The organism is Danxiaibacter flavus (assembly GCF_041060425.1).
Taxonomy (GTDB): Bacteria; Bacteroidota; Bacteroidia; order Chitinophagales; family Chitinophagaceae; genus Danxiaibacter; species Danxiaibacter flavus.
Window position 1 is genome coordinate 403700 of sequence record NZ_JAULBC010000008.1, and the last position, 92225, is coordinate 495924.

74 protein-coding genes (1 of these 74 cut by a window edge) are annotated in these 92225 nt (G+C 41.6%); 43 read left to right on the top strand and 31 right to left on the bottom strand.

The features are described from left to right. The 3 genes from QTN47_RS23280 to QTN47_RS23290 form a co-directional block, all read right to left on the bottom strand. On the bottom strand, window positions 1-883 hold the 5' portion of the coding sequence (locus QTN47_RS23280; protein WP_369331842.1) for a PA0069 family radical SAM protein. Its footprint begins 224 nt before the window's first position; 883 of the gene's 1107 nt are visible here — the first part of the coding sequence; it begins with the start codon at window positions 881-883; the stop codon falls past the left edge of the window. A gap of 282 nt (window positions 884-1165) precedes the next feature. Continuing rightward, window positions 1166-1825: a 2'-5' RNA ligase family protein gene (locus tag QTN47_RS23285; protein WP_369331843.1), complete on the bottom strand. Its 660-nt coding sequence runs from the start codon at window positions 1823-1825 to the stop codon at window positions 1166-1168. 14 nt (window positions 1826-1839) lie between these two features. Further along, window positions 1840-2454, bottom strand: a complete 615-nt coding sequence (locus QTN47_RS23290) for a 2'-5' RNA ligase family protein (protein ID WP_369331844.1) — start codon at window positions 2452-2454, stop codon at window positions 1840-1842. A gap of 169 nt (window positions 2455-2623) precedes the next feature. Here QTN47_RS23290 and QTN47_RS23295 point away from each other — a divergent pair, with 169 nt between their 5' ends. Both QTN47_RS23295 and QTN47_RS23300 read left to right on the top strand, forming a co-directional pair. Further along, entirely contained in the window at window positions 2624-3118 is a 495-nt protein-coding gene (locus QTN47_RS23295) for a LexA family protein (RefSeq protein ID WP_369331845.1), read from the top strand. A 343-nt stretch (window positions 3119-3461) separates the two neighbouring features. Further along, window positions 3462-4751, top strand: coding sequence for a Y-family DNA polymerase (locus QTN47_RS23300; protein ID WP_369331846.1), 1290 nt, complete (start codon window positions 3462-3464; stop codon window positions 4749-4751). An 87-nt stretch (window positions 4752-4838) separates the two neighbouring features. Here the strand turns inward: QTN47_RS23300 and QTN47_RS23305 are convergent, their stop codons facing one another. The 5 genes from QTN47_RS23305 to QTN47_RS23325 form a co-directional block, all read right to left on the bottom strand. Beyond that, window positions 4839-5627, bottom strand: a complete 789-nt coding sequence (locus QTN47_RS23305; protein ID WP_369331847.1) for a prolipoprotein diacylglyceryl transferase — start codon at window positions 5625-5627, stop codon at window positions 4839-4841. A 173-nt stretch (window positions 5628-5800) separates the two neighbouring features. Then, window positions 5801-6820, bottom strand: coding sequence for an aldo/keto reductase (locus tag QTN47_RS23310; protein WP_369331848.1), 1020 nt, complete (start codon window positions 6818-6820; stop codon window positions 5801-5803). Between the two features lie 218 nt (window positions 6821-7038). Next, window positions 7039-7668 (bottom strand): thioredoxin family protein, encoded by a 630-nt coding sequence (locus tag QTN47_RS23315; RefSeq protein WP_369331849.1) that lies wholly within the window; start codon window positions 7666-7668, stop codon window positions 7039-7041. Between the two features lie 52 nt (window positions 7669-7720). Continuing rightward, the gene (locus QTN47_RS23320) at window positions 7721-8365 is read right to left on the bottom strand and encodes an NADPH-dependent F420 reductase (RefSeq protein WP_369331850.1); all 645 of its coding nucleotides are present in this window, start codon (window positions 8363-8365) and stop codon (window positions 7721-7723) included. A 54-nt stretch (window positions 8366-8419) separates the two neighbouring features. Then, window positions 8420-8854, bottom strand: coding sequence for a MarR family winged helix-turn-helix transcriptional regulator (locus tag QTN47_RS23325; RefSeq protein ID WP_369331851.1), 435 nt, complete (start codon window positions 8852-8854; stop codon window positions 8420-8422). A 372-nt stretch (window positions 8855-9226) separates the two neighbouring features. Between QTN47_RS23325 and QTN47_RS23330 the strand changes: the two genes are divergently transcribed. Beyond that, on the top strand, window positions 9227-9673 hold the full coding sequence (locus tag QTN47_RS23330) for a DMT family transporter (protein ID WP_369331852.1): 447 nt from the start codon (window positions 9227-9229) through the stop codon (window positions 9671-9673). 211 nt (window positions 9674-9884) lie between these two features. Here QTN47_RS23330 and QTN47_RS23335 read toward each other — a convergent pair whose 3' ends face one another. Continuing rightward, complete coding sequence (locus tag QTN47_RS23335) at window positions 9885-11042, bottom strand: amidohydrolase family protein (protein WP_369331853.1); 1158 nt, start codon at window positions 11040-11042, stop codon at window positions 9885-9887. 329 nt (window positions 11043-11371) lie between these two features. Here QTN47_RS23335 and prfA point away from each other — a divergent pair, with 329 nt between their 5' ends. The 3 genes from prfA to QTN47_RS23350 all read left to right on the top strand — a co-directional run bounded on the left by prfA (window position 11372) and on the right by QTN47_RS23350 (window position 14966). Then, window positions 11372-12439: a peptide chain release factor 1 gene (gene prfA / locus QTN47_RS23340; RefSeq protein ID WP_369331854.1), complete on the top strand. Its 1068-nt coding sequence runs from the start codon at window positions 11372-11374 to the stop codon at window positions 12437-12439. 88 nt (window positions 12440-12527) lie between these two features. Further along, complete coding sequence (mqnC, locus tag QTN47_RS23345; RefSeq protein ID WP_369331855.1) at window positions 12528-13655, top strand: cyclic dehypoxanthinyl futalosine synthase; 1128 nt, start codon at window positions 12528-12530, stop codon at window positions 13653-13655. A gap of 303 nt (window positions 13656-13958) precedes the next feature. Next, entirely contained in the window at window positions 13959-14966 is a 1008-nt protein-coding gene (locus tag QTN47_RS23350; RefSeq protein ID WP_369331856.1) for an NAD(P)H-dependent glycerol-3-phosphate dehydrogenase, read from the top strand. 9 nt (window positions 14967-14975) lie between these two features. Here the strand turns inward: QTN47_RS23350 and hemW are convergent, their stop codons facing one another. Further along, window positions 14976-16097, bottom strand: coding sequence for a radical SAM family heme chaperone HemW (hemW, locus tag QTN47_RS23355; RefSeq protein ID WP_369331857.1), 1122 nt, complete (start codon window positions 16095-16097; stop codon window positions 14976-14978). Between the two features lie 144 nt (window positions 16098-16241). Between hemW and QTN47_RS23360 the strand changes: the two genes are divergently transcribed. Beyond that, window positions 16242-17237, top strand: coding sequence for a DUF4271 domain-containing protein (locus QTN47_RS23360; protein ID WP_369331858.1), 996 nt, complete (start codon window positions 16242-16244; stop codon window positions 17235-17237). Between the two features lie 22 nt (window positions 17238-17259). Next, window positions 17260-18060 carry a uroporphyrinogen-III synthase gene (locus QTN47_RS23365; RefSeq protein WP_369331859.1) on the top strand — a complete coding sequence of 267 codons (801 nt, stop codon included), beginning with the start codon at window positions 17260-17262 and terminating at the stop codon, window positions 18058-18060. 190 nt (window positions 18061-18250) lie between these two features. Here the strand turns inward: QTN47_RS23365 and QTN47_RS23370 are convergent, their stop codons facing one another. Then, on the bottom strand, window positions 18251-19036 hold the full coding sequence (locus QTN47_RS23370; protein ID WP_369331860.1) for an FkbM family methyltransferase: 786 nt from the start codon (window positions 19034-19036) through the stop codon (window positions 18251-18253). A gap of 116 nt (window positions 19037-19152) precedes the next feature. Between QTN47_RS23370 and QTN47_RS23375 the strand changes: the two genes are divergently transcribed. From QTN47_RS23375 to porN, 5 genes are all read left to right on the top strand, one after another. Further along, window positions 19153-21210: a thioredoxin domain-containing protein gene (locus QTN47_RS23375; protein ID WP_369331861.1), complete on the top strand. Its 2058-nt coding sequence runs from the start codon at window positions 19153-19155 to the stop codon at window positions 21208-21210. Window positions 21211-21369: 159 nt separating this feature from the next. Then, window positions 21370-22653, top strand: coding sequence for a T9SS ring complex lipoprotein PorK/GldK (gene porK, locus QTN47_RS23380; protein WP_369331862.1), 1284 nt, complete (start codon window positions 21370-21372; stop codon window positions 22651-22653). A 60-nt stretch (window positions 22654-22713) separates the two neighbouring features. Beyond that, on the top strand, window positions 22714-23481 hold the full coding sequence (gene porL, locus QTN47_RS23385) for a type IX secretion system motor protein PorL/GldL (protein WP_369331863.1): 768 nt from the start codon (window positions 22714-22716) through the stop codon (window positions 23479-23481). A gap of 61 nt (window positions 23482-23542) precedes the next feature. Then, entirely contained in the window at window positions 23543-25069 is a 1527-nt protein-coding gene (porM, locus tag QTN47_RS23390) for a type IX secretion system motor protein PorM/GldM (protein WP_369331864.1), read from the top strand. Window positions 25070-25080: 11 nt separating this feature from the next. Next, the gene (porN, locus tag QTN47_RS23395) at window positions 25081-26148 is read left to right on the top strand and encodes a type IX secretion system ring subunit PorN/GldN (RefSeq protein ID WP_369331865.1); all 1068 of its coding nucleotides are present in this window, start codon (window positions 25081-25083) and stop codon (window positions 26146-26148) included. Window positions 26149-26681: 533 nt separating this feature from the next. On the opposite strand, the gene QTN47_RS23400 is transcribed toward porN, so the two are convergent. From QTN47_RS23400 to QTN47_RS23410, 3 genes are all read right to left on the bottom strand, one after another. Next, window positions 26682-28232, bottom strand: coding sequence for an Rne/Rng family ribonuclease (locus QTN47_RS23400; protein WP_369331866.1), 1551 nt, complete (start codon window positions 28230-28232; stop codon window positions 26682-26684). Window positions 28233-28581: 349 nt separating this feature from the next. Then, entirely contained in the window at window positions 28582-29430 is an 849-nt protein-coding gene (locus tag QTN47_RS23405; protein ID WP_369331867.1) for a tetratricopeptide repeat protein, read from the bottom strand. Window positions 29431-29453: 23 nt separating this feature from the next. Continuing rightward, a complete protein-coding gene (locus QTN47_RS23410; RefSeq protein WP_369331868.1) occupies window positions 29454-29744 on the bottom strand; it encodes an HU family DNA-binding protein in 291 nt (96 codons plus the stop codon). Between the two features lie 232 nt (window positions 29745-29976). On the opposite strand from QTN47_RS23410, the gene mutY reads away from it, so the two are divergent. The 7 genes from mutY (at window position 29977) to QTN47_RS23445 (ending at window position 36524) form a co-directional block, all read left to right on the top strand. Continuing rightward, entirely contained in the window at window positions 29977-31032 is a 1056-nt protein-coding gene (gene mutY, locus QTN47_RS23415) for an A/G-specific adenine glycosylase (protein ID WP_369331869.1), read from the top strand. A 174-nt stretch (window positions 31033-31206) separates the two neighbouring features. Next, window positions 31207-31650 carry a single-stranded DNA-binding protein gene (locus QTN47_RS23420; protein ID WP_369331870.1) on the top strand — a complete coding sequence of 148 codons (444 nt, stop codon included), beginning with the start codon at window positions 31207-31209 and terminating at the stop codon, window positions 31648-31650. Window positions 31651-31842: 192 nt separating this feature from the next. Further along, window positions 31843-33186 (top strand): gliding motility-associated protein GldE, encoded by a 1344-nt coding sequence (gldE, locus tag QTN47_RS23425; RefSeq protein ID WP_369331871.1) that lies wholly within the window; start codon window positions 31843-31845, stop codon window positions 33184-33186. Window positions 33187-33265: 79 nt separating this feature from the next. After that, window positions 33266-33865 carry a gliding motility lipoprotein GldD gene (gene gldD, locus QTN47_RS23430; protein WP_369331872.1) on the top strand — a complete coding sequence of 200 codons (600 nt, stop codon included), beginning with the start codon at window positions 33266-33268 and terminating at the stop codon, window positions 33863-33865. Window positions 33866-34035: 170 nt separating this feature from the next. Continuing rightward, entirely contained in the window at window positions 34036-34620 is a 585-nt protein-coding gene (locus QTN47_RS23435) for a DUF3109 family protein (protein ID WP_369331873.1), read from the top strand. Between the two features lie 77 nt (window positions 34621-34697). Beyond that, window positions 34698-34919 (top strand): hypothetical protein, encoded by a 222-nt coding sequence (locus QTN47_RS23440; RefSeq protein WP_369331874.1) that lies wholly within the window; start codon window positions 34698-34700, stop codon window positions 34917-34919. Window positions 34920-35144: 225 nt separating this feature from the next. After that, window positions 35145-36524 (top strand): LutB/LldF family L-lactate oxidation iron-sulfur protein, encoded by a 1380-nt coding sequence (locus QTN47_RS23445; RefSeq protein ID WP_369331875.1) that lies wholly within the window; start codon window positions 35145-35147, stop codon window positions 36522-36524. Between the two features lie 64 nt (window positions 36525-36588). Here QTN47_RS23445 and QTN47_RS23450 read toward each other — a convergent pair whose 3' ends face one another. The 3 genes from QTN47_RS23450 to QTN47_RS23460 form a co-directional block, all read right to left on the bottom strand. Further along, window positions 36589-37491, bottom strand: coding sequence for a DMT family transporter (locus QTN47_RS23450; RefSeq protein WP_369331876.1), 903 nt, complete (start codon window positions 37489-37491; stop codon window positions 36589-36591). A gap of 177 nt (window positions 37492-37668) precedes the next feature. Beyond that, window positions 37669-39171 carry a bifunctional phosphoribosylaminoimidazolecarboxamide formyltransferase/IMP cyclohydrolase gene (gene purH / locus QTN47_RS23455; protein WP_369331877.1) on the bottom strand — a complete coding sequence of 501 codons (1503 nt, stop codon included), beginning with the start codon at window positions 39169-39171 and terminating at the stop codon, window positions 37669-37671. 97 nt (window positions 39172-39268) lie between these two features. Continuing rightward, on the bottom strand, window positions 39269-41350 hold the full coding sequence (locus QTN47_RS23460) for a ComEC/Rec2 family competence protein (protein ID WP_369331878.1): 2082 nt from the start codon (window positions 41348-41350) through the stop codon (window positions 39269-39271). 253 nt (window positions 41351-41603) lie between these two features. Between QTN47_RS23460 and QTN47_RS23465 the strand changes: the two genes are divergently transcribed. From QTN47_RS23465 to nadB, 3 genes are all read left to right on the top strand, one after another. Beyond that, window positions 41604-42839 carry a DUF6786 family protein gene (locus QTN47_RS23465; protein ID WP_369331879.1) on the top strand — a complete coding sequence of 412 codons (1236 nt, stop codon included), beginning with the start codon at window positions 41604-41606 and terminating at the stop codon, window positions 42837-42839. 26 nt (window positions 42840-42865) lie between these two features. After that, the gene (locus QTN47_RS23470; protein WP_369331880.1) at window positions 42866-43717 is read left to right on the top strand and encodes a fumarylacetoacetate hydrolase family protein; all 852 of its coding nucleotides are present in this window, start codon (window positions 42866-42868) and stop codon (window positions 43715-43717) included. Between the two features lie 478 nt (window positions 43718-44195). Continuing rightward, window positions 44196-45791 carry an L-aspartate oxidase gene (gene nadB, locus QTN47_RS23475; protein WP_369331881.1) on the top strand — a complete coding sequence of 532 codons (1596 nt, stop codon included), beginning with the start codon at window positions 44196-44198 and terminating at the stop codon, window positions 45789-45791. A 271-nt stretch (window positions 45792-46062) separates the two neighbouring features. Here nadB and QTN47_RS23480 read toward each other — a convergent pair whose 3' ends face one another. The 4 genes from QTN47_RS23480 to QTN47_RS23495 form a co-directional block, all read right to left on the bottom strand. Further along, complete coding sequence (locus tag QTN47_RS23480) at window positions 46063-47130, bottom strand: GTP-binding protein (RefSeq protein ID WP_369331882.1); 1068 nt, start codon at window positions 47128-47130, stop codon at window positions 46063-46065. Between the two features lie 144 nt (window positions 47131-47274). Next, the gene (locus QTN47_RS23485) at window positions 47275-47586 is read right to left on the bottom strand and encodes a peptidylprolyl isomerase (RefSeq protein WP_369331883.1); all 312 of its coding nucleotides are present in this window, start codon (window positions 47584-47586) and stop codon (window positions 47275-47277) included. Window positions 47587-47627: 41 nt separating this feature from the next. Next, window positions 47628-49184 carry a GH116 family glycosyl hydrolase gene (locus QTN47_RS23490; protein ID WP_369331884.1) on the bottom strand — a complete coding sequence of 519 codons (1557 nt, stop codon included), beginning with the start codon at window positions 49182-49184 and terminating at the stop codon, window positions 47628-47630. Beyond that, complete coding sequence (locus tag QTN47_RS23495) at window positions 49153-50262, bottom strand: GH116 family glycosyl-hydrolase (RefSeq protein ID WP_369331885.1); 1110 nt, start codon at window positions 50260-50262, stop codon at window positions 49153-49155. The genes QTN47_RS23490 and QTN47_RS23495 overlap by 32 nt, the downstream gene beginning before the upstream one ends. A gap of 441 nt (window positions 50263-50703) precedes the next feature. Here QTN47_RS23495 and QTN47_RS23500 point away from each other — a divergent pair, with 441 nt between their 5' ends. After that, window positions 50704-51585: a lysophospholipid acyltransferase family protein gene (locus QTN47_RS23500; RefSeq protein WP_369331886.1), complete on the top strand. Its 882-nt coding sequence runs from the start codon at window positions 50704-50706 to the stop codon at window positions 51583-51585. 350 nt (window positions 51586-51935) lie between these two features. On the opposite strand, the gene QTN47_RS23505 is transcribed toward QTN47_RS23500, so the two are convergent. From QTN47_RS23505 to tsaB, 3 genes are all read right to left on the bottom strand, one after another. Further along, complete coding sequence (locus tag QTN47_RS23505; RefSeq protein WP_369331887.1) at window positions 51936-53348, bottom strand: MBL fold metallo-hydrolase; 1413 nt, start codon at window positions 53346-53348, stop codon at window positions 51936-51938. Between the two features lie 183 nt (window positions 53349-53531). Further along, complete coding sequence (locus QTN47_RS23510; protein ID WP_369331888.1) at window positions 53532-53873, bottom strand: ArsR/SmtB family transcription factor; 342 nt, start codon at window positions 53871-53873, stop codon at window positions 53532-53534. Window positions 53874-53983: 110 nt separating this feature from the next. After that, window positions 53984-54673, bottom strand: coding sequence for a tRNA (adenosine(37)-N6)-threonylcarbamoyltransferase complex dimerization subunit type 1 TsaB (gene tsaB / locus QTN47_RS23515; RefSeq protein ID WP_369331889.1), 690 nt, complete (start codon window positions 54671-54673; stop codon window positions 53984-53986). Window positions 54674-54793: 120 nt separating this feature from the next. Here tsaB and QTN47_RS23520 point away from each other — a divergent pair, with 120 nt between their 5' ends. The 4 genes from QTN47_RS23520 (at window position 54794) to QTN47_RS23535 (ending at window position 61722) form a co-directional block, all read left to right on the top strand. Further along, window positions 54794-55180, top strand: a complete 387-nt coding sequence (locus QTN47_RS23520) for a RidA family protein (RefSeq protein WP_369331890.1) — start codon at window positions 54794-54796, stop codon at window positions 55178-55180. Window positions 55181-55477: 297 nt separating this feature from the next. Next, complete coding sequence (locus QTN47_RS23525) at window positions 55478-58720, top strand: SusC/RagA family TonB-linked outer membrane protein (protein ID WP_369331891.1); 3243 nt, start codon at window positions 55478-55480, stop codon at window positions 58718-58720. 28 nt (window positions 58721-58748) lie between these two features. Beyond that, window positions 58749-60467, top strand: coding sequence for a RagB/SusD family nutrient uptake outer membrane protein (locus QTN47_RS23530; RefSeq protein ID WP_369331892.1), 1719 nt, complete (start codon window positions 58749-58751; stop codon window positions 60465-60467). Window positions 60468-60561: 94 nt separating this feature from the next. Beyond that, window positions 60562-61722 (top strand): multiheme c-type cytochrome, encoded by a 1161-nt coding sequence (locus QTN47_RS23535; RefSeq protein WP_369331893.1) that lies wholly within the window; start codon window positions 60562-60564, stop codon window positions 61720-61722. A 260-nt stretch (window positions 61723-61982) separates the two neighbouring features. On the opposite strand, the gene QTN47_RS23540 is transcribed toward QTN47_RS23535, so the two are convergent. Next, window positions 61983-63383, bottom strand: coding sequence for a Gfo/Idh/MocA family protein (locus tag QTN47_RS23540; RefSeq protein ID WP_369331894.1), 1401 nt, complete (start codon window positions 63381-63383; stop codon window positions 61983-61985). A gap of 248 nt (window positions 63384-63631) precedes the next feature. Further along, entirely contained in the window at window positions 63632-64570 is a 939-nt protein-coding gene (locus QTN47_RS23545; protein WP_369331895.1) for an aldose 1-epimerase, read from the bottom strand. A 285-nt stretch (window positions 64571-64855) separates the two neighbouring features. On the opposite strand from QTN47_RS23545, the gene QTN47_RS23550 reads away from it, so the two are divergent. The 4 genes from QTN47_RS23550 to QTN47_RS23565 all read left to right on the top strand — a co-directional run bounded on the left by QTN47_RS23550 (window position 64856) and on the right by QTN47_RS23565 (window position 71402). Beyond that, window positions 64856-68344 carry a methylmalonyl-CoA mutase family protein gene (locus QTN47_RS23550; RefSeq protein WP_369331896.1) on the top strand — a complete coding sequence of 1163 codons (3489 nt, stop codon included), beginning with the start codon at window positions 64856-64858 and terminating at the stop codon, window positions 68342-68344. 212 nt (window positions 68345-68556) lie between these two features. Next, window positions 68557-69447, top strand: a complete 891-nt coding sequence (locus QTN47_RS23555; protein WP_369331897.1) for a MerR family transcriptional regulator — start codon at window positions 68557-68559, stop codon at window positions 69445-69447. 93 nt (window positions 69448-69540) lie between these two features. After that, on the top strand, window positions 69541-70596 hold the full coding sequence (locus QTN47_RS23560; protein WP_369331898.1) for a quinone-dependent dihydroorotate dehydrogenase: 1056 nt from the start codon (window positions 69541-69543) through the stop codon (window positions 70594-70596). Between the two features lie 32 nt (window positions 70597-70628). Then, window positions 70629-71402 carry a TerC family protein gene (locus QTN47_RS23565; RefSeq protein WP_369331899.1) on the top strand — a complete coding sequence of 258 codons (774 nt, stop codon included), beginning with the start codon at window positions 70629-70631 and terminating at the stop codon, window positions 71400-71402. Window positions 71403-71587: 185 nt separating this feature from the next. Here QTN47_RS23565 and QTN47_RS23570 read toward each other — a convergent pair whose 3' ends face one another. Further along, window positions 71588-74074: a DUF5686 family protein gene (locus QTN47_RS23570; RefSeq protein WP_369331900.1), complete on the bottom strand. Its 2487-nt coding sequence runs from the start codon at window positions 74072-74074 to the stop codon at window positions 71588-71590. A gap of 285 nt (window positions 74075-74359) precedes the next feature. On the opposite strand from QTN47_RS23570, the gene QTN47_RS23575 reads away from it, so the two are divergent. Beyond that, entirely contained in the window at window positions 74360-75553 is a 1194-nt protein-coding gene (locus QTN47_RS23575) for a carbamoyl phosphate synthase preATP-grasp domain-containing protein (RefSeq protein WP_369331901.1), read from the top strand. A 197-nt stretch (window positions 75554-75750) separates the two neighbouring features. After that, entirely contained in the window at window positions 75751-77076 is a 1326-nt protein-coding gene (locus QTN47_RS23580) for a hypothetical protein (RefSeq protein ID WP_369331902.1), read from the top strand. A 533-nt stretch (window positions 77077-77609) separates the two neighbouring features. Here the strand turns inward: QTN47_RS23580 and QTN47_RS23585 are convergent. Together QTN47_RS23585 and QTN47_RS23590 are read right to left on the bottom strand one after the other, a co-directional pair. Continuing rightward, the gene (locus QTN47_RS23585) at window positions 77610-77999 is read right to left on the bottom strand and encodes a transmembrane 220 family protein (RefSeq protein ID WP_369331903.1); all 390 of its coding nucleotides are present in this window, start codon (window positions 77997-77999) and stop codon (window positions 77610-77612) included. 121 nt (window positions 78000-78120) lie between these two features. After that, complete coding sequence (locus QTN47_RS23590; RefSeq protein WP_369331904.1) at window positions 78121-78756, bottom strand: phosphatase PAP2 family protein; 636 nt, start codon at window positions 78754-78756, stop codon at window positions 78121-78123. A gap of 81 nt (window positions 78757-78837) precedes the next feature. Between QTN47_RS23590 and QTN47_RS23595 the strand changes: the two genes are divergently transcribed. Together QTN47_RS23595 and QTN47_RS23600 are read left to right on the top strand one after the other, a co-directional pair. Continuing rightward, complete coding sequence (locus QTN47_RS23595) at window positions 78838-80838, top strand: LTA synthase family protein (protein WP_369331905.1); 2001 nt, start codon at window positions 78838-78840, stop codon at window positions 80836-80838. Window positions 80839-80944: 106 nt separating this feature from the next. Next, window positions 80945-81337: a hypothetical protein gene (locus QTN47_RS23600; protein WP_369331906.1), complete on the top strand. Its 393-nt coding sequence runs from the start codon at window positions 80945-80947 to the stop codon at window positions 81335-81337. A gap of 86 nt (window positions 81338-81423) precedes the next feature. On the opposite strand, the gene QTN47_RS23605 is transcribed toward QTN47_RS23600, so the two are convergent. Further along, complete coding sequence (locus QTN47_RS23605) at window positions 81424-82212, bottom strand: class I SAM-dependent methyltransferase (protein ID WP_369331907.1); 789 nt, start codon at window positions 82210-82212, stop codon at window positions 81424-81426. 134 nt (window positions 82213-82346) lie between these two features. Between QTN47_RS23605 and glmM the strand changes: the two genes are divergently transcribed. From glmM to rnhA, 7 genes are all read left to right on the top strand, one after another. Further along, on the top strand, window positions 82347-83729 hold the full coding sequence (glmM, locus tag QTN47_RS23610; protein WP_369331908.1) for a phosphoglucosamine mutase: 1383 nt from the start codon (window positions 82347-82349) through the stop codon (window positions 83727-83729). 724 nt (window positions 83730-84453) lie between these two features. Then, on the top strand, window positions 84454-85581 hold the full coding sequence (locus tag QTN47_RS23615; protein ID WP_369331909.1) for a cysteine desulfurase family protein: 1128 nt from the start codon (window positions 84454-84456) through the stop codon (window positions 85579-85581). A gap of 1259 nt (window positions 85582-86840) precedes the next feature. Next, a complete protein-coding gene (locus QTN47_RS23620) occupies window positions 86841-88475 on the top strand; it encodes an acyl-CoA carboxylase subunit beta (RefSeq protein WP_369331910.1) in 1635 nt (544 codons plus the stop codon). 363 nt (window positions 88476-88838) lie between these two features. Next, complete coding sequence (locus QTN47_RS23625) at window positions 88839-89378, top strand: RBBP9/YdeN family alpha/beta hydrolase (protein WP_369331911.1); 540 nt, start codon at window positions 88839-88841, stop codon at window positions 89376-89378. Window positions 89379-89583: 205 nt separating this feature from the next. Further along, complete coding sequence (locus QTN47_RS23630; RefSeq protein ID WP_369331912.1) at window positions 89584-90015, top strand: hypothetical protein; 432 nt, start codon at window positions 89584-89586, stop codon at window positions 90013-90015. Between the two features lie 296 nt (window positions 90016-90311). Then, window positions 90312-91097 carry a PhzF family phenazine biosynthesis protein gene (locus QTN47_RS23635; protein WP_369331913.1) on the top strand — a complete coding sequence of 262 codons (786 nt, stop codon included), beginning with the start codon at window positions 90312-90314 and terminating at the stop codon, window positions 91095-91097. Window positions 91098-91138: 41 nt separating this feature from the next. Continuing rightward, window positions 91139-91618, top strand: a complete 480-nt coding sequence (rnhA, locus tag QTN47_RS23640) for a ribonuclease HI (RefSeq protein ID WP_369331914.1) — start codon at window positions 91139-91141, stop codon at window positions 91616-91618. Between the two features lie 137 nt (window positions 91619-91755). Here the strand turns inward: rnhA and QTN47_RS23645 are convergent, their stop codons facing one another. Beyond that, window positions 91756-91974 carry a DUF4287 domain-containing protein gene (locus QTN47_RS23645; protein WP_369331915.1) on the bottom strand — a complete coding sequence of 73 codons (219 nt, stop codon included), beginning with the start codon at window positions 91972-91974 and terminating at the stop codon, window positions 91756-91758. Window positions 91975-92225 lie beyond the last annotated feature (251 nt).

The window sequence follows — 92225 nt, forward strand, 5'->3', positions numbered from 1 at the left end:
AGTTTTTGTAAAGCCAGTCGTGAAACAAAAATTGAATGGACCCATTCAACCTGATAAAAGTATAAGCAGAAAAAGTGGCGCCGTTTTCGCTTGCAGCTTTCATGATGCGTTGCATCTCATGTTCATTCAATCCGGGAATCATTGGCCCAAGCATCACACCCATACGGACGCCTACGTCACTTAACTCTTTAATAATGCGGAGCCTTTGCTGACCTGTTGTGGTGCGTGGTTCCATAACCCTGCGCAAATCCTCATTAAAGGATGTGATGGAAACAAGAATGCTTATCAGCTTCCGTTTGGCCATCTCCTGGATAATGTCTTTGTCGCGCAACATGCCTGCATTCTTGGTGATCATGCCAACAGGCTGATTAAACTCCAGGCATACTTCAAGAAGCTGTCGCGTAATACGGAATTTTTTTTCAGCAGGCTGATAGCAATCTGTATTACCGCTTAACGAAATTGGCAGGCATTCCCATTTCGGATTCATCAGGAATTTGCGTAGCAATTCAGGCGCATTCTTCTTTACAATGATCTTTCTTTCAAAATCCAGCCCCGCACTATATCCCCAATATTCAAAAGAGTTGCGCGCATAGCAGTAAATGCAACCGTGCTCACATCCCTGGTAAGGATTCATGCTGTAGAACATTCCTACATCAGGACTCTCTACTTTGTTCACAAGTGTTTTGCCGTGTTCTTCTATGTAGGTTGTCTCTGTGTTATGTTCTGTCCAGTCATCGATGCCCTCTATATGTTCTTTAACTCTTTCAGTTTTTAAAAATTTATTTTTCGTGTTGAACTGTGCACCCCTGCCCTTAAAATAATCATCCCTGTCTTTATTCTGCGGCCGGGGCTTTTCGTTGGGATTGTGTTCAATGTTTTTCATAATAAAAAAATAGTGAATGGTCAATAGTGAATAGTGAAAGGTGCAGCAGGCTTAATTGACAATTGAAAGTTCCTGCCCGACTGAAGTCATTCAGGCGGAGAAAATTGACAATGAAAACCTCTGTGGAACTCTGTGTCTTCTCGTGGCTTCCTCTGTGTAACAAAAAACACCTGAATGTGGCGAATCAAAAAGTTTTCGGCCAACTCTTTAAGTAAGCTTCGCGTTAGTCCACCGAAACGTTTTCTCTCTGATCATTTTCACTTCTCCATTCTCAATTATCAATTAAAAAAGCGTTGCCTGCACTGCACTTGTTATCTTTTTTCCTTCAAAAGAAAATCTTGCAATTTCTTTGTACCTGTTAAACTCCCTGTCTGACCCTCTTTTCAGCAACAACATATTGTCTGCCATAAAGCCGCCCGTAAAGTGCGTGTTACTCAGTTCCAGCCATCCTTTTTGGTATTGCCAGGGAAGTAATTTTCGTGCTATTGTTAAATGCGGCTCCGTTATGAAATATGGCTTATTTGCCTGATCGATTTTCATCAGACGCTGTGCCTGTCTTATTTCCCTCACTGCTTCAACAATTTTTACTTTTGTCGACACATTAATGTAAATAGTGTGTTCAGGAAAACTACCAAAACCGTCCAGGTCAACTTTAAACGGACTTATCTGATTGGCTATTGAACGCAGTTTATTAATAATACGGGATTCTGATAAGTCATACTGCACAAAATTGGCCAGCGTTATATGCGGCTTGGAGTGCTTTGCAACAGGACAATCAAACTTTATTGCAAATTCTTCTTTGATATCTTTAATGCGGTTATACAGTTCCTCGTGAGGCTCAAGAACAAGTAGGTATTGTATAGGGACAAGGCTATCCACCAATTTAGATTCTTTTGATCTTAAGACTTCACTCTTAAATTCGGCTAGTGTTTTTACCTGCATAGGTTAAAGTTTTATCAGTCATACAATGGATGTTGTACAGGCGTCAGCCCAAATTTGTACACCTGCCTGTAAGGTTCGTTTTCTGATCGCCTTTTTAGGAGCACCAATTCATTTACATAAAATGAGGCGAAGAATGATCGTTGCGAATAATCAAGCATTGCCTTTTCATATACACGTTCATGCAATTTCCTTGCTATTGTAACATGTGGATGTTTGCTAAAGCTCAATGGTTTGCAACCATTGCTTAAAAGATATTGATCAATTGCAGAAAACTGTGTCGCCAGCTTTTTAAAAGGTTCAGTGAATTGCACCCGCGCGTAGATGGTATGCGGCGGAAACCCGCTGTAATTGTTCAGCATAACTTCAAATGATTCCTGCATGCTGACGATCCTGTGCATCCAGCGGATAATGGTGTCTTCCATTTCTTCACGCGCATTAAAACATGCCACTTTAATAAAAGGCTTCGTGGTCAATGCACTATCATCCTGGTAATCCTGATGAAAGAAATATTTTTCAGCCATGATCATTTCCCGCGCTTCTGCAGAAGGTTCTGCGATCAATATATATTCAGCCTCGTAATATGAAGCAACAACAGGAATCGACGAAGTGAAGGTTAACTGGTAGCTCATTCTTTCGTGTTTTAAATGTTTGAAATTGGTTTAAATAGTTTCCGGGCGTAAAATCTTCATCTTCTTTGTCTTATCAAATGCCGGTCTTCTGCCGCCCAAGAAAAATTTTTTCAGACAATAAATTTAGCATAAAATTGCTAAATAAATTAGTAATTCAAAAATAAATTATATGGATAGGGAAGAATTTTATGAACCCGCTTATAAGGGTTCTAAAGATTTTAACCAGTGGGATGTTAAGACAGCCAATGCCACTGGTTTTGGTGCCGCTGCAGATGATTATATGGAGCGCGGCATTGATTTAAATGAGCAACTTATCCGTAATAAACCGGCCACTTTTTTCTTTCGCATGAACAGCGATGCGATGGTGGGCGCCGGTATACAAAATGGTGATATACTAATTGTTGATAAAAGCATCCGGGCGACCAACGGAAAGATAATTGTCGCGGCTGTTAACGGGGATCTTCTTGTGAGGCGCTATCAGCAAACGATGAATCGCGTCTCCCTGATGGCCGAAAATAAAAAGTACAGTGATATAGATATGGGTGAATTTACTGAATATCGCGCCTGGGGTGTTGTTACCTGCGTTATTCATATACTGGATGCGGCGCTGCAGGCCGCAACGGCGCCGGCGCAGCAAGCAAACAGGAGGAGGATCAAGTATTAATGTGCAGATGTGCGAATATGCAAATGGGTAAATGAATTGAGAATTGAAAATTGAAAATGAGGACGAATTGGTGGATGTGCAAATATGCAAATGCGAGAATGAATTGAAAATTGAAAAGGGATAATTGAAAATGATGGCGAATTAGTAAATGTGCAAATATGCAAATGTGCGAATGATTTAAGAAACTGGTTAAGCATTACGCGTGATCGATAGAAATTAAGTTAATGCACCTAACGTACTTCGTACCTCGTAATTCGTACTTGCAAAGCGCAGGCAAAAGAGCAGTTAAGTTGATCAAAATTAAACAGTTGCTGAAAGCTTATAGCTGACAGCTCACAGCTAAATGAAAGCCATAGTTGATTGTAACAGTTTCTACTGCTCGTGTGAGCGGGTGTTCAGGCCTGATCTGATGAACAGGCCTGTGGTAGTGCTTAGCAATAATGATGGGTGTATTGTTTCGCGGAGTGATGAAGTTAAGGCACTTGGTGTTGAGATGGCTGTTCCTTATTTCCAGGCAAAACCGGTCATTGAGAAACATGGTGTCGAAGCTTTTTCTTCTAACTACAATCTGTATGGTGATTTAAGCTGGCGCGTAATGGAAACCTTACGTGAAATGGTTGGCAAAAACAACGTAGAGATTTATTCTGTTGATGAGGCCTTTATTGACATGCAGCATATTCCTGCTGAACAATTGCATGAAACAGCCATGCGCATGCGTCACACAGTTGAACAATGGACCGGAATCGCTGTCTCAATTGGCGTGGCTCCAACTAAAGTGCTGAGTAAACTGGCCAACAGGCTGGCGAAAAAGAACAAAAAGAAAACACAATGCGTATTAGTATTAAATGATCCTGAAATCATTACGGAGGCTTTGATAAGAACGCCGGTAAGTGAAATTTGGGGTGTAGGGAGAAGTTATGCTGAAAAGCTGGTGAAGTGGGGAATTGACGATGCTTATCAATTAAGCAGGATGCCCGAAGAATGGGCAAGGAAAAATCTTGGGGGTGTGGTAGGTGTGCGATTGATCAGAGAATTGAAAGGTTATCATGCAATTGATATGGACGATGAGCTGGACTCCAAGAAGATGATCGCCACGACGCGCATGTTTGGAACGCCGGTTTCAGATCTGCAGGATATAAAGGAAGCGGTTGCAACGTACACTTCAAGGGCTGCTGAAAAATTGAGGCGGCAATATGGTGCAGCGAGTGTTGTAAGTGTATTCGTGGTGCCGCGCGAAGAACGAAAGCCAGATGAAAAATATTCACATGGTACTACCGTAAGCAGGCATATTGTACTTCCTTATGCAACATCTATAACGCAGGAGCTGATCAAGCCTGCGCTACAATTAACAGAACAGGTGTATGTAAAAGGGTTGAAGTACAAAAAAGCCGGCGTGATGCTGAGTGGAATTGTAGATGATTCAAGCATTCAGGGCAATTTGTTTATTGACGAGTCTCAGCAGAAGGAAAAGAACAGGATGTTAATGGCCATGATGGATAACATCAATTTCAGCATGCGCGATGATGCCTTGAAGTTTGCCGCCAGCGGCACTGACCGCAACTGGAAGATGCGCCAGGAATTTCGTAGCCCCCGTTATACAACAAGATGGAATGAACTGCCGGAAGTGGGGTAGCTGTCAGCTACGAGCTATTCGCTATCAGCTTGTCACCGCTAGCTTCGTTGTTTTTAATGATATAATTCTAACCTTGTAATTTCTTATTTAAAGATCACTTGTATTCCGGCTCATTGCTGATTGCTGATAGCTCACAGCCAACAGCGAAGGCTGTATGAAATACCGGTAATAGTACACGAGTCCTGCCAGTGCAGTGAGTTGAATAGTGGAAAGCCCGAGTACCAATGTATAGCGTGGTTTTGCAAAGTCGAGTATTAATCTGAAAAAGCAGTACGCGATCATGAATATTTTGAATCGTGCGCCGTCGGCAAGCGGATATCTTTTTTCAAACGCAACGAGGCATAGCCATAGCATAAGGAGAAATGCAATCTCATACAAGCATACGGGATGTCTTTTAACATTATCGCCTAAATACATTCCTAAAATACTTGTGGTAGGTGAGCCATAAGTTTCTTCGTGGATGCCCATACTAAAACAGCCAACGCGACCAATGGTTAATGCGAGGATCATAGGGTAAGTGAAGAGATCGCCGGAAGAGTGTTTTTCGCCGATTATTTTTTTGGTCAATTCTACTCCTGCCAGTCCGCCGAGAAAACCACCCAGCACGGTTTTGTTGCTGTAGAAGTAAAGCCATTTGTTGGATGCATGTTGAAGTGCGTTGAAATTTTCTAGTCCGCCAATCAGCCTGCTGCCGAACAGTGCACCAAAAATTGCACCTGTTAAGATCCAGATCCTGTTAGAGGATTGTATGGTATCGCCTTGCTGTTTGCGTAACCACAAGAAATAGCGAAAGCCAATAAAGAAGCCAAGCGTTTCAAAAATGGTGTGCCAAAGAATGGTAATTGAGCCGAGTTGTATGGTGAAGGGAAACTGCATATTTTTTGAACCACGGAGACGCGGAGACACAAAGAAACACCGCGAAATACGTTTAGCAAAATCTAAATTTTAGAAGCAAGGGTCAACACCTTTGTTTTACAACTCAATTTTATCCTTGTTGCATAATTCTTCTAATATACGTTGTACATCTCAGTGTCTCCCTGTCTCCGTGGTTACCGCCTTTCTATCTTATCATAAAAGCCGCCGAAGTTGTTCAGCCTCACCCCATCTTCCCTAAAAAACTCACCCGGGAAGCCCAGGTTAATTTTGCTTGCTTCATCCAATCGTCGCAGATCTTCTTCACTCAAAACAAGATCAATCATTTTCAGGTTCTCTTCCAGTTGAGAAAGCTTTGTTGCGCCTACAATCGGAATAGAAGAAATGCCTTGTTGCCTTGTCCATTGCAACGCAACATGAGAGGGATAAACATTTAATTTATCCGCAATTGCAATCACTTCTTTTGTAATGCGTGCGCTGTTTTCGTTCAGCCTGTTGCTTTCCGGTTTTATCCGGCCGATATCTCCCCGTAAGTATTTTCCGGTCAATGCGCCTCCAGCCAAAGGAGCCCATGGCGTTAACGTCATACCATAATGCTTTGCCATGGGAAGTAATTCTCTTTCCGGTGTGCGCTGAATTAAACTGTATTCCACCTGTAAAGCGATAAACTGGCTCCAGCCCATCAATTCCGCTAATGTATTTGCCTTGCTTACAATCCAGGCCGGTGTATCACTGATGGCTGCGTAATTCACTTTGCCTTGTCTGATCAAATCATCCAGTCCGCGTAATATTTCATCAACCGGTGTAAGGTCATCCCAGATATGTAAGTATAATACATCAATGAAATCCGTATTCAATCGTTTCAAACTCTCTTCTACACTGCGCATCATATTCTTCCGGTTGTTGCCGGAAGCGTTTGGGTTGGTAGTGTTGTCCTTCAATGAATACTTGGTGGCAATTACCCAGTAATCCCTGTCGCGTGAGCTGACAAACTCACCAATGATCTTTTCACTCGTTCCGAGTTTATAGATGTTCGCAGTGTCCAGGAAATTCCCACCCGCATTGCCAAATGCCTCCATTATGGCAAAACTGCTTTCTTTGTCGGCGCCCCATCCACTCTCTGTCCCAAATCCCATCGTGCCAAGGCACAATTCCGATACCTTTAATCCCGATCTTCCTAAAAGTTTGTATTTCATTAGTTAGAGTTTTTATAGCTATCAGCTATCAGCAAAGTCTCAATCCAAAGCTGTCTTAAAAAAATGTGCAATAGGGCTTCAACGTACAACGTTTCCCTTGTTTCTTTTCTAGTTCTTTGGCTTAATGCGCCTCAACCTTTCCATGCCTTAAGCCCACGCCTCAAACCTCAAGCCTCACACCAAAAAACGTACAACGTATTACTTACAACGTACAACTTTTACAGATTCTCCTTTAACAGCTGCGTCAACTCCGCCTGAACACTTTGTGTTTTGTCTTTTGAATACCAGCGATGAATTTCTTCTTTAATGGTATCGTAGCTGGCGTCATTTGCTTTCAGGTGATCGTAAAGCTCTTGTGCAGCCGCAGGTCTTGGTCCCCAGTTAAACAACTCTTCGCCCTGGTTGTTTGCCACGACTAATTTAGGAATACTTCTGCTTTTGCCATTTTGCAAATATTGATCCATTAGTGGGAGATGTTCATCTCTCAATAAAAAGCGGATTTCAATATTGCTGTTCAGTTCAGCGAGCTTAGGAAATAAGGGCACAATTTGAGATGCGTCTCCACACCATCCTTCAACAATTACCAGCCAAACCTGTGGTGATGTTATTTGTGCCACTACATTTTCAAGTTCCCCATCGAGCTCAATTGTCTTATCGAGCCTGTTCATGCGGGCCACATTCAGTTTCGCGTAATTCAACAGGGCTTCCGATTGGTTGACGCCTGTTGTTTTTCCTTCTTTTAATAAGTCATCAATTAATTGTCTGTAATTTTTATATGATAACCAATTGTTTGTTTTATCCACTACCGTTTCTCTCAAAACTTTGCTGGACTTTCTTGTTAACTCCATAGTATTACTCCTGTTATTTTATGTTATAGGATGTTGGATTTTTTATGATGAATTAAGTTTTTAATAATTTAAATGCATGCTGCCAGTCGTTCTGTAAAAATCCCGGTATGCACCAGAGCATACACAAAGGCTCAATTGCACGTGCCGCTTCGGCCTTGCCCATGTCTGCTGTTTCCCAGCCAAAAGAAGAAACGATATCTGTAACAGTTTTCCTGGCTTCTTCATCATTTCCGGCAATGAACATGGTAGGTTTGTCTTTTAGCTGTGGCTTATACATCAGCGTATTGCCAACGCTGTTAAATGCCTTGACAAATTTTGCAGATGGAACAAGCGCCTGTAGCTTTTCCAACAGTGATTCATTCGGGCCTGTAAAAAACTGTAGAACACCATTTACCGGAGGCTGGTCGGCGATCGGATTGGTGGTATCAATCACAATTTTGTTTTCAAAATTGTATTTACCAGCAAGACGAACAGCCTCTTCAGCAGCCGTCCCTTTGACGCTTAGCACTATAATGTCTCCGAACCGTGCGGCATCTTCAAAAGTTCCTACAGCTATGCCGGCATTCTCGCTGCCGAATTTTACCACATCTTCTTTGGTTACATCGCGTGTACCCAATAAAACTTCGTAACCTTCCTGCTTAAAAGCTTTGGCCAGCACCTGGCCAACAATACCTGAACCAATAATGCCTGCTTTCATTTTTTTAAGTTTGAATGATTTAAAAAGAGATTATGTGATATTTGTATATACAATCTACTCCAGCACCGTAAACTTATCTGTCAATTTATTCATCGTCTGAACCAATCTTGAGCTTTCTTCCCTGCCCAGAATTGCTGAATATGCCTCATTGAATTTCTGACTGCATTGTTTCAGCAGCGGGAATAATTCTTTTGCTTTTGGAGTAGGATATACATTGGTAACCTTACCTTCAGATGTTCTTACAACCAGTTTCTTGCTTTCCAGTTTTTCTATCAAACGCGTGATGGTACTGGGTGTGAGCATTAAATTCTCTGCAAGAATACCCGGTTGGATCCCGGCGTCTTCAATGATCATCATCAGCATGTAAGCATGACTCGGCGAAAGATCTACCGGCTTCCAGCTTTCCTGTGCCAGCTTTTCAATTTGCCTCGCAAAAGCCGCGGATGAGAAATAAAGACATTCGGAATATCTACAATCATTTGTTTTCATGATCTGCAAATTTACAACTTTATTTGTATATACAAATATGATAAAAGTCATGCGTTGGGAATACCATCGGCAAGTTTGTGGAGTGTCCATGTTATTTCGCGTTGGGCAGTTTATATTAAGTACGAGTTACGAAGCCTGCCCGTATGAAACATTCAGGCGGGTACGAAGTGCCTGGCTTTGAGCACACTACACTTTTCTTGGCTCTATTAAGGGTGCTGAAAATTCTCAATTGTACATGCATCATTGCCGGATTGCAATTCGTTTAGGTGGTCTGCGCCTTTCTCCGTGCAACTCTCGGTGTTTCCTTCGTGAAGCTCTGTGTAACTGTATTTTTATTTACTTTCGGATTTTATTATTGTTAAAGAAATACCAATGCGCTACCTGCTCATGCTGCTAACATTGATTATTGGCACTTTTATTCCTATTCAGGCTGTTTTAAATACAAAATTGGGTAGACAGATTGGCGGTCCGTTAATGGGCTCTTTGATGAGCTTTTTTGTAGGCTTTGTTTGTTTGCTCATTTTAAATTTCAGCGTTAACACCCAAGCGGTTGTCCATATTAAACCTTCCACAACTTATCCCTGGTATATCTGGATGGGCGGAGTTATCGGCGCCATCTTCGTCGGTTACATTACCTGGGTTAACCAACAGCAAGGTGTCGCCCTGACTTTCGCGCTGGTAGTAAGCGGACAAATATTTGCCTCTCTTATAATCGATCACTACGGCTTGTTTGGCTCAGTGGTGAAATCGATCACAACCGAAAAGATCATTGGTGCGGTGTTGATTCTTGCAGGATTGGTGCTGATAAAAAGATCGTAAGATAGTAAGATAGTAAGACCGTAAGACCGTAAGACCGTAAGACCGTAAGACCGTAAGACCGTAAGACCGTAAGACCGTAAGAAAAAAAGACGTGTAAGATAGTAAGAAAGTAAGATCGTAAGAGGTATAGCCTCAAGCCTCAAGCCTTATGCCTGACACCTAATACCTCCAAATAAAATCCCGTCAATCCCTTCATCCCCAAAATCCTGGTCTAGACTAACCTCTTAATCTTTTGGTCCCCGTCCCAATCAGGGAGCACAATCACTCCGGGTTGCATTCCCTTTTCAAAGAATCCCAATTCCTTGTCCATTAGTAGTGCTTTGGCGCCATTGGCGGTCGACCAGGTAAGTATTTCCTCCAGTTCGATGTTAGGGAAGTGCTGGTGAATACTTTTGATTTCATCCCAAATGCTCAGGCTGTGGTTGCTTGCAAGGCTGTCTGTCCCCAAAACAATGGTGCAGTTATTTTTCCGAAGCAGTTCAAGCGGCGGTGTTGTGTCCTCTATATAAAGGTTGGCATTGATGCAGGTACAAAAGAACAGATCCTGCGCATAATCCTCTGAATGCTGATGAGCGAGGAAGATATCTTCAGGTCCGGTAAATGTATTGTGGACTAACAAGATATTTTTGGGCATGTTCAGATGCGGAAGGGTTGCGTACAGACTGTTCACTCCGGGTGGCTGGTAAAAAGAGATATCCATTTTAAAGAAATCAAACAGCTTTCTGAACTCGCTGATGCCTGTAGTAAAGAAAGTTTCTTCCTGCAGGGTTTCCTGGTTGTGCATAGAAAGTACTTTCCCCGCAGCTTCAGCATTGATCAACTTCATTAATTCAGTAGAAGTTGAGTACGGGGCATGTGGCACAATAACACTTGCATCCAGTCCGGATTGTATAAACCGATTGAGGATCTGTTGGCCCTGTTCAAAACGTTTTTCAGCAGATGGAGGAATAAATCCGCTCACCTCAATAAAATTCAGGTAGCGAAGATTATTTCGAAGTTTTTGATTCAATGTTGATGCATCATTGCAAATGTCCGCAACGGCAACAATCCCGTTTTCGATCATTTCCTGTTCTCCTTTCGCAATCGCAGTTTCAATCTCGTCCATTGGAAAACTCCGCCTGGTCATCACATTAATCACAAAGTCTACCAAGCCGGTTCCTTCGGGAATAAGTCCCTTTAAGAAGCTCAGTTCCAAATGACAATGGCAGTTCACAAATCCCGGCGAAAGAATTCCTTTGTATTGCTGCACGCCGTCGCCTGCGTCGGCCTCCGGTACAATTTCCTGGATTATGCCCCTCTCGTCTGTGATCAATACTGAGTTGCCGATAAAGTTTTCTCCTGTAAAGATCTTGTCTGCCTTGAATTTCAAACTTCCCATTTTGTAAAGATAGGATGGTATGCATTTGCAAACATATAAGGGAAAAATGTGGTGCAAGGATATCGGCGCTGTAAGAGGCCGTTGGCAGAGACTTGTAAAATCCGGCTGAAAAGCGTAATAAAACACTTAATTTTGCCGCCGCAAAAGCTGGTAATTACTTTTGTAATGTAATTGTGCCGGCCAGGAGTAAAAATGCTGTAACCGAAAATAGTAATGTAAGCAGGCAAACCCGTTGTTAATCGTATACACCCGGATGCAACCTGTTCACTTTCGAACACAATTTCCTGGCTGTGACTAGTACCAATCATATATAAACATACATGTTAGACAAACTGGAAGCCATAAAAGCAAGATTCGAGCAGGTAGGCGTAGCTCTGACCAACCCGGATATTGTTAGTAATAATAAAGAATTCAGCAGGCTGAGTAAGGAATATCGCCAGCTCGAAAAAATCGTTCAGCCATTTGAACAGTATAAAAGAGTGTTGGCTGATTACGATTTTGGCAAAGAGGCCTTAAATGGAAATGACGAAGAGATGCGGGAACTTGCAAAAATGGAACTGCCGGAATTGGAAGAGAAGAAGGATAGTTTGGAAAAAGAGCTGAAAAAGCTGCTGATCCCAAAAGATCCGCAGGATGATAAGAATGCGATGCTTGAAATTCGCGCGGGTACAGGTGGCGATGAAGCCAGCCTGTTTGCCGGCGACTTATTAGGCATGTATTTACGTTATTGTGCGAAGAAGGGTTGGAAGACTTCCATCGCCAGTGAAAGCGAAGGAACAGTTGGAGGGTATAAAGAAGTTGTGGTAGAGGTTGAGGGCGAAGATGTATACGGAACACTGAAGTTTGAAAGCGGCGTGCATCGTGTACAGCGTGTGCCTAATACAGAAACACAGGGACGTGTGCACACGTCGGCTGCTACAGTGGCTGTGATGCCTGAGGCTGAAGAGATTGATTTTGAGCTGAGAGAAAGTGATGTGAAAATGGAAACGGCACGAAGTGGTGGTGCCGGTGGACAGAACGTAAACAAGGTAGAAACGAAAGTAATGCTTACGCACTTACCTACAGGTACGGTGGTGATATGCCAGACTGAACGTACGCAGCTTGGCAACCGCGAGAAAGCAATGACAATGTTACGTACCCGTCTTTATGAAGAACAAGTGCGTAAACAGGAAGAAGAAATTGCCCGTCATAGAAAAACAATGGTAAGCACCGGCGACAGAAGTGCCAAAATACGCACGTACAACTGGCCGCAGGGAAGGGTTACCGATCACAGAATCGGTCTAACCTCCTATAATCTCGATGCCGTAATTAATGGTGATCTGGATGAGTTTATTGAAGCGCTACAGGTTGCCGAGAACGCGGAAAAAATGACACAGGAAACTGCATAATTGCAATAAAATAATTCTGCCTGCAATTCGATATACATCTGCCATAAGAGCTTGAATGTTGACTTTGAAACCGATTAATTAAAATTGCATGATGAAGCTAGATGAGTTATATAACAGGGCGCTGAACTTTGAGTTTTTAAGTATAGAGGAAGGGATGTTCTTATTTGAACATGCCCCGCTAACGGAACTGATGTTTATCGCTGACGAGTTAAGGAAAAAGCAGGTACCTCATGGTAAAGTTACCTGGCAGATTGACCGTAATGTGAACACTACGAACGTGTGCATTGCGAATTGTAAGTTTTGTAATTTTTACCGCATACCGGGTCACGCAGACGCCTATATAACCGATATGGATACTTATCGTCGCAAGATAAACGAGACGATTAAGTATGGCGGTGATCAGTTGCTGTTACAAGGCGGCCACCACCCGGAACTTGGACTTGATTTTTATACAAATACTTTCCGCCAGATAAAGCAGGAATTTCCAACAATCAAATTGCATGCGCTCGGCCCACCGGAAGTTGCACATATTTGTAAACTGGAAAAAATGAGTCATCATGATGTATTGGTGGCCCTGAAAGAAGCTGGTCTTGATTCATTACCGGGTGCTGGTGCGGAGATTCTTGTGGATCGCGTGCGCAGATTGATCAGCAAAGGAAAATGCGGCGCTGATGAGTGGCTGGATATCATGCATGAGGCTCACAAACTGAACATCACAACAAGTGCAACGATGATGTTTGGTCACGTGGAAACGCTGGAAGAAAGATTTATTCACCTGGTTCGCCTTCGCGAAGTGCAAGCGAAAAAGCCTGAGAATGCAAAAGGATTTTTAGCGTTCATTCCATGGACTTTCCAGGATGTTGATACCTTATTGACGCGCATCCGTGGTGTGCACAACCTGACCACGGCCGAAGAGTATATCCGCATGATCGCTATTTGCCGTATCATGTTGCCAAACGTGAAGAATATCCAGGCAAGCTGGCTGACAGTTGGTAAACAAACTGCGCAGATCTGTTTAAATGCTGGCGCCAACGATTGGGGCAGCATTATGATTGAAGAGAATGTGGTAAGTGCTGCAGGTGCTCCGCATCGCTTTACCTCAACCACAATCCAGAATGCCATTCGCGAAGCAGGTTTCGAGCCTCAGTTGCGTAACCAGCAATACGAGTGGCGCGAAATACCTGAAGCAATTATTGAGCAGGTAGTGGATTATTAGAAAGCTTAAAGCCTAAAGCGTAAAGCTTAACGCTGATGCAGAAGCGGCTACAATTATAATAACAGCGGAAGTTGGCGGACTAAATGTTTTGCAAACTTCCGCTGTTGCTTTAACCTGGTTCCATGCGCTCTAATCTTTGGTTCTTTGGGCATCCACAAAAAGGAGTAAGTCTCGAACTAGGTACTTCGTACTTCGTAAATCGTACTTCTTGAGAAGTATTTGATCCACACTCTGATGATATTGAATTGCCTTTTACTTTAAGGTTTGCTAAGTTTGCTGTGTAGAACCAATAAATTAGTGTGTATGCAATTCGGAATTATAGGAAGCGGGAGCTGGGCCACTGCGCTGGCGAAGATTCTTACAGACAATCATCAGCAGATAAAATGGTGGGTAAGAAATAGTGACACGATACAGCATATTGGCAGCCGAAAGCATAATCCACATTACTTAAGTACAGCTTTTTTCAATACCAGCTTACTGGATATGAGCAGCAGCCTGGAATATATTGTGGAGAATTCCGAAATAGTGCTTATTGCATCTCCGTCGGCATTTATTCATAACACGTTAAACGTCTTAAACAAAGATGCTTTCGCCGGCAAGAAAATATTATCTGCAGTTAAAGGCATTCTGCCTGACAGCAATCTGTTGTTGAACGAGTATCTTTTCAATGATTTTAATGTAAACCTTGAAAATTACTTTGCAATACTTGGGCCTTGCCATGCGGAGGAAGTGGCGGCTGAAAAGCTTTCTTATCTGACATTCTGCGGTGTTGATGAAGCTTACGCCCAACGTATAGCGGACTGTTTTAAGACGCCTTACATCAATACTATCGTGAATCATGATGTGATAGGTGCACAGTATGCTGCGGTATTAAAAAATGTATATGCATTGGGCGCAGGGATTGTACACGGACTTGAATATGGCGATAATTTCCTGAGTGTTTACATTGCCAACTGTGCAAATGAGATGACCGGTTTTCTGCGCAAGGTATATCACGCCAACAATGATGAGGAGAAAGAACATATCAATTACTCCGCGTCTGCTTATTTAGGAGATCTGTTGGTTACCTGTTACTCGCTTTATAGCCGTAATCGCATGTTCGGCAATATGATCGGTAAGGGTTATTCCGTAAAAGCAGCACAATTAGAATTGAACATGGTGGCCGAAGGTTATAATGCCAGTAAATGTATGTTTAAAGCCAACGAAACAGTAGGGGCTCATATGCCGGTGCTGAATAATATTTATAACATCCTGTGGCAGCACATTCCTGCGGCAGAGGCTTTTGATAAGGTAGAACAATTGCTGGTTTAAGACACATGTCTATCTAAAGAGATCCGCTGCAATTCCATCAGCCATTAATTTGCCTTTTTGTGTAAGAATGAGACGGTCGTTTTTATGCTCCATTAAATTGTGCTGTAAAAACTTTTCTGCGTCCCTGACAATTTCTTCAGCTTGTTTGTCCGACCAATGCAGCTGCACATAAGGAACTGACAATCCTTCCATAGTACGCAGGCTCGTCATAATGTACTCATTCAATTGTTGCTCGGGTGTGAGTTGCTCAATTTCGAAAGGGACAATATTCTGCTCAATGCTTTTAAGATATAAAGCATTATTTGCCACATTCCATTGGCGCGATGTGCCGTTAAAAGAATGCGCGGAAGGGCCAAGGCCAAGATAAGATGCGCCTTTCCAGTAGCTGCTGTTATGCCTGCTGCGGTGACCAGGCTTTGCAAAATTGGATATTTCATAGTGCTCCCAGCCGGCTTCTTGCATCCATTGCATCAGCAATTCAAATTGATGACCTTGCTTGTCAGCACTCACATCTTCAATCCTGTGTTTCTTTATCATATCGGCAAGCGCAGTTTTTGCTTCAACGGTTAGCGCATAACAGGAAAGATGTGTAATGCCGAGCGAAAGCGCTTTGTCAACATTATGCTTCCACTGTTCATCTGTCAACGTAGGTGTTCCATAGATCAGGTCAATTGTGAGATTGTCAAACCCAGCCTGGTGTGCGAGATGAATGCACGCTTCTGCCTGAGTTGCATTGTGGGCGCGGTTCATCCATTTCAAATCCTCTTCAAAAAAAGATTGAATGCCGATGCTTAGCCTGTTGACACCAGCCTCTTTCCATCCGGCGAGCTTTTCTGCAGTAATATCATCGGGGTTAGATTCAAGTGTAATTTCCGCATCGGGATCAACATCAAAAAGCTTTTTGAAAGTGGCAATTAGTTTGGATAAGTCTTCAAGTGGTAGAAGAGACGGTGTTCCTCCTCCAAAATAAATTGTTTCCACTTTGCCTGAAATGTAATCTTTCCGCAATTCGGCTTCATGGACAATGGCCTCACTCATAGCCTGTATTTGCTTTGTGTTTGTACTGAAGTGAAAGTTACAATAGTGGCAGGCTTTCCTGCAAAATGGAATATGAATATAAATGCCAGGCATACCCGCAAAAATAAAATAACCATGAAGATGTGTTTAAAAAGATTTGACTTAGTTATTATCACATTATTTTTGCGGTCTGATAAAAGGATGTAACCCACATTTGAAGGGGGATGTATTATCCTGACAAAAACCGAAGACGAACGGATGAAGTATATTTACCAATTGTTTTTTTTACTGCTGCTTTTTCCTTTTGCTGCAACAGCACAAAAAGATAGTTCATCCAAACGGGTAAAACCTCCGGCTGTAAAGACGTCAAAAGACACTGTTCTGAATAAACAGGTAACTGTGCCCACTGCATCCGTATCGCTCCAGGACTCAATCAGACGGGATTCTGCAAGAAAAGTGGCCGATTCAATCAGCAGAATAGCGGCTCCTCCAAGAATAATTACATGGGAAAATGATACGCTGTACAACAAGGTGTTTGAAGTGCCTTTTCTTCCTGTAAAAGCAGAGCACGTTTTCAGAATTGATTCCGTAAGACAACCACAGTCTAAGGATGAGTTGTTTTATGTGTTCGTCGGCATCTTTCTGTTTCTCGGCTTTATCCGGTTTATCTTCCCCAAATACTTTCAGAACATATTCAGGCTTTTCTTTCAAACTTCCTTCAGGCAGAAGCAAACACGCGAACAGCTTTTGCAAGACACCCTTCCATCGCTGCTTATGAATATTTTCTTTGTGCTGGTAGGCGGTCTTTTAATTACACTTTTATCACTGGAGCATCATTGGGTTAAAGCCGATTTTTGGCAAACGCTTTTGTATTGCTCAGGGTTACTGGCAGGCGTTTACATTGTAAAATACTTGTTTTTAAAGTTTGCCGGATGGGTGTTTAATGTGCGTGACGCCGCTGAAACCTACGCTTTTATAGTTTTTTTAATAAACAAAATATTAGGAGTTGTAGTCCTTCCGTTGCTGCTTTTTTACGCTTTTTCGGATGGCGAAGTGGCCAAAACTCTGATTACTATTATTTTATGCATAATCGTATTAATGATAGCTTACAGGTACATTGCATCGCTGTCAATTATCAGAAATAACTTGAAAGTAAGTGCATTACAGTTTTTTATATACCTTTGCGCAGTTGAAATGGTACCCATGATGATCATCTATAAGGTATTGTTTAACCTGATAATGAAAAACAACTAAATTTTTAACTCAGAATAACAGCATGGTAAAGATCGGGTCAAAAAATTCACAAGATGCTGTAAAAGGCGCTAGAAAAATTCTGATTACCCAACCAAGGCCTGAAAGCGATAAATCCCCGTATTTTGAACTAGCCAGGAAACATAACCTTGAATTGGTTTTCCACCCTTTTATTCGTCTTGATGCTATACCTGCCAGAGATTTCAGAAAACAGAAGATAGATATAGCAAAATTCTCCGCTGTTATTTTCACCAGCCGGAACGCTATCGATCACTTCTTCCGTATGTGCGAAGAGATGAAGGTTACGATTAGCCAGGATACTAAATATTTCTGTGTTACCGAAGCCGTTGCCCTTTACTTACAAAAGTTTATCCTATACAGAAAACGTAAGGTTTTTTACGGAGCCGATGGTTCCAATAAGAGCCTGTTTGATGTTATAAACAAACATAAAAGCAACGAAAGCTTCCTGTATGTGTGCAGCGAGAATCAGCAGGATAACGACATTGTAAACTGGTTGAAAGCGAATAACTGTGAATTTCAGCTTGCATTCATGTACCGTACTATCAGCAATGAAGTAAAAGAGGTGATGGATAAAACTGAATTTGATATCATTTGCTTCTTTACGCCAAGCGGTATTAAGAGTTTGCTGGATAACTATCCTGACTATCAGCAAAACGGAACTTCATTCGGCGCTTTTGGAAGCAACACAATGAAGTTTGCTGAAGAGGCAGGTTTTAAAGTTGACATTAAGGCTCCTGCACCACAGGCTCCAAGCATGGTTGCAGCCTTAGAGCAATTTTTCAGCAAGCAAAATGTAGCCAAATAAATTTATTGCCATAAGTGCAATCGATTTAAAATAAAAGAGCCCGCTAATCACATTTAGCGGGCTCAATTTGTTATTTATAATAAGAAGGATTTCCTCCTTATACCTCACACCTAACGCCTCAAACCATTTGCATTTGCAATCAGAATATTGTCACACCTCACATCGTACACCGTACATCTAACATCACGCATTAAAGAAATCTTTCTATCCTTTCTCTCTTCTCCTTTGGTACAAATAAAACATCGCTGCCATTGATCTGATCCATTGGAAGTGTATAGCATGAAACCAGTTTACCGTTGACAAGGTTAAATGGTTCAAACCCGATCTCTTTGAAAAAGTTGATCATGAATGCCAGGTTATCGTGCCAGGTTTCCAGCTGAACCAGCGGTTTATGTTTTAATAAAGCATCTTTCATTTCCGGAATTACAACGGTTTCGTATCCTTCAATATCACATTTAATATAATCGATCTTAGTAAAAGGAGCAAACACCTCGCTCGCTTTCTTAAGAGAACTGTTGAACGTTATATTTTGGGCGATGGCGCGCTCATCTGTTTCAACGGTTACAAGTCCGTGCCTTAGATAACCCAGGTCACTGAAAGCTGCAGGCATGCCTAAGTGAATGCTTTCCTTGTTCTCATTTCCCAGCGCAAAAGAAAAAAGTGTTACATTTTTTTTGCCGTCAGTAATCTTGCGTAGTTGCTTTCTGTATGGTTCAACAGGTTCTACACAATATAAATGACCACTGCTACTCAGTTTTTCAAGAAATACACTTGCAAAATATCCCAGGTTGGCACCTATATCTACAACAGTGTCATCCTCTCTCACAAGTTTTTTTACAAAATAATGCCATGCATATATAGGGTTGTTCTTAAGAAAACCGGCTTTGTAAGAAAGCAGGTAGGTTTTTTGTAACAGAGAAAGATAACCATCCAGTCCCAGAAAATTAAACAGTGTCCGTTTTAACAACTTGGTCATTTAACAGGTATTTTAGTCATGTTTTTGTCGCCGCAGATCAGGCAACTGCGGCAAAGGAAACAAAAAAATAGCAGCATTATATAAATACACGTGATTTTTGACATAACAATAGAGCTATGAAAAAAGAACCAAACAGGCTGATCCATGAAACCAGTCCTTACCTTCTGCAACATGCATATAATCCTGTGCAGTGGTATCCCTGGAGTGAAGAAGCGCTTGAACGTGCAGTTAAGGAAGATAAGCCCATATTGGTTAGCATCGGTTATTCTGCCTGCCACTGGTGTCATGTGATGGAAAGGGAAAGCTTTGAGAATGAAGATACCGCAGCCATCATGAATGAGCATTTCATTAACATTAAAATAGACCGGGAAGAGCGCCCTGATCTTGATCATATTTACATGGATGCAGTTCAGGCGATGACCGGTGGTGGTGGCTGGCCGCTAAACGTTTTTCTCACGCCGGATAAAAAACCTTTTTATGGAGGAACATATTTCCCGCCGGTGAATGCATACAACAGGATGAGCTGGCGACAGGTATTGGCGTCTGTTAATGATGCTTTTAAACACAAAAGAGATGAAATTGAAACACAGGCATTCAACCTGACAGAACACCTTGAGGCTTCAAATTCTTTTGGCATGTCTGCGCCTGGCAGCACCCAGGTGTTTACAAAGGAGAACGCGAAATTGATGGCAGAAAATATGCTCAAAGCGGCTGACAAAACATGGGGCGGGTTCGGACGTGCACCTAAATTTCCCCAGACTTTTTCATTGCAATACTTACTGCAGTATTACTACTATAGCAATGATCAGGATGCTTTGCAGCACGTAAACCTTAGCCTGGATAAGATGATACAGGGCGGGATCTATGATCATATTGGTGGCGGATTTGCCCGTTACAGCACGGACGAAAAATGGCTGGCTCCGCATTTTGAGAAAATGCTTTATGATAATGCACTGTTGCTTTCCGTCCTCAGTGAGGCCTATCAATTGACCGGAAATTCCACCTATCGTAGCGTTATTGATCAAACAATCGAATATACAGAAAGAGAAATGCTTTCGCCTGAAGGTGGATTTTACAGTGCCCTTGACGCCGATTCTGAAGGCGTGGAAGGGAAGTATTATACATGGTCCTGGCAGGAGATCCACAACGTGCTCGGTGATGAAGCGGAATTGTTTTGTAATGTTTACGATATACAGGAAGGGGGAAATTGGGAGCATACTAATATTATCTGGCTGCCTGCTACGATAAAAGAGGTAGCCGAAAGGAATGAATTATCGCATGACGCACTGGAGGATTTACTGAAAATCTGCAGACAGGAATTATTTAATGTGCGCGAGAAAAGAGTGCGGCCGGGATTGGATGATAAGATTTTACTAGGCTGGAACGCATTGATGATCAGTGCTTATTGTAAGGCATATGCCGCCCTGGGAAATGACAAATACCTTCAAAAAGCGGAGCGCTCAATCCAGTTTTTGGAAAAAAATCTCAAAGACGGAAATAAATGGTACCATAGTTGGAAAGAAAATATGCCGAAATACCCAGCCTTCCTGGATGATTTTGCGTATTTAATCCAGGCGTACATTCATTTACATGAAGTAACCGGTGAAAATGGCTATCTCTCTCAGGCAAGAGAGCTCCTTTTATATGCAATAGATGAGTTTGATGAGGAGGAAACTGACTTTTTTTACTATACCGGTCAGTCGCAAAAGGATGTTTTGCTCCGCAAGAAGGAAGTGTATGACGGAGCTGTGCCCTCAGGGAATGCGGTAATGGCGCTGAATCTTTATTACCTGGCCGTGATCTATAATGAAACCAAATGGAGGACTCGGGCTGAAAATATGGTGCAGGCGCTCGGATCAGCCATTGTAAGATATCCAACTTCCTTTGGCGTATGGGCATTCTTACTGCAGCAAATTGCCCGCGGATGGAATGAGATTGCGATTGCGGGTAAGGCAGCTAATGATTACTTAAAACAAGTCAATCATATATATTTACCCGGTAAGGTTTCTATGGTTACGGATAAAGAAAATAACGAATATGCATTATTAGAAAATAAAACGTCTGAAAATGACGAAACGCTCTTATATTGGTGCTCCAATTACAGTTGCAGCGCCCCGGAAGCGTCGTTGGAGCTGTTTATTCAAAAATTAAAGAAACCGGAAAAACACGAGTAAAAAAGTATTTGTTAATACAATAAGTGGAAAAAAAAGCCGTTTTTCGTAGTTGAGTTAGCTGTTTTGCACGATTTTGTTAAAAAAATCATCAGAGCGCAAAATTCAACAGTTCATTTAATTATTACATTTGCTTAATACCCAATTAATTATCGATATAGAATGAAAAGCCAAATCTTATCGCTTATTTTACTATTCTCCCTGGTCCTTGTTTTTGAGGGCTGCTTCACAAAAAAAGGCAAGGGATCGGGCGTGCCTGATAATGGTCAGTTAGTAGGTGTTTCGCCCAATGCCAGAACAAGTATGAATAAGCCAATAGGTATGGTTTATGTACCACCCGGAACCTTCCATATGGGCCCAAGTGATGAAGACATAAACTACAACTTTACCGCACGTAACAAGCAGGTATCCATTAACGGTTTCTGGATGGATGCAACGGAAATCACCAACAATGAGTACCGCCAGTTTGTATGGTGGACAAGGGATTCCCTGGCAGCTATCGAACTGGGGTTCTTTAAAACCAGTCAGAATGGTGATACTGCTGTAGACTGGGCAAAAGCCAAAAACATTAAATGGAACGATAAAGGCACAATGGAAAAGCTGAACAAGCTTGTGCTTGCTCCTGACAACAGGATCTACAATAAAATAGAAATTGATCCCGAAAAGATCAGCTACAGCGTGCAGGGTTTCGATCTTAAAGAAGCTGCAAAACGCGAAAATGCAGGCAAACCAAGAATCACCTTCATTTACAGATACAGCCAGAAAGTTTATCCTGATACATTGGTGTGGATGAGGGATTTCTCTTATTCTTATAACGAACCAATGACAAAAAGATATTTCGCTCATCCTTCGTTTGGTAATTACCCGGTTGTTGGGGTTACCTGGAAACAGGCTGTAGCATTTTGTAGCTGGAGATCACGTTATTTGACAGATTTCCTCGAAAGAAAGAAATATGCGGTTGAAAGCGATTTCCGTCTGCCAACAGAAGCAGAGTGGGAATATGCGGCACGTGGCGGACGTACTCAGTCAATGTACCCTTGGGGTAACTATTACCTGAGAAACAAAAAAGGCTGTCTGCTGGCTAACTTTAAACCTGGTCGCGGTAACTATCCTGAAGACGGTGGTTTTTATACCGTTAGAGCGGATTCTTACTGGCCCAACGATTTCGGTTTGTATAATATGGCAGGAAATGTTTCAGAGTGGACTTCATCTTATTATTATGAAGGGGCTTACAATTTTCAGCACGATATGAACCCGGATGTGCGTTACAATGCAAAAGATACCGATCCTCCGTTGATGAAACGTAAGGTAGTGAGAGGCGGAAGCTGGAAAGATGTAGGTTACTTCCTTCAAACAAGTACAAGAGCTTACGAATACCAGGATACAGCCAAATCTTATATCGGTTTCAGGTGCGTGATCGACTTACCCGCACAGCTTAGAAAGTAGTTTCATTTAAAAATCAATATTCCAATTAGAAAAACACAATCAATCACTAAAATTTAAATTATGGCAGCTGCTATTCCTCCTAAAGTAAGCAGAATCGTAGACATTTTCGTTTCCATTGCGGCAGCAGTGGTAATTGTTGGTGCTTTGTTCAAACTCGAACACTGGAAAGGTGCGGACATGATGCTCATCGTGGGCTTAGGTACCGAAGCTTTAGTATTTACGGTTTATGGTATATTATATTTAATGTATCCGGCAATTGATGATCACCAGGTTAAACTTGCCGGCTCAGAAAATCTTTCAGCGGGCAACCCTGCATTGAAAAGCATGGAAAAAATGTTGCAGGAAGCAGATATTACGCCTGCAAACCTTACCAAATTAAGCTCTGGTTTCCAGAAACTTGGTTCTACAGTTGAAAAAATGGGTGATATTGGTGATGCAGTTTCTGCGACAAGCGAATATGCACTTAAAACAAAAGAAGCAACTACGGCATTATCTTCAGTAAAAGATGCTTATTTAACCACTGCAAACTCTTTATCAGCGTTTAATAATGCTTCAGATAGCACTAAGGTGTTCCACGATCAGATCCAGGTATTGACCAAAAATCTTTCTTCTTTAAATACAATTTACGAATTGGAATTGCAGGAAAGCAATAACCATTTGAAAGCGCTTAACCAGTTCTACGGTAAACTGGCTGATGCGTCTAATTCTATGAATGGTACTGCTGAGGACGCTAAGAAAGCTAAAGAACAAATTGCTGCTTTGGCAAACAATTTGGGTAAACTAAACCAGGTTTACGGAAATATGCTTACTGCTATGCAGGGTAGATAATCTTTAGACTTAGACGAGAATATGAAATTATTATATCCTATTAAAAAATTGTATTTATTATATGGCACTACCTAAGGAGCCACGGCAGAAAATGATTAACCTGATGTATTTGGTGCTAACAGCCTTGTTAGCATTGAATGTTTCAGCAGAAATATTAAATGCTTTTAAAACGGTCAATACGAGTTTGAAAAACTCGAACGACATGATCGATGTAAAAAATGACGAGCTCTTCAAATCTTTCCAGGCTAAAATGAAAGATGAGAAAACAAGGGAAAGAGCAACCCTGTGGAATGGAAAAGCAGAACAGGCAAAAAAACTGGCAGACGATCTATCCACTTATATCGAAGATCTTAAAACCAGGCTTAAAAAAGAATCCGGGCTTGAAATAATAGACGGCGCTGAACATTACCGTGAAGATGAAACCAATACGCCAACACGGGTTATGATTGAAGCAAGAGAAGCACAGGGAAAGGTGTTATATGACAAACTAGAAGCTTTCAAAAACCAATTGCTAGCGATAGATCCGGAGGTAAAAACAGCTTTTGAAAAAACATTACCTATTGATCTTAGAGTTCCGGAAACGGAAAACAAAGCAAATCGTGACTGGTCTTCTGCTTATTTCAGAATGACTCCAACGATTGCAGCAGTTACTATTCTGAGCAAGTTTCAAAATGATGTAAAGAATAGCGAAGCCCAGGTGGTGGATTTTTGTCACAGGAAAGTGGGTGAGGTAGAAGTTATATATGATGCGTTCCAGGCTTTCGCGGGAACAAACTCTCAGTACCTGATGCCGGGTCAGGAGTTGGTGGTTACTGCTGGTGTTGGTGCTTTTAGTAAAAAAGCCCAGCCTACTGTAACCGTCGATGGTGCTCCGGTGACGTTGAATGCAGATGGTGTCGCCGAATATAAATCAGCTGTTGGAGGTCCTGGTACATACACTAAAAAGGTAAAAATTACGTTTATTAAACCTGACGGAACTCCGGCGGAATTAATAAAAGACGTACAATACACAGTTGGATCTCCTACCGGAATTTCTGTTAGTGCTGACGCTGTAAAAGTTCTTTACGTAGGGTTGACTAACCCTCTTAGCATCACTGGTGGGGCAAAGGGAGCTGAGTCCATTCAGGCAACTATTGATCAGGGAAGCATTGTAAATAAGGGCGGAGGAAAGTATGATGTTACGGTAACAAAAGCTGGTTCTGCCACTATTAATGTTACATCTGAGGGTAAAACAACTCCTTTCCAGTTCAGGGTAAAAACTGTTCCGGATCCCGTAGCTAAAGTTGGTCAAAGCAAAGGCGGACCAATGGCGGTAAACGAATTTAAAGCGCAGTTTGGTGTTAGAGCGGACCTGGAAAACTTTGTGTTTGAAAACGTTAAGTTCAATATATCAAGCTTTACTTTAGTATTAACAGGAGCCGGATTCCCTCAATTGCAATACAGGCAGGTAAATGGCGATTCGTTTGATGCCGTAAGAAACCTCATTGAGAATTGCCGTCCCGGAAGTACTGTAACAATTGATGAAATTAAAGCAACTGGTCCTGGTGGCACCAGAACATTGCCTCCAATCGTTTTTAATCTTAGATAAACGTAAGGTTTATGAAAATAGAATATTCAAAGTTGGTTTGTGTTGCCTTGCTGCTTTCAGTAGGAATCAGTGCGTTTGCGCAGGCAGGAAGGCAAACAAGACGCAGACCTCCTAGCGCTTACGGTCAGCAGCCCCCGGCTAACAATGCCAACCCGCAGCAGCAAAATCAGCAGCCGAATAACGCAAATTCTGCATACGGAAATCAACAGGCCGCGCAACAACCTGCAGACACTTCATTGCCGGTTACCGTTGTGAAATCAACAAGCGGTGGCCTGATAGACAGCGTTAAGCAGTCCCTCCGGAACGATGGTGCTATTGAAAAGAACCTGGTGAAGGATCGTGCTCCGTTGGAGTACGAAAACCTGCGTGAAGATGATGCGGTTTATTCTGCTAAGGTTTGGCGTGAAATAGACATCCGGGAAAAGATCAACCTCCCTTTCAGATATGCAGCAACAGAAGATAATGGTAATCAACGATTTATCAGTATTTTGTTGCGTGCGATCAAGGAAGAAGGCGTGACTGCTTTCAGCGGAGACGATGACCGGTTCACTACTCCTATTACCCCTGATGATGCAATGAATGCTTTTGGCGGGGGAATGGATACTTCCAAAAAATATGACAGGGATGGAAACGTGATCGGCTACGAGGTGAGAGCTAAAGCTGTTTCGCCTGACTCCATCTATAAGTTCCGTATTAAGGAAGAATGGATATTTGATAAGGAAGCAAGCAGAATGTTCGTTCGTATTATCGGTATTGCTCCGGTAATTCCTTACAAACTCTCTAATGGTGATATTGTACCAAATAGTGAGCGCCCGGTTTGGTGGGTATATTATCCCGATATCCGCGCGGTATTGGCTAAATACCAGGTTTACAATGGTAAAAATTACAGCGCAAGGATGACTTGGGAAGAGCTTTTTGAGAGCAGGATGTTCAGTAGCTACATTATCAAATCAACGATTAATAACCCGTACGACAAATTCTTTGCAGACTACATTAAGGATCCTCTGTTCCGTTTGCTGGAAGGTGATAATGTTAAAGAAAAGATATTTGATTACGAACAATCACTGTGGGCTTACTAACCCAAAAACAGTATATAGAATTTATTTTAATGAAAAGAGCCTCCATCAGGAGGCTCTTTTCATGTTATAACATGTTAGCAAAACATACATAAATCAAACAGTTTCATTGTTTTACACACTAAATTTTTTTTAAGAAAAAAAGAGTTGCCAAAATTTGGCAGATTCAAATCAATATATAACTTTGTCATCGGTTTTTCATAGGATATTGGATTTTAAAACGGGGTAGGATTTCCATCCAAGCCCCTTTTTTATTTTAGCCTGATTTTTGTGAAAAGCAGTCTCTCCAAATTTTCGAATCGGTAACTTCTTCCTGGCTGTTTTTTCTAAATGCATCATTAATCCTGTTTGGCAAATTAAGGCGCATAACCGGCCAACTCACATGTAGCTTAATCTTTCTATTAAAAAATTGTTTCAGCTCAACCATTTCGGGCTTTTGTTGTTATAGGGGTATTCTGAGGCGAAGAATGATGCAATATTCTTGAAACGAGGTTTCCTTCTTATAAAAGAAAAATCCCCGCTTACGGGGATTTTCTCTATAATTTAATTTCTTCATCGTTAGCATCATAAAAGTGGAACTCAGTAAGGTAGTAATCTGAATCGGGTTTGATACCGATTGGAACCTTATATTTTTTGCGCCATTTTCTTTTAATAGAACTGAAGATTCCCTTGGTTAAATGTGAATATACAATTGGGTGCACAAAAAGTGTAAGTGTTTTGTGCTGATGTGTAACCAGGTAATGAATACGTTTTTCAATCTCGTCCTCCAACAGCAGCGTTGACGAAACTTTGCCGGTGCCGTTACATGTAGGGCAGGTTTCAGACGTATTGATGTTTACTTCCGGACGCATACGCTGGCGCGTGATCTGCATCAGACCGAATTTGGAAATGGGCAGCACAGCATGCTTCGCCCTGTCGCTCCGCATAAACTGTTCCATGGCCTCCTGCAGCTTCTTCTTGTTATCAGGAAGCTTCATGTCTATAAAGTCCACCACTATAATACCACCGATATCACGCAGTCTCAACTGGCGTGCAATTTCTTCAGCAGCTTCCAGGTTTGTTTCCAGCGCATTCTCTTCCTGGTTATTGCTCACACTTTTATAGCCGCTATTTACGTCAATAACATGCAATGCTTCAGTATGCTCAATAATCAGGTATGCACCACTCTGCAGGTTAACCGTTTTGCCAAAAGATGATTTTACCTGTTTGGTAACGCCATATTGGTCAAATACAGGGATGCCATTGTTGTAGAAGGAAATGATCTCCGCTTTGTTGGGGGCTATTTTTTGAATATAGCTTCTCGTATCATTAAAAATGTTCTTGTCATTAATAATGATGCGGTTGAAATCCTCGTTCAGCAGGTCACGCAGAATGCTGGTCGTTTTATCCTGTTCGCTTAATATTTTGCTGGGCGCTTCAGCTCCTTTCAGGTTTCTTTGAATTTGGTGCCATGTATCGATCAGTGTAGAAAGATCTTCATGCAATTCAGCAGTGTTTTTTCCTTCTGCCGCAGTGCGCACAATCACTCCAATGTTTTTTGGCTTGATGGCCTCAACAATTTTGTGAAGACGCTTTCTCTCGTCAGAAGAGTGGATCTTTTTAGAAACTGCAACGATATCATTAAAGGGAGTAACAACAACAAATCTACCTGGAAGTGAAATTTCGCAGCTTAATCTTGGGCCTTTGGCTGCAATTGGTTCTTTCAGAATCTGAACCAAAATGTTGGGCTTGCCATTCAGGACCTCGTTAATTTTACCGGTTTTGATGATTTCCGGTTCTATTTCAAATTTTGAAAAGTCGAAGCCATTCTCCTGTTTATCAACCATTGCCATTTGCGTAAATTTCAAAATAGATCGCGCAAACGGGCTAAGATCGGTATAGTGAAGAAAAGCGTCTTTTTCAAATCCAACGTCTACAAATGCAGCATTAAGCCCGGGAATAAGTTTTTTTACTTTACCCAGGTAAAGATCCCCAACAGCAAATTTTGCATCTGTTTTTTCGTGATGCAGCTCTACCAACTTCTTGTTTTCCAACAGGGCAATTTCCACGCCTGCGGGAGCTACGTTAATAATTAGTTCTTTGTTCACAAAATGCAACTTTTAAAGTGACAAACAATTCAGGGCAGCATCGAAGAAAATAGTAAGCAGCACAAACCACCAACCACACCATCCTGCTACTTATTGAGATTTGGAAAAGGTAAAAGTTGCGAGAGGAGAGTTGAGAATCAGAAAGGTGTAACCATTCAAAAATGAAGATAAATGCCGGAATCATAAAGTTTCCGGCATTTATAATAATATTCGAAAAACTATTTATTTTTCTTCTTATGACGGTTTTTTCTTAGTCTCTTTTTACGTTTGTGAGTTGCAATTTTATGACGTTTTCTTTTTTTACCACAAGGCATAGTTCAAAGTGATTTTATTTGTTATCAATTATATTTTATTGCAACGCTTTAATGCGCTCGTCAATTTCTTTTTTTGCTTCAGGCACCGCTATCTTATCACGTACCACTGTGTACCATTTGATAGCGTTCGCTTTATCTCCCTTGCGATCATAACTTTCTGCAAGGTTAAAAACCGCTTCCATGTTGGCGGGATTATCTTTTACAACGGCCTCGAAGTGTTCAATTGCTTTATCAAATTGTCCACTTTTTATGCCGCCCATGCCAAGAACCATATGTGCGTATGCATTATGCGGATCTTTAGCCAGAACTTCCCTAACCATTTGAATACCCTGCATTGGCGCCTCAGAAATATTTCCAAAAAGGTAGCATGCGCCTATTCCTACTTTGGCTGAGTCGTTCGCCGGGTTAATCTCAAGCGATTTTTCTAAAAGAGCTTTTGCCTGTACTCCCATCCACTTTTGAAGCGGAGGATTAGTCTCCATCATCATATCCTCCAAAAGCAAACGGGCTGCAAAGTTGAGGTTTTTTTCAGAATTTTCCAACTTAGCGCCTTCGCCAATATAAAAAGCTCCCAGGAGATGCTCGTGTGCCGAGTCTCCCCAGAAGGTAGCCAGCTGTTTGTATGCATCAATTTGCTGTTGCTTAACGTCGCCACGTATAATACCTTTTTCGAGCTGATTCAATCTCATAATCTGCTCATTGTTAAGCTTTTGCCTTGCCTGTGCAATAAGCTGATCGGTAGTAAGGGCACTTGCGGACGCGGTTTCAGGAGAAGAAGGATTTTTGTCTGAAACTTTTTTTTCAGGAATCGTTCTTCCGAAGAAAAATAATACAATAAAAAGTACCAATGAAGCTGATACAAGAATGAGTTGTTGTTTTTTCACTTTAGCCAATTAAGACTGCAAAGTTATTTGGCTGAGTGCATTTCTTTTACCTCATTAACGAATTCTTTTGAAGGTTTAAATGCGGGAATGAAATGTTCAGGTATTTCAACGGCAATGTTCTTTTTGATATTTCTACCAATTTTCGCGGCTCTTTTCTTGGTGATGAAGCTCCCAAAGCCTCTGATATAGATGTTCTCGCCCTTGGAAAGGTTTTCTTTAATTTCCTTCAACATGGTTTCAAGAGTCACTAAAACATCTACTTTCGGAATGCCGGTTTTGTCCGAAATATTATTAATGAGATCAGATTTCCTCATATCATTAAATTTTACTTATTACTCTAAAATAAAAACAATTTAAGAGAACTAAAAGCAAAAATGGAATTTTTTTTGCAGATGTTTTATACTGACTGGCAAAGTCTTGGCGCAATGGCCAATGTTTTTCGTTTTTTCGCAAAACAGCTCGTCAAAAATCAGGGCCTAATTTTTTTGTTGTCCAACCAATATAACAGAGATTACGCTCAAATTGTTCTAATTTTTTCAGGATTAAATGGATAAGTCAAAATTTTCTGCTATTCTCCTTCACTGGCATCAACATGAGAATACAAGGGTAATGCCGTGGAAGGGAATAAAAGATCCCTATAAAATATGGCTCAGCGAGGTAATACTTCAGCAAACGAGGGTTGACCAGGGCTGGAAATACTATGAATCTTTTATTGAGAAATATCCCGACATACTGCACCTGGCAAATGCTGAGGACAAAGAGGTTTTTAAACTTTGGGAAGGCTTGGGATACTATAACAGGTGTAAAAATCTATTGCACACAGCACGGTTCATAGCAGAAAACAACAACGGCAAATTTCCTGCAGATTATGATGAGATACTGGCGCTAAAAGGCGTTGGTCCTTATACCGCGGCTGCAATTGCATCTTTTGCTTTCAGGTTACCCTACGCGGTCGTGGACGGGAATGTATTCCGCGTTTTGGCGAGGGTTTTCGGAAATAGCACGCCAGTTGATGCTACAGAAGGGAAGGCGTTATTTACAAGTCTTGCGCAGGAACTTCTCGATAAAAAAAATCCCGGGCTCTATAACCAGGCTATTATGGATTTTGGCGCAACGGTTTGTAAGCCAGCGCTTCCACTATGCAGCAATTGTGTATTGCAGAAACAATGCACAGCTTTTAACACCGGCACCGTAAATCATTTGCCTGTAAAAGAAAAAGTGCTTAAGAAAAAGACCCGGTGGTTCAGCTTTTTTGTATTCAGGCACAATAATAAAACGCTGATCAGTAAACGTACAGGAAATGATATATGGCAAAACCTGCATGAATTTTACCTGGTGGAAACGGATGAAAAGCCGGTATGGAGCACAGAAACTGTGTTGGATGTTTTAAGCAGTCAGCTAAACATCAAAAAAGCGGAGGTAAAAGATATTTCACCGCTGATCAGTCAGCAACTCACACATCAGACGATCAAAGCTGTTTTTGTAAGGGTGATTTTGCCGGAAATTCCTGCTTCTTTAAAAAAGTTGGACTGGCTAAAAGATGCGGAGATAGAAAAGCTTGCATTTCCAAGAATTATCAATCAGTACCTCTCTCAACCTTAGATATAGCTTAAATTTTCGCCTATTCCCGGTCTATTGCCCGCTTTGAGTGTCAACGGTTCCCAAACTTGGCTTTTTTAACAAATGGGCTTCGCTTTTTATTTATTTTTATTTAATTTACGTAACGGAACATGAGGTAGACATTATTATTAAACAGGCGAATCTAAAACCTATTGTATGAGAGGCGTAAATAGAGTAATGCTCATTGGAAACCTGGGCAAAGATCCGGATGTACAGTATCTCGAAGGAAACATTGCAGTTGCTAAATTTCCGTTGGCTACAACAGAAACTTACAAAGACAGGGCAGGAAAACTGATATCTCAAACAGAATGGCATACCGTGGTGCTCTGGCGAGGCTTAGCCGAGCTTGCACAGAAATACCTGCACAAAGGAAGCCTTATTTACGTTGAAGGAAGACTGAGAACCAGAAGCTGGGAAGATAAAGAAGGCAATAAAAAGTTCGCTACTGAAATAGTTGGTGATAACCTGATCATGCTGGATAAAAGAGGAGAAGGACATCCGGGCGGATTCTCAACTCAAACAGGAACCGACTCTATGGAAGGGTTTAGTAACGTAGATATTCCACCATTAAGTGATCCGTCAGAAGGAATTCCGTTTTAAGCTCATTGGGGAACGATAAGACTTTGGGCCTAAAGGTCTTAAAGCAGGCAGATTTGCACTCCGTGTAAACGGCCGTACCAATATCATAAATAGTTGAACTTAAGCTTTAAACTATATTTTTGTAACTAATTATCATTGGCACGAGATAAGTCGTGCCATTTTGATAATAATTATTCACCTAAATAAATCATTTTGGAAGTTCTCTCGGACGCAAACATTTTAACTGGAAGTATACAACGGCTTGCCGCAGTTAATCTGCAGGGTACGACGGTATTAATCATACTGTTGTTGGTGCTTATAGCTCTCTCTTTTGTTGTGTCGGGTGCAGAAGTTGCATTTTTTTCACTCACTTATAAAGATATCAACCTCCTTAAAACCAAGCAGCAGCATTCTTATCAGAGAATACTTGATCTGCTTGAAGATCCAAAGGCATTACTGGCATCTTTACTAATTGCTAACAGTCTTGCAAATATCGGTATCATTATCATTTCAAATTTGGTGCTGGATAGCTTGTTTGACTTTAGTCATCTGGCCTATCCGTGGCTTGAATTCATGATTAAAGTGGTGGCAGTTACTTCAATATTGGTGCTGTTCGCAGAAATAATGCCGAAGGTTTTTGCCAATCAAAATAATATCCGCTTTGCCAAGGATTTCGGCATTATAGCTGAAGCTGCATATTACATGTTTAACCGCATGGGGCGTGGGCTTATCAAATATTCAGACGTTATTGAAAACAGGCTTGCAAAGAATTTCAACGGCACGTACGGCAGAGAGGAACGCAGGCATGCGATAGACCTTTACGCTGAAAATTTTGGATCGGAAAAAGAGAAGAATATTCTGTTAGGAATTGAAAACTTTGGTGATGTTACTGTTAAACAGATCATGCGCACAAGATTGGATGTAAGTGGAATTGAATATAAAACTGACTTTGCAGAATTGGTGCATAAAGCTGAGGAGCTGCATTACAGTCGCTTGCCCATATTCAAAGAAGACCTTGATGAAGTTGTCGGTATAATTCAAACAAAAGATCTTATCCCTTTTTTAGAACAGGGGCATGATTTTGATTGGCATGAACTGATGCGTGCGCCTTATTTCGTTCACGAACACAAATTGATTGGGGATCTGCTAAAAGAGTTTCAATCCAAAAGAATTCACTTTGCCGTTGTTGTAGACGAGTTTGGCGGAACAAGCGGAATTGTTACACTTGAAGATATTATAGAAGAGATCATCGGAGATATAAAGGATGAGTTTGATGAAGATGATTCGCCTGTAAAGAAAATTGATAATAATAATTACATTTTCGATGGCAAGGTGATGATTAATGATGTTTGTAAGGCAATTGACCTGCCTTTGGATACGTTTGATATAGTGAAAGGTGAAAGTGACTCGCTGGCCGGCCTTGTTCTGGAAATAGCAGGTGAAATACCGCAGGTGAACCAGGTTGTGAACAGCGGAGATTTTGACTTTACTGTTATGGAAATGGAGAAGAACAGGCTTACGAAGATCAAGGTTACAATCAGAACTTCAGTTTCTTAAGAACGGTTGGTGTTGCATATAATTAGAAGGGCTGAAGTAAGAAATTTAAAGTAGCTCATTAACTCATTTGATAATTTTTATGGTGTTTAAAAGTGCAGGTTTTGTGTCGGGTTTATTGTTCGCATTAATGGTTGTTTCGTGCAATAGCGTTTATACACCAAAACCCCGTGGTTATTTCAGCATATCTTTTCCTGAAAAAAAATATGAAGTGTTTGATCAGCCAGGTTTTCCTTACACTTTTGAATATCCTGTTTACGCAAAAGTGGTAAGGGACACATCTTTTTTTGGAGATGCTCCTGAAAACCCGTGGTGGATAAATGTAAACTTTCCTCAGTTTGCAGGTACAATCTACATCAGCTACAAACAAATAGGAGCATACACGCTGGATAAGCTGGTGAATGATGCTTATAATATGACGAATAAGCACAGTATTAAAGCCTATTCTATAGATGACTCACTGATTACTACGCCCAACAATGTTCATGGCGTCTTTTTTAAAGTAGGTGGAGATGTAGCAACCGCCAACCAGTTCTATCTTACGGATTCAGTTAAAAACTTTCTTCGCGGCGCCCTGTATTTTGACACAACACCCAACCAGGATTCTCTAAAACCGGTTAATGATTTTCTGCGGGAAGATATGGCCCACATGGTCAATACGTTCAAATGGAAGAAATCGTAATTAAATCTGCGTGTTTATTGGATATGGGACATTTGTTTGAAAGTTGAGCCGATTCTAATATTTTAATTACTGGAAATCAACAATCATCGCAATAGTTTTAAGCTTTAGGCTTTAAGCTTTCCGCTTTAAATTATCTTTGCAAAAATGAAATCTGCCCTGGAGGTCTTTTTATGATAGCGATAGATAATAAACTAGTCAGCGACGAAATTTTGGAAGAACAGTTTGTCTGCGACCTGAATAAATGTAAAGGAGGTTGTTGTGAAGACGGTGACGCAGGTGCGCCCCTGGAAAAAGATGAGCTGGATGAATTGATAGATAACTATGAAGCAATAAAAGAATACATGACACCGGAAGGTATTGCCACAGTCGAAAAACAAGGCAAATACCTGTACGACGTGTCATTTGGCTGGGTTACTCCCACTATCAACGGAGGCATTTGTGCCTACGGGTACCGGGATGAAAAAGGCATTATAAAATGTGCCATTGAACAAGCTTACTATGCTGGTAAGCTGGGCTGGAAAAAACCCATCAGCTGCCATCTGTTCCCTGCAAAAGTCACTAAAAGTAGCATGGATCCTGATGTTGAGTTTGTAAATTATATACCTCGTGAGGACCTGTGTAAGGCTGCTTGTAATCTTGGAAAAAAACTAAAAGTTCCTGTATACGTGTTTTTAAAAGAAGCGCTTATAAGAAAATATGGTGAAGAGTTCTACGAAGCGCTTGCTGCAACAGCATCTCATATGGATTCGCATTAACAAGATCCATTCAACACCCAAATTATTTGTAGTTTCAAAATTCGTTGCATAACCTGCTTAATCATTAAGATAAAAATATGTTCCTCAACAAACGCGCTATTATAGTAAGCCTGGTATTGTTTACTGTGGTGGCTTTGGCATATTCGTACCAGATTTATTCAATGCTTAATGAAGGAAGGATAGTGCCATCTGAAATGAAGTATGGTTTTTGCATAACTTTATTTCTGCTTCTGGCAGCTGTTCTTAACTTTCTTAAGTATAAAAACATGCAGAAGAAAAAAGGAAAACAGACTGACTGAGCTCAGGTACTTTGTATTTCTTAATTCGTACTTAATAATCGAGTCTGTGTTCCCATACTGAAAGAAATTGATTCACTATTAACTATTCAAAACCGTTCCCTTAAGCTGTAGGTAAAAATGAACCGGCTCATAATTAGGTACTTCGTAAATCGTACTTCGTACCTGATTAAAGCGTGTTTATCTTTAGAAAACAATATTGATTGACTATCACCATTCAGTACTAACATGAGTAATAATGCTTCATCATTCATAGCAAAAAGTACCATTAAGTCTGCAGATCTTGAACACAGACGTAAGATCAATTTCAATATAGGTAAATACAATGCTACCGTTCCTTTGGGCAAGCAGCAGTTCACGGATGTGATGACAGCCCGTGAGCGCGCAAAAAATGCGAAGTGGCGCGCAATAGAACATTTGGATAGTTACCTTGAAGAATTTGAAAAACAGATCACGTCCCGTGGTGCAAAGGTGTTGTGGGCCGAAACTGCAGATGATGCACTGAATGAAATTGCAAAAATCTGCGATGAGAAGAATTGCAGGACGGTTGTAAAAAGCAAGAGCATGGTGACCGAGGAAATTCATTTGAATGATTTCCTTGAGAAGAAGGGCATTGAAAGTGTAGAAACAGACTTGGGAGAATATATTCAGCAGTTGGATGATGAACCTCCTTATCATATTGTAACGCCTGCCATGCACAAAAGCAAGGAAGACGTTGCAAAATTATTTGCTGATAAATTGAATGTTCCCGGTGGATTAAGCCCTGAAGAGTTGACGCTTGTGGCAAGGCAGAAGCTACGTGAAAAATATATCCAGGCTGAAATTGGTGTCACCGGTGCCAACTTTATCATTGCAGATATTGGAGCAGTGGCGGTTACAGAAAACGAAGGCAATGCCCGTTTAAGCTGTGCCTGGCCCAAAACACATATTGTGATCGTTGGTATTGAGAAGATGATACCAGGTATGCAAGATCTTGCATTGTTTTGGCCGTTGCTTTCCACTTATGGCACCGGACAAAAAGTAACTGTATACAATACGATCATTGCCGGACCGCGACAACCTGGCGAGACTGATGGCCCCGAAGAAATGTATGTAATACTGCTGGATAACGGCAGAACTAATTTACTATCCAACCCGAAAACAAGGGAAGCTTTATACTGCATTCGCTGTGGGGCTTGTTTAAATGCCTGTCCTGTTTACAAAAATATTGGTGGTCATAGCTATGAAACTACTTATAGCGGCCCAATTGGCAGTGTGATCACACCTCATCTGAAAAACATAGGAGAGTATAAGCACCTTAGTTATGCATCTTCCCTTTGTGGAAATTGTACGGAAGTTTGTGCCGTGAAAATTAACCTGCATGAATTACTTCTGGATAACAGGCATGAAGCTGTTCTGCAGGGTTATTCATCTTTATCAGAACGCCTTGCCTGGAAAGCATGGAAGACTGCCAGCCTTAACCGTGGAATGATGAATTTGGGTAACGGTAATATGAAAAACTGGGTGGTGAACAAAGTGTTTAAAGCCTGGACGCAACACCACGGTGCGCTTGATTTCAGCAAGAAGACTTTCAATGAAATGTGGAAGGAAAAACACGCAACGAAGTAAAGATAATTGCATAAAAAATATGTCCTACACTTTCAAAGTGTAGGACATATTTTTTAGTGGCTTATTACTTCTTAAGACTAAAGTTAACCAGGTAAACCCCGGCTAAAGTAATTATTGCGCCGAAAAAAAGATTTACGCTTAAAGGTTCTCCCAAAACCCAATACCCAGCAAGCATCGCTACAAGCGGATTAATGTAAGCATAGACAGAAGATAACGCCGGCGGCAAATACCTAACAGTATATACAAACGCAATAAAGGTTATTAGCGATCCCACGCCTATAAGATAGGCTATTGCGAGCCAGGCTTGCAGCGGTATTTCATGAATGCCCAGTAATGGCACCTGAACAGTTTTCGCCAGACCAAAGATCATGAACGAGGCCAGGAACATTTGCCATCCCATTGCATAATAGGGATTCATCTGGTATTTGTTGCGGGCAATTAATATCGTTCCAAAACTCCAGGAAACCATCCCAATCAATCCCAAAAGAATGCCGAAGCCATAACCTACAGGCTGTTCATGAAATGCATTTTCGTATAAAACAAACAGAACGCCCGCAATACCTACGAGTAATCCTGCTAATGTGAGCAGGTTGTAATTTCTTTTGTTGAAAAAAAGCAGTTCAATAATCACCACGCAAAGCGGATACAACGCACCAATTAATGCTGCCAGGCCACTGGATACATATTTAAGGCTCCATGTGCTTAGTCCGTTGGCAAATACAAAATTGCAAATAGCCAGCAGTAACAACCATCCAAATTGCTTTAGTGTTGGTAAGGACTCACCGGAAAAAAGAAAGTAAGCAAGAAAAATAGATCCGGCAATGAACTGCCTGACGAAAGAAACCTCCAGTCCCGGCATGCCAAAGTGCACGGCAGCTTTGCTGCCAACCCAGGTTGTGCCCCAGATAATGCTGGTTGTAGTGAGGGCTATGTAAGCCTTTGTTTTATATGGATTAGAATTGCTCAATAATATCTGTTCGTTGTTCGCAGGGGTAATTTATGCGAAGAGGATCAATAAAACATTTCTATTTTACTGATCCTCTTATAATTGAAAATGGCGAATTGACAATTGAAAATGTAGCTTCTGAAGTTTTTCGGGCGCTATTAATCAGCCATCCTCAAATCAGCCATCAGTCACTTCTTCTTAGTGCTTAAAGTGTCTCAAACCAGTCATCACCATTGCCAGTTTGTTTTCAACACAATATTCAATGCTGTCTTTATCACGAATGGATCCGCCGGGCTGTATAAATGCTTCAATGCCTTCAGCATGCGCCATTTTCACGCAGTCATTGAAAGGGAAAAAAGCATCGCTCGCTAAAACAGCGCCTTTCAAATCAACATTAAATTGTTTTGCTTTGTCGATAGATTGTCTCAGTGAGTCAATACGGCTGGTTTGTCCGCAACCTTTACCCACCAATTGTTTGTTCTTGATCAAAGCAATTGCATTGCTCTTTAAGTGCTTGCAGACAATATTTGCAAAGATTAAATCATCTTTTTCCTGCTGCGTTGTCGTTCTTCCTCCAACTTCATTCCACTCAGTATAATTGCCGGTGTCGATATCCTGGGCCAGTGTTCCGTTCAATATAGATTTAAACTGCGTTGTGTAAGAAGCATCAGGATTGATTAGCTGTAACAGGATACGATTCTTCTTGCTCTTCAATACCTGCAGTGCATCTTCATTGAAAGAAGGTGCAATCAGTACTTCAAAGAATATTTCGTTAATGGCTTCTGCAGTTGCTTTATCAATAGTTCCGTTGCAGATCAATACACCGCCAAATGCGCTTTCAGGATCTCCCGCCAAACCCGCATCCCAGCATTCTTTAACTGTAGGCCTGGATGAAATACCACAAACATTCGTGTGCTTGATAACGGCAAATGTTGTTTCGGTAAATTCTTTTATTAATTGAACAGCGGCATCAACATCCACAAGGTTGTTGTAGGATAGTTCTTTACCATTCAATTGTGTAAATACTTCTTTCAGATCTCCGTAGAAAGTAGCGTGCTGGTGAGGATTTTCACCGTATCGCAGGGATTGTTTAGCACTCAAAGGCTGGATCACTGTGCCACTAAAATAATTGTTGATGGCAATATCATAGTTCATCACCACTTCAAATGCTTTGGCTGCGTAAGCCCTGCGTTGTTCAAGTGTGGTCTCTCCATTCTGTGTCTGAAGTAATTCAACCAGGGAAGCATAATCGTCCTTAGCGGCAATAACAACAAGGTCTTTGTGGTTTTTAGCTGCGGCACGGATCATGGAAGGGCCACCGATATCGATCTTTTCAATAATTGCTTTTTCTTCAGTAGTAGTGCGTAAAGTTTCCTCAAATGGATACAGGTCAACAATTACCAGGTCAATTTCCGGGATTTTGTATTCTTTCATTTCCTGCAAATCCTGCTCATTGTCCCTTCTGCCCAGAATTCCACCAAAAACAGCGGGGTGAAGCGTTTTTACACGTCCGCCCAAAATTGACGGGTATGTAGTAAGGCTTTCAACAGCAACACAGTCAATTTTCAGGTCCTCGATAAATTTTTGTGTGCCGCCCGTTGTATAAATGGTAATGCCGAGGCGTTGTAATTCTTTTACAATCGGCTCCAGGCCATCCTTGTAAAAAACAGAGATTAATGCGCTTTGAATTTTCTTTTGCATGATAAAAAGATGTTTAACTGGTATGTTTACTATAACACCGCAAGAAAAAAATTGTGCACTGTTTAATGTACAGGTACTATCCGGCGGGCTAAGTTTATTACAGGTCCATTACAAATGCGCCCTGTTCGGGCACCGAATGGAAGCGCAAATGTAGGCTGTCGCAGCCTTTTTTCCATTTTTCAATTTTCCAGACCGGGTTGCTGGCGTCAAAAACTACCATTTTAGGCCTGATTTTACTGATAAGCGTGAAAATGTCCTGCCTGGGATTTCCTGAAATGATCAAAATATCTGGTTCAGCAATGTTGCCGTAAGAATAGGAATGCTTATCGTCATTTATCAGCAGTATTGATTTTCCCGCACAGGAAAAACGGGTATTTCTGCAAACAATATAATTTTTAACCGGCGAAATCCTTTGCTGAACGCGTGAGGGTTTTAGATGAAAATCAGCTGCCAGTAAGTTTTTGAAAAGCAAACTGTCGCTAAAAAACGTGGATTTTCTTCCTTGTACAATGTCAATTGCGGTATGCCTGGGGATATTATAAACAATCAGGTTTCGTTGCTGGCAGTGTTGCCAGAAATCAATACATCGCAACACGAAAAAAAATAAAATGGCTGCCAAAGCGCCAAACAGGATCAGTTTGCTTTTTTTTAACATCCATATAGTAAGCGCAATAATAATCGTAAACAGCAGGCTTGATTGCAACACTGTTAATTGAAGACCGCTCCACACTGCAAAAGGCATCTGGTTAATATAGATGATGAAATTGTTCATCATCAAAATCAGAAATCCTAATAATTTTCCGGCGGCAGATACCAAAAATGGAAAGAAAGATAAGATCAGCAGCAAAAGTTCCCCGTACAAAATAAAACCTGACAACGGAACCACTACTAAATTGGTTACGAGAAAAAGCAGGGGCAACTGGTGAAAATAGTAAATAACAAGTGGCAATGTGAGTATTTGAGCTGCAAGGCTTACGGCACTCAATTGCCAGATCTTATCAAGTATCTTGTTCTCGAAATTGAATAAGTTGTATACCGGTTTCATGAAAAGTACTATACTGGTTACCGCAGAATAGGATAACAAAAAGCCCACATCCCACAACATGAAGGGATTAAAAACAAGCAGGCAAAATGCAGAACCCGCCAGGCTGTTGTACATATTTGTCCTTCGGCTGATGCCCTGTCCGATTACAATAAAAGAAAACATTACTGCGGAACGAAGTATAGATGGGGCACCTCCTGCAATGAGTGTAAACAACCAGAGAATAGCCAGTATCAGGATGGCTTTTATCCATCGGGTTGAATTTTTTGAAGGAAGCAGAGACAGTACCCAGACTAACAGTCCGTAGATCATGCCAAGATGAAGCCCGCTAATGGCGATTACATGCACCACGCCGGTATTGCTGTAAGCCTGAACAAGATCTTTGTCCAAATCATACCGGTAGCCGATCAATAAAGCTTCTGCTACGCCCTGCTCGTTATTACCCGGAATGAATTGTTTAATAATGCGGATGGAGTTGTCCCGCATAGCAAAAAGAAACCGGCTCAAGCGACTTCCGGCGTTTCCTGGTAAAATGCGGTAGTCTTTTTCTGTCACGAAAACCTGGCCTGCAATATCCTGCAAAAGACAATAACGTTTGTAATCAAACGCACCTGGGTTTCCGGAATTCATTATAGGCTGTACTTTCTTATGGAGCACAACGCGGCTGCCATAGGCAATAGGTGAAGACAGACTGTCTTTCTTAAAATAAACGATCAGCTTACCTGTCGCCTGCATCCACTGGTTTACTTTTTTAACTGCTTCAACTGAGCATACGGCTTTGTATGAAGAAGGCTTGCTTACAAGTGGTTCCTGCACAGTTACAAGAACATCCTCACCCTGGGCGGATATATTCCAGAACCATGTAGCATGATTTCTTGCATCGCTGTACCATGTAGTTAGCGTGCCTGCACATACGGTCAGGAAGAGCAATGTCAATCCAATTGCGCTGCGGAATTTGAACCTGATGTGAACGGGAAGCAATCGAAAAATGATCAACGTTGCTAAGCAAACGCATAATGCAATGGCGAGTAACATAAATGGCAGTTGCACATACCACTGCAATAGAATACCTGCGATTAGTGCGGGTAGTAGTTTAAGGAATGGGGCTGATTTAAGCATCCTGTTAACTGGATCCATAGTTTTCAAAGGAACGGAATTTTGAATTAGCAGAAAATGATTTTAGTCGAGATGAATGAAACAACCTGTCCTGTCGTTGCGTTAGGTCTGTGAAAACTAGGCCTGCTGAAAGCTGAGTACTTCGTAATTCGTACTTCGTACTTAAGCTAAGTGCGTTGTCAGCAAATAAAGAACATTGATTTCTCACAGTAAATTATTGAGCGGCCTCCATCTACTAATTTTTTCCTTATCTTAACCGCTAAAAATTCTAACGATGACACGATCCGGAAACAACTTATTGCTTCTTGGCATGCTTAGTTTACAGCAGGCATGTAATGCGCCGGTAAATAAAGAAAAGCCTGTTTATACCAAAGGTTCTTACGGATATGCTGCTGACTTCCTGAAAGAAAATACAAAACGGGTGCTTGAATTATCTACGGACGATGGAATGTCCAAAGTATTGTTATCCGCAGATTACCAGGGACGTGTGATGACCAGTACTGCAGACGGTGACAGTGGAATAAGTTTTGGCTGGATCAATTATGATCTGATAGGGAAGCGCACAAAAAAAGCACAGTTCAATCCGGTTGGAGGAGAAGAACGCTTTTGGCTTGGACCGGAAGGCGGCCAATACTCTTTATATTTTGCAAAAGGGGACTCATTTAACATCAGCCATTGGCAGGTTCCTCCCATTATTGACACCATTCCTTACCAGGTGTTGGATAAAGACAGCACTTCTGTAACATTTACCAAAGAAGCCAAACTAAAAAACTATTCCGGCACAGACTTTCATTTTGTTATTCAGCGAAGAATAAGCATCATAGACAAAAGCAAGCTTGCAGACATGTTTTCATTTTCTATTCCGGATGATGTGAAAAGCGTTGCTTATCAAACAACAAACGGAATTAAAAATATTGGAACTGAAGCGTGGACAAAAGATAAAGGTCTTATGTCCATTTGGCTGCTGGGCATGATGACTCCAACACCAGCAACTGTGGTAATGATACCTTTTTCCGGCGGAAAAAATGCAAAACAAAATATCACAGATGATTATTTTGGAAAGATCCCCGCTGACAGGCTGGTAGTTAAAGACAGCGTGTTGTATTTTCAGTGTGATGGTAAGCAGAGGGGTAAGTTGGGACTATCACCTGCAATCGCAAAAACATTTGCTGCGAGCTATGATTTTGAAAATAACGTACTCACGTTTATCAATTTTCCGGTTGATAAGCTTGGTAATTATGTAAATGGCAAATGGGAAATACAGAAAGAGCCTTACAAAGGAGATGTGGTAAATGCCTATAATGACGGGCCGCTTGCAGATGGTTCACAACTTGGGCCCTTTTATGAAATAGAATCTTCATCAGCTGCGAAAGAACTCGGTGCCGGTGATATTCAAACTTATCAGCAGGTAACCTGTCATTTGCAAGGCAGTTACGAATCGTTGAAAAAAATTGTACATGATCTTCTCCATATAGATCTTGATGATGTAAAAACAACCATGAAAAAATAACTAAATAATCTCGTTAAAAAAGCACTATGAAATTGTATAATACCCGCAAAGGAATTGTTGTTACGCATAAGTCGGTTCATTATCTGCTTATTGAAAATAATTGGGATGATCTTGTGAATCGTACCAATCTTCATCGTCATGTTGTTCAGCTGAAAGAAGCTGCAACTGTATTGAGTGACTCGGAGTTTGAAGATCTTTTAAATGATACATTGTTGGCTCCAATAGGATCGCAGGAAGTTTGGGCAGCAGGCGTAACATATATGCGAAGCAAAGTAGCACGGATGGAGGAATCACAGGATGCCGGCGGAGCGGATTTTTACGACAAAGTATATGATGCAGAAAGGCCTGAGTTGTTTTTCAAATCCATGCCGCACCGCGTTTGCGCACACAATACAGAAATCTATATCCGTAAAGATTCATCCTGGAATGTGCCAGAGCCGGAGCTGACATTGTTTATCAATGCTAGTGGTGATATTGCTGGTTATACAATCGGCAATGATGTGAGTAGCAGAAGCATTGAAGGTGAAAACCCACTCTATCTTCCCCAGGCCAAGGTGTATGAAAAGAGTGCCGCTATGGGCCCGTGTTTATATATTCCGGAGGAGCCAATCGACAAAGATGCTGTGATCTCAATGTCTATTACAAGAGATGGCAAAGAGATGTATAATGATTCAGCTTCTATCAATAGGATGAAACGCTCCCATACAGAGCTGGCTTCTTATTTACTAATGGGATTTGATTTTCCTCAAGGCGTTTATCTAATGACAGGTACTTGTATTGTTCCCGGCCATGATTTTACGTTGCAGCCCGGTGATGTGGTGTCTATTAGTATTGAAGGAATTGGAACGTTGGAGAATAGGGTGGCGCTGAAGCCGTAGGCTTGTGAATAGTGAATGGTCAACCAATGTCGTTTCCTTAAGAATAATTGGCATTTATCAAGTACGATTTACGAAGTACGAAGTACCTGATTTTAGGCTTGCTTTGTTTTTTGTGTGCTCTTAAGGAAACGACATTGAATGGTCAATAGTGAAAGGTGTGGTAGTATAATTGAAATGGGGCAGGTTGTGATTCATTGCGGTCTGCTTAGATGACCAACCGTGACCTGCACAATCAAATGCGGCCAAATGTTGCAGATTGTAACAGGGATTTTGCGTGTGTTTTGAAATTAAACTGAATGCGAAATGTAATGCAAGACGCACATTTCACTATTGACTATTGACTTCACATTACACCGCCTTTTTTATATCAGCCTCTTACACCTTTCACAATTGACTATTCACCATTCACTATCTGTAAAATTGAAAAAACAAACTATGTTTGTAACGTCTTTTTTACACGATAGAAGCTAAAACATACATGGAGACAGATTTTTTGGTTATTGGTTCAGGTATAGCTGGACTAACCTATGCACTGAAAGTTGCCAGGCAATTTCCCGAAAAAAAAATAATGATCATCACCAAGGCGCGTGAGGATGAAACGAATACAAAGTACGCCCAGGGAGGTGTAGCCGGCGTTTGGGATGAGTCAAAAGACAGTTTCGAAAAACATATTGAAGATACTTTAATTGCGGGTGATGGGTTGTGCAATGTAAAAACGGTTGAAATTGTTGTTACAGAGGGTCCCACGCGCATTAAAGAATTAATTGAATACGGCGCCAGGTTTGATAAAACGGAAAGCGGTGATTATTCCCTCGGGCGTGAAGGTGGTCATAGTGAGCATCGCATCCTGCATCACAAAGATGTTACAGGAAAAGAGATGGAACGTGCACTGCTGGAAGAACTGCAGCAGTATTCCAATATAGAAGTGATCAACCACTGTTTTGTGGTAGATCTGATTACTCAGCACCACCTGGGATACCTTGTAACAAAGTCCACTTCAAATATTACCTGTTTCGGTGTGTATGTTTTGAACCTTCGCACACAACGAATTGAAAAGATACTTTCCAGGATAACCTTGTTGGCTACCGGCGGTTGTGGTCAGGCCTATCGTACCACCACCAATCCTAAAATAGCGACAGGAGATGGCGTAGCAATGATGTACCGCGCAAAAGGACGGATTGAGAACATGGAATTTATCCAGTTCCATCCAACGGCATTGTTTGAGCCAGGCGTTTCTCCATCGTTTCTTATTACAGAGGCAGTGAGAGGAGACGGAGGCATTTTACGCAATAAGGATGAAGAAGCTTTCATGGAAAGATACGACGAGCGTAAAGATCTGGCCCCACGTGATATTGTGGCACGTGCAATAGATAGTGAAATGAAGCGGACAGGTACTGAGCATGTGTACCTCGATTGCAGGCATATGGACAAAGACAAATTCATCCATCATTTTCCCAATATTTACGAAAAATGCATGAGCATAGGCATTGATGTAATGAAGCAAATGATTCCTGTAGCTCCTGCTGCTCACTATAGCTGTGGCGGTATAAAGGCTGATGAATTTGGCAGAACTTCCATTATAAATTTATATGCCTGTGGTGAATGTGCAAGCACCGGTTTGCATGGCGCAAACAGGCTTGCCAGCAACAGTTTACTAGAGGCAATGGTTTTTGGTCACAGATGCTATCTTGATAGCGTTGAAAAAATATCTTCAATTGAAATTCGTCGCGATATTCCGGATTGGAACGTAAAAGGCAATACCGATCCGAAAGAAATGATCCTGATAACACAGAGCCTGAAAGAGTTACAGCAGATCATGAGTGACTATGTGGGCATTGTTCGTACAGATGTGCGTTTGGAAAGGGCATCAAAAAGATTGGATCTTCTTCACGAGGAAACCGAACAACTATACAAAAGCACAAAAGTTTCCCCTCAACTTTGTGAATTGAGAAACCTCATCACAGTCGGCTATCTCATTGTAAAAGGCGCGCAATTCCGCAAAGAAAGCAGGGGACTGCATTTCAATACTGATCATCCGGAAAAGAGTGATCTGTTGCAGAATATTGTGCTGTAGAGGAGGAGTGAGGTTTGAGGTGTGAGGTATCAGGTATCAGGTATCAGGTATCAGGTATCAGGTATCAGGTATCAGGTATCAGGTATCAGGTATCAGGTATCAGGTATCAGGTATAAATTGCCTGGGAAGATAACAAAAAATTATTCTGTATTGTGTTGCTAAAATTACAGCATGTGTTTGAACCTAAATAATTCGTAAAGCATGGTTCATACTTGAAGTGCCTATGCCTCACGCCTTACACCTTAAGCCTCACACCTGACACCTGACACTTCTACTTCATCCTATACACCGGCTTCGGATATCCCGGTTTAAAGCTCGCGGTGTTTTCCATCCTTATGCTGCATTTGCAGAGAACTTCAGTGTTGCGGACAGCCTTCCACAATAAATGTTTTAGTATAGCGGGTTCTGTTTGTACTCTTGCGTTAACAAGCAATGAAGCGTCCTTGTTTGCGGCGGACTCATCAAAAAGATGCTCAGTTTCTGTATGAACTGAAGTGAGACTGTATTTGTTTTTTCCATTTAGGAGTAGCTTAAGGTGACCAATGGTCAGATGGTTTTCCTCAATTAATCTTCGTAAGGTTTTTATAAACACATTTACGCAATGAATAGCATTAAATGCCGGAGCTGAAAACTCAAGATCTGTGTCCAGCCACGCCAGTTTAGATTCACCTTCGCCATATATATCATAATCTATATCGGTTGATACCGGCGCATCATACAAGCCCTTTGTGTTAATAACGTTTAACCATTCCTGAACACTGGCTTCGGAAAAAGAATTTTGATATAATATCGTCTTGTTTGGATAATGATCTTTTACATACTGGCTTACTGATTGAAGCATTTTTGCATCAGCAAGGTCAACTTTGTTTATAACAATAACCAAAGCTTCTTCCAGTTGCTTATTGTAAATGTATTTTACAGAAGCATCAAACAAGGGCAGCTTTTGTATAAACAGCAAATGGAACAAACGCACATCTACAAACGTAGACAGCGTAACATCAACGTTCTCTTTATTACTGCGCAATGGCTTAAGTACAGTTGCTACTATATCGGTGCACGAGCCAACAGCTTCTGCGAAAATAGTTTCCGGCTGTTCGCTGGTTTCAAATGATGTGATGCTGCTATTAAGATCGTGGTAATTGCAGCAAAAGCAGCCGTTGATTATTTTTCTGTTAGGAATTGAAAGGCTATTGAAGAAATTGCTATCGACTAGTTGTATGCCCTGGTCGTTAGAGATAACACCAACACTGATATCTTTTTCTTGTAATTGTTTACAAGCTTGTTGTATGGCGGTAGTTTTTCCACTTCCCAAAAAGCCACTAAGTAAATGTATTTTCATTTGTTTGCACAGAGGTTAGGTTTACATAGGTACTGCTCAAATTTCGTCCTTTTTGTTAGTTTCCGGTGCTGGCAATTTATTATAAAATTTTTATTTTTTCGTAACTGATATGTACGGATATCTGTACTATGCAACATCATCTGTTCAGCCGATTGTGTTTGGGGCGTTATAACATGAACAATGTTCATCGCAATCATCACCGTTTGAAGGAAAAGGATAACCGAGGATAACTTCTTCGGTAAGCGCAGGTCTTATATGCTCAATGAACACTTCAAAAGTATAATCATCGTCTGCAGCGCTATGCGCTTTCTCAAGGTAAACCGTTTTTTTATCTCCTATATGTAATCCGCTGAGCTGTGATTGCAATATGATTGAAATACTGTCTGTTCCATGCAAAAACTGCACCGGAGTACCATCCATGGTGTTTTCAAGAATTTCTTTATTGGAGTTCTTCATGATGTACCGCATTGTAACCACCATGTTTTCGGCTACGCAAATCATTCGGTAACAATTTTATCGTTGATGATGGTTTTGTCAATATTAATATTTCCGTGACTCACCTTGACAAGAGGTTTTCCGTTTTTTAACGATACTGTTCCAAAACCTGTGGCTGTTGATATAAAGCATGTGAAGTCTTTGTTTAGCCTGTTATTGATATGTAGTGTTTTGTCTACTGCGTCATATCTTATTCCTGTAAGTCCTTGCAACAATCCATAACTGGACATAGCCCTTGCATACCAATGTCCGCATTCATATTCATTAAAAGGATTGCGGATGCGTCCATCGTATCTGTCCCTGCAATACCGTACTATTTCAAGGCCTTCGTTTGGGTTGCCGGAAAGCATAAGATGTGATGCTACCTGGTATTCGATACCCGTCCACACTTCATCACTATATACAAACGGTAAAGAAAGTTTCCCTCCTTTCGGCCATGAGCAAAGCAATAAGCCGCCATCATGGCCCAATGCAAAAGCGGGCCGTTGCGGATTGGCATGTTCGCTTAAATCTTTTTTAAGATTATACTTGTGTACAGACAGCAAATGACTCTTGATTTTTTTTGCATCTACAATATCATTGATCCCGCACATAGCTCCGATCCATGTGCCCAGCACGCCATCACTCAGGCATCCGGTTCCGTATTGATATTTCGGACCTTCTTTTTGCAGGATTGCCACAGCTTCTTCGGAATAATCTCCTCCAAATGATTGAGCTTTTGCAGGGTTGGGAGCATTCAGTTCTTTATATTCAATATGCTGGAAAAAATATTCACCGTTATATAAATTCGTCTCCAGGTATGTTTTGCCTTTGGCATAAAGATCCTCATAACGGGTTACGTCTTTCTGCAGAAATTTACCCATTGCAATAAGAGATTGTAGTGCACCAAGATAAAAGCTGGTACACATACCATCTGGTCCCCAGAATTCTATATCATACGTGTTATGATGCGGTTCTTCTACAATTCCCTTGCTGCGTGGGTCCCATGTTTTAATGCAATAATCCATGCTCATCTTCACCATTGGATAGATCTTGGCCAACCATTCATTGTTGCCGCTTATGCGCCAGTCGCGATGTACTTTCATAATACCTCCAAGTTGCCCGTCTGCAGCAGCATGGAAATCATGTTTCAACGGACTGATCGGCATGTTGGCTCTAAATCCCTGATGTCCCAATTTGTTCTGGTTCTCACAAAATTCAGTATTGCGAAGCGATCGCTCCAGTGTTGGAAATAAATGCGGAACAGCCTGGGCATAGTTCCAGACATGCGTGCAGGAGCCATGACAACAACCGCCATCATCGCCACAACCTTCCCAGCTCCACAAACGTCCGTCGTATTGACGAAGTACCGTTGGTGACTTAAGAATGGTAAGATTTGCAGCGACTGCTTCAAGCACTTCGGGTGGTAGTGTTGATGAATAAAAAGCTTCTGTAAACAGTGAGGTCTTTCTGAAAAGATCAGCATAGTTAGTTTTCCAATAATCGGCTACTTCAGTCACATTATTAAACCTGCTGCTATACCATGGCTTATAGTTTTTTGCGTCGTTTTTTTTTGCCATTTTTCACACCCAGATCTTCCGGGGAAGCGCAACATCCGCTGTTGGGATCGCAGTCTTTTTTCTCATCCGGCACAATATCTCCAACATGCAAATCTGATTCGGGAACATACCATGTCATGTATAAACGGATCGTTTTACGCTCACCTGGTTTTAAGTTTAGAGGAACATACAACGACGCGCCCGGTGCGTCTTTTTCAACCGGCGCAGTCGATTTTGCAGATCCGTTTTTTACGGCATTCCATGCCATTGTAAGTGGATCCCACCAGCCGCCGCGAAACCAGCAGTGATCAACAATTGTGTTGCCGTCGTCAGTAAAAATCGCAAAGCTTGCCTGTAAGTGAGGCTTCTCGGCAGTAGCAGTTTGTTGCAGAACAAATCCATTCTGAATGGACGAGATCATGTTTTGGCCTTCATTGTCTGCAGCGAGAAAATTCTTTGTGTTATAAGAAAAGACGGCCTCTATACTGGTTGCCGATTTGTTGGTAAATGTATATTCCAGCGCGCCTGCGGGTAATGAAGAGTTGTCTTCATCTGTTGGAATAAAAGGGCTCCATCCTTTTATTTCAACGGATAACGGAATATCAGTATCTGATAACCGGGTGGTGCCAAACGGAAAACGGGCAATGAATTCGCAATTCGTGAAGCGAGGCAGTCCGAAAGTAGTGCCTGTAGCGCCGTTGCCTGTACCACGTTGTCCGAAAAACTTCCACTGCGGAACAGGCCCTTCAATCACCTTGCTGGCATTGTTGAGGTTCTTTACATGAATCGCGGCAAACATGGAAGGTTCATTATAGATATCCGGTTTATTGCGAACGCTCATGTGTGAGATGGCTCCGGTTCCTTCCATGCAAAACATACCCGCCCCCAAACCACCAATAGGAAAAGCTACTCTGTTCAGATGATCGCCTTTATAAACACCATTGTAAGAACGCTTGTCCGTCGCTTGCTGATCTTTATTCCGGTCGTCTTTTTCTGTAAGTGTTTCTTCTGAAAATAATGTGGTAGGAGCAATTGTGGCGCCAATGCCGCCCAATGCGATTTTCTTAAGGAAAGAACGCCTTTTGTTTTTTTCTTCCATGGCAATTGTTTGTTAAGGCTGCAGGTCAGCAGCAGGATGCTATGGTACAAGTTAAGGATTTATTTTCACCGGCAGTATGGTTTCTCGCAGCGAGCGCAAAGAAGCGGCGGCGCAGTGGTTCTACGTTATAAGTTTTACGTTGTACGTTTAAGCCCTGTGAAGCAAAGTAGGTGATATTGGTTTCTCGCAACGGGCGCAAAGAAGCGGCGGCGCGACGAAATGGAAACACGAAGGCTCCAAGGACTCTAAGAAGCACAAAGGTTTTTTAGTTCTAAGCTTTGAGCTTTAGGCTTTAAGCTTAGCCCGCAATTTTCACGGCAAAAAACGCAGTGTGCCGTTGGTGCCGTATTGTCCCCGTGGTAAAAACAACGCAGTGTATCGTTAGTGCCGCAGTGCCTCCGTGGTTTTAAAACCGCTATATTTGCGGATTATTTGCCGCGTATGTATTATGTTGTTTACGGGTTATTGTATCTGTTTTCTCTTTTGCCTTTCTGGTTCATGTATCTGTTAAGCGACGGTATTTATTTACTGCTTTATTACGTAATAAAATATCGAAGGGATGTGGTGATGGGCAATCTTGCGGTTGCCTTCCCTGACAAGAGTGAAGAGGAGCGAGTTAAAATTGCAAAAGAGTTTTATAAATCTTTTGTCGACCAATTTATTGAAACCGTTAAAATGCTTTCCATGTCCCGGAAAGAATTGGATAAGCGTTTTACATCCGATTATCATGTAGTTAATGATCTGTATTCAACGGGAAAGAACATTCAATTTCACCTGGGGCATTGCTTCAACTGGGAATATGCAACGCTGGCTTTTTCTGCAAATATCACATACCCGCTGGTTACTGTTTACATGCCGATTCAGAATAAAATATTCAACAAGATCTTCTATGACATGAGATCGAGGTTTGGCGGAAAGCTTGTTGCTGCAACAGATTTCAGGAATGAATTCCGCCAATACTCGCGTGGCAGATTTGGTTTAGCGCTTGTTGCAGATCAAAGTCCCGGAGGTGCTGAGCATGCATACTGGACAAACTTTTTTGGACGTATGACAGCCTTTGTTCCGGGTCCGGAAAAAGGCGCAAAATTGAACAACACTGCCATTATAATGGCCGGGATAAAAAAGAAAAAAAGAGGCTATTACCATTGCGAGCTGAAGCTGTTGACAATGGAACCAAGGTCATTGCCCAACGGCGAAATCACAAGAGAAATGATCAGGTTTATTGAAGATGGAATTCGCGAACAACCTTCCAATTATTTGTGGAGCCATAAGCGATGGAAAATTCCTTTTGACCAGGAGAAGTTTGGGCACCTGGTTGTTTAGAAGACAGTAAGATAGTAAGATAGTAAGACCGTAAGATGGTAAGACCGTAAGATGGTAAGACCGTAAGATGGTAAGACCGTAAGACATGTAAGACCTGTAAGATTGTAAGACGTGTAAGAATTTTGAAGAAGGATAGGATGTGAAGAATAAGAAAAAAGAAAAGCTGAATAGATGTTTGAGAAACTGGTCCATTCAGCTTTTTTATTTGTAAGAAAGATATTTTTTTAGCTATTGTAAATTAGCGATCTAAAAGCCAAACGGCTCATACCTCATATCCTATACCTCATACCTGAAACCTGATACCTGACACCTTGCTCCACAGCTAAAAGCTGATAGCTGACAGCTCACAGCTAATTCAGCGCAGACGCACTTTTTTCAATCTGCAATGATGGAATTTCTTTGAGTGCATTGAACCCGCCTAACACATTTCTTAAGTTGTGAATGCCCTGGCGCTTAATTAATGAAGCCGCAATTACGCTTCTGTAGCCGCTTTGGCAATGAATATACAGGTTGTCATCATCATTGATGTTTGCCATACTTCCGGGATCAGTAAGATTGCTTAATGGAATGTTTACAGCTTCTTTTATGTGGCTTTCATCATATTCAATTTCCCTTCTCACATCTACCAGTACAAGGCGCTCATCAAACGGAATATCCATCGCAACTTCATCGGCTTCAACCTCAATAATCATGTCGATGGGCTCGCCAGCTTTTTGCCATGCTTCAAATCCACCGTCGAGATATCCCTCCAGTTTGTCAAATCCAACTCTTGCAAGACGTATGGCTGTTTCTTTTTCTTTACCCGGATCAGTTACCAACACAATGGATTTATCAAAAGGCAACAAACTTCCAGCCCACTCTGCAAAGCGGCCTTCAAGACCAATGAAGATTGAACCTGGGATAAATGCTGCTGTGAACAGGGCTGACTGACGCGTGTCCACCAGAACGGTATGATCATTTGCCAGCTTTTCTTTCAACTGATCAACTGATAGTGGTGTTAATGCTGCTTCAAGAATTGTATCAAGTTCCTGGTAGCCTTCTTTATTTATTTTAGCGTTGATCGGGAAATATTGTGGAGGTGTGTCCAGACCTTCAGTTACAGCCTTGATAAAATCTTCTTTTGACTGTGCCTTCAATGCATAGTTGGTTTGTTTTTCCTCACCAATGGTGCTTTGTGTATTAGGCCCCAGATTTTTGCCGCAACTGCTTCCTGGCCCGTGAGCAGGATAAACAATTACGTCGTCATTCAAAGGAACAATTTTGCTTTGAAGGCTATCGTAAAGCATCCCGGCAAGATCGACAGTAGTAAGTGATTCGCCTTTCTGTGCAAGATCAGGGCGGCCAACATCACCAACAAATAACGTGTCGCCAGTGAAAACAGCGTGCTGCTTACCGTTTTCATCTAAAAGAAGGAAACAGGTACTTTCCAGTGTATGTCCTGGTGTATGCAGAATTTTAATGGAAAGTTTACCCAAAGCAAATACTTCTCCATCCTTGGCAAGATGAAATGGAAAGTTAGCACGGGTGTCGGGGCCATAAATAATGGTAGCCCCGGTTGCCTTGCTTAAATCAATATGACCGCTAACAAAGTCTGCATGAAAATGGGTTTCAAAAATGTACTTTATCTCAGCGCCGCGTTGTTTAGCCAGTTGAATGTACTCCTCTACATCTCTCATTGGATCTATAATCGCCGCTACTCCTTCGCTTTCAATGTAATAGGCCGCTTCACTAAGACAGTTGGTGTACAATTGTTGAATATGCATGTAAAAAATTTTGGCAAAGATACTTTAAGTACGTTTTGCCACTTGCAACAAAGTCATAAAGAAAGGACGTGGGTACGATTTATTTAAACTTCTGTTGCTAGTAAAAACATCGCATTTAGCGATTGATTATATGCTGAAAAAAGCTGTTTATGCAGATCAAACGATACGGAAATTGTACGGTGTTTAGCTTACCAGGTCTTCTACAAACTGGCTCACTTCCTTAACTCTTTCATAGTTAATGTGGTAATAAATGAATTTGCCGTCTCTTTGCGTTGTAACAATGCCAGCCCTTCTTAAAATTGCAAGATGCTGAGAGGCTACGGATTGTTCCAGGCGAAGCTTAACGTAAATTTCTGTAACCGTCATTTTCTTATGTTCATCCAGTAATTTAACCATCTGCTGACGTAGCTTGTGGTTGAGTGCCCTTAGAATCAGAGCAGCTTTTTTCAAGTGCAAATAATCTACCTTAATGCTTTCTTTGCTTGCCGGGTCATTAATGACAACTGTTTGTGCCGGAGTGTTCATCAGGTTAAAAATTAATTTTTATAAAATACTAATATGATCGGGTAAAGATATTATTATTTTTTCTCAACAATGAATGATCTCAGGCAGAAATGGATTTTTTTAAATTATATTTAATGTTTTTTCTGCAAAACGAAAAAGTCCTTAATGTACTCGGGAACACTGTAGGCAAGGTCCTGGAATTTTTTGCCCTCAAAAGCTTCATGGGACAGCACCGCCATATCGCCTGCTGTATATATAACGTTGGCAAACAAAGCATTACTGCTTTTTACAACAGGTTTAAACTTTTCGCTACCATTGCCAAAAAATAAAACTGCCTGATTATCAACATATTCAATAAATGATAATTCATTTAAAATCATCGCCTGGGGAGGTTCTTTCAACTCAAGCTGGTCATTATACAAACATGTAAAAACTTCCATTCGTCTTGCATCTACCATTGGGCAAAACAACTGTGGCTTAGGGTGCGTATTTAAGGTTGCATGATTTTTAGCTGCATAAGCCATTATGTATAAAGTGTTTACAAAGACCAATGGTTTGTTCAATGCATAACAAAGTCCCTTGGCACTGGCTAAGCCAACTCTTAATCCGGTATAACTTCCCGGACCTGAAACAACAGCGATGGCATCGATATCTGCTAATGATTTTTTTGCATGATGCATCAGTCGTTGTATTGCCGGTTGCAGGAACGCTGCGTGGTTTTTCTGTTCAGGATTTGTTTCGGTTGCAATCACCTTATCGTCCAATGCGAGACAAACGAAAGCTTCATCCGAACACGTGTCTATATTTAAAATCAGCGCCATAGAATTTTTATTTGTTTTAGGACAATGCCAAAAAACGGACTGAATGTTGAGTTAATGCCTGCAAAAATAGGATTGGTATATTACATTAAAATTCATTCATTTGTATGCAATAAAAAAAATATGAGTAAGCAAATTATCAATACCACAAAAGCTCCGGCGCCGATAGGGCCGTATAATCAGTCAGTAAAAGCAGGCGACTTATTGTTTATCAGTGGACAGGTAGCCATAAATCCTGATAGCAACGAATTGGTTATGGGTGATATTAAGACAGAAACCCACCAGGTAATGCAAAACCTCGAAGCCATCCTGCATGAGGCAAAACTGACGTTTGAACACGTGGTTAAAACCAACATTTTTTTAAGCGACATGTCGAATTTTGCAACAGTCAATGAAGTTTATGGTTCTTATTTTAACGGAGATTTTCCGGCGAGAGAAACAGTTGCTGTTAAGGGACTACCGAAAAATGTAAACGTAGAAATCAGCATGATTGCAACGGTAACTTTATAGGGAAAAAATGTAATGCAACAGGATTAGAAGTGGAAGAAAAATTGCAGTAAATGGTTTGACGATATTTAATAATTGTTTAACCTAAAAACGGGTAAAATGCAACAGAACATCGACTAATGTTGCGTTTTACCCTTTTTTCTACTCGAAAATTACCCTTCGCTACCACTATATTAACCGCTCAAAGAAAAGAACTGTTAAAAAAAAATTTTGTAAATCAAAATACCTGTGTAATATTGCCCTGCACAATGCAGGAAATTGTGCATCTTTTTTAATCTAACAAACCAAAATTGCCTGCTTATGAAAATAAGACATGTCATGCGTGCATGCATCCTTAGCATGCTGTTTTCTATCGTCTGCTTTGCAGCATTTTCCCAAAAAAAAATCACAGGAACTGTAACAAGTTCAAAAACGAAACAGCCGGTAGCAAGTGCGTCCGTAACTGTTAAAGGTGCAAATGTGGGAACTGCAACAGACAACGGAGGAAATTTTACTATTACTGTACCTGCGGGTAAAACAGTATTAACAATCTCATCTGTAGGCTTTGCAGACCAGGATGTAACGATCGGCGATAGTCCGTTGAGCGTCTTGTTGCAAGAAAGTACATCAAGCCTTAATGAGATAGTCGTTACCGGCTATACCGGTCAAAAGAAGAAAGATCTTACAGGTGCTGTTGCCGTTGTAGATGTCGCCGGCGTTAAGGCGCAGCCAGCAGCTAGCCCTATAGAGGGTTTGCAGGGTAAGGCCACGGGGGTACAAATCACAAGTGACGGTGCTGCGGGTAGTACACCACAGATCAGGATCAGGGGCTTCAGTACCATTAATGACAATGATCCTCTATACATCATCGATGGAATGCCTTACAGGGGCAAACTTGGCTGGCTGAATGCTAATGACATCGAGTCTATGCAGGTGTTGAAAGACGCGTCTGCCGCGTCTATTTATGGATCGCGCGCAAATAACGGCGTTGTTATCATCACCACCAAAAAAGGTAAGGCTGGTACGCCGAAACTGAGCCTGGACGTATATTATGGTACACAAAATCCAAACAAATCAAGGTATCCGAAAATGTTGAACCCTACTGAGTATGCGAATTATTTCTACCAGGAGTTCATCAATGCAGGACAAACACCTGGTACATCGGGAACTACAGGTACCAACTACGGTACATCACCCACTACACCCACCTTGCCGGAGTATTTACTGGCAGGAACAGCTACCGGGCAAAACATTACTGCTGCGGACTCGGATCCGTCCAAATATAACTACAGCACAGACGCTTCTACTTTTTACCAGATCACCAAAGCAAATCAACAGGGTACCGACTGGATGCGTGCCATTACAACGAATGCACCGATACAGAATTACGAGCTTGGTTTGACTGGTGGTGGTGACAATTCGCAGTACGCTCTTAGCGGTAGCTATTTTGATCAGCAGGGTACGTTGAAATACACATCCTATAAACGCGCTACGATCAGAGCCAACTCTAATTTCTTCCTGTTCAATAAACGCCTGACTATTGGCGAGAACATGCAGTACTCCTATAACAGAGGTGTGGGATATGCCACAAACACAAACACAGCAGGCAGTTATCAAAGTGAAGGTGCTGCGGTGTTTGAGGTATACCGTATGCAAAGCATCATACCGGTTTATGATATTATGGGAAATTTTGCCGGAACAAAGGGTAGCATTCTGGGTAACGGCGAGAACCCATTGTCACTGTTATACCGTGCGAGAAACAATGTAAATACCGACAACCAATTTTTTGGAAGCGCATTCGCAGATCTTAAGATCATCGACGGACTGAATTTAAGATCAACTTATGGTGTGCGCTATGACAATTATACTGGAATAAGCATAACTGTGCCAAACCCTGAGATGTCAGAGGGAAGTGTCGACAGAAACAGCATGTCTGAATGGCAGGGAAATTCTTCAGACTGGACCTGGACAAATACGTTGACGTTTAGAAGGACATTTAACGACCATTCTCTTTCTGTGTTGGCAGGTACTGAAGCGGTTAATTCAAACTACAGGCAGGTTACAGGTAATGGAAATAACTTCTTTCTTTACGGAGATATGAATTACTATTATCTGAGTGCGGCTGCTACCACAAGTTCCACCAGTGCAGCAACCAAAAGTACATTGTTCTCATTGTTCGGCCGGGTTGACTACTCATTTAAGGATAAATACCTGTTATCAGGAACAGTTCGCCGTGATGGTTCTTCCAACTTTGGTCCGCAGAACAGGTATGGTGTTTTCCCTGCAGCCAGCGCAGCCTGGAGAGTTTCAAAAGAGAATTTTATGCAGGGTGTAAACTGGCTTAACGATCTTAAGGTGCGTGCCGGTTGGGGTATTACAGGTAACCAAAATATTCCTGCGTTCCAGTACCTGAAGACATTCCAGTCAAGCCTGACAGCTTCGTCCTATCCAACAGGAGGTAGCTCCACAAGCGCAGGTATCTGGGTAAATTCTTACGATAATCCTGCTATTAAATGGGAACAGGTGGAAGGATTGAATATAGGTGTGGACTTTTCTATTCTTAAAAACAAGATCGAGGGTTCGTTTGACTGGTATAACAAAGACACAAAGGACATGTTGTACCCTGTGCCACTTCCATCTGCAGCTGTTGGTGGCGGAGCTTCGCCTTATGTTAACATAGGCAAGATGAATAATAAAGGTGTGGAATTGATGCTGACTTATCACTATGACGGTGATCCAAGACCAAATTCGTTCCGTTTTGACGTAACCGGTGCCATTTCGCATAACGTTAATAAGATCGTTGAGTTAACGCCTACGATTGATTATGTACCTTACAACAGTGTCAGGGACATCACTACTTCAGTCCTGAAAACAGGCGCGCCTTTCGGTGCTTTTTACGGATATAAAATGACTGGCATTTATCAAAGTGCAGATGACATAGCTAAGAGACCGTCTTATGATAAGGCTAGGGTAGGTGGTCCGATTTATGAAGATGTTTCCGGACCTGATGGTAAACCAGATGGAAAAATTGATGCAAATGACAGAACTGTTATTGGCACTCCTCATCCTAAGTATATTTATTCGCTGTCTTACAATGCGTCTTATAAGCATTTCGACATCCTGCTTTTCTTTAATGGTTCTCAAGGCAATCAAATATTTGAACAAACACGCTATTATACTGATCTGAATGGTTTTGATGGTGCTGTTACAAAAAGGATGCTGAATGCGTGGAGCCCTACCAATACTGGTAGCATGATCCCTTCACCTTACAGGGGCAGAAGCACAACCGAATTGCAATCATCCAGCTACTATATCCAGAATGGAAGCTTTTTGAAACTGAAAAATTTACAGATTGGCTATGATCTCTCTTCTGCTATCAAGAACAAGGGAATAAGTAAGTTGCGTTTATATGTGGCCGCGACCAACCTGTTTACTATTACAAAATATACAGGGTTGGATCCGGAAGTTAGTTCTGTGTCAAGCACATACAGTGCTCCTGGTGTAGATTATGGTATAGTGCCTATGTCCCGCCAGTTCCTATTCGGCATAAACGCAACATTTTAATGGCTGTATAATTCAAATAATAATTAGTATGAAAAGAATATATAATTTATCAATAATAGCTCTTTTGCTGTTGACTGCTTCTTGCGGTAAGAAATTCCTGGAGCAAACGCCGCAAGGTCAACTTACTGAGTCGCAACTGACAACGCCCCAGGGTGTAGAAGATGCGTTGATTGGCGCGTATGGTTTAATGAATGGAAACATTAGCGGAACCTGGGGCAACTATGCGCCGGCTCCAAGCATGTGGCTTTTTGGTGAAGTGGCTGCGGACGATGCTCACAAGGGGAGTAGCAGTACCGACCAGAGTTACATGAATGAGATCGAACACCATACGCTTACTACTACCAACGACAATCTTAGTATTACGTGGCATAACTATTACGAAGGCATCATCCGTTGCAATAACACAATATCTCTCCTGACAACGGTGCAGAACGGTGATGGCAAAAAACTTGATGACAGCAGGGCTAAAGAAGTGGAAGCGGAAGCAAAAATGCTTAGAGCTCACTACTACTTCTTGTTGCAGAGGTTATTTGTTAATATACCTTACATAGACGAAACTACCACGACTACCGCCGCACAGTCAGTAAAAAATGATCAGGATGTGTTACCAAAAATTGAAGCAGATCTTCAGTTTGCAGTAGCAAACCTGCCAGATGCTCATCCAAAGGGAGAAGTGGGAAGAACAAACAAATTAGCAGCACAGGCTTATTTGGGCAAGTTCTATTTGTATCAAAAGAAATATGCAGAAGCGCTTACACTGTTTAAAACTGTCATCGCAGCAAAACCTGCTCTGGCCACAATACCTTTCCAAAACAATTTCAACATTGGGACAGAAAACGGCTCAGAATCCATTTTTACCGTGCAGAATGTTATCAATTCTGATGGTAGCGGTGACAATGCCAACGTTGGAGATATGTTATCAGGTTTTTACGGTACGGCACCTGTGAACTGCTGCGGATTCAGCCAGCCGTCTATTGACCTGGTGAATTCCTACAAAGTGGATGCGAATGGATTGCCTTACCTGGATAATTCTTACAGGACAAATCCGTACACATCGGACATGCTGCTTTCCGGTGCTGCAAAAGACAATTACAAGGTTAACCAAACGCTCGCATTTGACCCCCGTTTGGATTACACCGTGGGCCGCAGAGGCGTACCATACAGGGATTGGGGTGTAATGGCCGGCGATGCATGGATCCGCGACCCGGCGTATGCTGGTCCTTTCGTGGGATTCAAATCTATGATCAACCAAGCTGATTTTACAGGTAATACAGTATCAGGCGGTATGTACATAACCGGCCTTAATATCAATATTATCCGCCTGGCCGACGTTTACCTGATGGCGGCTGAATGTGCTATTGAGACTGGCGATCTGACTTCTGCCTTAACATGGGTTAATGCGGTTAGGGCAAGAGCAGCAAAACTGCCGGTTGTTACTGTTGATGGAACGCCTGCTGCAGATTATAAAGTAGGCCAGTATCCGTCCTTCCCTAACGCAGATTATGCACGTAACGCGGTGCGTTTTGAACGCAGGCTTGAACTAGCTATGGAGGGCCATCGCTTCTTCGATCTTGTAAGATGGGGTATCGCAAAAAAGACGATCGAAAGCTATTCTTCATTCGAAGGCCAATTCCTTGAAAATAACAAGGGTATTACCTTCGATGAAAGCAAGAACACGTATTATCCTATTCCGCAAACGGAAATAGATAAGAGCAACGGCGCTTTGAAACAGAATAATGGTTACTAAATAAAATAAACTGATCTTAGGGAGGCTGCTTGTAACAGGCAGCCTCTTTTTGTTACTACTTTTTAGGGAAACGCGAACATAAAGAATGCCTCACATGAAGAAAGGTTTGGTCATATGCTGCCTGGCAGTTATACTTGTAATTTTTATAACCTGTACTGATCAGGCCGGCACCGGAGACGCCCGGGGCGACATGTATGCTGGTGCTGCCACATGCGTATCCTGCCATAAAAATATTGCAGATCTGTACAGCCACGATCATCATTTCAATAGCTCCGGAACTGCTGATCCCAATGACCTGCGGCGTATCATAACCGATTCTAACAATACCGTTCAGTTCATCAATGGCCAGCGGATCGTGTTAAGCGAACAAGGTGCAACATTCTATCAAACATCATATAAGGGCAGCCAACTCATACATGCGGAGAAAATGGACGTAGTTTTCGGCTCTGCAATCAAGGCTCAAACATTTGGGTACTGGAAAGACAGTCAGCTTTATCAATTACCCTTAACCTACCTTACAAAGGAAAAGCTATGGACCAATAGCCCGGGCTTTCCGGTCGATCATCCGTATTTTACCAGGCCAATAGTAAGCAGATGCCTGGAATGTCATGCATCCTTTGCCCGGGTAAGTGAAAAAAGAGAAGGTAATTTGTTGCGTACTAAACAGGTCTATGATCCATCCTTGATAATATATGGCATTGATTGTGAAAGGTGCCACGGTCCTGCAGCTGAACATGTGAAATTCCATAGTGAAAACCCTGCGGTAAAACAAGCGAAATACATCACGTCTATTAAGGCACTTAGCAGGCAACAGCAGTTGGATTTATGCGGCACCTGTCATTCCGGGGACCCTGTCAACATCAGATCCATTTTCAATTTTAAGCCGGGCGATACTTTGTCAAAATATTATGTTTTTTATAGCGGCGCATCGGGCGAGCCTGATGTGCATGGCATGCAATCACAATTGCTTCAGCTTAGCAAATGCTTTAAGCAAAGCCAGATGACCTGCTCTAACTGTCACGCGACTCACCAGGCCGAAAGCACGCAGTTGTTCATCGATCAATGTACAGCATGTCATCAACAGGTAAAACACACTGTTGATATAAAGACCGCCGGCAACAATTGCATTACCTGTCACATGCCATTGCGCCCTTCAAAAAGCCTGGACTTCAATAATGAGACGGAAGCCCATAACATTAGATATATGCTAAGAACGCATCGTATTGCTGTTTATCCGGCTGAGCAATGGAAGTAGGTTTGGCCAAAAGGACGGAAAACAGAAGCTCAAAGCAGAATGCCTAAAGCTGATATCGGAGTGAAGGTTTAACTGGTAAGAATAAAACAAAACAGAATTTGCTCTTGACCGTGATGGTTGAAGCGCATAAAAAGTAAATCTATCCGTACAATAACATATTGTGAGAACTATACACTTATGGCAAGCTCCTGGAGTTATTTAGTTTTTTGGTTTAGATTTAAAAAGGAAGGAGGTCTCTTTTTAGAGATCTTCTTTTTTATTTAAACCATCGCAAGCTCCTTCTTCATCAATGTGACCGGCTCAATTGTATTATTTAACCTGCTTCTTTCTGCAGCAAACGCCATAAGATGGCTTTCTACTGATACGTCAAGTCCTGAAGAAAGCATCGATGGATCCTGGTGCCCCACTGCCTGTACCCAATCCTTCATTAACCTGTGATCGCCACCGCCATGGCTGTCCGTTTTTAGAGACCACATTGTTTTTTTGCCGGTTTGAAAATTAGTCATGGCGAAAGTTTCCATATCGCCCACAAGATCCCCCATGGAGCCCATTATCCTGGTTCTTCTTCCTTCATAAGAAGTAAATGCTTCCATAGAAAACGCGGCGGTAATATTTTGCTTGAAGCGCATGTTAATGGTGAGGTGATCGGGCTGATCATTATCCATTCTGTACACACAACGTCCGTAGTCGGTTGTTTTTAATTGTTGAAGGATTGCGTCTTCCCATTCATCTTTATCTTCTGGCAGATCAAATACATACAGGCGTTTTTTATCACGATGATAGATCTGTAATGCGGAGTAAGGGCATTCATGTTCAATCTTGCAGCCATCCGTACAACGATGCGTGCTTCCTTCAGGAGCATTTTTTGAATTGAACCAGCTTAAGTTGCCAAAACATTGAATCTGCTCAGTCTGCTGATCGATCAACCACCTTATAATATCTGTATCATGACATGATTTTGCGAGAATAATTGGTGCTGTTTTCTTGCTGTTGTGCCAATTACCGCGCACATAGGAATGGCTCATGTGAATATGTTCAATCGGCTCCATATGTTGAACACTAATCACCTTGCCTATGGCGTTAGCGTTCAATAATTCTTTTATCTGCCTGAAATACGGTGCATATCTGAGTACGTGGCAAACGCCAACAATATTATTTGTTTCATGCGCTTTGGCAAGAATTGCACGACATTCTTCCTCTGTTGGCGCAATGGGCTTTTCAAGTAGAATATCATAGCCAAGTTCAAGCGCCCTTAGGCAAGGTTCTGTATGAAGATTATCCGGTGTGGATATGATAACAGCGTCCGCAAACTTGTCTACCTCAAAAACTTTTTCCCAGGAGGTGAAGCGTTTGCTTTCTTCAATATTGTGCATAGATGAAAAACGCTCATTCCTCAGTGCATTAGGTTCTGCAACGCCGACAATCTGCAATTCATCAGGATGCAGTATTGAGTAACCTCCATACACATTGCCGCGGTTACCTGCACCAAGTATAATTGCTGTGACAGGTTTTTCGAGTGGACGATGCAATGGATTTTCATAAACATCGTGCTTGATGCCAAACATTGCAGCAACTTCTTTCCAGTCAAATAAAAAAGAACCTGTGGCTAATCTTAAAAAACGGAGTGCATTTCTTTTAGAAATAAGATAACGTAACGACATGCAATTATTTTTTGTTAAACAATATGCAGCTATGCAATGTGGCTAAAGAGAGGGTACAATGACTCTGCCAAAAATCATTAATAAAGTGTAAAGGTATTACTTTGGTCCTATGAGTGCTCCCATTTATAAAATAATAAAGCCTTTCATTCATGTTTCAAAATGAATGAAAGGCTTCTAACTTATTCGAAAATAATTAATTAAAGATGCAAAGTCAGTGATCTGCATTTTTTGTTAATACGTCACGGGACCTATAATACTTCCAATTTATAAGTCGTTTTAAATGCATGTGTAGTATCCGGCGCTGCTTTAATAAGTCCAATGCCATTATTGAAAGCATCTGGTACACTGCTCAGATTTTCAATCGCGATGCTGTTTCTATGTGGTGGCGTATATACCTGGAGGTATGGATAGGATTTGTCGGCCGTTATTGAAAAACGTATGCCTTTTTTAGAATCTGTAAGCACGCAAGATGCATGAGCATGATCTTTCAATAAGAAGCAATTATCAAGGAAAGTATCACCAAATGCCATTGGTTGTTCAAAACGACTATCTGGGATAGTTTTTCCGGAGGGCAGCAATCTTTCGTCAAACTCCATCATCGTATCCGAGTTGAATTGAACCGTAAGATCATTAACCGTCTCGCCGAGTTTAAAATAGGGATGCCATCCGTCGCTCAGTGGCATGTCTGTAGTACCGGTATTTGTAACCGCTGTAAACAAGGTCAGCGCGTTGCCTGCTCGCAATGTATAAGTTACATCTACAGAGTAAGCGAACGGAAAGCCTTCAGTCTTACTCGTATAGGTGTACTGTAGCGTTACAAAGGCTTTTTCATCATCAACTCCATAGCTCTTTACTTTGTAAGGCGCATCATATATTAAGCCATGTATGGCCTCGTCACCCATATAAAATTTGTCTACCTTATAGTTATTGCCTTCAAAAGAATATTTTCCTTTTTCCAGTCTGCACACAAACGGGTTAAGTTTTGCGCTTTTAAAGCCATTGGTGATGTTGGCTGCTGCATCTTCAGGAGAAGAAAATGCGTCAACTACATTTACCTGCTCATTGTGTACCGGGATGCTGAAAGAATTCAGTAGTGCGCCAAACAAATATATTTCTGCGGTGCAACCGGTACTGCTATCATATAGTACAATCGTGTTATTTGACTTGATGTCTGTAGAAAAAGCCATTGTTTAAATTTTATAAGGGAAAATACATATTATATTTTGTTTACAAAAAGACAAACGTTTGACCTGTTGAAGATTATAAGACAGTAAGACCGTAAGACATGTAAGATCGTAAGAGGTAAGATAAAAAGACAATAAGATGTAAAATAGAGGTAAGATTAACTTTTTTCCGTGCTGGGAACCTTACCCCCGCTCTTTATACCTGATACCTTAAACCTGATACCTGATACCTTCTTCATGCTAACAATCGTTAATACTTGCTATTTTTGTAGGCGGAGATTTTAAGCTATGATGAACACAGCTACCAAAAGATTAAGAATAGTTACTGCGGCTTCACTCTTTGATGGTCATGATGCAGCCATTAATATAATGCGCAGGATTATGCAGGCAAAGGGAGCGGAGATCATTCACCTGGGGCATAATCGTAGTGTACATGAAATTGTGGAGGCAGCGATTGAAGAGGATGCCGACGCCATTGCCATTACCAGTTACCAGGGAGGACATGTGGAATTTTTTAAATACATGAAAGATCTCCTGAATGAGAACGGCAGCGGCCATATTCAAATATTTGGGGGTGGCGGTGGAACTATCCTGCCTGAAGAAATTAACGAGTTGCATGCTTATGGTATAACCCGGATTTATAGTCCTGACGATGGGAGGCACATGGGGCTCGAGGGCATGATAGAAGACCTGCTGGCTAAAAGCGCTGTTCGTGAAGATGGTAAGCCGGCAAACGGAGCAAATAAGTTAGTCAAAGGCAAAAATGGTTATGCGTTAGGAGAGTCAAAAAATATTCTTGCTGTTGCCAAAGCAATTACACAGGCTGAAGAAGGCGTAGAATATACATCGCTATTGAGCGAGCTGAACAATACTGCTGTTTCTGCAGGTAGCAGACCGGCCGGAGAAAAAGTTTCTCACAAAAAAGTTGTGCTGGGTATAACCGGAACGGGTGGAGCAGGAAAATCTTCAGTTACAGACGAGATCGTGCGTCGCTTTCTCCAGGCATTTCCATCCAAAAATATCGCAGTTGTTTCTGTGGATCCTTCAAGGAAGAAAACCGGCGGAGCCTTGTTGGGCGATCGTATTAGAATGAATAGCATCAGTTCACCGCGCGCCTATATGCGTTCTCTTGCAACAAGAGAATCAGATGTGGCGTTGAGTGCATACGTAAAGGATGCATTAAATATTGTGAACGAAGCGGGATATGATCTGATAATTTTAGAAAGTGCCGGTGTTGGTCAAAGCGATGCGTCTATTCTCGATTACTGCGATGTTAGTTTATATGTGATGACGCCGGAATATGGCGCCGCGTCCCAACTTGAAAAGATCAATATGTTGGACTATGCCGACATAATTGCCATCAATAAGTTTGATAAAGCCGGCGCACTGGATGCATTGCAGGATGTGCGCAAACAATATAAACGCAATCATAACAAGTTTACAGCTAAAGACAACGAACTGCCCATAGTAGGTACAATCGCCAATCGTTTTAATGACGGCGGTGTTAACACCCTGTTTGATTTGTTGATCAAAACTATAAAAGAGAAATCCGCAGTTGATTATGGTGAGTACAAATTTGCTGCAAACGGTTCTTTGAATACGGTGGTAATTCCGTCAAGCCGGGTCCGTTATCTTGCTGAAATAGCTGAGCGCAACAGAACTTATGATGCATGGGTAAAGGAACAGTCTAACCTTGCATCGCAATGGTATCAGCTGGCCGGTGCATCCGAAATTGTGCAGCAATCATTTACAACACCGCGATATGAAAACCTGGGTTTGAGTGAAATGGATGAAGAAGTTGCACATAAATTCCTGGCAGCTTCCCTTGAAAATATTAAGCAGAGACTGTCGCCGGAGTGTCTAAAGCTCATAGAGCAATGGCCATCGGTAAAACATAAATATGAAGCTGATTTTTTTGAATACCGTGTCCGGGATAGAGTTATAAGACAAGAGCTGGCGGCAACAAGCTTGTCAGGTACCAGGATTCCAAAACTGGTTCTTCCTTCATTTAAAGACTGGGGCGACATTTTGCGCTGGCAGCTGCAGGAAAATGTTCCCGGTGAATTTCCCTATACTGCCGGTGTATTTGAACTGAAACGTACAGGTGAAGATCCTACAAGAATGTTTGCCGGTGAAGGTTGCCCTGAAAGAACCAATAAGCGATTCCATTATGTGTCGCTGGGACAGCCTGCAAAACGCCTGTCTACAGCTTTTGACAGTGTTACACTGTATGGTGAGAATCCTGATCACAGACCAGATATTTATGGTAAGGTAGGTAACTCCGGTGTAAGTATTGCAACCATTGATGACGCTAAAAAATTATATAGCGGCTTCGATCTTTGCGACGCGAAGACTTCCGTGAGCATGACTATCAACGGTCCTGCTCCTATTATACTTGCCTTTTTTATGAATGCGGCTATTGATCAGCTTTGCGAAAAATGGATCGAAGCAAACGGACTTTGGCATATCGTGCATGAAGCGCTTGAAAAAAAATATGCAACAGATCCAATGCCTGTATACCACAACATTGGCGCCTCAACCGGATTGCAAAACCTTGAAGGCGTATTGCCGGAGGGAAATAACGGACTAGGCTTGAGGTTGCTCGGCCTCTCCGGAGATGAAGTGGTGCCGGCTGATATTTATAAGAAGTTGAAAGCAGAAGCTTTATCTAACGTACGTGGCACTGTGCAGGCTGATATTTTAAAAGAGGACCAGGCTCAAAATACCTGTATTTTTTCTACGGAGTTTGCATTGAAGTTAATGGGCGATGTTCAGGAGTATTTCATTAACAATAAAGTGCGTAATTTCTATAGTGTAAGCATAAGTGGTTATCATATAGCCGAAGCAGGCGCCAATCCTATCACACAGCTTGCTTTTACGCTGGCCAACGGCTTTACTTATGTTGAATATTACCTTAGCCGTGGCATGCACATTGATGATTTTGCGCCTAACCTTTCTTTCTTTTTCAGCAACGGCATGGATCCCGAATATAGTGTGATAGGCAGGGTTGCGCGGCGTATATGGGCAAAGGCAATGAAGTATAAATACAATGGTAACGACAGGTCTCAGAAATTGAAATACCATATTCAAACTAGTGGCCGTAGTCTTCATGCACAAGAGATTGACTTTAATGATATACGCACAACTTTACAGGCATTATATGCGATATACGATAACTGCAACAGCCTGCATACCAATGCATACGATGAAGCTATTACAACTCCGACAGAAGAAAGTGTAAGAAGGGCGATGGCTATTCAGCTCATTATTAACAGGGAGCTGGGTAGTGTAAAAACGGAAAACTATTTGCAGGGCAGCTTTGCGGTTGAAGAATTGACTGATCTTGTTGAAGAAGCTGTACTACAAGAGTTTGAGCGTATTTCAGAAAGAGGTGGTGTGCTTGGCGCAATGGAACGCATGTACCAGCGCAACAAGATCCAGGAGGAAAGCCTTTATTATGAAACACTTAAGCATACAGGCGAATTACCTATAATAGGAGTAAATACTTTTTTGAACAAAACAGGCAGTGCAACCGTTATACCATTAGAAGTTATTCGCAGTACCAGGGAAGAAAAAAGTCAGCAGATTGAAAACCTGGTAAAGTTCCATAAACGCAATGAAAAGGTCGCGGCAGCAGAGCTGATGAAGCTCAAGGAAGCTGCAGTGAACAATGGCAATTTGTTTGAACAACTCATGGAGACCGCAAAGTTCTGTTCGCTCGGACAGATCACACATGCGTTGTACGAAGTTGGTGGTCAATATAGACGAAATATGTAAATAGTAGACGCCTGGCTTTCTACGATTGCCTGACAGACGAAGCATAACGTATTGCGGATAATAACTGTAAGGGATTGAGATTGAATTAGTCTAAAATGAGCCGATTAAATTAAGTTTAATCTTAAGGCGCTCTGTATATATACCTCATCAATTCAATAACTTCCCTTACGACGATTGTTGGTCATCCTTTTTGCTAACCTCATCTGCAACGTATGAATGTTTTTACTATTAAAGACTTAGAAAATCTCTCTGGCATTAAAGCCCATACAATAAGAATCTGGGAGCAACGCTATTCTTTTCTAAAACCGCAGCGTACTAACAGTAATATACGATACTATAGTAGTGAAGAGCTCAAAATGCTATTGAATATTGCTTTGCTCAACAAGTATGGCTATAAAATATCGCACATCAATAAATTAAGCACAGATGAAATAAAGGGCAAAGTGTTGTCTATCGCCCAAATGCAGGCGGGCAACGAACAGATCGTTAACGAGCTTATTCATCATATGGTGGAAATGGATGCGAATAAGTTTGAAGCGGTGCTTAATAATACCATTGAAACCAAAGGAATAGAGAACACAATATCAGGCCTTATCTTTCCTTACCTGGAAAGAACCGGTGTGTTATGGGCGACAAATAATATCAATCCTGCACAAGAGCATCTCGCTACAAATATCATCCGCCAAAAATTGCTTGTGGGTATAGACTGTGTTGAATGCGAAGCTCCTGTGAATAAAACTGTTGCCTTGTTTTTACCCCAGGGAGAATATCATGAAATCGGCCTGCTATTCATGCACTACATGCTGAAACGGCGGGGCCTTGATGTCTTGTATTTAGGAGTCGACACTTCTCTTGATGATCTTGGCTTTGTAACTGCATTAAGAAAACCTGATTTCTTATATACACATCTTACCTCTGTTGCAACAAGCTTTAACTTTGAAAAGTTTATTAATGCGGCAGTATTGCAGGCAGCAGGCAAACCTGTTATCATTTCAGGTCAGATAATAAAAAACTACAACAAAAAATTACCTCCTACAATTTTTCTGAAAAACAGCCTTCAGGATGTAATTTTCTTTATGGCAAACCCGGAAGTATACGGTTAATGGAAGCAATCGAAGATTTCTATGGTTGAGTATAATGACGAACCCAAGTAAGGGAATCAGCACAGAAATGTCATTTTACAATATCTTCGCAGCATGCTTTACCCGTTATTACGTAGTCTTTTATTCAATTTTCCTCCTGAGGATGTTCACTATTTTGCAATGAATGCGTTACGCAGTGGCAACAACGCTGGTCTCATCAAAAATATAATCCGGTCTTCTTTTCAGTGCCGGCATCCATTGCTGGAAAGAAATGTTTTTGGTTTGCATTTTAAAAATCCGGTCGGGCTGGGCGCGGGTTTCGACAAAAACGCCCTGTACTTAAATGAATTGGAATCCCTGGGTTTTGGTTTTGTTGAAATAGGTACAGTTACTCCTTTACCTCAGCCTGGCAACGATAAGCCAAGGCTCTTTCGCTTGCCTCAGGATAAGGCGCTTATTAACCGCATGGGTTTTAATAACAATGGTGTTAAAGCTATAAAAGCACGGTTGGGAGTTTGGAACAACCAGAAAGCAAAAACAGGTTCGTCACTTGTTGTTGGTGGTAATATTGGTAAAAACAAGGTTACACCTAATGAAGATGCGTGGAAGGATTATGAGATCTGTTTTTCAGAACTGTTCGATTTCGTAGATTACTTTGTAGTAAATGTAAGTAGCCCTAACACCCCCGGCTTACGTGAATTACAGGAAAAAGAATCGCTGAAAAAAATATTATCACATCTTCAAACCATCAATCACGGTAAAGCAAAGGCCAAACCGTTGTTGTTGAAAATTGCTCCGGATCTTACAAACGAACAGCTGGATGATATTGCCAGTCTTGCGTTTGAAGTTGAACTGGATGGACTTGTTGCTACCAACACAACCATCAGCCGGAGTGGCCTTGCTACTCCTAAAGAGAAAGTGGAAGCAATTGGCGCAGGGGGATTAAGCGGCAAACCCGTAAAAGAACGTTCTACAGAAGTGTTGAAATATCTCGTTCAACAAACTGAAGGCAAAGTGCCGGTTATTGCAAGTGGCGGAATATTTACCGGGGAGGACGCGAAAGAAAAACTAGAGGAAGGCGCTGGATTAATACAGGTGTGGACCGGTTTTATCTATGAAGGTCCGGCAATTGTAAAAAATATTTGTAAAAGTCTTATAACCGATAAGTAAAAATATACTCATTAACCAAGCTGCAATCCAACATGGAATACCTTTTTACAACCGATAGTATTATCAGTTTCGTCATCCTTGTTATCCTTGAAGTAGTTTTAGGAATAGACAATGTTATTTTCGTTAGCATCATCATGAGTCGTCTGCCAAGGGCACAACAGTCCAAAGCACGCTTGTTCTGGGTGATCAGCGGTATAATTGTAAGAAGTATTTTATTACTCGGCCTTACGTGGCTGATGGGACAAAAGGGTAAGCCTTTGTTTACTATTTATGGAAAAGGATTTGATATAGCAAGTCTTGTTATGCTGGCTGGAGGCTTGTTCCTCATTTATAAAACGGTGATGGAGATTCACCATAAACTGGAAGGCGAAGAGTCCGCAGGAACAAAAGAATCTAAGCCACTGAGCTTTGGGAGCGGCCTTGTCCAGATAGCGCTTATCGATATGGTTTTTAGTTTCGACAGCATCATAACGGCGGGCGGTACTGCGAAGCATGTAGAGATAATGATCGCTGCTGTTATCATCGCCATGATCATTATGTTTCTATTTAGTCCAAAAATTTCCGACTTCATTCATAAGCATCCAACATTTAAAATGCTTGCCCTGTCTTTTTTGGTAATGATAGGATTGAGCTTGCTGGTTGAAGGCTGGAATCATGAGCAGGCAGAGGCGCTTCACCTGAAAAATTATATCTACTTTGCCATGGCATTCTCATTTATTGTTGAACTGCTTAACATGCGCGTACGCAGAAATGCCGCAATAAAACCAGTGGAATTACGAGAGCCCAAAGCTCCGGAAAAGCAGTAGACCACGGAGACATAACGAGACAACGGAACATGGCGTTTATAACAATGGCGTATAAGAACTTCGAGGAAAGATCTTATACGCCATTATCTTTTATGTTATGCTTCAGCTATCAATCGAAATGCTCGCAAATTTATCATCGGTTGTGAAGAACGCTATGTCTCGTATTGTCTCCGTGCCTCCGTGGTTTAGAACGTTACGCGGAAGCTGCCGAAGATCCCGAAGCCCCTTGCCGGATCTACATCAACGCCATTAGCGGCCCAGCGCCATAAAAAGTCTATGCGGAAAAATTTAAAGATGTTATCAACACCCGTTCCCAGCTCCATATACCATCTTCCGTTTAAAGATTTAAAGGGATAGTCACCAACAAAGTTCAATTGTTTATTGGCATCGCTCAGATCGCCGATCAGTCCTTTAACATTCCAGAACTGGCGGAATTTTAGTTTACGTGTAAGCGGAATAAACCTGAACAGGCCATTACCAATGTTGTGCTCAACATTAAACCCGGCGTAGTGGTCGGTTATATATTCAAACCTGTTCATCAGGTTAAATGCATATCGGTTAAAGTAGAACATTTCATTTCCCGGCGCAATCTGCAGCAACTGATAGGGTAACGTTCCATACACTTTTCCAGCAAATACGTTATAATACAGGCTGCCGTAAGGAGAGATCTTCATGTAGTCTGAAACCATCATGTCAACCTTTGTATATTCATAGCTGCTGTTCAACACACCGGGCCAGCCTTTTGCAAGTCTAAGCTCCACAATGGGGAAGTCGCTTCCGAGGCTATAACGATAGAAGTTGTCTTCAAACGTACGCTCTTTAAAGGCGTAGCGAAATCTTATGCCGGTTTCAAAAGTCTTTAGAGGTTCCCCTACATTATTTATATAGTATTGCTTGCCCGGAAGATTTTCTAATGGAGTATAACGTCTTGTACTAACCGTTAATCCAAATCCAAAACCCTTATTGGTTTCCTGGTAATATTCTGTTTTAAATTCTTCATTTCTTTGAAATTTAAAAGGAATATTTGGTCGGCGGAAAATGTAAGCAAATATATTATCGGTGCCGAGCTGATCATAATAGGTCACGCCGTTGTCCAGGTCATTTCTATAGGATGCGGAAACGTAAGACCAGGGCTGCGTATTAAACCTGTATAACGCTTCTCCCTTTCCTTTAAACTTGCCATCATTAAACCCATATGCCAGATAGCCTCTCAGGTTAAGATGTTTGTTGAAGCCGCTATTGGTAGCAACATCAAAGCGCATACGCGTGCCTTCCCACGCATTGCCGCTTATCCAGTACCACCAGGGGCCGATACGAATATTACCAATGTCCTTGGTGCCGGTGGTTAAGAAATTGATGGTATTCCTGTATTTTATATAGGTAGGATTTTTTGTTAACGTATCCAATACCAAATAAACAGTCTGTTCATTTTTATTCAATGGCTCATGCCGCTTTTCAACCCAGAAGGTGTCGTTGTCGATCGAGGAATTTGGAGCCACAATAATATCTTCAGGAGCCTTGCTCTTTGCAAGTTCATTTAATACCGATTGATTATCGACGACGACATTCCTGTAAGTTGCCGTTTTCCTTCCTTTAAAATTAAATGGCCGGCTACCTATAATTGAAATGTCCGCCACAAATTTGTCCTTGGATAAAAACCATGTAGAATCATTGATCAGCCTGAATTCCTGTATCAGGCTCATATTTGTAATGAAGTTCACATTAGCATCAAGCGCCGGACGCAAAGTGATCTTTTGTATTGCAAATGTTGTATCGTGTACCCATGCATCTCCATCAAAAGTGCTTTCACCTTTATGTTTAGGAGAGAACTTGAAATGGATCAGTCTTCTGTTCGCAAGATATTGGGTGTCCAGTAGTTTGAAATTGTAATAATTATCACCATGATCATTGAACGGGCTGATGAATTCACGGTTGAATACCGGGATAAAATTATTCAGCACGTTCACATTCTGATAAGTTCCGCCCAGTTGCTTAATGATACTCTGATTGTCGATACCGTTTGTTCTTGTAGCCTTGATGTATTCGCGTACCCTGTTCGGTGATCTCTGGTAATAATAATCACTTAGTGTTTCTGTAAGGTAAACGGGCAAATAAGGCTTGTCCTCTGAAGTTGTATCTACATAGTCAAGCACAAAGTTTAGCTTCTTTAGAAAAATAGTTTTCCCAAGCTTTTCTTTGTTTACATTATCCAGGTCCAGTTCAAGCTTATTGTAAATTTCGTAGCTGTAGTTGTCCCACCGTGTTCTGTTGTTGCGGTCCTTATTCTTGATTATTTTTCTCCAGAACCACAGGGCGCGGTTGTATTTTGCTTTAACCACGGCTTCCTGCTGCGGCGGTTTAACCACAAGCTGAACGGTGAGGGATGAAGAGTCTTTGAGATTGGCAACAGAAATGGCATATTGTATATAGCCAACGCTGCTTACAATAACAGAGTCATTAGGTTCAAGATGTGTATAAGGTAAACTGAATTTTCCGAGAGAGTCTGTCAGTACGCCGTTTCCTCTTATTTTAAAAAATACAGAAGCAAAAGGGATAGGTTCATCACTTTGTTTGTCAACCACCTGTCCACGTACCATCTTTTCCTGCGCCACGGCGTTCATGGGTACATTTAGCAACATTATTCCAACCAGTAGTATCACAATTATTCGCATAACATTTTGTTCTTGATGCTTAAGTATCAATGAGATTTACAGTTGGATGCGCCAAAAATACTAATTAAACCTTAACCTATTTGATTTTACGGTTTTTCGATAACCATTTATACAGCGATTTGTTAATCCATATATGACTTTATGGCTGCTTAAATGGTATTTTTTAGGCATAAACGCCTGAATTATAGCTTATTTAAGATTTTCCTAATTTTTTGATTTCCCAACTTTTCAACTATTCTTTGGCTTAAAACCGCTCAGCCATTAACTTTGCGCAATCTTAAAAAAATGAGTTATACACTTTCTTCCAACGAATCTATTCCATCGCAGAAAAAAAAGATCATTGTTTTGGGTAGCGGACCCAACAGAATTGGTCAGGGTATTGAATTCGATTACTGCTGTGTACATGGATTATTAGCAATTAAAGAGTGTGGTTACGAAGCCATTATGGTTAATTGTAATCCTGAAACGGTAAGTACCGATTTTGATATGGCCGATAAATTATATTTCGAGCCTGTATATTGGGAACACCTTTGGGAAATTATTGAATTGGAAAAACCAGAAGGTGTAATCGTTCAGCTTGGTGGTCAAACAGCTTTAAAGCTCGCTAAGCGCCTTACTGAAAGAGGAATCAAAATCATCGGTACATCGTTCGATAACATGGATATTGCCGAAGACCGTGGCCGTTTCAGTGATTTGCTGAGGGACCTGAACATTCCTTATCCGCAATACGGTACAGCCTACACCGCTGAAGAGGCGATCGACGTCGCTAACCAGGTTGGTTATCCGGTTTTGGTTAGACCTAGCTATGTGTTGGGTGGACAGAGAATGCGTATCGTAATTAATGATGACGAAGTTGAAAAAGCAGTTGTAAGCCTGCTGAAACATATTCCTAATAATAAGATCCTTATTGACCACTTCCTTGACCGTTGTCAGGAAGCTGAGATAGATGGTATTTTTGATGGTGAGGATTTCCATGTAATGGGCGTAATGGAACACATTGAGCCTGCAGGTATTCACAGTGGAGACAGCAACGCGGTATTGCCTGCGTTCAACTTGACGCCGATGGAAGTAACTACCATGGAGTACTACGCTGAAAAAATTGCCCGTGCACTTGATATCCGCGGTTTGATCAATATTCAGTTTGCAATAAAAGACGGAAAAGTGTATGTGATTGAAGCCAACCCGCGTGCGTCACGTACAACTCCTTTCATCGCTAAAGCTTACCAGATCCCTTACCTGAACATTGCAACTAAAGTAATGTTGGGTGCAGCAAAGCTGAAAGACTTTACCATCGAGAAAAAACTGGAAGGGTTTGCTATAAAAGAACCTGTGTTCAGTTTTGAAAAATTCCCCGGTGTAAACAAAGAGCTCGGCCCGGAAATGAAGAGCACCGGTGAAGCGATCCGTTTTATCAAAGATCTCCGCGATCCATACTTTAGAACTTTGTATAAAGAGAGAAGTATGCATTTAAGCAAATAGAAGTTATACGTAATAAGTTATACGTTATAAGTATTCGGGCGACTGACATAATATAATGTAAAACGCAACTAACAAAGCCGTTACAGATATGCTGCTAACGGCTTTGTTGCTTCTGTATATTATTTAGCACGTTTATAACGTAAAACTTACAACGTAAAACGTACAACGTTCTAATATTGTACCCTCAAAAAATATCTATGCCTAAAAAGTTGCCGGTTTTGTTTTATTGCCTGTTTGTTGTTGGCGCTGCGTTCGCGCAGGAATCACCGGGACTTATTCAATTGCAAAAGCATATTGCTCAGCATTCGGGGAAAATGGTTGATTCAACCGTAACCAGATTTTCTAATCGCTATAAAAAAAGGATCAATTACCTGATGCCTTTATATATAGGCTTGCAAAATGGAAAAAGAATAAGACATTTTAATACGGATAAGTCTTATTACGATAACCTGAGCGATTATAGCTCTTTCATTGGCGATTATCCATCCGCTCTTTATTATACAACCAAAAGCTATGAGACATTGGATATGGAGGCTGCAGCCACGATCAAGCCTTTTATTGATTCTCTGAAGCAATTGGATATCCAACATGTTCCGGCAAAGAAGTATATCCTGGACCGGGCAGCTCATGTTCAGGTAACAATGATCAATGAAGCGCATTCAAAACCATTGCACAGGGCTTTTACCATTTCACTGTTGCAGGATATGTACAAACTGGGCTATCGCTACCTTGCTATGGAAGCGCTTAACAATACGCCATCGGCAACTGCAGATACCATCTTAAATGTTAATACGGGATTTTTTACCAATGAACCGGTTTGCGCAGAAATGGTAAGAGTTGCGAAGGAGATAGGTTATACCGTCTATGCCTATGAGGATACTTTGGCATATAAACATTCCGGCTCCGTACGTGATTCTATACAGGCCGCAAATATTTACCAGCTGATTCAACAAAATCCCTCTGCTAAAATATTGGTGCACGCCGGTTACGGACATATCAGCGAAGAGCAGATAGTTGATTATGTTCCGATGGCCATGTACTTTAAGAAGATCTCCGGCATAAACCCGCTCACCGTTAACCAGACAGATATGACTGAGGGGAGCGACTTTGCATATGGCCGTTCATTTTATGAAGCATACATGAAGGCCTTTCCTGTTACCGTTCCATCTGTTGCTGTATACAAGAATAAGCCTGTTGATCTGCTTGCTTCATCAGAATATGATATCTCCATCATCCATCCGCCAACAAACTATAAAAACAAACGGCCGGATTGGTATTCATTGGATGGTATGCGAAAAGAGCTGGCAGTTAAGCCGACAGAAAAAAGCCTCTTTCTTGTTCAGGCCTATTATTATAAAGAATACAATAAGCTGGAAAAAGATTACCTGATTCCTGCGGATCAAACCTATACTTCAGCAGAAAATGGTTACTACTATCTGTATCTGCAACCCGGTAAATACAAAATCGTGATGCGTGATATAGAGTACAAGGTGCTGTCGGAAGGGGATATGGAGATGAAGTAGGGAGCAGGTATCAGGTATCAGGTTTCAGGTATCAGGTATCAGGTGTAAGTGAGGAGTGAGGTGTGAGGAGTGAGGAGTGAGGTGTGAGGTGTGAGGTGTGAGGTGTAAGGTGTAAGGGATAAGGTGTAAGGGATAAGGTGTGAAGGGTAAGAAGATATAAAGCTCCGGCGGAGATTCCTGTTTGTAGAAAATCGAAATTTAAAATATCATCGGACTTCTGCGGAGTCTCCTGTAACGCTTGACAGGCAGCTCCTAACGGACCTTAAACGACCTATTTTATTTCTACAAACAGAATGCTCATATGAAGCAGCGCTAGCAAAGCATTATTTACTAAGTGACATTAACCTCCGGCCAATGGCGCCGGGCAAGTAGCCAAAATTCAAAATTATTTTAAAAAAATTCAACCGAAAAAACAGCCTCTTTCCCTAACTGTCTCTTTCAAATACTAATAATACCTCGAAGCTGGTGCTTGATACCTCACACCTTACGCCTCACACCTTACCCCTCACACCTGATACCTGATACCTCACACCTCACACCTGTCTCCGCCTCATTTTCCTCCTGCTACCATAAATCCAGTTGATGGCAAGAACTACGATAAGGATCAACAGACCAAAAAATTCCCTGGTTTCTTCAATCCATGGTTTGGTTGCTTTCATGGTTTGGGCAATGCCCTCGGCGTTGTGTTCGGTTGCCCAGTCAAGTACACCCGTTTTATCAAAAAAGAGGTAAATAGCATAAGCCAGGTAAACAAATATTCCCACGATATAGGCTCTCGGATAAAACCTGTTGCGGGCGGCTAAAAAGCACAATACGGCACTGTATATGTAAATAGGCACCCATATATACGGGTCGGGGTCGTTGTACTGTAATGCTGCAAAAATGATGAATACAACAAAAAAGAAGTAATTAAAAATTTTCATATGCTGGTTTCGTTAGGGGATATAAAATACCCGATAAACTTACACTATTCAGTGCGTCAAAAAACAAAAAAAACTTTCTAATGCAATTATTAATCGGCCAACGGTATAGATGTATGGATCTTTAATTATTGAATTCGCCTATGTTGGGTTTCTCACTGCTTACAACTGTTACGTTCTTTAATGGGGGAAATCCGATGCGCCTGTTAAATATTCCTGCAATACCACTGCCCAGCATCATGCCTATTAATGCGCCACCAAGTACATCAAGCGGATAGTGAACGCCTACATATACCTGGCCGTAGCTGATTGTTGCTGCCCATATAAAAAATAACTGTCCCCAGCTTTTCAGATACGGCTTCAGGGTAAAATAATAGAAAGCCGCCTGCCCGAAGTGATTCGCCGCATGGGAAGATGTAAAACTGCCGCTGGTAGGACAATATGGAACCAGCAATTTAACGTAGGGTCCGAGCAATGTATCGTTACAGGGACGTGTCCTGTTAATAAAATCCTTCAAAAATCCACTGCTTAGCTGATCGGTTAAAACAACTGTTACAATAGCCGCTGCGAGCCAGGGCCAGCTTTTCCAGCCGAAATTGTAAAAAACCAGGAAGATCAGGAAGAAATACAAGGGAACCCATGTATTCTGATCGCGCCACCAGGGAAAAATGCTATCCAGGAAAGGCGAGGTCCATTCGTTGTTAATCTTCAGAAATAACCAGGTGTCCAGGTTATTCAATGTTTGTAAAAAGCCGTTCATTCAGTAAAAATAAACTTAAAGTGCCAAGTATAGCTTATGCAAAAATGACAGACGTTATATAATCATTATTTTTGCTGCCTCATGAAAAAAATAAAGTTACCCCGGTATATTCTTTGGATAGGCTATAACGCGATCATTTTTTTGTTGTTAATGACGTTGCTCAGACTGGCATTGATGCTGGCTTTTAAGGTTCCGGAAGGCTCAAAGAATGTGATTGGCAAATCGCTTATCCTGGGTATAAGGTATGATTTAAGGATGGTATGTATTGCTTCACTGATTTTTTTCGTGCTCGGCTGCATTCCGCCGTTGCATCCATTGGATAAGAAATGGGGAAAACGAATCAGTTTCTGGATCTGGGGCGTTATCATTCTCGTATTTTCTTTCTTTTATGTTGTTGACTTTGCCAACTATGCATATCTCTCTCAGCGTTTAACAGCAGGCTTATTAAATTATTTGTATGATGCCAGGATCTCCATGAGTATGGTCTGGCAGACCTACCATGTGGGATGGATCTTAGCCGCGCTTATTGTCGTGGTGATAGGGTTGCTGGGGCTGGTAAAATTATCTTACAATAAAGTATTAAGTGAGCCAAGGCCTACTTCAAAACCTGCAAGAATTATATGGTCCATTATATTTTTTCTGCTGTTGGGTTGGGGCGTTTTTGGCAGGGCCGGACAGTTTCCGTTAAGATGGAGCGATGCCTATTCCCTCGGAGATGATTATGCGGCCAATCTCGCGTTAAATCCGTTTCAGTCTTTTTTCAGTTCATTGAATTTCCGTCACTCAGGTTTTGAAAAGGATAAAGTTGAAGCAGCGTATCCTTTTATGGCCAAATACCTTGGCATTGATCCTGGCAGTGCACCGCTTACTTATAAAAGAACCGTTTCACCAGATTCGACAGCTCAGCAAGGCATTAGCAATGTAGTGCTGGTGATCTGTGAATCTTTCAGCGGTTACAAGAGTTCCATGTATGGCAATCCTTTAAACACGACGCCGTATTTCAACCAGTTGTGTAAAGAAGGGGTTTTCTTTGATCATTGTTTTACGCCTACGTATGGAACAGCACGTGGTGTTTGGGCAACGCTGACCGGCATGCCCGATGTTGAGCTGAATACGACAGCCAGCCGCAATCCCGGTGCAGTAGATCAGCATATCCTGATGAATGATTTTAAAAATCACGAGAAGTTTTATTTTATCGGCGGAAGTGCAAGCTGGGCAAACATCCGGGGCTTTTTGACCAATAATATCCAAGGGCTTCATTTGTACGAGCAGGATGATTATGATGCGCCTAAAATTGATGTATGGGGTGTAAGCGACAAAAACATGATGCTGGGCGCTAACAAGGTGCTGGCAAAACAGGACAAGCCGTTTTTTGCGGTATTGCAAACTGCCGATAATCACAGACCATATACGATTCCAAAAGAAGATCAACAAGAGTTTAAAATCATAAAAGTGCCTGCCGACAGTTTAAAGAAATATGGTTTTGCTACGCTTGACGAGTTTAATGCCTTCCGCTATACAGACTACTGTTTCGAGAAGTTTATGGAAGCCGCTAAGAAGGAGAAGTATTTTAATAATACATTGTTTGTATTTATTGGCGATCATGGAATTCGCGGAGACGCCTCGTCCATGATGCCCGCTGTGTTTACTGAGCAGGGATTGACGAATGAGCATGTGCCCTTACTGTTCTACTCCCCGGCGTTTGTTAAGCCTAAAAGAATAAGTTATCTGGCCTCCCAGGTGGATGTGTTACCCACTATTGCCGGGTTATGTAATATTCCTTATGTAAATACGGCTTTGGGTGTTGATCTATTGAATGATAAGCGCATTTTGGCCGATAACGGCAAAAGTAACTGTACGTTCATTTTTGAACCGGATTCAAGAAGGATAGGCATTATTCACGACGATCTTTATTATAGCTATGGCCTACAAAAAGGCGGCCCTGATCAGATCAGCAGTATTAAAAACAACGATAAGGTTGAGTTGACCGATTCATTGAGAAACAAATACCGCGCTCTGTCCGATGCATTTTACCATACAGCACGTTATATGCTGTTCAATAATAAAAAACCTTTACAATAATATTTGCATTTTAAGACTTACATATTAAAGAAAAAGCATAATTTGTGAGCTGCGTGAAAGGAATAGTGCAATCAGGTTTCCCTTGCCATTCTTAAAAACGAACTAGATGAAAACCTTTTTCTTTTTAGCAGGCTTATGCTGCTTGTCAAGTGCTTTTGCCCAGACAAATGAAAAGCAAAACGACTTTTTTAGTAAGCCGGAAGCTTTTAAGAACAGCAAACCCTCAGCAGATTTCAATAAAAAAATGTTACTAAAGAGAATTAAGCCGGTTCCGGATCAGGTGCGCCGCGCGGATCCGGAAAACGGTAACATGCCGAATGGTATCCCCGTGGAGAACAGAGAAATGTATAAACCAAAAGATCAATATTCCATTGGCAATGGCCTGATGGCTTTTGAATCTCCTTTAGATAAAATGAAAGTAATAAGCCCGGACAGCACTTTTCATTCTAACATGCCAATGCCCAAAATGTATCTAAGCTTTAAGTCAGAAACTAAATAATTAATAGTGTGGAGAACGGGTTTCAGGTAGCAAAACCTTCAACCTGATACCTGAAACCTCATACCTGATAGCTAAAGCCTTTTACCTTACCTGATCTTCTTCGCAAATATTACCATGCGCTGTGAGTTCCTGATATCATAGGGCGCAAGGTTGTAGTCGCCAAACATATCGGCAACCTGCATACCCTGGTAGGAGAGCATATCGGTGAAGTCACCGGGAGAAAATTTTGCAACCCGTTCGGTATATAGATGTTTTAATACTTTTCCTTTTTCTTCAACCTGTATCTGCTTGTAAAAATGCGTTGCACTGTGCCATCGGGCGATATGAAATACCACATCATTCACCGTTTTTTTCTCGTTTTTTACAAGATTGTCTTCGGCGTAATGTGTGTTCAGGTAGTCTATAACAAGTGTGCCGTTTGGTTTCAGACTTTGAGCAATAGTTCTTATTACATTGTCGTGCTCGCGTTCAGTACGGAAATAACCAAAAGAATTGAAGAGGTTCAGCGCAATATCAAAATAGTTAATGTGAAAAGGCAGTCGCATATCATGTTGGAAAAAATGCAGGTTAGGAGTTTCCATTTTCCTGGCCTCATCAATCAGGCGGAAAGAAATATCTATGCCGGTAACATCTAACCCCATTAACGACATTGCCCTGGTGTTGATACCGTTACCGCAACCTGCATCCAGTATTTTTTTCCCGTTGTCAGCCTCAAGTTTTGTAAGAACCCGTTGAATGAACTCCCAGGCCTCCTGCGAATTTCTGTACTGGTAGAGTAAATCGTAATAGGGAGACGCGAACCAGTCAATATACCACTCAGTGCCCGGCATAATATTATTTTTATCCATTACAAATTTATTACGTGAATTGTTCATATACAAGTAAGTGAACACTATGAATATTTTTTGATTATCGCAGTTGCAACTTTTGAAGCAAACGGTTGACTGATGATTCATTTTAAAAGTGTTGAATTTTTCTCCTATGTTTGTCAACAGCAAAAAATATATGTATGGCGCTTATTAAAAGTATTTCGGGGATTCGTGGTACAATAGGAGGAAAACCGGGTGAAACCTTAAGTCCGTTAGACGTTGTAAAGTTTACGGCTGCTTACGGTACCTGGTTGCTGCAAACAGGACCGGAGAACAGGAAAATTGTTGTTGGAAGAGATGGCAGAATAAGCGGTGAATTGGTACAGCGCCTGGTTGTAAGTACACTGAATGCCCTGGGGCTGGATGTGATAGATGTTGGTTTAAGCACTACGCCGACCGTTGAAATGGCGGTCGTTTTTGAAAAAGCTGCAGGCGGTATTATACTCACTGCAAGCCACAATCCGAAAGAATGGAACGCGCTAAAATTATTGAATAGTAAAGGTGAATTTATAAGCGCTGAAGATGGTGCAAAAGTGCTGGATATTGCTGCAAATGATAGCTACGAATTTGTATCCGTTGATAAGCTGGGTTCTTACAGAACTGATGATACGACGCTCGATAAGCACATTGATGCAATTATAAATTATCCGTTGGTTGATGTGACTGCAATTAAGAAACGCAAGTTCAAAATTGTGATAGATGCTATCAACAGTACCGGCGCTATTGCGGTGCCTGCTTTGTTAAGGGCGCTTGGCGTAAAAGATATCGTTGTTTTGAATGAAGAGGTGAACGGAAAATTTGCACATAATCCTGAACCATTGCCACAGCATCTTACAGGATTGTGCAACGAAGTAAATAAGCAACAGGCTGATTTGGGTATTGCAGTTGATCCCGATGTTGATCGCTTATGCTTTGTTTGTGAAGATGGAACTTTATTTGGTGAAGAATATACATTGGTGGCCGTTGCCGATTATGTTTTGCAACATAAAAAAGGCAATACGGTAAGCAATATGTCATCCACCAGGGCTTTAAAAGACATAACGCTTAAAAACGGGGGAGAATATTTTCCAAGTGCTGTTGGCGAAGTGAATGTTGTAAATAAAATGAAACAGGTGAATGCCGTAATTGGTGGTGAAGGTAACGGCGGTATTATTGTTCCGGACCTGCATTATGGTCGTGATGCATTGATTGGTATTGCGCTGTTCTTAACTCAATTGGCTCAGACCAAAAAAAGCGTAAAACAATTGCGTGGCACGTATCCCGACTACTTTATCAGCAAGAACAAAATTGAGCTCAATAAAGGCATCGATATCACACGCATTTTCGATCATATTCAAAAGAAATATAAAAACAATCCGATCAATACAGACGATGGATTAAAGATCGAATTCGAGAACGACTGGGTACACCTGCGTACGAGCAACACTGAGCCGATCATCCGCATTTACGCAGAAAGCAGCTTTGAAACAACTGCCGACAATATTGCAAAGCGCATAATGCACGACATCAAAGAAAGCATTTAGAAAAGTACGAAGTGTTAAGTACGAAGTACGAATGATTTAAACCATATAGGGCATATAAGGGAACATATAAGGAAAACTTACATGCTCTTATATGCCGTCTGTACAACCGGTGAATAGTCAATAGTCAATGGTGAAGGGCACAAACTGGCTGAGTAGGCATAAACTACCCTAGTCAGCATTAACCCAGGGGGGTAAGGTCTTACACGCCCTTATATGACTTCTATACAACTAGTGAATAGTGAATGGTCAATGGTGAAGGTCCGAACTGGTTAAGTAAATATATTGTCGTTTAAGTGTTACTATTATCCTGGGCAAAAGCTCTTATTTGCTCTTATATTTCTTAAATGGTTTAAAAAACTTCGCTTGGGTCAGCTTTAGGCTTTGGGCTTTAAGCTTTATCAGTTGTTTACAAAGAAACGTTGGCACCCGACACCTTATTTATATGGTTTAAAAAACTTCGCTTGGGTCAGCTTTCAGCTTTAGGCTTTAGGCTTTAAGCTTTATCAGTTGTTAACAAAGAAACGTTGGCGCGGCCGACACTTTACTTATATGGTTTTAAACATTTTTTCAATATTTTACGGATTCACCAATAAATACTGCTTATAAATTAAGTACTTCGTAACTCGTACTTCGTACTTATTTTGTTTCGATTTAGTAAAACTTACCTTCATCACGTTCTCACTTCATCGGGATTTTTTACCTTTGCACAACTTTTTTTTTCAGTATGAGAAGAATATACCTGGATAATGCCGCTACTACGCCTTTGGATGAGTGTGTACTTGATGCCATGATGCCTTATCTTACATCACAGTTCGGAAATCCTTCATCAATATACAGTTACGGTCGCGAAAGCCGCCTGGCTATTGAAAATGCGCGTAAAAGTGTAGCAAAGATCCTGAACGCCCATCCGGCTGAAATATTCTTTACCAGTGGTGGAACAGAGAGCAGTAATACTGCTATTAACGCTTCGGTAAGGGATTTAGGCTGCAAGCACATTATTTCTTCTCCTGTAGAGCATCATGCTACTTTACATACTGTAGAACATCTCCATAAAACCGGCGAAGCCGCTTTAAGTTATGTAAAGCTGCTGCCCGATGGTCACGTTGATCTGGCTGATCTGGAAAAGCTTCTGAGTGAAAGTACCGATAAGTGCCTGGTTACCTTAATGCATGCCAACAACGAAATAGGCAATATGCTGAATATTCATGCTGTTGGCGAGTTATGTAAAAAGTATGACGCCATCTTCCATAGTGATACTGTGCAAACGGTTGGCCATTTTCCCTTCGATCTCAGAAATACCTACGTTCATTTTATAACTGGTGCCGGACATAAGTTTCACGGTCCAAAAGGTGTGGGTATCCTCTATGTTAATGAGAATATTAAGATCACTCCTTTTGTGCATGGCGGATCGCAGGAACGCAATATGCGCGCGGGTACAGAAAACCTGTACGGAATTGTCGGTTTTGCCAAAGCCCTGGAACAGGCGACTGCCAATTATGAAAAGGACAGCGCATATATAAAAAGTCTCAAGTTGTACATGATGGAACAGCTGCAGCAACATCTTGGCGACGTGTCTTTTAATGGCGATGTGTTAGGATGTAGCCTGTATACTGTATTAAATGCAAGTTTCCCCAAAACTGATAAAAGCGAAATGCTGCTTTTCAGCCTGGATATAAACAACATCTGTGCTTCAGGCGGAAGTGCCTGTACAAGCGGCGCCGATGCCGGCAGTCACGTCATCCGGTCAATCGCCAACGATCCCGATCGCGTAGCTGTACGATTTTCCTTCAGCAAATACAATACAAAGGAAGAGATTGACGAAGTGGTAGAAAAGCTGAAAACGCTGATATAGCTATCAGCTGTCAGCTATTAGCTATCAGCTTGTGTTGCCTGACTGAGGCCTTTATCGTCTTGGATAATATTTTTCTGCGCCACATGATTTATGGCTGAAACTATAGTTTTGATCTGTCACAGAAGCCTGGTGCAGGTTATGTGCCAGTCCACATCGTATTAACATCGTATAGAAGAGTTTGCAAAAATCAGCCTGCCCGCACCAACGTACTTCGTAAATCGTACTTCATACTTACATCTAACATTGCACGCCAAACCTGCGGCTTCCAACATCGTACACCGTACATCTAACATCGTACATCATCGTGCCCCTTAAAAATGAGCCTGCCCGCACCAGCGTACTTCGTAGCTTGCACTTCGTACTTAAACCCAACATTGTACCTCAAACCCGCGGCTTCCAACATCGTACACCGTACATCTAACATCGTACATCATCGTGGCCCTTAAAAATGAGCCTGCCCGCACCAACGTACTTCGTAAATCGTACTTCGTACTTACATCTAACATTGCACACCAAACCCGCGGCTTCCAACATCGTACATAGTACATCTAACATCGTACATCATCGTGCCCCTTAAAAAATCGCCTGCCCGCACCAACGTACTTCGTAGCTTGCACTTCGTACTTAAACCCAACATTGTACCTCAAACCCGCGGCTTCCAACATCGTACACCTTACATCTAACATCGTACATCATCGTGGCCCTTAAAAAATCGCCTGCCCGCACCAACGTACTTCGTAAATCGTACTTCGTACTTACATCTAACATTGCACACCAAACCCGCAGCTTCCAACATCGTACATAGTACATCTAACACCGTACATCATCGTGCCCCTTAAAAAATCGCCTGCCCGCACCAACGTACTTCGTAAATCGTACTTCGTACTTACATCTAACATTGCACACCAAACCCGCGGCTTCCAACATCGTACACCGTACATCTAACATCGTACATCATCGTGCCTCTTAAAAATGAGCCTGCCCGCACCAACGTACTTCGTAAATCGTACTTCATACTTACATCTAACATTGCACGCCAAACCCGCGGCTTCCAACATCGTACACCGTACATCTAACATCGTACATCATCGTGGCCCTTAAAAATGAGCCTGCCGCACCAACGTACTTCGTAAATCGTACTTCGTACTTACATCTAACATTGCACACCAAACCCGCGGCTTCCAACATCGTACATCGTACATCTAACACCGTACATCATCCATTCCTCCCTATCTTTGTTATACTAACAATTGTATGGTATGGAAAAAACACTCGCGGGTACTACAAGCTGGCTGAGGAAGCTAACCGAACAATTACAACAAAGATTAGAGTCGATAAAAAAGGGTGGCGGCGAAAAAGCAATTCAAAAACAACGGGAAAAAAATAAGCTGACTGCGAGAGAACGGGTTGCTTATTTGTGTGATGCGGATAAGCCTTTCATAGAAATAGGAGCGTTTGCAGGATATGAGATGTATGAAGAGTACGGCGGCTGTCCGGCCGGTGGAACAGTAGCTGGAATAGGTTATGTGAGTGGAAGGCAGTGTGTAATAATGGCCAATGACCAAACCGTTAAAGCGGGAGCCTGGTTTCCCATAACAGGCAAAAAGAACCTGCGCATGCAGGAAATAGCAATAGAGAACAATCTGCCTCTTATTTATCTTGTAGACAGCGCCGGCGTTTTTTTACCACTACAGGATGAGATTTTTCCGGATAAAGAACATTTCGGACGCATTTTTCGCAACAATGCACAAATAAGTGCGATGGGCATAACGCAGATCGCGGCGGTGATGGGATCTTGTGTGGCTGGTGGCGCCTATCTGCCCGTAATGAGTGATGAAATTTTAATCGTCCGGAATAATGGTAGCATTTTTCTCGCAGGCCCGTATCTTGTAAAAGCGGCGATCGGTGAAGAAACAGATATGGAAAGCCTGGGTGGCGCATCCATGCATGCACAGATAAGTGGTACTGCGGATTATATTTTTGATACAGAACACGAATGCCTGGATCATATTAAAAAACTGGTCGCACAAATAGCAGATTCGCCAAAGGCAAATTTTAACCGAATCCAATCATTTGCGCCGGCAAAAGATCCGGAAGAGCTATACGGATTGCTTTCGGACGGAAACGCCAGGCCATATAACGTGGTTGATATAATTGATAGAATTGTCGATGCCGACATTGATGAGCCTTCCAAGTCATCATTCAGACAATTTAAGGAAGAATATGGCAAGACCATTGTCTGCGGATATGGTCGCATAGACGGATGGTCCGTTGGTTTTGTAGCCAATCAGCGCCTTATTGTGAAAAATGGAGAAGGTGAAATGCAGGTTGGTGGTGTTATTTACAATGACAGCGCAGATAAGGCTGCACGGTTTATTTTGAATTGTAATCAGAAGAAAATTCCGATCATTTTTTTGCAGGATGTCACAGGCTTTATGGTTGGGCGCCGCAGCGAGCATGCCGGCATTATTAAAGATGGAGCAAAAATGGTGAATGCCGTTGCGAATTCCGTTGTTCCTAAATTCACTATTGTTACCGGTAACAGCTTTGGTGCGGGCTATTATGCCATGTGTGGTAAAGCATATGATCCAAGGCTGATTGTTGCATGGCCTTCGGGGAAAATCGCAGTGATGGGCGGGGAACAGGCTGCAAGAACTTTGCTGCAGACACAAACATCCGGTAAAAACTTAACGAAAGAAGAAGAGAACGCACTTCTTCAAAAAATAAAAGACCGCTACGAAAAACAAACAACCCCTTATTATGCAGCAGCACGAATGTGGGTTGATGCCATCATAGATCCTGTTGAAACGAGACAGTTGATTAGTGAAGGGATATCAGCCGCCAATAACAATGCAAATATGCCGGAGTTTAAGACGGGTGTGATACAAGTGTAGGGAGAGCTTAAAGCCTAAAGCCTAAAGCCGAAAGCTTAAAGCTAGTTGTACGTAGTAAGTTTTACGTGATACGTTTATCAGAGCGATGGTTGGTAATCGTTAAGCGTGAGGAATCTTTGTGATCTTACGGGCATAAGCGCTTCCTTTAAACTTTGTGCTGCATAGTGTACTTCGTGCTTTAGTGCTAAGATCTTCATGTTCTTATCCGCGTAAGGGCTTCTTTAAAACTTTGTGCCTCTTTGTGCTTTGGCGTCTTCGTGGCAAAAAAATCTCTAATTGCCTCCTTCTTTTTTTATCACACAAGAGTTCGCTACATTGCAAATCATTATCAATTATCACCTTTCAATTGTCCATTAATCTCTCATGCAATTCAAATCAAACATTTTTATTCTTCCCGGCTTAGGTAATTCCGGTGAAGGGCATTGGCAAACGATCTGGCAAAATCGTTTTGGATTCAAACGGATTGAGCAGTCAAGTTGGGATGCTCCTGTATGCGATGATTGGATAGCGCGTATAGATGAAGAAGTAATGAAGCAACCGACATTGTCAGACATTATACTTGTCGGCCACAGTCTTGCCTGTACAACAATCGCACAATGGGCAGCCATATACAATCGCGTTATTAAAGGCGCTCTGCTCGTTGCGCCAAGTGATACAGAGGCCGAGTCTTACCCTGACGGCACTATAGGCTTTAAGCCAATGTGTTTGAAGCCAATTCAATTTCCTTCAATCGTTGTAATGAGCAGCGACGATTTTTACGTTACACCGCAACGCGCAGCTTTCTTCGCATATAGCTGGGGGAGTAAACTGGAAAACATTGGCAACGCCGGACACATAAATGTATCATCCGGTTTTGGCGAGTGGGACGAAGGATTGCAATTTTTACAAAAGCTTGATCAATAAATATTCAACCCCAATGGATATCCACCTACATTATTTTCCTTTAAGCAATCTTCACCTCCGGCGTCCGGCTTTAAGCTTTCCGCTTTAAGCTTTAAGCTCTCCCTTTAAGCTTATCTTAATAAAACGCGCTCTTTCTTTCTGCAATAGCGTTTTGTATTTTACTGCGTACATTATTTCGTCAACTATCATATCTAAACTTCTACCAATGAAAAACACAGTATTGTGTCTGTTATTAGTTATGCTGACAACTGGTTTTATACATGCTCAAAAACAAGCACAACCATTGACAATTGAAAACTACTACAAAGTAAAATGGGGCTACGCCGGCGAGTTTATTGATCTGTGGAAGAAAAATCATTATCCTCTTTTAAAGAAAGCAAAAGAGCATGGAGATATTCTTGATGTTAAAGCTGAAGTGCCGATTATGCACAGCGGCGAAGACACCCGTTGGGATTTTAAAGTAAGCATAACGTTCAAAGATGCCATTACTGCACTCGCTCCTGATCTTACAACACCTTACAGAGCGCAACTTTACCCCGACACCGCAAAACTGCAAAAAGATGAACAGCACCGGTTTGAGTTGCTTTTATCGCATTGGGATATTATGGTGGACAAGGCGGATTTGGAGAAGCAGTGAAAGCTATCAGCATTCAGCTATCAGCTTTCAGCTTTCAGGCGAGATGTCTGAGGGGAAGTCAAAAGTCAAAAGTAAAAAAGGGTAACAACTGAAGTCTTCGTTGGACGAGGTGCTTTTTTGGGGCTGCTAAAAATAGTCAGCTATAACTAATTGTGAAGAAGCTGCACCCAGGTACTTCGTACTTCGTAAATCGTACTTGCAGCGCGTACATCGTACCTCGTAAATCTAACATCGTACACAATCTGGTTTTCTGTTTCTTTTTCAGGATATTTGCCGCCTGATCAAAAATTAGAATCATGCAATTACCTATATACGTTGTTGACGCTTTTACGGATAAGTTGTTTGGTGGAAATCAGGCTGCAGTCGTTCCTTTGCAGGATTGGCTGCCCGATGAATTAATGCAGCAACTTGCTGCTGAAAACAACTTGTCTGAGACAGCATTTTTCGTGCAGAAAGGTCCTGATGAGTATCATATCCGTTGGTTCACTCCTGAGTTTGAAATAGATCTGTGTGGTCATGCTACATTGGCGACTGCTTTTATCATTTTTAATGAACTGAAGCTTTCCGAAGATCATATTGTTTTTAATTGTAAAAGCGGACAACTGGATGTAAAAAAGAGAGGTGATTTGATCGAATTGAATTTTCCTTCCCGTATGCCCGCCGCATCGGAAGCACCTGAAGTGCTTTTGAAAGGTGTAAATATTCAGCCGCAACAAGTATTGAAGGCGCGTGATTATTTCCTGGTATATGCTTCTGAAGAAGAGGTTAAACAAATTGTCCCCGATTTTAATTATTGGAATCAATTGGATGTTGTAGGTATAATTGTGACAGCAAAAGGAAAAGATGTAGATTTTGTGTCACGGTTTTTTGTGCCGAATTCTGTAATTGGTGAAGATCCTGTTACAGGTTCTGCGCATAGCTCGCTAATCCCATATTGGAGCAAGGAACTGGATAAGACAGCGTTGACTGCACACCAGGTGTCTCAAAGAGGAGGAGTACTTTATTGTGAAGACAAAGGTGAAAGAGTGATCATGGCTGGCAATGGCGTTCTTTATAGTAAAGGTGAATTTTATATTCGTTAGGATTCAGGAAAGATCTATTTACAAATTTCGAAGCAGGGTACATGCAACAGGGACATCAATTGATTGTTTATACGGACGGTGCATCAAGAGGAAATCCAGGGCCAGGTGGCTATGGTGCAATATTAATGTGGGGCGAAAAACGCAAGGAGTTATCTGCCGGCTTCCGGCTCACTACAAACAACCGCATGGAGCTTCTGGCCGTTATCGCGGCACTGGAAGCACTCAATAAAAAAAATATATCACTCACTGTTTTTACCGACAGCCAATACGTAGTAAACAGTGTTGAAAAAGGCTGGCTGAAAAACTGGATCAAAACTGATTTTAAGGGTGGAAAAAAGAACAGGGATCTTTGGCTGCGTTATAATCAGCTTGCAAAGGATTTCAACATAAAATTTGTCTGGGTGAAGGGACACGCAGATAACGTGTTTAACAACCGTTGTGATGTGTTGGCAACAACTGCTGCAGACGGAAAAAATTTGCTTGTGGATGAAGGCTACGAAAATGAGCAGCGTTATTTATAGATGCATTGCACTTTGCTTTCGAACAAACATAAATATGTCCTACACTTGCAAGTGTAGGACATATTTATGTTTGTTCAAGTATCTCGTATAATAACGAAAACGTGTCCTACACTTTCAAAGTTCAGCACACGTTTTCGTTATTCCGTTTTCCCTTTAAAAGTTGCATAAATTGCCATTGCATGCCCGTGACCAAGATCAAAATCTTCTTTCAGCCAGGCTACAATTTGCCCCGCCTTAACAGTATCTACAAGAGCGCCCTTTTTGAAGAAACCCTTCTTTTCCGCAAGCTTCTTAAAGTCTTCAGGACTTTTACCTGTTTTTGCTTTAATGTTGTCAATATAAGCTTGAAATGACATGGTTATTGCATTTAATGGTGACAATAATAATCATTTGCCCTCTACATTACAAGTAATGGTTGGCCTGAACAAAGTACCGCCTGCAACTTTCACCATTGACCATTCAATGTCGTTGAAATAAGAGTTCTTTGAAAAAGTTGTTAATAAGCAGATTGATTTCAATAAATTAGCGGCTCAAAAAATACTACTAAGATTATAGGGTAGCCACACTTAAAAATATAAACACACTGATTGACGATGAGCAATTTATC

Coding starts and splice junctions, on each gene's coding strand:
- QTN47_RS23285 (WP_369331843.1), bottom strand. CDS start 1,825: ATGCAGGTAAAAACACTAGCCGAATTTAAGAGTGAAGTCTTAAGATCA.
- QTN47_RS23290 (WP_369331844.1), bottom strand. CDS start 2,454: ATGAGCTACCAGTTAACCTTCACTTCGTCGATTCCTGTTGTTGCTTCA.
- QTN47_RS23295 (WP_369331845.1), top strand. CDS start 2,624: ATGGATAGGGAAGAATTTTATGAACCCGCTTATAAGGGTTCTAAAGAT.
- QTN47_RS23300 (WP_369331846.1), top strand. CDS start 3,462: ATGAAAGCCATAGTTGATTGTAACAGTTTCTACTGCTCGTGTGAGCGG.
- QTN47_RS23305 (WP_369331847.1), bottom strand. CDS start 5,627: ATGCAGTTTCCCTTCACCATACAACTCGGCTCAATTACCATTCTTTGG.
- QTN47_RS23310 (WP_369331848.1), bottom strand. CDS start 6,820: ATGAAATACAAACTTTTAGGAAGATCGGGATTAAAGGTATCGGAATTG.
- QTN47_RS23315 (WP_369331849.1), bottom strand. CDS start 7,668: ATGGAGTTAACAAGAAAGTCCAGCAAAGTTTTGAGAGAAACGGTAGTG.
- QTN47_RS23320 (WP_369331850.1), bottom strand. CDS start 8,365: ATGAAAGCAGGCATTATTGGTTCAGGTATTGTTGGCCAGGTGCTGGCC.
- QTN47_RS23325 (WP_369331851.1), bottom strand. CDS start 8,854: ATGAAAACAAATGATTGTAGATATTCCGAATGTCTTTATTTCTCATCC.
- QTN47_RS23330 (WP_369331852.1), top strand. CDS start 9,227: ATGCGCTACCTGCTCATGCTGCTAACATTGATTATTGGCACTTTTATT.
- prfA (WP_369331854.1), top strand. CDS start 11,372: ATGTTAGACAAACTGGAAGCCATAAAAGCAAGATTCGAGCAGGTAGGC.
- mqnC (WP_369331855.1), top strand. CDS start 12,528: ATGATGAAGCTAGATGAGTTATATAACAGGGCGCTGAACTTTGAGTTT.
- QTN47_RS23350 (WP_369331856.1), top strand. CDS start 13,959: ATGCAATTCGGAATTATAGGAAGCGGGAGCTGGGCCACTGCGCTGGCG.
- hemW (WP_369331857.1), bottom strand. CDS start 16,097: ATGCCTGGCATTTATATTCATATTCCATTTTGCAGGAAAGCCTGCCAC.
- QTN47_RS23360 (WP_369331858.1), top strand. CDS start 16,242: ATGAAGTATATTTACCAATTGTTTTTTTTACTGCTGCTTTTTCCTTTT.
- QTN47_RS23365 (WP_369331859.1), top strand. CDS start 17,260: ATGGTAAAGATCGGGTCAAAAAATTCACAAGATGCTGTAAAAGGCGCT.
- QTN47_RS23370 (WP_369331860.1), bottom strand. CDS start 19,036: ATGACCAAGTTGTTAAAACGGACACTGTTTAATTTTCTGGGACTGGAT.
- QTN47_RS23375 (WP_369331861.1), top strand. CDS start 19,153: ATGAAAAAAGAACCAAACAGGCTGATCCATGAAACCAGTCCTTACCTT.
- porK (WP_369331862.1), top strand. CDS start 21,370: ATGAAAAGCCAAATCTTATCGCTTATTTTACTATTCTCCCTGGTCCTT.
- porL (WP_369331863.1), top strand. CDS start 22,714: ATGGCAGCTGCTATTCCTCCTAAAGTAAGCAGAATCGTAGACATTTTC.
- porM (WP_369331864.1), top strand. CDS start 23,543: ATGGCACTACCTAAGGAGCCACGGCAGAAAATGATTAACCTGATGTAT.
- porN (WP_369331865.1), top strand. CDS start 25,081: ATGAAAATAGAATATTCAAAGTTGGTTTGTGTTGCCTTGCTGCTTTCA.
- QTN47_RS23410 (WP_369331868.1), bottom strand. CDS start 29,744: ATGAGGAAATCTGATCTCATTAATAATATTTCGGACAAAACCGGCATT.
- mutY (WP_369331869.1), top strand. CDS start 29,977: ATGGATAAGTCAAAATTTTCTGCTATTCTCCTTCACTGGCATCAACAT.
- QTN47_RS23420 (WP_369331870.1), top strand. CDS start 31,207: ATGAGAGGCGTAAATAGAGTAATGCTCATTGGAAACCTGGGCAAAGAT.
- gldD (WP_369331872.1), top strand. CDS start 33,266: ATGGTGTTTAAAAGTGCAGGTTTTGTGTCGGGTTTATTGTTCGCATTA.
- QTN47_RS23435 (WP_369331873.1), top strand. CDS start 34,036: ATGATAGCGATAGATAATAAACTAGTCAGCGACGAAATTTTGGAAGAA.
- QTN47_RS23440 (WP_369331874.1), top strand. CDS start 34,698: ATGTTCCTCAACAAACGCGCTATTATAGTAAGCCTGGTATTGTTTACT.
- QTN47_RS23445 (WP_369331875.1), top strand. CDS start 35,145: ATGAGTAATAATGCTTCATCATTCATAGCAAAAAGTACCATTAAGTCT.
- purH (WP_369331877.1), bottom strand. CDS start 39,171: ATGCAAAAGAAAATTCAAAGCGCATTAATCTCTGTTTTTTACAAGGAT.
- QTN47_RS23460 (WP_369331878.1), bottom strand. CDS start 41,350: ATGGATCCAGTTAACAGGATGCTTAAATCAGCCCCATTCCTTAAACTA.
- QTN47_RS23465 (WP_369331879.1), top strand. CDS start 41,604: ATGACACGATCCGGAAACAACTTATTGCTTCTTGGCATGCTTAGTTTA.
- QTN47_RS23470 (WP_369331880.1), top strand. CDS start 42,866: ATGAAATTGTATAATACCCGCAAAGGAATTGTTGTTACGCATAAGTCG.
- nadB (WP_369331881.1), top strand. CDS start 44,196: ATGGAGACAGATTTTTTGGTTATTGGTTCAGGTATAGCTGGACTAACC.
- QTN47_RS23480 (WP_369331882.1), bottom strand. CDS start 47,130: ATGAAAATACATTTACTTAGTGGCTTTTTGGGAAGTGGAAAAACTACC.
- QTN47_RS23485 (WP_369331883.1), bottom strand. CDS start 47,586: ATGAAGAACTCCAATAAAGAAATTCTTGAAAACACCATGGATGGTACT.
- QTN47_RS23490 (WP_369331884.1), bottom strand. CDS start 49,184: ATGGCAAAAAAAAACGACGCAAAAAACTATAAGCCATGGTATAGCAGC.
- QTN47_RS23495 (WP_369331885.1), bottom strand. CDS start 50,262: ATGGAAGAAAAAAACAAAAGGCGTTCTTTCCTTAAGAAAATCGCATTG.
- QTN47_RS23500 (WP_369331886.1), top strand. CDS start 50,704: ATGTATTATGTTGTTTACGGGTTATTGTATCTGTTTTCTCTTTTGCCT.
- QTN47_RS23505 (WP_369331887.1), bottom strand. CDS start 53,348: ATGCATATTCAACAATTGTACACCAACTGTCTTAGTGAAGCGGCCTAT.
- QTN47_RS23510 (WP_369331888.1), bottom strand. CDS start 53,873: ATGAACACTCCGGCACAAACAGTTGTCATTAATGACCCGGCAAGCAAA.
- tsaB (WP_369331889.1), bottom strand. CDS start 54,673: ATGGCGCTGATTTTAAATATAGACACGTGTTCGGATGAAGCTTTCGTT.
- QTN47_RS23520 (WP_369331890.1), top strand. CDS start 54,794: ATGAGTAAGCAAATTATCAATACCACAAAAGCTCCGGCGCCGATAGGG.
- QTN47_RS23525 (WP_369331891.1), top strand. CDS start 55,478: ATGAAAATAAGACATGTCATGCGTGCATGCATCCTTAGCATGCTGTTT.
- QTN47_RS23530 (WP_369331892.1), top strand. CDS start 58,749: ATGAAAAGAATATATAATTTATCAATAATAGCTCTTTTGCTGTTGACT.
- QTN47_RS23535 (WP_369331893.1), top strand. CDS start 60,562: ATGAAGAAAGGTTTGGTCATATGCTGCCTGGCAGTTATACTTGTAATT.
- QTN47_RS23540 (WP_369331894.1), bottom strand. CDS start 63,383: ATGTCGTTACGTTATCTTATTTCTAAAAGAAATGCACTCCGTTTTTTA.
- QTN47_RS23545 (WP_369331895.1), bottom strand. CDS start 64,570: ATGGCTTTTTCTACAGACATCAAGTCAAATAACACGATTGTACTATAT.
- QTN47_RS23550 (WP_369331896.1), top strand. CDS start 64,856: ATGATGAACACAGCTACCAAAAGATTAAGAATAGTTACTGCGGCTTCA.
- QTN47_RS23555 (WP_369331897.1), top strand. CDS start 68,557: ATGAATGTTTTTACTATTAAAGACTTAGAAAATCTCTCTGGCATTAAA.
- QTN47_RS23560 (WP_369331898.1), top strand. CDS start 69,541: ATGCTTTACCCGTTATTACGTAGTCTTTTATTCAATTTTCCTCCTGAG.
- QTN47_RS23565 (WP_369331899.1), top strand. CDS start 70,629: ATGGAATACCTTTTTACAACCGATAGTATTATCAGTTTCGTCATCCTT.
- QTN47_RS23570 (WP_369331900.1), bottom strand. CDS start 74,074: ATGCGAATAATTGTGATACTACTGGTTGGAATAATGTTGCTAAATGTA.
- QTN47_RS23575 (WP_369331901.1), top strand. CDS start 74,360: ATGAGTTATACACTTTCTTCCAACGAATCTATTCCATCGCAGAAAAAA.
- QTN47_RS23580 (WP_369331902.1), top strand. CDS start 75,751: ATGCCTAAAAAGTTGCCGGTTTTGTTTTATTGCCTGTTTGTTGTTGGC.
- QTN47_RS23585 (WP_369331903.1), bottom strand. CDS start 77,999: ATGAAAATTTTTAATTACTTCTTTTTTGTTGTATTCATCATTTTTGCA.
- QTN47_RS23590 (WP_369331904.1), bottom strand. CDS start 78,756: ATGAACGGCTTTTTACAAACATTGAATAACCTGGACACCTGGTTATTT.
- QTN47_RS23595 (WP_369331905.1), top strand. CDS start 78,838: ATGAAAAAAATAAAGTTACCCCGGTATATTCTTTGGATAGGCTATAAC.
- QTN47_RS23600 (WP_369331906.1), top strand. CDS start 80,945: ATGAAAACCTTTTTCTTTTTAGCAGGCTTATGCTGCTTGTCAAGTGCT.
- QTN47_RS23605 (WP_369331907.1), bottom strand. CDS start 82,212: ATGAACAATTCACGTAATAAATTTGTAATGGATAAAAATAATATTATG.
- glmM (WP_369331908.1), top strand. CDS start 82,347: ATGGCGCTTATTAAAAGTATTTCGGGGATTCGTGGTACAATAGGAGGA.
- QTN47_RS23615 (WP_369331909.1), top strand. CDS start 84,454: ATGAGAAGAATATACCTGGATAATGCCGCTACTACGCCTTTGGATGAG.
- QTN47_RS23620 (WP_369331910.1), top strand. CDS start 86,841: ATGGAAAAAACACTCGCGGGTACTACAAGCTGGCTGAGGAAGCTAACC.
- QTN47_RS23625 (WP_369331911.1), top strand. CDS start 88,839: ATGCAATTCAAATCAAACATTTTTATTCTTCCCGGCTTAGGTAATTCC.
- QTN47_RS23630 (WP_369331912.1), top strand. CDS start 89,584: ATGAAAAACACAGTATTGTGTCTGTTATTAGTTATGCTGACAACTGGT.
- QTN47_RS23635 (WP_369331913.1), top strand. CDS start 90,312: ATGCAATTACCTATATACGTTGTTGACGCTTTTACGGATAAGTTGTTT.
- rnhA (WP_369331914.1), top strand. CDS start 91,139: ATGCAACAGGGACATCAATTGATTGTTTATACGGACGGTGCATCAAGA.
- QTN47_RS23645 (WP_369331915.1), bottom strand. CDS start 91,974: ATGTCATTTCAAGCTTATATTGACAACATTAAAGCAAAAACAGGTAAA.